Annotated in this window: 103 protein-coding genes and 1 riboswitch (1 of these 104 cut by a window edge); of the genes, 25 read left to right on the forward strand and 78 right to left on the reverse strand. The window is 54.5% G+C overall.

Features of this window, described 5'->3' with window-relative positions; genetic code table 11:
- The 4 genes from AC0LWT_RS09815 to AC0LWT_RS09830 form a co-directional block, all read right to left on the reverse strand.
- Positions 1 to 609, reverse strand: a 609-nt coding sequence (locus AC0LWT_RS09815; protein ID WP_474681056.1) for an MFS transporter, incomplete at its 3' end; no start/stop codon positions are given.
- 106 nt (positions 610 to 715) lie between these two features.
- The gene (locus AC0LWT_RS09820) at positions 716 to 1,387 is read right to left on the reverse strand and encodes a sulfite oxidase-like oxidoreductase (protein ID WP_474681057.1); all 672 of its coding nucleotides are present in this window, start codon (positions 1,385 to 1,387) and stop codon (positions 716 to 718) included.
- Positions 1,388 to 1,440: 53 nt separating this feature from the next.
- Positions 1,441 to 4,263: a golvesin C-terminal-like domain-containing protein gene (locus tag AC0LWT_RS09825; RefSeq protein WP_474681058.1), complete on the reverse strand. Its 2,823-nt coding sequence runs from the start codon at positions 4,261 to 4,263 to the stop codon at positions 1,441 to 1,443.
- Between the two features lie 411 nt (positions 4,264 to 4,674).
- The gene (locus AC0LWT_RS09830; protein ID WP_474681059.1) at positions 4,675 to 6,063 is read right to left on the reverse strand and encodes an MFS transporter; all 1,389 of its coding nucleotides are present in this window, start codon (positions 6,061 to 6,063) and stop codon (positions 4,675 to 4,677) included.
- Positions 6,064 to 6,209: 146 nt separating this feature from the next.
- Here AC0LWT_RS09830 and AC0LWT_RS09835 point away from each other — a divergent pair, with 146 nt between their 5' ends.
- The 6 genes from AC0LWT_RS09835 (at position 6,210) to AC0LWT_RS09860 (ending at position 10,800) form a co-directional block, all read left to right on the forward strand.
- Entirely contained in the window at positions 6,210 to 6,530 is a 321-nt protein-coding gene (locus AC0LWT_RS09835; protein WP_474681060.1) for an ArsR/SmtB family transcription factor, read from the forward strand.
- A gap of 290 nt (positions 6,531 to 6,820) precedes the next feature.
- The gene (locus AC0LWT_RS09840; protein WP_474681061.1) at positions 6,821 to 7,510 is read left to right on the forward strand and encodes a GntR family transcriptional regulator; all 690 of its coding nucleotides are present in this window, start codon (positions 6,821 to 6,823) and stop codon (positions 7,508 to 7,510) included.
- A gap of 110 nt (positions 7,511 to 7,620) precedes the next feature.
- Positions 7,621 to 8,364: an ABC transporter ATP-binding protein gene (locus AC0LWT_RS09845; protein ID WP_474681062.1), complete on the forward strand. Its 744-nt coding sequence runs from the start codon at positions 7,621 to 7,623 to the stop codon at positions 8,362 to 8,364.
- Positions 8,364 to 9,248 (forward strand): ABC transporter permease, encoded by an 885-nt coding sequence (locus tag AC0LWT_RS09850; protein WP_474681063.1) that lies wholly within the window; start codon positions 8,364 to 8,366, stop codon positions 9,246 to 9,248. The genes AC0LWT_RS09845 and AC0LWT_RS09850 overlap by 1 nt, the downstream gene beginning before the upstream one ends.
- Before the next feature lie 51 nt (positions 9,249 to 9,299).
- Complete coding sequence (locus AC0LWT_RS09855; RefSeq protein WP_474681064.1) at positions 9,300 to 10,442, forward strand: ABC transporter substrate-binding protein; 1,143 nt, start codon at positions 9,300 to 9,302, stop codon at positions 10,440 to 10,442.
- Positions 10,443 to 10,575: 133 nt separating this feature from the next.
- On the forward strand, positions 10,576 to 10,800 hold the full coding sequence (locus tag AC0LWT_RS09860) for a spore germination protein (protein ID WP_474681065.1): 225 nt from the start codon (positions 10,576 to 10,578) through the stop codon (positions 10,798 to 10,800).
- Positions 10,801 to 10,944: 144 nt separating this feature from the next.
- Here AC0LWT_RS09860 and AC0LWT_RS09865 read toward each other — a convergent pair whose 3' ends face one another.
- The 13 genes from AC0LWT_RS09865 to AC0LWT_RS09925 all read right to left on the reverse strand — a co-directional run bounded on the left by AC0LWT_RS09865 (position 10,945) and on the right by AC0LWT_RS09925 (position 27,054).
- Positions 10,945 to 11,229, reverse strand: coding sequence for a DUF6171 family protein (locus tag AC0LWT_RS09865; RefSeq protein ID WP_474681066.1), 285 nt, complete (start codon positions 11,227 to 11,229; stop codon positions 10,945 to 10,947).
- Between the two features lie 3 nt (positions 11,230 to 11,232).
- Positions 11,233 to 12,717 carry an alpha-N-arabinofuranosidase gene (locus AC0LWT_RS09870; protein ID WP_474681067.1) on the reverse strand — a complete coding sequence of 495 codons (1,485 nt, stop codon included), beginning with the start codon at positions 12,715 to 12,717 and terminating at the stop codon, positions 11,233 to 11,235.
- Between the two features lie 987 nt (positions 12,718 to 13,704).
- Positions 13,705 to 14,520, reverse strand: coding sequence for a hypothetical protein (locus AC0LWT_RS09875; RefSeq protein WP_474681068.1), 816 nt, complete (start codon positions 14,518 to 14,520; stop codon positions 13,705 to 13,707).
- 165 nt (positions 14,521 to 14,685) lie between these two features.
- A complete protein-coding gene (locus tag AC0LWT_RS09880; RefSeq protein ID WP_474681069.1) occupies positions 14,686 to 15,519 on the reverse strand; it encodes a helix-turn-helix domain-containing protein in 834 nt (277 codons plus the stop codon).
- 10 nt (positions 15,520 to 15,529) lie between these two features.
- Entirely contained in the window at positions 15,530 to 16,054 is a 525-nt protein-coding gene (locus AC0LWT_RS09885) for a GNAT family N-acetyltransferase (protein WP_474681070.1), read from the reverse strand.
- 40 nt (positions 16,055 to 16,094) lie between these two features.
- The gene (locus tag AC0LWT_RS09890) at positions 16,095 to 16,874 is read right to left on the reverse strand and encodes a carbohydrate ABC transporter permease (RefSeq protein ID WP_474681331.1); all 780 of its coding nucleotides are present in this window, start codon (positions 16,872 to 16,874) and stop codon (positions 16,095 to 16,097) included.
- 170 nt (positions 16,875 to 17,044) lie between these two features.
- Entirely contained in the window at positions 17,045 to 17,911 is an 867-nt protein-coding gene (locus AC0LWT_RS09895) for a carbohydrate ABC transporter permease (RefSeq protein WP_474681332.1), read from the reverse strand.
- Between the two features lie 116 nt (positions 17,912 to 18,027).
- Positions 18,028 to 19,398, reverse strand: coding sequence for an ABC transporter substrate-binding protein (locus tag AC0LWT_RS09900; protein WP_474681071.1), 1,371 nt, complete (start codon positions 19,396 to 19,398; stop codon positions 18,028 to 18,030).
- A 226-nt stretch (positions 19,399 to 19,624) separates the two neighbouring features.
- Positions 19,625 to 21,169: a response regulator gene (locus AC0LWT_RS09905; RefSeq protein WP_474681072.1), complete on the reverse strand. Its 1,545-nt coding sequence runs from the start codon at positions 21,167 to 21,169 to the stop codon at positions 19,625 to 19,627.
- The gene (locus tag AC0LWT_RS09910; RefSeq protein WP_474681073.1) at positions 21,166 to 23,019 is read right to left on the reverse strand and encodes a cache domain-containing sensor histidine kinase; all 1,854 of its coding nucleotides are present in this window, start codon (positions 23,017 to 23,019) and stop codon (positions 21,166 to 21,168) included. The genes AC0LWT_RS09905 and AC0LWT_RS09910 overlap by 4 nt, the downstream gene beginning before the upstream one ends.
- Before the next feature lie 104 nt (positions 23,020 to 23,123).
- A complete protein-coding gene (locus AC0LWT_RS09915) occupies positions 23,124 to 24,350 on the reverse strand; it encodes an MFS transporter (protein ID WP_474681074.1) in 1,227 nt (408 codons plus the stop codon).
- A gap of 1,020 nt (positions 24,351 to 25,370) precedes the next feature.
- Entirely contained in the window at positions 25,371 to 25,958 is a 588-nt protein-coding gene (locus AC0LWT_RS09920; RefSeq protein ID WP_474681075.1) for a DJ-1/PfpI family protein, read from the reverse strand.
- Between the two features lie 50 nt (positions 25,959 to 26,008).
- A riboswitch (ZMP/ZTP riboswitch) is annotated at positions 26,009 to 26,089 on the reverse strand.
- 50 nt (positions 26,090 to 26,139) lie between these two features.
- The gene (locus tag AC0LWT_RS09925) at positions 26,140 to 27,054 is read right to left on the reverse strand and encodes a LysR family transcriptional regulator (RefSeq protein WP_474681076.1); all 915 of its coding nucleotides are present in this window, start codon (positions 27,052 to 27,054) and stop codon (positions 26,140 to 26,142) included.
- 162 nt (positions 27,055 to 27,216) lie between these two features.
- On the opposite strand from AC0LWT_RS09925, the gene mdcA reads away from it, so the two are divergent.
- The 6 genes from mdcA to mdcH are packed head-to-tail and all read left to right on the forward strand — an operon-like array spanning position 27,217 to position 33,362.
- Complete coding sequence (gene mdcA, locus AC0LWT_RS09930) at positions 27,217 to 28,875, forward strand: malonate decarboxylase subunit alpha (RefSeq protein ID WP_474681077.1); 1,659 nt, start codon at positions 27,217 to 27,219, stop codon at positions 28,873 to 28,875.
- Positions 28,844 to 29,788, forward strand: a complete 945-nt coding sequence (locus AC0LWT_RS09935; protein ID WP_474681078.1) for a triphosphoribosyl-dephospho-CoA synthase — start codon at positions 28,844 to 28,846, stop codon at positions 29,786 to 29,788. The genes mdcA and AC0LWT_RS09935 overlap by 32 nt, the downstream gene beginning before the upstream one ends.
- A gap of 16 nt (positions 29,789 to 29,804) precedes the next feature.
- A complete protein-coding gene (locus tag AC0LWT_RS09940) occupies positions 29,805 to 30,098 on the forward strand; it encodes a malonate decarboxylase subunit delta (protein ID WP_474681079.1) in 294 nt (97 codons plus the stop codon).
- Positions 30,095 to 31,804, forward strand: coding sequence for a biotin-independent malonate decarboxylase subunit beta (locus AC0LWT_RS09945; RefSeq protein WP_474681080.1), 1,710 nt, complete (start codon positions 30,095 to 30,097; stop codon positions 31,802 to 31,804). Before AC0LWT_RS09940 ends, AC0LWT_RS09945 begins: the two co-directional genes overlap by 4 nt.
- Before the next feature lie 14 nt (positions 31,805 to 31,818).
- Positions 31,819 to 32,442, forward strand: a complete 624-nt coding sequence (locus AC0LWT_RS09950) for a malonate decarboxylase holo-ACP synthase (protein ID WP_474681333.1) — start codon at positions 31,819 to 31,821, stop codon at positions 32,440 to 32,442.
- On the forward strand, positions 32,439 to 33,362 hold the full coding sequence (mdcH, locus tag AC0LWT_RS09955) for a malonate decarboxylase subunit epsilon (protein ID WP_474681081.1): 924 nt from the start codon (positions 32,439 to 32,441) through the stop codon (positions 33,360 to 33,362). The genes AC0LWT_RS09950 and mdcH overlap by 4 nt, the downstream gene beginning before the upstream one ends.
- Before the next feature lie 31 nt (positions 33,363 to 33,393).
- Here mdcH and AC0LWT_RS09960 read toward each other — a convergent pair whose 3' ends face one another.
- The 4 genes from AC0LWT_RS09960 to AC0LWT_RS09975 all read right to left on the reverse strand — a co-directional run bounded on the left by AC0LWT_RS09960 (position 33,394) and on the right by AC0LWT_RS09975 (position 36,936).
- A complete protein-coding gene (locus AC0LWT_RS09960; RefSeq protein WP_474681082.1) occupies positions 33,394 to 34,236 on the reverse strand; it encodes an RnfABCDGE type electron transport complex subunit D in 843 nt (280 codons plus the stop codon).
- A 20-nt stretch (positions 34,237 to 34,256) separates the two neighbouring features.
- Positions 34,257 to 34,868, reverse strand: coding sequence for an FMN-binding protein (locus AC0LWT_RS09965; protein WP_474681083.1), 612 nt, complete (start codon positions 34,866 to 34,868; stop codon positions 34,257 to 34,259).
- A 74-nt stretch (positions 34,869 to 34,942) separates the two neighbouring features.
- Entirely contained in the window at positions 34,943 to 36,244 is a 1,302-nt protein-coding gene (locus AC0LWT_RS09970; protein WP_474681084.1) for a sensor histidine kinase, read from the reverse strand.
- Entirely contained in the window at positions 36,217 to 36,936 is a 720-nt protein-coding gene (locus AC0LWT_RS09975; protein WP_474681085.1) for a response regulator transcription factor, read from the reverse strand. Before AC0LWT_RS09975 ends, AC0LWT_RS09970 begins: the two co-directional genes overlap by 28 nt.
- 492 nt (positions 36,937 to 37,428) lie before the next feature.
- Between AC0LWT_RS09975 and AC0LWT_RS09980 the strand changes: the two genes are divergently transcribed.
- Entirely contained in the window at positions 37,429 to 38,343 is a 915-nt protein-coding gene (locus AC0LWT_RS09980) for an FAD:protein FMN transferase (RefSeq protein WP_474681086.1), read from the forward strand.
- Between the two features lie 59 nt (positions 38,344 to 38,402).
- On the opposite strand, the gene AC0LWT_RS09985 is transcribed toward AC0LWT_RS09980, so the two are convergent.
- On the reverse strand, positions 38,403 to 38,954 hold the full coding sequence (locus AC0LWT_RS09985) for a hypothetical protein (RefSeq protein ID WP_474681087.1): 552 nt from the start codon (positions 38,952 to 38,954) through the stop codon (positions 38,403 to 38,405).
- A gap of 198 nt (positions 38,955 to 39,152) precedes the next feature.
- Between AC0LWT_RS09985 and AC0LWT_RS09990 the strand changes: the two genes are divergently transcribed.
- A complete protein-coding gene (locus AC0LWT_RS09990; RefSeq protein WP_474681088.1) occupies positions 39,153 to 40,001 on the forward strand; it encodes a YheC/YheD family protein in 849 nt (282 codons plus the stop codon).
- 164 nt (positions 40,002 to 40,165) lie between these two features.
- Positions 40,166 to 40,969 (forward strand): polysaccharide deacetylase family protein, encoded by an 804-nt coding sequence (locus AC0LWT_RS09995; protein WP_474681089.1) that lies wholly within the window; start codon positions 40,166 to 40,168, stop codon positions 40,967 to 40,969.
- 211 nt (positions 40,970 to 41,180) lie between these two features.
- On the opposite strand, the gene AC0LWT_RS10000 is transcribed toward AC0LWT_RS09995, so the two are convergent.
- Genes AC0LWT_RS10000 through AC0LWT_RS10035 form a run of 8 tightly spaced genes read right to left on the reverse strand, consistent with a single transcriptional unit; the run spans position 41,181 to position 48,585 of the window.
- Entirely contained in the window at positions 41,181 to 41,351 is a 171-nt protein-coding gene (locus AC0LWT_RS10000) for a hypothetical protein (protein WP_474681090.1), read from the reverse strand.
- A gap of 5 nt (positions 41,352 to 41,356) precedes the next feature.
- On the reverse strand, positions 41,357 to 42,748 hold the full coding sequence (locus AC0LWT_RS10005) for a sulfatase family protein (RefSeq protein ID WP_474681091.1): 1,392 nt from the start codon (positions 42,746 to 42,748) through the stop codon (positions 41,357 to 41,359).
- Positions 42,745 to 43,290 (reverse strand): adenylyl-sulfate kinase, encoded by a 546-nt coding sequence (gene cysC, locus AC0LWT_RS10010; RefSeq protein WP_474681092.1) that lies wholly within the window; start codon positions 43,288 to 43,290, stop codon positions 42,745 to 42,747. The genes AC0LWT_RS10005 and cysC overlap by 4 nt, the downstream gene beginning before the upstream one ends.
- Positions 43,287 to 44,324 carry a Gfo/Idh/MocA family protein gene (locus tag AC0LWT_RS10015; protein WP_474681093.1) on the reverse strand — a complete coding sequence of 346 codons (1,038 nt, stop codon included), beginning with the start codon at positions 44,322 to 44,324 and terminating at the stop codon, positions 43,287 to 43,289. Before AC0LWT_RS10015 ends, cysC begins: the two co-directional genes overlap by 4 nt.
- Before the next feature lie 6 nt (positions 44,325 to 44,330).
- A complete protein-coding gene (locus tag AC0LWT_RS10020; RefSeq protein WP_474681094.1) occupies positions 44,331 to 45,779 on the reverse strand; it encodes a sulfatase family protein in 1,449 nt (482 codons plus the stop codon).
- A gap of 56 nt (positions 45,780 to 45,835) precedes the next feature.
- On the reverse strand, positions 45,836 to 46,636 hold the full coding sequence (locus AC0LWT_RS10025) for a sugar phosphate isomerase/epimerase family protein (RefSeq protein ID WP_474681095.1): 801 nt from the start codon (positions 46,634 to 46,636) through the stop codon (positions 45,836 to 45,838).
- Positions 46,637 to 46,667: 31 nt separating this feature from the next.
- The gene (locus tag AC0LWT_RS10030; protein ID WP_474681096.1) at positions 46,668 to 47,657 is read right to left on the reverse strand and encodes a Gfo/Idh/MocA family protein; all 990 of its coding nucleotides are present in this window, start codon (positions 47,655 to 47,657) and stop codon (positions 46,668 to 46,670) included.
- Between the two features lie 16 nt (positions 47,658 to 47,673).
- Complete coding sequence (locus AC0LWT_RS10035; RefSeq protein ID WP_474681097.1) at positions 47,674 to 48,585, reverse strand: AraC family transcriptional regulator; 912 nt, start codon at positions 48,583 to 48,585, stop codon at positions 47,674 to 47,676.
- Between the two features lie 27 nt (positions 48,586 to 48,612).
- On the opposite strand from AC0LWT_RS10035, the gene AC0LWT_RS10040 reads away from it, so the two are divergent.
- From AC0LWT_RS10040 to AC0LWT_RS10050, 3 genes are all read left to right on the forward strand, one after another.
- On the forward strand, positions 48,613 to 48,801 hold the full coding sequence (locus AC0LWT_RS10040; RefSeq protein WP_474681098.1) for a hypothetical protein: 189 nt from the start codon (positions 48,613 to 48,615) through the stop codon (positions 48,799 to 48,801).
- 125 nt (positions 48,802 to 48,926) lie between these two features.
- Entirely contained in the window at positions 48,927 to 49,133 is a 207-nt protein-coding gene (locus AC0LWT_RS10045; RefSeq protein WP_474681099.1) for a YwbE family protein, read from the forward strand.
- 769 nt (positions 49,134 to 49,902) lie between these two features.
- On the forward strand, positions 49,903 to 52,047 hold the full coding sequence (locus tag AC0LWT_RS10050; RefSeq protein WP_474681100.1) for a glycosyltransferase family 39 protein: 2,145 nt from the start codon (positions 49,903 to 49,905) through the stop codon (positions 52,045 to 52,047).
- 424 nt (positions 52,048 to 52,471) lie between these two features.
- Here AC0LWT_RS10050 and AC0LWT_RS10055 read toward each other — a convergent pair whose 3' ends face one another.
- The 17 genes from AC0LWT_RS10055 to AC0LWT_RS10135 all read right to left on the reverse strand — a co-directional run bounded on the left by AC0LWT_RS10055 (position 52,472) and on the right by AC0LWT_RS10135 (position 68,531).
- Positions 52,472 to 52,756, reverse strand: coding sequence for a hypothetical protein (locus tag AC0LWT_RS10055; protein ID WP_474681101.1), 285 nt, complete (start codon positions 52,754 to 52,756; stop codon positions 52,472 to 52,474).
- A gap of 438 nt (positions 52,757 to 53,194) precedes the next feature.
- On the reverse strand, positions 53,195 to 53,350 hold the full coding sequence (locus AC0LWT_RS10060) for a hypothetical protein (RefSeq protein ID WP_474681102.1): 156 nt from the start codon (positions 53,348 to 53,350) through the stop codon (positions 53,195 to 53,197).
- Between the two features lie 175 nt (positions 53,351 to 53,525).
- Positions 53,526 to 54,611: a lactonase family protein gene (locus AC0LWT_RS10065; RefSeq protein WP_474681103.1), complete on the reverse strand. Its 1,086-nt coding sequence runs from the start codon at positions 54,609 to 54,611 to the stop codon at positions 53,526 to 53,528.
- 27 nt (positions 54,612 to 54,638) lie between these two features.
- On the reverse strand, positions 54,639 to 55,334 hold the full coding sequence (locus AC0LWT_RS10070; protein WP_474681104.1) for a TVP38/TMEM64 family protein: 696 nt from the start codon (positions 55,332 to 55,334) through the stop codon (positions 54,639 to 54,641).
- Positions 55,335 to 55,439: 105 nt separating this feature from the next.
- Positions 55,440 to 56,678: an MGDG synthase family glycosyltransferase gene (locus AC0LWT_RS10075; RefSeq protein ID WP_474681105.1), complete on the reverse strand. Its 1,239-nt coding sequence runs from the start codon at positions 56,676 to 56,678 to the stop codon at positions 55,440 to 55,442.
- 192 nt (positions 56,679 to 56,870) lie between these two features.
- Entirely contained in the window at positions 56,871 to 57,629 is a 759-nt protein-coding gene (locus tag AC0LWT_RS10080; RefSeq protein ID WP_474681106.1) for a carbohydrate ABC transporter permease, read from the reverse strand.
- A gap of 50 nt (positions 57,630 to 57,679) precedes the next feature.
- Positions 57,680 to 58,540: a carbohydrate ABC transporter permease gene (locus AC0LWT_RS10085; protein WP_474681107.1), complete on the reverse strand. Its 861-nt coding sequence runs from the start codon at positions 58,538 to 58,540 to the stop codon at positions 57,680 to 57,682.
- Complete coding sequence (locus tag AC0LWT_RS10090) at positions 58,540 to 59,898, reverse strand: sugar ABC transporter substrate-binding protein (RefSeq protein ID WP_474681108.1); 1,359 nt, start codon at positions 59,896 to 59,898, stop codon at positions 58,540 to 58,542. Before AC0LWT_RS10090 ends, AC0LWT_RS10085 begins: the two co-directional genes overlap by 1 nt.
- Positions 59,899 to 60,852 carry an amidohydrolase family protein gene (locus AC0LWT_RS10095; RefSeq protein ID WP_474681109.1) on the reverse strand — a complete coding sequence of 318 codons (954 nt, stop codon included), beginning with the start codon at positions 60,850 to 60,852 and terminating at the stop codon, positions 59,899 to 59,901. It abuts the gene before it with no gap.
- A 12-nt stretch (positions 60,853 to 60,864) separates the two neighbouring features.
- Positions 60,865 to 62,379, reverse strand: a complete 1,515-nt coding sequence (argH, locus tag AC0LWT_RS10100) for an argininosuccinate lyase (protein WP_474681110.1) — start codon at positions 62,377 to 62,379, stop codon at positions 60,865 to 60,867.
- 34 nt (positions 62,380 to 62,413) lie between these two features.
- Positions 62,414 to 62,629: a hypothetical protein gene (locus AC0LWT_RS10105; protein ID WP_474681111.1), complete on the reverse strand. Its 216-nt coding sequence runs from the start codon at positions 62,627 to 62,629 to the stop codon at positions 62,414 to 62,416.
- Positions 62,630 to 62,843: 214 nt separating this feature from the next.
- Positions 62,844 to 63,860: a zinc-binding alcohol dehydrogenase family protein gene (locus tag AC0LWT_RS10110; RefSeq protein ID WP_474681112.1), complete on the reverse strand. Its 1,017-nt coding sequence runs from the start codon at positions 63,858 to 63,860 to the stop codon at positions 62,844 to 62,846.
- On the reverse strand, positions 63,857 to 64,348 hold the full coding sequence (locus AC0LWT_RS10115) for a NanQ anomerase/TabA/YiaL family protein (protein ID WP_474681113.1): 492 nt from the start codon (positions 64,346 to 64,348) through the stop codon (positions 63,857 to 63,859). Before AC0LWT_RS10115 ends, AC0LWT_RS10110 begins: the two co-directional genes overlap by 4 nt.
- Before the next feature lie 25 nt (positions 64,349 to 64,373).
- A complete protein-coding gene (gene yiaK, locus AC0LWT_RS10120; RefSeq protein ID WP_474681114.1) occupies positions 64,374 to 65,390 on the reverse strand; it encodes a 3-dehydro-L-gulonate 2-dehydrogenase in 1,017 nt (338 codons plus the stop codon).
- Between the two features lie 52 nt (positions 65,391 to 65,442).
- Positions 65,443 to 66,744, reverse strand: coding sequence for an ABC transporter substrate-binding protein (locus AC0LWT_RS10125; protein ID WP_474681115.1), 1,302 nt, complete (start codon positions 66,742 to 66,744; stop codon positions 65,443 to 65,445).
- Between the two features lie 34 nt (positions 66,745 to 66,778).
- Complete coding sequence (locus tag AC0LWT_RS10130) at positions 66,779 to 67,594, reverse strand: carbohydrate ABC transporter permease (RefSeq protein ID WP_474681116.1); 816 nt, start codon at positions 67,592 to 67,594, stop codon at positions 66,779 to 66,781.
- A gap of 13 nt (positions 67,595 to 67,607) precedes the next feature.
- A complete protein-coding gene (locus AC0LWT_RS10135; protein ID WP_474681117.1) occupies positions 67,608 to 68,531 on the reverse strand; it encodes a carbohydrate ABC transporter permease in 924 nt (307 codons plus the stop codon).
- 148 nt (positions 68,532 to 68,679) lie between these two features.
- Here AC0LWT_RS10135 and AC0LWT_RS10140 point away from each other — a divergent pair, with 148 nt between their 5' ends.
- Positions 68,680 to 69,519, forward strand: a complete 840-nt coding sequence (locus tag AC0LWT_RS10140) for an AraC family transcriptional regulator (RefSeq protein ID WP_474681118.1) — start codon at positions 68,680 to 68,682, stop codon at positions 69,517 to 69,519.
- Between the two features lie 46 nt (positions 69,520 to 69,565).
- Complete coding sequence (locus tag AC0LWT_RS10145) at positions 69,566 to 69,925, forward strand: MmcQ/YjbR family DNA-binding protein (RefSeq protein WP_474681119.1); 360 nt, start codon at positions 69,566 to 69,568, stop codon at positions 69,923 to 69,925.
- Positions 69,926 to 69,982: 57 nt separating this feature from the next.
- Here the strand turns inward: AC0LWT_RS10145 and yicI are convergent, their stop codons facing one another.
- The 11 genes from yicI to AC0LWT_RS10200 all read right to left on the reverse strand — a co-directional run bounded on the left by yicI (position 69,983) and on the right by AC0LWT_RS10200 (position 84,538).
- Complete coding sequence (gene yicI, locus AC0LWT_RS10150) at positions 69,983 to 72,310, reverse strand: alpha-xylosidase (RefSeq protein ID WP_474681120.1); 2,328 nt, start codon at positions 72,308 to 72,310, stop codon at positions 69,983 to 69,985.
- A gap of 30 nt (positions 72,311 to 72,340) precedes the next feature.
- Positions 72,341 to 73,174 (reverse strand): carbohydrate ABC transporter permease, encoded by an 834-nt coding sequence (locus AC0LWT_RS10155; RefSeq protein WP_474681121.1) that lies wholly within the window; start codon positions 73,172 to 73,174, stop codon positions 72,341 to 72,343.
- A complete protein-coding gene (locus AC0LWT_RS10160; RefSeq protein ID WP_474681122.1) occupies positions 73,174 to 74,079 on the reverse strand; it encodes a carbohydrate ABC transporter permease in 906 nt (301 codons plus the stop codon). Before AC0LWT_RS10160 ends, AC0LWT_RS10155 begins: the two co-directional genes overlap by 1 nt.
- 9 nt (positions 74,080 to 74,088) lie before the next feature.
- Complete coding sequence (locus AC0LWT_RS10165) at positions 74,089 to 75,351, reverse strand: ABC transporter substrate-binding protein (protein ID WP_474681123.1); 1,263 nt, start codon at positions 75,349 to 75,351, stop codon at positions 74,089 to 74,091.
- Positions 75,352 to 75,527: 176 nt separating this feature from the next.
- Positions 75,528 to 76,562: a LacI family DNA-binding transcriptional regulator gene (locus AC0LWT_RS10170; RefSeq protein WP_474681124.1), complete on the reverse strand. Its 1,035-nt coding sequence runs from the start codon at positions 76,560 to 76,562 to the stop codon at positions 75,528 to 75,530.
- A 125-nt stretch (positions 76,563 to 76,687) separates the two neighbouring features.
- Positions 76,688 to 77,515, reverse strand: coding sequence for a sugar phosphate isomerase/epimerase family protein (locus tag AC0LWT_RS10175; RefSeq protein WP_474681125.1), 828 nt, complete (start codon positions 77,513 to 77,515; stop codon positions 76,688 to 76,690).
- 73 nt (positions 77,516 to 77,588) lie between these two features.
- Positions 77,589 to 79,130, reverse strand: coding sequence for an ABC transporter substrate-binding protein (locus AC0LWT_RS10180; protein ID WP_474681126.1), 1,542 nt, complete (start codon positions 79,128 to 79,130; stop codon positions 77,589 to 77,591).
- Between the two features lie 64 nt (positions 79,131 to 79,194).
- The gene (locus AC0LWT_RS10185) at positions 79,195 to 80,085 is read right to left on the reverse strand and encodes a carbohydrate ABC transporter permease (RefSeq protein ID WP_474681127.1); all 891 of its coding nucleotides are present in this window, start codon (positions 80,083 to 80,085) and stop codon (positions 79,195 to 79,197) included.
- A 14-nt stretch (positions 80,086 to 80,099) separates the two neighbouring features.
- Positions 80,100 to 80,969, reverse strand: a complete 870-nt coding sequence (locus AC0LWT_RS10190; RefSeq protein ID WP_474681334.1) for an ABC transporter permease — start codon at positions 80,967 to 80,969, stop codon at positions 80,100 to 80,102.
- A gap of 187 nt (positions 80,970 to 81,156) precedes the next feature.
- A complete protein-coding gene (locus AC0LWT_RS10195; RefSeq protein WP_474681128.1) occupies positions 81,157 to 82,782 on the reverse strand; it encodes a response regulator transcription factor in 1,626 nt (541 codons plus the stop codon).
- Positions 82,757 to 84,538 carry a sensor histidine kinase gene (locus AC0LWT_RS10200; RefSeq protein ID WP_474681129.1) on the reverse strand — a complete coding sequence of 594 codons (1,782 nt, stop codon included), beginning with the start codon at positions 84,536 to 84,538 and terminating at the stop codon, positions 82,757 to 82,759. The genes AC0LWT_RS10195 and AC0LWT_RS10200 overlap by 26 nt, the downstream gene beginning before the upstream one ends.
- A gap of 289 nt (positions 84,539 to 84,827) precedes the next feature.
- Between AC0LWT_RS10200 and AC0LWT_RS10205 the strand changes: the two genes are divergently transcribed.
- Positions 84,828 to 85,769 (forward strand): ABC transporter substrate-binding protein, encoded by a 942-nt coding sequence (locus tag AC0LWT_RS10205; RefSeq protein WP_474681130.1) that lies wholly within the window; start codon positions 84,828 to 84,830, stop codon positions 85,767 to 85,769.
- A gap of 499 nt (positions 85,770 to 86,268) precedes the next feature.
- Positions 86,269 to 86,610, forward strand: a complete 342-nt coding sequence (locus AC0LWT_RS10210) for a hypothetical protein (protein WP_474681131.1) — start codon at positions 86,269 to 86,271, stop codon at positions 86,608 to 86,610.
- A gap of 249 nt (positions 86,611 to 86,859) precedes the next feature.
- Here the strand turns inward: AC0LWT_RS10210 and AC0LWT_RS10215 are convergent, their stop codons facing one another.
- The gene (locus AC0LWT_RS10215; RefSeq protein WP_474681132.1) at positions 86,860 to 88,638 is read right to left on the reverse strand and encodes a methyl-accepting chemotaxis protein; all 1,779 of its coding nucleotides are present in this window, start codon (positions 88,636 to 88,638) and stop codon (positions 86,860 to 86,862) included.
- A gap of 480 nt (positions 88,639 to 89,118) precedes the next feature.
- Here AC0LWT_RS10215 and AC0LWT_RS10220 point away from each other — a divergent pair, with 480 nt between their 5' ends.
- On the forward strand, positions 89,119 to 90,039 hold the full coding sequence (locus AC0LWT_RS10220) for a PadR family transcriptional regulator (protein WP_474681133.1): 921 nt from the start codon (positions 89,119 to 89,121) through the stop codon (positions 90,037 to 90,039).
- A gap of 98 nt (positions 90,040 to 90,137) precedes the next feature.
- On the opposite strand, the gene AC0LWT_RS10225 is transcribed toward AC0LWT_RS10220, so the two are convergent.
- Positions 90,138 to 91,478 (reverse strand): LLM class flavin-dependent oxidoreductase, encoded by a 1,341-nt coding sequence (locus tag AC0LWT_RS10225; protein ID WP_474681134.1) that lies wholly within the window; start codon positions 91,476 to 91,478, stop codon positions 90,138 to 90,140.
- A gap of 276 nt (positions 91,479 to 91,754) precedes the next feature.
- Here AC0LWT_RS10225 and AC0LWT_RS10230 point away from each other — a divergent pair, with 276 nt between their 5' ends.
- Both AC0LWT_RS10230 and AC0LWT_RS10235 read left to right on the forward strand, forming a co-directional pair.
- Positions 91,755 to 92,099: a hypothetical protein gene (locus tag AC0LWT_RS10230; protein WP_474681135.1), complete on the forward strand. Its 345-nt coding sequence runs from the start codon at positions 91,755 to 91,757 to the stop codon at positions 92,097 to 92,099.
- Positions 92,100 to 92,124: 25 nt separating this feature from the next.
- On the forward strand, positions 92,125 to 94,743 hold the full coding sequence (locus AC0LWT_RS10235; protein ID WP_474681136.1) for a LamG-like jellyroll fold domain-containing protein: 2,619 nt from the start codon (positions 92,125 to 92,127) through the stop codon (positions 94,741 to 94,743).
- 852 nt (positions 94,744 to 95,595) lie between these two features.
- Here AC0LWT_RS10235 and AC0LWT_RS10240 read toward each other — a convergent pair.
- The 18 genes from AC0LWT_RS10240 to AC0LWT_RS10325 form a co-directional block, all read right to left on the reverse strand.
- Positions 95,596 to 95,964 carry a hypothetical protein gene (locus AC0LWT_RS10240; protein WP_474681137.1) on the reverse strand — a complete coding sequence of 123 codons (369 nt, stop codon included), beginning with the start codon at positions 95,962 to 95,964 and terminating at the stop codon, positions 95,596 to 95,598.
- Positions 95,965 to 96,317: 353 nt separating this feature from the next.
- Positions 96,318 to 97,409, reverse strand: a complete 1,092-nt coding sequence (locus tag AC0LWT_RS10245; RefSeq protein ID WP_474681138.1) for a M24 family metallopeptidase — start codon at positions 97,407 to 97,409, stop codon at positions 96,318 to 96,320.
- 38 nt (positions 97,410 to 97,447) lie between these two features.
- The gene (locus tag AC0LWT_RS10250) at positions 97,448 to 99,424 is read right to left on the reverse strand and encodes a glycoside hydrolase family 127 protein (RefSeq protein ID WP_474681335.1); all 1,977 of its coding nucleotides are present in this window, start codon (positions 99,422 to 99,424) and stop codon (positions 97,448 to 97,450) included.
- 30 nt (positions 99,425 to 99,454) lie between these two features.
- The gene (locus AC0LWT_RS10255; protein ID WP_474681139.1) at positions 99,455 to 100,699 is read right to left on the reverse strand and encodes an NAD(P)/FAD-dependent oxidoreductase; all 1,245 of its coding nucleotides are present in this window, start codon (positions 100,697 to 100,699) and stop codon (positions 99,455 to 99,457) included.
- Positions 100,696 to 101,031, reverse strand: coding sequence for a (2Fe-2S)-binding protein (locus AC0LWT_RS10260; RefSeq protein WP_474681140.1), 336 nt, complete (start codon positions 101,029 to 101,031; stop codon positions 100,696 to 100,698). Before AC0LWT_RS10260 ends, AC0LWT_RS10255 begins: the two co-directional genes overlap by 4 nt.
- Position 101,032: 1 nt before the next feature.
- Positions 101,033 to 101,302, reverse strand: coding sequence for a (2Fe-2S)-binding protein (locus tag AC0LWT_RS10265; protein WP_474681141.1), 270 nt, complete (start codon positions 101,300 to 101,302; stop codon positions 101,033 to 101,035).
- A 27-nt stretch (positions 101,303 to 101,329) separates the two neighbouring features.
- Positions 101,330 to 102,766, reverse strand: coding sequence for an aldehyde dehydrogenase family protein (locus tag AC0LWT_RS10270; protein ID WP_474681142.1), 1,437 nt, complete (start codon positions 102,764 to 102,766; stop codon positions 101,330 to 101,332).
- Between the two features lie 25 nt (positions 102,767 to 102,791).
- A complete protein-coding gene (locus AC0LWT_RS10275) occupies positions 102,792 to 103,667 on the reverse strand; it encodes a dihydrodipicolinate synthase family protein (protein ID WP_474681143.1) in 876 nt (291 codons plus the stop codon).
- Positions 103,668 to 103,717: 50 nt separating this feature from the next.
- Positions 103,718 to 104,767 (reverse strand): proline racemase family protein, encoded by a 1,050-nt coding sequence (locus AC0LWT_RS10280; protein ID WP_474681144.1) that lies wholly within the window; start codon positions 104,765 to 104,767, stop codon positions 103,718 to 103,720.
- A 30-nt stretch (positions 104,768 to 104,797) separates the two neighbouring features.
- Positions 104,798 to 105,799, reverse strand: coding sequence for a proline racemase family protein (locus AC0LWT_RS10285; protein WP_474681145.1), 1,002 nt, complete (start codon positions 105,797 to 105,799; stop codon positions 104,798 to 104,800).
- A complete protein-coding gene (locus AC0LWT_RS10290) occupies positions 105,796 to 106,989 on the reverse strand; it encodes an NAD(P)/FAD-dependent oxidoreductase (protein ID WP_474681146.1) in 1,194 nt (397 codons plus the stop codon). The genes AC0LWT_RS10285 and AC0LWT_RS10290 overlap by 4 nt, the downstream gene beginning before the upstream one ends.
- Positions 106,990 to 107,033: 44 nt before the next feature.
- The gene (locus AC0LWT_RS10295) at positions 107,034 to 108,104 is read right to left on the reverse strand and encodes a M24 family metallopeptidase (protein WP_474681147.1); all 1,071 of its coding nucleotides are present in this window, start codon (positions 108,102 to 108,104) and stop codon (positions 107,034 to 107,036) included.
- A 47-nt stretch (positions 108,105 to 108,151) separates the two neighbouring features.
- On the reverse strand, positions 108,152 to 109,030 hold the full coding sequence (locus AC0LWT_RS10300; protein ID WP_474681148.1) for a carbohydrate ABC transporter permease: 879 nt from the start codon (positions 109,028 to 109,030) through the stop codon (positions 108,152 to 108,154).
- Entirely contained in the window at positions 109,027 to 109,902 is an 876-nt protein-coding gene (locus tag AC0LWT_RS10305) for a carbohydrate ABC transporter permease (RefSeq protein WP_474681336.1), read from the reverse strand. The genes AC0LWT_RS10300 and AC0LWT_RS10305 overlap by 4 nt, the downstream gene beginning before the upstream one ends.
- A gap of 52 nt (positions 109,903 to 109,954) precedes the next feature.
- On the reverse strand, positions 109,955 to 111,334 hold the full coding sequence (locus tag AC0LWT_RS10310) for an ABC transporter substrate-binding protein (protein WP_474681149.1): 1,380 nt from the start codon (positions 111,332 to 111,334) through the stop codon (positions 109,955 to 109,957).
- A gap of 135 nt (positions 111,335 to 111,469) precedes the next feature.
- The gene (locus AC0LWT_RS10315; RefSeq protein WP_474681150.1) at positions 111,470 to 113,059 is read right to left on the reverse strand and encodes a response regulator; all 1,590 of its coding nucleotides are present in this window, start codon (positions 113,057 to 113,059) and stop codon (positions 111,470 to 111,472) included.
- Entirely contained in the window at positions 113,056 to 114,909 is a 1,854-nt protein-coding gene (locus AC0LWT_RS10320; RefSeq protein ID WP_474681151.1) for a sensor histidine kinase, read from the reverse strand. Before AC0LWT_RS10320 ends, AC0LWT_RS10315 begins: the two co-directional genes overlap by 4 nt.
- A 93-nt stretch (positions 114,910 to 115,002) precedes the next feature.
- Positions 115,003 to 115,343, reverse strand: the 3' end of a protein-coding gene (locus tag AC0LWT_RS10325; RefSeq protein WP_474681152.1) for a glycoside hydrolase family 127 protein. It continues 1,609 nt past the right edge of the window; the window shows 341 of its 1,950 coding nt (coding positions 1,610–1,950); its start codon lies beyond the right edge, outside the window; its stop codon occupies positions 115,003 to 115,005.

Consider the following 115,343-nt stretch of genomic DNA (forward strand, 5'->3'; position numbering starts at 1 on the left):
CGTCGCGGCGTTGACTACGGTCAACGCCCCGCCGAGGAAGTCGAAGCGCAGCTCCTTCGGCGCTTCTTTCGGCAGCAGGCGCAGCAGCACCGGAAGCACCGCGAGGATGAGGCAGGTGACGGCGAACAGGCCGTTCCATCCGAAGTACTCGCTGATCAGGCCGCCGACGATCGGCCCGAGTCCGAACGCCATCGCGCTTCCCGCCGAGATCATCGCGATCGCTTTGCCGCGTCTTTCGTACGGGATGTAGCGGCTGGCCAGCACCAGCCCGAGCCCCGCCATGACGCCGGCTCCCGCGGACTGCAAAATGCGCGCCGCCAGCAGCACGTGGTAATTCGCCGCAAAAATCCCGATCACCGACGATAATCCGAGCACGGTTAATCCCACCGCGAGCAGTTTGCGCAGCGGTATCGCATCCGTAAGCCTGCTGTAGATGACGGTCGACAGCGCATACCCGATGGAGTAGCTGGAGATCACCCACGACCCGAGATCCTCCGAAATGCCCAGATCGCGAATAATACTCGGCAGCGAAACGTTGAACATCGTCGTATTCATCACAACGATGAACAGGCCGAATGTCCATACCGGCATAACGATTTTGTCGTTCATCTGCTCTCATCCTATCTATATCCGAATCGGTGTGTCAGTTCTATTATTATACTTTGCGTCCGGTTTGACAAATACATCTCTTCACGCGCAGCCGCGGCGGCGGGGGTCAATCGTACTCCTTTTTGTGCCATTCGTCTTCCGGAATCGGTATCGGCTCGCCGGAAAACCGCTGTTCCGCAAACGGTTCGGCGATATTGTGAAAGCCGTTCCGCTCCCAGAAGCCTTCCCGATCCTCCTTCATAAATTCAATCCCGCGAATCCACTTGGGGCTTTTCCAAAAATAAAGATGCGGCACGATCAGCCGCAGCGGCCAACCGTGCTTGGGTGTAAGCGGTTCGCCGTCATAGGTGTGCGCAAGCAAAATTTGATCGCCCATCAAGTCGTCAAGCGGGACATTCGTCTCGTAATCGTTATCGGCATGCAGCATGACATAGCGCCCCTCGGGCCTAATATCCAGCAGGCGCATGAAATCGCGGAAAAGCACCCCTTCCCACACCGTATCCAGCTTGGACCAGCGGGTGACGCAGTGAATGTCGCAGACGATCTGCGTTTGCGGAAGCGCCAGCAGCTCATCGTAGCGGAGCCGTTTTTCCTCTGCGACTTCGCCGAATACGCGCAGCGACCAATCCGCCAGCTCGTAGTCCGGCACCTCGCCTTCATGCAAAATCGGGAACCGTTCCGTGACGACCTGTCCGGGCGGTACCCGGTGCGCAAGCGCGGCGTCAACGACGGGAACTTTCATTTTTTTGATGCGGTCTGCTTTGCTTTGTGAACTCATTTTTTTCATCCTTTCTTTCCGCGCAAAAAATCCCCGCTTACCGGGGAAAGTGACTATTGCTTTTCAAATTTAACGGCATCGGCCCCGACATAAGAACCGTCGGCTTTATTGGTGAGCTCTACATTTCCGCCGGTGCCTGCGCTGAAAGCGAACGTTCCGAGCGGAGTCCACCGGCCCCCGTTCGCCGTCTGATTGACGGCAACCGTTTGACTGCCGCTATTGTAATTTACCGTATATGAGCCGTTTGTGCAACGGTTGCTGTGGGCCGGATACCATACGGACACCTTGTAGTCGCCCGGAAGCGTTATATTCGGCGTCCATCTTGCCTTGGCTGTTGCCGTCGCAGCACTGACCGCGTAGCGGTAATCCGCGCCGTATTTGTCGGCCATGCCGCTCGCCGTGTACCAGACGCCCGAGACGGCGGCAAATCCCGGGTCGGCGTTATCGACGATGATTTCCTGCTTCATGAATTTGACCGCATCGGCGTCCACGAACGATCCGTTCGCCTGATTCGTCAATTCCACGTTGCCCGTCGCTCCCGCAAGAAAAGGGAAATTTCCGAGGCGGACCCACCCGCCCCCGTTGACCGTTTCATTTATTTGCACTTCTTGGCTGCCTCCGTAGTAATTGACTTTGAATTTGCAGTTCGTGCAGCGGCTTGAATGGCCGGGATACCATACAAACACGTCATAGCTGCCGGATTCGGTCAAGTTCGGCGACCATCTGACCTTGGCCGATGCCGAAGCGCTGCTGATGGCGTATCTGTAATCGGCTCCGTACTTGTAAGGCAGTCCCGAGCTTAATGTCCATGTCCCGGATATGACGTTAAAGCCGCTATCGGCGTTATCCACGATCACCGGTCCGGTATTTTGCGGCCCTTTCAAATATTTGTAGGCGGGCTCAAGACCGGCATTGTTCATGATCGCCTGGGCTTGCGCCGACCAGTTGCCGCCCGTGACGATGGCGTTATCGCTGACCGTGTTCACTGTCGGGTCATTTCTGGAATAGCTGCTGTCCGTAAAATTCCACTGTGCGGCATTGTTCGTCGCCGGATTGGAAAACTGCTGGATGAAAAGCCATTCAGGCACGAGCGAAATCACGTTGCTGTTGACCGTGTAATATCGGGTGTTTTCATCCAAATATATCGCCGCATACTGATTGAGCTGGTTTCGCACGTAATTGTTCGCGATGCTGGAGCTCGGCTGTGAGCAGAGCGTATAAATGCCACCCCCGTCGATCATGCGTTTCATAAAGTTGCTTATGAGGTTGTATTGAATTTTGTTATTTTTCGACTCCTGGGCGCAATCCGACCAGCCCCACCCTACGCTGATTCCCGTGTAAGGAATATCCTCGATTTCGTTGTGCTCCACCAGCAAGCTGTCGTTATAATAGCCTAGTATGCCGACAGAGCCGAAATAGTCCGTGCCGATTCGCGCGATGTAGTTGTTGCTCACCGTATTCCGTCTCGGCCACATCCTTGAATCGCTCAAATTAGCGGTATCGTTCGGTCTGATGGCATCGTTGCCAATCTCGACCGCTCCGGCGGACAAGTCCGTGAACGCGTTCCCTTTGATCACATTATCGTTGCCGCCCATGTCGAACAAAATCCCGGTGCCTCCCAGATTGGCAAACCGGTTGCCGATAATCTGAATCCGGTCGGAAGTTAGCGCCGTGATGGCTCCGGGAATCCGGTCCTTCCGGAGATTGTGCCTGTACTGCGTATCCCTGCTCGCATCCGGTGATGCCGGAATGAGCGAATTGGCCTGAATATCGACAAAGCCGGCCTGATTCGGACGCGTCCAGTTCGTATGCCGGAACTCCAACCCCTGAAACACAAGATCGGTTACGGGTGCAGTGAAATCGCCTTTGAGCAAAATGAGCGTTTCCACCTTCGGAACGATCACTTCCGCCGTATTCATGTTTTCCCCGGCCCTCGGCCAGTAGTATAAATCGCCGGTATCCCGGTTAAAGTACCACTCGCCGGGACTGTCCAGAAACTCCTTGGCATTCTCAAGCCAATAAGGCTTGTTGCAATAATTTCTTTTCGCCTGCGGCAGTGCCGGGTTGGTTGCGGCGTTCCACTCGATTCCGTTGATCACGGCCCGTGCTGCATTGTCGTTGCCGGGCACGGGATCGGTCTGATGAATCCGCAGCCTTTTGTGCATCCAATCGAGCAGGATCGACACTTCTATTTTATCGGAACTATCGGCCGCCCCACGCAGCGTATAATTCGGAATATTGAAGCCGTCCGTTTCCCGGCAGTCTTTTTCCGCCGTACCCGTCATCGTAAAATAAGACCCTTCGTTCGGATTTCTAGCTCTTATCCCTTTCGATTCGTCTACATAGATTTGTCTAAAATCAATAGGATCATAGACGGAGCCGTACACGGAGCTATATACGGAACTGTATGCGGAACTGTATGCGGAGCTGTAGACCGATCCGTAAACGGAATTGTACACGTTTGTTTTGTAAACGTTTACATTTTCCGGAACCCAGTTTTTTATCGCCTCTCCACCGCTAAAGACCGGTTTTTCGTCCGGCATATTCCGGTAAACGACGTCAAAGCCGTCCTTGCCCGAATCGACCGCGTCAAATACGACGGTGGCGGTTTGCCGGTAAGTGCCGCCTCTGAAATATACGACCACGTCGCCCGTAAGCGTGTGGCCGGCCAAATAGGAGCGCACGGCAAGCCGGGCTCTGTCCATGCTGGCAAACGGCGAAGCCAACGTGCCGTCCCCTGCCGTGTCGCTGCCCTCCGGGGAAACATAAAACTCTTGCTGCACGGCCGCATGAGCTTTGCCGGCTCCATGCGCCAAAAAAGCGATGCCGACAAGCAGCATCACCGACAGTTGGAACAACATCCATCGTTTTTTCATCGTGAAGCCTCCTATGACGATTCGAACTTGCAAACTAGTTAAAAACTATCGGGCATGAGTCGAACTCCACCTCCTTGTGCCGAAACAATGAGATAAACCTCTATCGAGGTCTTTTCGAAGATGAGCGACCGCGTTCAGAGGTAGGTTTATTCGCCAATAAGAATGCTGTTCTTTGCGCTTTAGCGCTGTAAAGAACTTAAACATTCTTATGTGGTAAAATGGCCTTTCGATCAATGGGACCGGAAGGGCGAACTGTTCATTCGCACACCATTGATGTAAGCGCTGTCATTTTTCGCTATATTATATTCACGGATCGTGCAATCGGTGCAGCATGCAATGCCAAAAAGCTGCCTGACCCGACCCGCGGCAATCGCGGACTCGAATCGGCAGCTCTCTGTTCGGGCAAAGCTTTTATACGTTCAAAGCGGCGGACGCCCGGCGATTTTTGAGCGCGCGGTACGCCAACGAGCAGACGATCGCCAGCATCCCGACCGCCGCCATTCCCCAGAAAATTTCGGCGTACACTTGCGGCAGCGGCATTTTTTGCTGCGCGGTCATGACCGTCCCGCTGACGGCGACACTGAACGCTCCGCTGAAAAATTGCAGGAGCTGAAACAGCCCCATGCCTGCGCCGATATGCTCCGCCGGAAGGACGCGGGACATTTCGTTGGAGACGCTCGCGTTGAGCGTGGAAAATCCTACGATCAAAAGCACATACACGAGCATAATGATATAAAACGAATGCGACGCGAACAAGGCGAACAAAACGCCTGACGCAAAAATCGGCCAAGGCGCGTATCGCAGCAGAACGGCGTTGCCGAAACGGTCGATCATTTTGCCGATACTGTTCGAAGCGAGCATCGACACCAGCGCTCCCGGGAAAAGAATCAGCCCCGATTGTCCGGGCGTTAATCCGTAGAGGTGGGCCAGCACTTGCGGAAGCAAAAACAGCGCCGCGAAGTTGTTGATGTAGGAAACGACGCCCATCGAGCCGAGCAGCAGGTACGGTTTGTTCGTGAACAGCTTCGGCTGAACGAACGGGTTGGCGGCGCGGTGAATGCGAATCCAGAGCAGCACCAGGGCAACGACGCCGACGATGAGCGCGATGACGAACCGGTTCGTCATAAACAGCAGCAGCCCCGTCGAGCCGATGCCGATCAGCGCCGCGCCCAGCCAGTCGAACGAGCCGCGCACCGTTTCTTCCTGCGGCAGGAGGCGGTACAATACCGGAATGAGAAAAAGCGAGAGACCCGTAACGATGAACAAGTCGTTCCAGCCCAAATATTGGGTAATCGCGCCGCCCGCGACCGGTCCCAGCCCCAGGCCGAGCGAAGCCGCGGATGTGATCAACGACATCGCCTTGCCTCTGCGCGACAAAGGAACGAAACGGGTGATCAGGACGATCGCCAGACTCATCACCGAGCCTGCTCCGGAAGCTTGAATCAAGCGGGCGCTCAGCAGCAGGGCAAAATTATGGCTGAAAAAGCCGATGATCGACGCTCCTCCCATACAGAGCAGCCCGATCGTGAGCAGTTGGCGTATCGGAATAAAATCCGACAGCCTGCTGTAGGTGATCGAAGCGATCGCGAACAGGATGGAATAGCCGGTCACGATCCATGATGCGGATGTCGAGGATAAATGAAATTCCTGGGCTACTTTCGGCAAAGCCAAATTGAACATCATCGTGTTCATAATGACCAGAATGAGGACGAAACCGAGCAGCGGAATGATCAGCTTTTCCCTGAAAACTACGCTGCTGCCTTCAGCGCCGGCGAGAACAGGAATGGATTTGGTAGTCATAAAACCTCCTTAAAAATAAACAATAATATCCAAAAAAGATACTATTGTACTATAATCATCGAACTATTAAAATATAACATGGGGTATGTTATAATGCAATTATGTTTTCTATATTAACATTTTCTACACAAGGGGGGGGAGCAGCGATGAAAATTTTATACCATCCGAACCGGGACGATATCCACCTGACTTCCGTGCTTGCTGCGTTAAGCGACCCGATCCGTCTTGAGATCGTGTGCAATATCGCCCGCTCCGGCGAACAGATGTGCAGCAGTTTTCATTATCCCGTGGCCAAATCGACACTGACTCATCATATCCGTACGCTGAGGGAAGCAGGCGTGTTAAACGTCCGCGTCCAGGGGACGCAGCATATGCTGACCTTGCGCGCGGAAGATCTCGACGAGCGCTTTCCCGGCATCATGGACGCCGTACTGCGGTCGGCCGCATTATCTCGGCCAAGCAACTAATAACGGGGCTGCCCTCCCCCCGTTCTGACACTGAATCGTTCCTATACGTAAACGCCTCCATCGCCTAACGGTTTTGGGGGCGTTTTTATGTCATTTTATTAGACATGAAAAAGAGATTCAAGTGAAATTCATGGCTTTCATTTATATTTTTCAACAAAATTTTAAGTGATTTCTTGTTGTCTGCGCTAAAATGAGTAAATTTCATGTCAATTATATTGACCTTAAAAGTTATTTTATATTACCATCACGGTGAACGGCCAACAAATAATAACTTAGGAGAACATGTTCTCATGTTACAAGCGAATGAAGCAGACATGTATAAGGCCATCAAGGACGCCATCTTCAAGCAAAAGCTTCGCCCTAATATGCAGCTCGTCGAAGAGGTTTTGGCTGAATCGTTCGGAGTTAGCCGAACGCCGGTACGCAATGTGCTGCGGCGTTTGGCAAGCGAGAAACTGGTGACGGTCATCCCTTACAAAGGAACGTTCGTCTCATGCCCTTCGATCCACGAAGCTAAAGAAGTATTCGAAATGCGCAGAGTGCTTGAGGCTGCAGCCATTAAGAAAGTTTGCCGAACGCTGACGGAAGCGCAATTTCAACAACTTGGGAAGCTGCTGAAAGAAGAGCATGAAGCACACCGGCAGGGCGACCCGCTTGGGGCGCTGCGGATCGCCGGCGACTTTCACCTGCGAATCGGCGAGCTGGCCCGCAATTACTACTATTTTCGATACTTGGAAGAACTCATCTCTCTCACGTATGTCATTATTGCTTTTTATGGCATGAGGAAAAATGTGTACTGCCGCGATCATGAGCAGATCCTGCAAGCGATGAAATCAGGAAACGAGGAACTCGCCGGGCGGCTCATCATTGAACACCTGAAGGACATCGAGTCCTATCTCGATTTTGAAGAGAAAGGCGCGCCGGCCAATACGTTAGCTGAAATTTTCAAGTCCAGGGAGCATTTGGCAGCCAAAAAGTGACCGGGGAGAACCACATTTTTTTGCTCACGGTTGTATACAATCTCGTATTGGAAATACGGCCTAAATCGCATACAACGCAGCAGACACAATGCGCATAGAGGGGTGAAGGAATGAAACTGACGGTACAGCAAGCAGGTAAAAGGTACGAAGACCGCATCGTTTTGAAAAATATCGACCTGACCGTGTATGCCCATGAATTTATTTGCATCTTGGGGCACAGCGGCTGCGGCAAATCGACGCTCCTCAATATGGTAGCCGGGTACTTGCTCCCGGACGAGGGAACGATCATGGTCGACGGGGAACGCATTCAGGGGCCGTCGAAGTCTCGCGGGATGGTGTTTCAGGACCACGCTTTATTTCCTTGGTACACGGTGCTCGAAAATATTTCGTTCGGTCCTGAGGTGCAAGGAGCCGGCAAGGCCAAAGCCCGGGAAATCGGCCTGGAGTTTCTAACTCTGGTGGGGCTTGAGAAGTACGCCAACCATTACCCTGCCGAGCTTTCCGGAGGGATGAAACAGCGTGTCGGCATTGCGAGAGCGCTGGCAAGCTCGCCTGAAATTTTGCTGATGGATGAGCCGTTCGGCGCACTCGACATTTTGACCCGGGATATGATGCGCAGAGAACTGCGAAAGATTTGCGCAAAGCTGAAGCCGACGATTCTTTTCGTCACGCATAGCATCAGCGAAGCCGTCTATTTGGCCGACAGGATCGTCGTGATGAAGGACGGCGAAATTATCGATGCGTTCCCGGTCCGAATCGAGCATCCAAGGACGTTCGAATCCCCCGGATTTCGCGAAGCGATGCACAGAATCGAACGGATTCTGATGGAAGACGATGCGGAGGAGGCCGTTTGATGAACGATACCCCTACATCGGTAGTCGCGGACAGCGGCGAGCAGTTCAAAGCCATAGCCAAAAAGACGACGTCGCCCAAAAAACGCAAAGCCGCCCGGAACGGTTATTTGGAAAAGTGGAATGCGCTGCCGTTCTTGACCTTTTTCGCCGTCTGGGAAGCTTTTGCCCGAGTGAACGAAACGTTTGCCTGGTTTAATCCGCTTTTCCTGCCCCCTCCCTCTCTTGTGCTGTCCGACGCCTGGTTGTTGGCCAAAACGGGGCTTATTGCGCAAAGTCTGATCTCCAGCTCGATCCGGATCGCCGTCGGCTTTGCCGCAGGCTGCCTGTTGGCCGTAGCCGTCGGCGTCCTCATGAGCAAATTCCGGGCCGTGGAACGATGGATGTCCCCCATACTCAATCTCGTAAGCCCAATTCCGGCTTTAGCCTTGCTTCCGCTGTTTATCATCTGGTTCGGCATTGGCGAGTTCCCTAAAATGTTGCTTATTGCGTGGACTACATTTGTTCCCGTGCTTGTCTACACCGTCGACGGATTTAAATCGGTTCCCTCGACTTTGATTCGTTCAGCCCTCAGCCTGGGCGCATCCGAAAGACAAATTTTCACGCGCGTCATGATTCCTTCGGCTATTCCCAATTTTATCGTCGGCGCCCGCGTCAGCCTGGGATTATCGTTCTCGGCCTTGATCGTTTCCGAAATGATGGGCGCCAAATCCGGATTAGGCTACATTATCGTCGATGCCAGAAATTATTTTAAAATTTCCAATATGTTTGTCGCGATTATTTTGATCGGCCTTGCATACAGCTTATTTTCCTATCTGGTGAAACTGCTGGAAAGGAGGGTCTTGGCTTGGCGCAAGGGAGGCATGCGCGATGCGGTTGAGAAATAGCATCAATCAGGCGGCAATTTAAAAAAGAGACGATAGGCGGAGGGAAAACTAATGAAAAACAAAGGGAAATGTGTTCAAATTTTAGCTTTAATCGCAACAGCGGCTGTAGTTCTGGCAGCATGCGGTACCAAAGAAGCGGCAACGGGCACCCCGGCCCCGGAAGCGACTGCGGCGGCAACTCCGGCGTCATCAGCACTGCCGGCAGCAACTGCAACTGCAGCGGCGGCGACTCCGGCGGCAGCCATAATCCCGGAGACGAAAGACGTTACGTTAGTCGGCGTGCGCGATGCGCAAATCTCCTCCCAGCAAATTATTGCGGATAAGCTGGGTTATTTCAAGGAATCTGGACTGAACGTTACGAGCCAATTAATCGAAAGCGGACCGGATATCGGACCGATGGTTGCCGGTGGCAGCGCGCCTGTCAGCATTCAAACGAATTTCATGGATATCATCCTTAAATCCTCGAACGTTCCTGTCAAAATTGTCGCCCCGCTGGCGCAAATCGCCGGTACGCAAGCGGTTGTCGGCTCGAAAAAGCTGGATCTGAAAAGCTCCAAAGATCTGGAAGGCAAAACAATCGGCATTCCGAACGGCGCCGATGTGAAGATCGCGATTGACAATATGGGCAAAGAGCTTGGCGTCGACGTCAGCAAAATCAAATATGTCAACCTCGCGCCAAGCGATGCCGTCGTCGCACTGCAAAAAGGCGATATCGATGCCATGGCCTGTTGGGAGCCGTTCATCACCAAAGCGATTCAAGGCGGAGGCAAGTTTCTTTTCAGCGGTACCCAGAGCGAGCTTCCTGACAAAAAAGGCAGCGTCGACTGGATGAGCGTACATACAACCATACAGGTTTCGGATGAATATGCAAAGAAAAATCCGAACACGATTAAAGCCATTCTCGTTGCTTTGAAAAAAGCGACCGACTACATCAACATGAATCGCAAAGAGGCCATTAAAATTCTTGCGCCTGAGCTGCACCTGAGCGTTGAAGAGCTTACGCAAATTATGGATCGGAACGTGTACGCCATGGTTGTGGACGATACCTATGTGAATGGCAGCAACGGCGCAGCCGTAGGCGAGTACCTCAAGAGCGTAGGCAATATCAAAACCATACCTAAAGCCGATACTTATCATGATCTGAGCTTGCTGAAAGCAGTAGACCCAAACCTGATCAAAGCTGAATTTAAATAAAGCACATATCATGGGCCGGGACGCACTTGTCTCGGCTCTTGGTATGGCCGCGCAATATTGGCAGTGACATTTGGGCAAACATTTACATACGATGGTTTATTGGATGCACGCATAGCTGGAGGGGGAGCGCCGGGTGAATTCCATTGTCGGAAGCATCAAAATCAATAACGTTTCAAACAGTTCCAGTGTGCAAATCGGAGACACCGGTTTTATCGTGCTGTCAAGCAGCAACAAGATGCATGCGGGAGCCAACTCGTTTTCACCGGGGGACAGCTTCGGCACGATTACGAACAATCCGAACAGCGTCACGAATACGAGCGATCCCGATCTGTTCGATGGCACAAGTACGATTGTATAGTTGACTCCCCCTCTGCTCCGGGAATTGCAAAAAGACGCCCCGAACCGCGCAGCAAGCGGGATGAGGCGTCTTTTGGCATTTCTGCATAGCGCGGCAGTGCGGTGACGGCGATACATTACTGCAAAGCGCGATAGCAGCCTCCCCTTACTCCGCCCAGCGCGTGCCAAGCGGTTCGGGGCAGTGGGCGTCTTTCATCCGCGCCCGGACGGCGACAAAGCAGCCGCAGTGCCTGCACGTGTGGTTCCCCAGCAAGGAAGCGCAGGACGAGCAGGCGGCAAGCCGCCTGTCGTATACGTCCGCAGTCGCGAAGGGGACTTTTCCCTCAAGCCTGGCCAGCAGCTTGGATACTTCTGCCGCGGCATACCCGTCGTCCGGCTGTGCCATGCACCCTCTGCACGGCTTGCCGGTTTTGACATTTCCCGCTTCCATGCGCTATGCCAGCGTCAGCACAACGACGGACATCGGCGGCAAGCTTACGTTTAGCGTCCCGTCCTTCAAGCTGGCGCCCTCGAATGCAGCCGGTTGAACGTAGTCCGGGCGTTCGAACGTATTATGCGCGTTCATTTCGGACGAGGCCAGAATGCGTCCCGCAACTTTGCGGTTTGCCGGCAGTCCTTCCAACCGCGTTTCAATCGCCGCCGTCTCGTTGTGGTGCAAATTGCACAGGCTGATGTGGATCCGCCCGTCTTTGTCCCGGGTAGCCGAGGCGCTGATTTGCGGAATCATTTCTCCGTCCAGTTCGTAAGAATCGCTGGCCAGATGAATGTCCAACGCTTCCGCATCCTGATGCACCTTGTACATTTCAAAAACATGATATGTAGGCGTCAGCAGCATTTGCTTGCCTTCCGTCAGCACCATCGCCTGCAGCACGTTGACGGTTTGGGCGATATTCGCCATGCGCACCCGGTCGCTATGCTTGTGGAACAAGTTTAAATTAATGCCGGCGACCAGCGCGTCGCGCATCGTATTTTGCTGGTACAGGAAGCCCGGATTCGTTCCCGGTTCGGTATCGTGCCACGTCCCCCACTCATCGACGATCAGATCGACTTTTTTCTCCGGATCGTAGCGGTCCATAATTTGCGAATGCTTCGTAATCAATTCATCCATGACGAGAGTCTTCTGAAGCGTTCTGAACCACTCCTGCTCGTTGAAATCGGTGGACGAGCCTTTGTCCTGCCAAGTCGGGCCCGGCACCGTGTAGTAATGAAGCGTTAATCCGCGCATATGCTGCGACGCTTCCCTCATCAGCACCTCGGTCCAGTGGTAGTCGCTGGAGTTCGGTCCGCAAGCGATTTTGAACACTTCGTTTCCGCCGAAGTTGCGGACATAAGTCTGGTAGCGGCGATATTCGTCCGCGTAATATTCCGGGCGCATATTGCCGCCGCAGCCCCAGTTCTCATTGCCAACGCCGAAATACTGCAGCTTCCACGGCTCTTCCCGGCCGTTCTCCCGCCGCAAATTGGCCATCGGCGACTCCCCGTCGAACGTGATGTATTCGACCCACTCCTGCATTTCCTGCACGGAGCCGCTGCCGACGTTGCCGTTAATATACGGCTCGCAACCGATCAGCTCGCACAGCAGCATAAATTCGTGCGTGCCGAAGTGATTGTTTTCGACGACCCCGCCCCAGTGGGTGTTCACCATTCTTTTGCGCGTCTCGCGCGGGCCAATGCCGTCGCGCCAATGGTATTCGTCCGCGAAACAGCCCCCGGGCCAGCGGAGCACGGGAACTTGCAGCTTTTGCAGCGCTTCCAAAACGTCGTTGCGGATTCCTTGCGTATTCGGGATCGGCGAATCCTCTCCCACCCAGATGCCTTCGTAAATACAGCGCCCGAGATGCTCGGCAAAATGACCGTAGATGTTTTTGTTAATCGTTCCTGTAACCACATCCGTATGAATCGTCAACCGGTTAGCCATAACTTGCTTCATCCTCTCACAAAATAATGATTAATAAATATATTAATTATACAATATATATATTAACTATATACTTTACCGGAGACTATTGTCAACGATTGTTTGTTCCGCCCACCTCAGGTACCGGAGCGCCAAAATCGTGAACTCCGGCGCCGAGCCAGCCGAACGCCTGGGCACGGGCATGCCTGTTCGATTAGCGAAGCATTATTTTGCCGCCCAGCGGCATGGGGGGCTTTTGCAGGCTTTGCGGTCGTGCCGCCGACCGCAAGCCGCAGAACGGCCGGCCGCGAGTTGCAGGGCCGCGGGCCGACCGGACGGGAGCGGCGGACCCGCGCGCTGCGGGAAGTTACCGGCTGCGCCGTCTTTGGGCGGCTAAAGTGTAACATTTTTGCCGCGTCCGAGCCTTTTGCCTTGCTAAAAATTGGGAGTAATCCCTTCCGGTTACCCTAATAGCGTCTCGCAGCCCGCCAGAGCCGCCGCATCTGGCGGGCTGCACGGAAAAAACCTGCAAAAGTACATCCTTTTGCGCAAAGATGCGCTTGCCGAGCAAAATTCCTGCAAATCTGCAGGTTTTTCAGCGAATTCACGAGCTCAGCCCCTACTTCGAAAGGAATTCCTGCACTTTTGCAGGCTTTTCCTCTAAACGGGCCGATTCCTGCAAAAAAGCCTGCACTTTTGCAGGCTTTCTTCGCGCAGATAGGCATATGGGCTATCTGCGCTGGGCGTCGGGCATCTCAACAGCCTGCACTTTCGCAGGCTTTTCCCCCGCTCGCCCCGACCAACCCACTAGGCCTTGCCGGCCCTCCTTGCCCGTCCAGCCTCGCCCAACCCAACGACCCTCCTTGCCCGTCCGGCCTCGCCCAACCCTCCCGGCACGGCCAGCCCGCCAGGGCATCTCCCAACCCGCCCGCCTCAGCCCGCGGGCGGCGGCCAAAACAAAAACGCCTCCCGGTTTTGGAGGCGTTCGTTCATTGCGGCCTGCCGCAATTATGGTGCGTAGTGGCGGAAGTTCACGTCCACGCGGGAGGAGCCTACATCCAGGATGTGCAGCACAGCGCCGCCTGATGTCGGGAGTACGGCTATGCCTTGCGCTTCGGTGTTGCTGCCCAGGTTGCGGTCGAAAGCAAGCTCGACTTTGCCGCTGTCGGGGTCGATCGTATAGACAGACTTCGCGGCGCCGTTGTCGGTTGAAGCGTACAGCAGCCCGTTGTACACTTCCGCTCCCTGGATGCGGTCTAGCGTTTGGCTGAGCGGAACGGTTTTGACCAGGCTCATATCCGCAAGGCTGAATACATTGAGCACAGGAGCGTTGCTCCATTGGGCCGTGTACACTTGGCCGCGCCCGGCATCGACCGCTACCCAAGGAACACCGCCCGGATGCAGGTTCAACGGAAGCGCGTATTTTGTGCCGGTGTACTGAAGCGTTTGTGCGTCAAAAAGTGCGATGTACGGGTGCTGGTAGTTACTGCTGTCCTCGATGGGGGCGTATATTTTACCGTTGTAGTAACTGATGTCGCCGATGTGGTTTCCGCCTTCTGCAGAAATGTCGCTCGGGATCGCCAGCACATTTCTGGCTTGAACCGTTTTGCCGTCAAGAGCGGTGCGCAGCAAGCCGTAATTGGAGTTGAAAATCCAGCTGCTTCCGTCGGAAGTGACGCCTTGTCCCCGCTCGAATGCGTCGAGCAACCAATAGGACTGGCTACTGACCTGATGCCATGCCGCTGCCGAAGCTGCGCCGACGAGGGATGCGGCCAACATAAACCCGGCCGTCAGCGTGGAAATTTTCTTGATCATTTTCATCATTCATTCCTCCCGAATTTGAATGGGCTGCGAAGGGCTCCGGCATCGGCCTAACGCGGATCGGCCGGCACTCCTTTGCGCTTATCTTCATCGTAAAGCTTTTCGGAAATTTGCTATTGAACAAAACGCGTCGTTCGTTGAACAAAATTTTCTTGTTTTGTATGGATTTTATGAACCGACTCGTTCTCCGTTTTGCTTGGAAACGACTTCGCCTGCATACTGCATGGGGGTAATTCCGGTCAACCGTTTGAAAATTCTCGTAAAATGCCCCTGATCGGCAAATCCCGTCCGGCTGGCAATCGCTTTCAAGCTCTCTCTTCCGTGCCGGATCAACGCTTTGGAACGCTCCACGCGCATGCGGATAAAATATTGATGCGGCGTATAGCCCGTCTGTTTTTTAAAAAGGCGGATCAAATGCGGCAAGCTGATATGGGCTACGGATGCCAACTGCGAGAGCGGAATATCGGAATCCAGATTTTCGCGCATATATTGGATCACATCGGAAATTTGCCGTTGGGCCGAACGGCTGGGAGCAGGGGCTGAACGGGTATGGCTCGCGTAATTTTGGAGCAAATGAAGCACGGTCATTTTGGCCAAAGCATCCCGGTAGGCAGGGCCGTTCGTTCCTTCGTTCTTCACTTCCTCCAGCATCCAACGGCCAAGCTGCCACAGCTTCTCATCCTGGAGCTGAACCTTATGCCTGATTTCAACGCTCCCGGTCAATCCGAACCCGGATTCGTAGGCAATTTCATCCACGAGAGCATGCGCGATTTCGATCACCAGCAAAGAGCCGCTGTGCTGTATGAACCGATAGCAATGACCCGCAGGAACAATATGAATATCGGCGCGTCCGGATACATCGCAGGAGCAGCAGTATATGGAAACGGCCTGCTTGTCCTCGATTTCCTCATCGTTCATCCCCAGCAGCGGAGCGTTCTCCCAGTAAGAGAGCCGCACCTTGTCCCAGCCCGGCATTCCGCTGGAAATAAAAGGCGTTTTCATATCTATCACCTTATTTCAACTGAATCGCTGTTTGAATGCGGTCCCATCTCTCATATTGACTGTCGTCCATGAACTTGGGGCGAAAACCGAGCTTCCAGTACACTTTGATCGCGGGAAGCCGAAAATCGTCCGTTTTCAGAAGCGCGCTCGTGCGGCCTTCGCTTTTCATTCGATGCAGCGCCGCAAGGGTCGCTCCGTAACCAAGGCCCCTGCCCGCATACTCGGGCAAAGCTCCGACCATATGCAGATAGCCGGTGTGTTCGTCGGTCATCTCATTTTGAAACGCTGTCGCCGTAGCTACCGGCGCGGAGCCGCTGCACACAAACAGCACCTTCTCGGGGCGAAAATGCGGGAACCGGCCGATTTTTTCGTGGAACGTGATCTTCGTCCCGAACGAGGCCTCAATGAGGCGCTCCCAGACCTCTTCTTCGCCCGGCGCAAAATGGCGCAAGCTGAAACCAGCCGGAAGCTCCAGCTCCGGAAGGTCGTCCAGACTGCTTTTATACATAAATAGTTTGGATAAAGGCTGATCCATCGTTCCGCTGCCCTCCTTCTCTACTTGGGAAGACGTACTTCTAACCTTTTATTCCCGAGTGCATGAAACTGCTTATAAACTGCCGCTGAAAAACCACGAATCCGATAAAAAGAGGGGCCGCCACGAGCAGCGTAGCCGCACAAACCTCGGTCCACTGACCGCCGGATTCCGTAGCTTTGGCGAACATCGCCAGGCCGACGGTAAGCGGCCGATTGGCCGGCGTGTTGGTCACGATGAGCGGCCATAGGAAATTGTTCCAATGATAGCTGGCGGAAACAAGGGCGAACGAAACGTAGACAGGCCGCGATAACGGCACATAAATGTTCCACAGCAGGCGCATCACGGAGATTCCTTCCACCCGGGCCGCCTCCTCCAGCTCATAAGGAACCTGCTTGAAGGACTGCCTCAGCAAAAACACGCCGAACGCGGAAGCAAAATAAGGCAGCATGATGCCCAGCTTCGTATCCAGCAGCCTCAGCTCGCTAAGCACGTGATAGTTGGAAAAAATAAGCACATCCGGCGGTATCATGATCTGCACGAGAAACAGCATCAGCAGCGTGTCCCGGCCGCCGAAACGGACTCTGGCAAAGGCATATGCGGCCATTGTCAGCGTAAACAGCTGCACGCACAAGATCCCGCCGGTAATTAGTATCGTGTTCAAATAATATTGCCCGAACGGAGCTTCGTGCCATACTTTCACAAAATTGTCGAGCGTCCAGTCCCATGACGGGTGGAAGCCAAGAGCAGCGCTTTTGGGGCGAAAAGCGGTCCAGACTACCCAGGCGAAAGGAATCAACCACAGGATGCCAAGGGCCAGCATGCATACATGCCATACCGCCCGGGCCGCCATGCCGCGTTTCCGTTCCAACAAGGACCGCTCGATGAAAGGTTGATGCCGTTTGCTCCGCTCGCGTTCAAACCCCAGCCCGATCTGCCGTTCCATGCATTCCCTCCTCTTTCTGTTAGGCGAAACCCGCTTCGCAGAGCGTTTTAATCGTAATGGATTTTGCGGTCCCAGCCGAAAAACTGCAGCGAAGACACGATCAGCAGCAGAACGACCAGCACGACCGTCATCGCCGCCCCCATCCCCTGATCGTAAAAGCTGAACGCCGTATCGTAGATGTAGTACAGGAGCAGGCTGCTTGCATTGTCCGGCCCGCCTTTGGTCATAATCCACAAATGGTCGACAAGCTTGAACGCATTCGTAACGGCCACGACAGCCACGAACAGCGTAGTCGGCATCGTGAGCGGAATCGTAATGCGCCGCAGCACGCTCCAGAAGCCGATGCCGTCCACGGAAGCGGACTCGTACAAATCTTTAGGAATTTGCTGCAAAGCCGCCAAATAAAAAATCATGAAATAGCCGGCTTCTTTCCATATCATCATGACGATCATCGCCCCCATGACCGTGTCCGGCTGGCCGAGCAAGCTGACTTCCTTGTGGCTGACCCACGAGGCGAGCTGCGCCAGCAAACCGAACCGGGGCGTGTAAAGAAACAACCAAATGTTCGCTGCGGCAATCATCGGGATCATGTTGGGATAAAAGTAGGCGACGCGAACGAGGCTCCGCCCCATGACCGCCTTGTCGGCGAATAACGCCATCGCAAAGGCAAGCGCCATCGAGGTCGGCACCGTTCCGAGCGCGAACCACAAGTTATTGACGAACACTTTCAGAAAGACGGGATCTTTCAGCAGGGCGGCGTAATTGCCTAACCCGTTAAAGAGCGGCGTCGGCGTCGCCAAATCTTTTTGAAACAGGCTGAGCCACACGGTTTTGCCGATCGGATAATAGGTGAACAAGCCGAGAAACAGCAGAGAAGGAAGCAGCAAGCCCCAGCCCAATCCGTTGCGTCTCATCCTCTCGCTCCAAATTGCGTTCACTTGGGACCATCTCCTTTCATATTGCAGCGCCCATCGGAAGAGCGAGTGTGTCGCGCTATCGATGGGCCGCATGTTTCGCCGAGCTGTGGCGATTATTTATTGAATGGCGCAAGTGCGCGTTCCGCTTCTTCCTGGGCTTTCTTCAGCGCACCCGCCGGATCGATCGTTCCCGACAAGGCAGCCTGAATCTGGTTCGTCAGTGCCGTCGACACTTTACCGTGATTGTGCGTGGACAGTTCCGCATGCGCATATTGCAGCTGATCGCGGGCGACAAGCGCCTGCGGGAAGCCGGCTGCGTACTTTTTCATCAGATCGGTTTCGAAAGCGGATTTGCGCACGCCCACATAACCTGTTCCTACGCTAAACTGCGCTGCTTGCTCCGATTGCGTCATGAACTTGACGAATTCCCAGGCTGCGGCCTGCTTTTTGGCATCGGTATCTTTGAAAATGTACATGTTGCCGCCGCCGGTCGGCGAACCGTACTGCTTTTTCATCGGCGGGAAAGCGACGCCGAATTCGAATTTGGCATTATTTTTCACATTGGTCAAATTGCCGCTCGTATGGATCATCATCGCCGTTTTTCCTTGGATGAAGTCGGTCGGCACCGTCGCCCAATCGATGATTCCTTCGGACATCACCTTGTGCTTGCGGGACAGATCCACCCAGAATTGCAGCGCCTCCTGATTTTCCGGCGTGTCGAACATCACTTTTTTGCCGTCCTGGGACATCAGGTTTTGCTTCGGATCGGTATGGTTTTGGAACGCGAACATTTGCAGCATCCAATAGGAATCGTCATTTCCCGGAATTTCCAGACCCGCATGTCCGTCCCTTTTCAGCTTTTTCGCGTATTCGATCAGATCGTCCCATGTTTTCGGCGGTTGCTCGGGATCGAGTCCGGCTTGCTTGAACATTTCCTTGTTATAGTACAAAACGATCGTGCTCCGCTGGAACGGAATGCTGTACGTTTTGCCCCCTGTCTGGGTATCTTCGACAAACGCCGGGTAAAAATCGCTCATATGGATATCGGGGTCTTTGGCGATGAAATCGTCCAGCGGAATGATCGCATTGGAGTCCAGCATGCTGTAAAGCTCCGTCGACATCATCACGGCTACATCGGGAGGCTGCTTGGCCTGGATGCCGGACTGGATTTTGATCGTATTGTCTCCGTAGTTGCCGGTATAGACCGGTTTCACCTTGATGTTCGGGTGAGTTTCCATGAACTTGTTGGTCATTCCGTCGATCACTTTCATGACCGGACCGCCCACATTGACAGGATAATAAAAGGTCAATTCAACAGGATCGTTCTTCGCCTTAGCGCTTGCCTCTGCGGTCGCCGCCGCCGATGGCGTGGGCTCGGATTTGCTTGACGCCGTGCTTGCCGTCGTGCCTGCCGACTGTCCGCAACCCGCCAGCAGAGTCAAACCGACAGATGGCAGCAGCAGCCATTTCAAGTGCTTTTGCATGGATCATTTCTCTCCTTTTTCGTTATCCGATTAAGAATGGCGCACCTTTCACTTTCAGTATAAAAGCGGAGAGAACGATTGGACATGACAGAGCTTGACCGTTTGTTTATCTATTTCAAAGGAGTCGGCACGCCGGGGGCAGTTTGTTGCGAATTTGTAGAGGGGGCGTAAAATAGGGTTCGGCAAACGCGCCGATTTATCATCTTCGGACGAAACGCTTATCAAGTTAATGCTCGTAGCGGGACGGCGAAACACCGCGCACTTTTTTAAACATCCGGGTAAACGAGCTCAAATTTTGATAGCCCAGCCTCTCGGAAATTTCGGTCAGCGGCAGCCCGTTTCTCATCATCATCATGGCCAGCTCCGTCTTTTCGTGCAGTACGTATTCGGTGAAGCTGGAATTCGTTACTTCCCTGAACATGCGGCTCAAATAGGAATGGTTCATATGAAACGTGTCGGCGACGTCCTGCAGCGAAAATTCCCTGTGCAGATTCGACTTGATATACTGCTTGATTTGCAGCACCATTCCGGCTTTATCGTCCTGAGCATAGCTGTCGGCCAAAGCTTGCTCGATCCGGTCGATTTCTTCCAGGGACAGATGCAGCAAGTCCTCCAGACGGACTGCGGCATTCAGCCGGTCGACCAGCTGATAGTTGGCAATCCGCGAAGCTTCGGCGATCGTCTCGCAGGCGGTCCAAATGCGGAACAGCATTTCGGTGAACATGTTTTTCACCGTATGGGGGTATAGATACGGGGGATGCGTCAACGCTTCGCACAGTTTGCGGGCAAGCCGGCGGATTTCGGCGAATTGCAGCGCGGTCAGGCTCGAGTACAGCTCCGTTTGAACGGCCAGCACAGGCTCTGCGATCGCTTCGCCGATCAAATCGCTGCCGGTCAGCACATCGCCAAGCCGGTCGTAAAATTCGAGCTGGAGCAGCCCGCAAGCCTGGAGATCGTACAGCCGCCATTCGTACGGGTCCGTAAAAGCGGGGCTGACGGCGACCGTCACCGTCGCTCCCAGCCTGCGCTCCGCATCTTCTTTCCATCGCCTGATTTCACCGGCGGCCACAGAACCCGCGAAAATAAGATGCAGCCGACGCTTGTCCCGGTCTTCGACAGCGCCCAGACAGCGGCCCGCAAAATGGCCGGCCGCATGCCGTTCGAGCGCCTCCCCTTGATGGAGCCGCTCCTCTTCCGCTGCATCCGCGCCCAGCTGGACAGCCCATGCCTGGAAGCTGCCGGCCTGCAGCACCGAAGCGAACTCCCGCAGCTGCGCGTCCGAACTGGCCGCTTCCGGCTTTGGCAGCGTGCCGTTCAGCCAGCTTTGGGCAAACCGTTGTCTGCGCAGCGACGGGTCTTCGCCGGCTATGTCCGGCTCGCCGCTTCCAGCCCGCTTGAGGCGCAGCTCCAAAGCCATATTTTGCAAAATTTGGCACAGTTCATTCATATCCAGCGTCGATTTCAGCAAAAAATCCGACACTTGCAGCTGAATCGCATTGCGGGCGTATTTGAAATCCTGCTGGCAGGTCAAAATAATGAACTTCGCATCTTCGCGGTGCTTTTTGGCAAATTGAATAAACCGCAAGCCGTCCATTTTCGGCAGTTCGATATCGACCAGCACAATATCCGGCATGTGCCTGACGAACATTTCGTACGCTTCGGCCCCGTCGGCGGCTTCGCAGACGAGCTCCATGCCGAGCGTGACCCACGGAATGGACTTTTTCAAACCGAGCCTCACCAGCACTTCATCCTCGACAATCATGACCTTCATAGCCGTCCGCCTTCTTTCTCCTCGCTTATGATTAAGGGCAGCCGTATCTCGACCCGGGTACCTTCGCCCGGCCGGCTGTACACTTGAATGCCGTAACCATTCCCGTATTCCAGGCGAATCCGTTCCTGCAAGTTCAGCAGGGTGATCCCCTTGGTCCTTGTCCTACGCTCCTCGCCGCTCGCCGGAAGCAATAAAGACGGAAGTGTCTCCCCGCCGATGCCGTTGCCGTTATCCTCGATCCGGATCGTCAGCGTGCCGTCAGACGCATGCACCGCGATGCCAAGGCACGGCTGCCCTTTAAACGGCGCGGAAAAGCCGTGAATAATCGCATTTTCCAGCAAGGGCTGAAGCGTAAATTTGGGGATTTGCGCAGCAGCGGCCCGCTCATCCATATCCAGCCGAACTTCAATCCGCTGCATCGAGCGCATTTCTTGAAATTTGACGTATTGCAGCGCATAGTCCGTCTCTTCCTCTACTTTGCTGAACAGATCGTGCGACCTTTTCAACGTGTAATCGACCATTCGCGTCAGCGCCATGATCGCATCGGCCATCTTGGCATTGCCGTGCAGCACAGCCATAAAGCGCAAGGAATTCAGAGAATTGTGCCAAAAATGCGGCCGCATTTGCTCCTGAAGCACATGCACCTCCAGCCTTCTTTTCTCGCTTTCGCCCGTCTTGATCATTTGAATTTGCGTCTGAATCTGGTTGAAAAATTGGTAAATCCCCTGATTCAGCGTCTCAAGCTCCTTGAATCCTTCGTATTCGTAGCGCGCCGGAGTATCGCCTTTTCCCGCAATGCGTATGATGCCGGACATCCGTTTGACAGGGAGCAAAAGCTTCGCGTACAAAAAATAACCGAACGTTGCCAGCAGCAGCACGGAAAAAGCCGTCGTAATGACGGTCGTCTGCCATACGCTGCTGCTTTCGGCCTGCAGGGAACCTAGGGGTATGATCGAGAGCGTCTGCCATGCCGTCGAAGGAATTTGCTTGTAAATATAGTAGTAGTCCTGACCCTCTATGCGGATTGTGCCGGAGCCCGATTCCTCGCCGTTTTTGCGGATCAATTCGTCGATGCTTTTCCTGTCGAGCGATTTCAGATAGCCGGAAATTTCCGCCGCCGACCGGTTATTTTCAAACAGCACCTTGCCGTCCGACGAAATAATCAGCACCGCGTTGAGCGGGTTGATGCGCACGGTATCCAGCAGCGTTTCGATGGCCGAGCCGTTCAGCTTGACGGTTAAAGTTCCGAGCGAACGGTCGTCCTGGAGCAAATTTTTGCTGATGTACAAAGCATGCGGAAAGGCGCTGTAATGAAAATCGGCGGTTACGTCGGCATTGATAAAGCTGTTGTTCAAATAAGCGCGCGACCCGTACCACGGAAACGAAGCGAGCGTTTGCCTGAATTTCTCCTCTTCTTCCGGATCGATAGGCGGATACGCGAACACGCGATTCCGGTCGGTCAAAATTTGAATATACAAAGGAAGGCGCAGGCGAAAAAAATTCAAATATCCCTCGATTTCTTCTTTGGGCACATCCTGGTCCTGCCGGATTTTGCCGATCAGGTCCGGTTTGAGCGACAAGGTGCGGGCAAAATCGTCGATATAGTTCAAGTAATTAATAATATTTACGGATAGCCCGTCCATTTTGTCGAAAATAATTTGGTTGTATTGTTTTTCGATTGTCGTTGTCGATTGTTTGCCAATAATGTAGCCCTGCGAGGCAATCAGAAACAGAACCGTGTAGGAGACCGTAACGAAGACGAGCATTTTCCATCCGCTGAAAAGACTTTTGAATCGATGCTTCCGCCGCATGTTCCATACCCCTTGAGCAATCAGGCTTTTTATGAACATTATAATGGATTCCCGTCGCGATTCGGCGAATATGCATTGTATAGATTATGTAAATACCCATGCAAAAGAGACCCGGGCATAAACGCCGGATCTCCGCTGCTGTGTTACATATTTTTGGCGATTCCGGATTCGACGGACGCCTTGTCCCCTTTTTGCAGCAAATAAATGATGGTGCCGATACATCCGCAAACCGATGACGCTATCAACAGCCCGGCGACCGGCACCTGGCTCGACAGCCCCGTGCTGAGTAACGGAGCGATCGTCCCGCGAATGCCGAATAGCATCAAATGCATGCCGAACACGACCGCCTCGCGCCCCGGCGTGACCCGAAATACGTAAGCGAGAATGCCGATATCCCAGATCGCGTCGCCGATCCCCTGGATGCCGCTGCCGATAATGACCGCAGGATAGTTGCCGAAAATCCCGTACAGCAGCGGCACGACCGTGTAAGCTCCGAGCCCGTAAACGAGCGTCTGCTTGGGGCTGAACCGGTCGATCGCCCACCCGACGATAAAATAAGCCAGCAGCAGGCATGTATAGTACGAAATACGCGCAATGCCGATCTCCGTATTGTTCAAATGCAGCGTCTTGACCTGGATGATCTGGTACAACGGGCTAGCCAAAATATTGCCGAAACCGGCAAGCATCGTCGCCCCGAAAAAATAAAGCAGCTCCCGGTGTTCCTTCACCAGCTTGAACTGCTCCCGGATGGACGAGCTGCGCGGCGGGCGCTTCTTGACCGGGCCTATTTCCTTGACCCGGGCCAGGGAAAGAATGGACAGCACCCCGGTTACGGCGGAAACGATCAGCGGCCCGCTCGGCCCCGACTTATCCGTCCAGAAGCCGATAAAATAAGCGAGCGGAATCATCAGCGCTCCCATCGCGACGCGAACGTAGCCCATCAGCCTGCCCCGCAAATCCGGCTGGTACATGCGTGTCACCAGCGCAGCGTAAGCCGGCGCCTGTATGCCCATTAAAAGCTGAAAGACGATGGCGGTCACCACATACACTGTCGGATGTCCGAAAAAAGCCGGAAACAACAGAAGCAGCCTCCCGATCAAACTCGGAAGGATGACAAACGGCTTGGGGCTCGACTGCTCGATCCGCGAGGCCCAAATCGGCGAAAACAGCAGGCCGATCGCCGGAGCGGCAGCCAAAATGCCGACCTCCAGATTGGTCGCCCCTTGCCGGATCGCAATCGGAATATAAAACTGATTGAAAACGACATTAAAGAGACTGAATAAAGTGCCGGCGCCGAAATCGCAGTAAAAGTTGTATTTCGTCTCCGGGGTCATGTGCAAGCCTAATTTTTGAAGCACGCTGTTAGCCATCGTTAGCCAGTCTCTCCTCCGCTTGAGAGCGAATATTTCGATATGTTGTTGCCATGCCATCTATTATAGCCTATAAAGCGGAAAATTTGTTTAGCGTTTTCAAAATAAAAAAACCACCCCGCGGGTGGTGAGGGAGGCTCCTGGAAGCCTCTGTGCCGCTGGGCGGCGCAAAAGCGCAAGGCCGGAGCCGGCAGCATATCCTGCCTGGTTGCGCAGGATAAACCTGTAAGAGCCTCCGTGCTGCTGGGGCGGCGCAAAAGCGCAAGGCCGGAGCCGGCGGCATATCCTGGCCTGGTTGCGCTGGGTAAACCTGTAAGAGCCTCCGTGCTGCTGGGTGGCGCAAAAGCGCAAAGCCGGAGTCGGCGGCATATCCTGCCTGGTTGCGCAGGATATGCCTGTAAGAGCCTCCGTGCTGCTGGGCGGCACCCATGATGATAAAAGGCATAAACGCACACGGCCGGAGCCGGCAGTCATCTTGTCTGGCAGCGTAGGGGGGAAATTAGTGAAAGTGCTGTGCCGGTAAAGGAACATTTCTGCAAATGTCAGGCTTTTCATCGGATACAGGGGCTCTGACTCGGTTTTACTGAAATTGCCGCACTATCCAGGCTGTCCAGAAACCCACACGTCAGCGCCGACCGCACAATCTGCCTCGTTGCCCGAAGAAAACCTGCAAAAGTGCAGTTTTTGCTCAACGAATGCGCCGTCCACGAAAAATTCCTGCAATTGTGCAGGCTTTTCGCCGCGAACATGGGCCCAGACCCGTTTCAATCGAAAATTCCTGCACAATCGCAGGCTTTTCGCCAAAATGTACCACTTTTGCAGAAAAAGCCTGTACTTTTGCAGGCTTTCTACTTGCGGAGTCGCCATGCCACCCGCTCCAGATCCTCAGCCAGAACAGAAGAGGCGTGTCCACTTCAGCGCCACAACCCGTGCAGGGGAGGCGCGGATTGTGGAAGATCGGCTGTACCACCTCCGGTTCCTCTAACCTGCCACTTTATCCACAAGCTGATTTTCGGAGGTTTACTGCCACTCCATGATGTTTGCCGTTTCCCGGCGTCTTTCTTCTCCAAGCAGCTTGCTTACAACGTACAAAGACATATCGATCCCCGCAGATACACCGGCGGACAAAATTATTTTTCCGTTATCCACATACCGGACATCTTCCAATATTTGCGACGATTTCGGGACCGCTTCCCGCAATTCGTCCATTGCCAGACGGTGCGTCGTAAGCTTCAATCCTTCCAATAGGTTCGCTTTGGCTAAAATTAAAGCCCCGGTGCACACCGACAAAACAAGCTCCGCTTGACGCGACGCCTCGCGAATCCAATCGGTAAGCGTCTCGTTATGCATTTCTTTTCGCGCCCCCCGGCCGCCGGGTACGAGCAAAATATCAGGAGGCGGACAATTGCGGATCGTATACCCCGGGTTAACGCTCAAGCCGCCCGATGCGGCAACGGGCCCCTCCTGTTCGGCCACCGTATAGACCCGGAAGTCTTTCCCTCTGCCGCTTCCTGTTGTAAACACTTCGAACGGGCCCGCAAAATCCAGCACTTCAACCCCCTCAAAAATCAATATCGCTACGTTTCTTGCCTGCCGTACCTGCTCCATAGGCTCATCTCCCTTGAAAATAATAAAAAAAGCATCCGGTCAATGACCGAATACTTTGCCCAGGCGTACGGCTTAATAAAGGCTGTGCTCCCTCGTGGTACTCCACGTTTACGCCAGTAACACGCCCAAAAATTTCGATGCACTATTTATATCAGAAATTTCAGATAATTACAACCTATTTTCAAAAATCCGCTCTCGTCCCCTGCCGGCCAGCCGGTTCTCTCTGCGCCATCTGTCTGAAATAGTCCGCTGTAAATTCGCGGAATCTCGCCGCAGCTTCGGTGAGATACTTGTCTTTGGACCACGACAGCCAAATCGTGCGTTCGCATCTCGGCTCTTCGATCCGAAGCAGCTCGACGGCCGAGCCGGTCGCTCCTCCCCAGGTCACGGAAGGGATGAAGCCGACGCCTTGTCCGGCCCGAATCAACCCGCGGACCGTCGCAGGGTCGTCGCTTTCGAAAATGATGCGGGGCGTAAATCCCGCCTGCCGGCACAGCGCGTCCGCCGTTTCCCGCAAGTTTTTGCCCGGCCGCAGGCTGACGAACCCCTCGTCCGCCGCTTCGCTCAGCCGGATTTTTCCGCGGCTTGCCAGCCGGTGGCCGCAGGGCACCGCAAGAAAAATTTCCTCCGTAAGCAGCGCTCTGCTCTCCACGCCTTGAATGGGCATGGGCGAAGAGGACAGGCACAGATCGAAATCGGAGCGCATCGCCGCGAGGGAAGCATGCTGCAGCAAGTGAAAGCCGATTTGCGGATGCTTTAGCCGGAAGGAAGCGAGCAAATCCGGCAGCAGGTGCGAGCCGACCAGAACGGCAAGCTCGATGCTGCCGCCGGTCTCCCCCGACATATCCCGAATCTCCCTCTTCCCGTCCTCCAAAGCCGCGATGGCGGTGTCCACTTTTCGGAGGAACGCTTTGCCATATGCGTTCAAACGAATATATTTTCCGGTGCGGTCGAACAGTTTGACATCCAAATCTTTCTCCAGCGCGGAAATCATTTTGCTCAGCGCAGGCTGCGGAATGCGAAGCTCCGCCGCCGCCTTCGTCATATGCTCCAGCCTGGCGACGGTTTGAAAATATTTTAGCTGCAGCAGCTCCATAGCAACCCCTCATCTATTCGATATTGAATATAATTCTTATACATAATTATATATTATCCGATATGTATAGACTACCTGTATACTATTTTCAAAAGGATACACATACAGGAGTCTGTCCGATGTCGGTCAGACTCCTAGTACCCCGAACGAGGAGGATGCGGTATGAATCAAACGATACATGCGCAAGCGGCGCGCTCCTGGACGACGCGGCGCGACGAAAAAGCGCGGAGGCTGCGGCAGGCAAGCCGGCTGATGGAAGGGCGACTGCTGCCGACAGGCAGCATCGTGGAAGCGCTCGAAGCGCTGATTTTGCCTGGCGACAGGGTCGTGCTGGAAGGAAACAACCAGAAGCAAGCCGCGTTTTTGTCCGAAGCGCTTGCTAAAGTCGATCCCGGCAAAATCCACGGCCTGCACATGCTCATATCCAGCATCTCGCGGCGCGAGCACCTCGATATTTTCGAATATGGCATTGCCCGGAAAGTCGATTTTTCCTTTTCGGGGCCGCAGAGCCTGCGCATGTCCCAAATGGTCGAGGACGGCAAGTTGGAAATCGGCGCGATCCATACTTATTTGGAGCTGTACGCCCGCATGTTCGTCGACCTCATTCCCGACGTTGCGCTCGTCACTGCGGACAAGGCGGACCGGCACGGAAACCTGTACACGGGGCCGAATACGGAAGAGACGCCGGCGATAGTCGAAGCGGCGGCCTTCCGTAACGGGATCGTGATCGTGCAGGTCAACGAGATCGTCGATGAGCTGCCGCGCGTCGATATTCCGGCTTCCTGGGTCGACGTCGTCGTCCCCGCCGACAAGCCTTATCCGCTGGAGGCGTTGTTTACGCGCGATCCTCGGCAAATTACGGACATTCAAATTTTGATGGGCATGCTGGCCATTCGCGGCGTCTACGAACGCCATCAGGTGCAATCCCTGAATCACGGCATCGGCTTCAACACGGCGGCTATCGAACTGCTGCTCCCCACCTACGGCGAATCGCTCGGACTGCGCGGCCGGATATGCCGGCATTGGGCGCTCAACCCGCATCCGACGCTCATTCCGGCGATCGAAAGTGGCTGGGTCGAGAGCGTGCACTGCTTCGGCGGCGAGGTCGGCATGGAGGCGTACGTCGCGGCGCGGCCGGACGTGTTCTTCACCGGCCCCGACGGCAGTCTCCGCTCCAACCGCGCCTACTGCCAGATGGCCGGACAATATGCCGTCGATCTGTTCATCGGCTCCACGCTGCAAATGGATGCGGAAGGCCATTCTTCCACCGTGACGTCGGGCCGGCTGTCCGGTTTCGGGGGCGCCCCTAACATGGGGCACGACCCGCGGGGGCGGAGGCACCCGACGCCCGCCTGGCTCGACATGAAAACGGCGGACCATCCGCTCGTGCGCGGCCGCAAGCTTGTCGTCCAGATGGTCGAAACGTTCCAGCGCGGGGGCATCCCCACTTTCGTCGAATCGCTCGACGCGATCGAAGTCGGCCGGAGCGCCGGCTTGCCGCTTGCGCCGGTCATGATCTATGGCGACGACGTGACGCATGTCGTCACCGAAGAAGGCGTCGCTTATGTGTACAAAGCACGGAACCTGGAGGAACGCAAGCTTGCCATCGCCGCCGTCGCCGGCGTTACTCCGCTCGGCAGAAGCCACGATTACGCGCTTAACGATCAGCTGCGTGCGGACGGGCTTGTCGCGTTCCCGGAAGATCTGGGCGTCCGCCGCACCGATGCCAAACGGTCGCTGCTCGCCGCGCGAAGCGTCGAGGAACTGGTCGGCTGGTCCGGAGGCTTGTATGAGCCGCCGGCTAAATTCAGGAGCTGGTGAAATGATGAAGCTCACCTGCACCTGTCATTTACCGCAGCCGGCGCCGGCGGAAGCCGATGAGCTTGCCGGGCTGGCCGTCGCCGCGCTCATCGAGGAAGCGGAGCTGACGCCGAAGCCGGGCCTCGTCGACCGCAGCGGCCCGGGCGCCCACGCCGATCTGCACATCGGCTTGATGATCCGCTCCGCGCATTCGCTCCGCGAAGGCTTCGCGCTGATGGCCCGCGCCGCTTGCGGGCAAGCTCCCGGCCAGCCGCTTCGCGAACGGCTGGCGCAGCTCGGGCGCGACGCGGAAGCGGGGATGATGGCCGCCACCGGCGGCATCAACACCCACCGCGGCGCGATCTGGGCGCTCGGCCTGCTGACGGCGGGAGCGGCCATCGCCGGGCGGCGCGCCGCGCCGGAGCGAATCGCCGCCATCGCCGGCGAAATCGCCAAATACCCGGACCGCTTCCATCCCCCGCGGGAATCGAACGGAAGCAGAGTCCGGCAGCGGTTCGGGGCGGCGGGGGCCCGCGGAGAAGCCGAGCAGGCTTTTCCGCATATTATCGGGGCCGCCTTGCCGGCGCTGCGGGAAGCCCGCAAGCGGGGCGTGCCGGAATCTTTGGCCCGCCTGGACGCGCTGCTGGCCGTCATGAGCCGGCTCGACGATACGTGCCTGCTGCACCGGGGCGGCATGGAAGCGCTCCGGGAGGCGCAGCAGGGCGCGCAAAACATCCTCGCTGCGGGCGGAACGTCCGCTCCCGAAGGGTGGTTTCTCTTGCAGAGGCTGGCCGAAACGTGTGTCCGGCTGCGCATATCCCCCGGAGGCAGCGCGGATCTGCTTGCCGCCGCTTTGTTTTTGGACAGTCTGGAGCGGATGGCTTCCGCTCCGGCCGACGGACTGCGGCCCACGGCTGTGCCGCTCAATCACTAACGGAGGTGTACGAAACTTGGAGACGCTGAACTTTCAATATGATGCTGCGCGGAAACTTGCCGCGCGGGCCCACGTGGGAGCCGTCGGATCGGGAGATTTGGAAATATTGGTAGAGCCTTCCGCCGGCTTGCATGCGCACGTACGGATCCGTACGTCGGTGCAAGGGTTTGAAGAAACGTGGAGAGCCGTGCTCGATAAATTTTTTTATATGCATCCGATTGCGGCGTCCATACAGATTAACGATTACGGCGCAACGCCCGGCGTCGTCTCACTGCGGCTGGCCCAGGCAATCGAGGTGTTGGAACGATGAATGTGCGCACGCAAAAAGAAACAAGCTTTATCGAGCTGAATGCCCGCGAACGCGCTCAAGCGCTGCTTGACGAAGGGACGTTCAGGGAACTGCTCGACCCGTTCGAACGTTTCGAATCGCCCCATCTCGCGGCGCAGGGCATCGTTCCGCAAAGCGATGACGGGGTTGTCGTCGCCCGCGGAAGTTTTGGCGGCAAGCCTGCCGTCGTCATTTCCATGGACGGCGCGTTTCAAGGCGGCGGCGTTGGCGAAGTGGCCGGAGCCAAAATGGCCGGAGCGCTGGAGCTCGCGCTGCGGGATTGCCGGGACGGCAAGCCTGTGCTGCCCGTGCTGCTGCTGAATACCGGGGGCGTGCGCTTGCAGGAAGGCTACTACGGGCTGCTGGCGATCGCCGAGATCGGCGCCGCCATTGTCGCGCTGCGCGGGTTCGTGCCGGTCGTCGGCGTCATTCCCGGTTTGATCGGCTGCTTCGGCGGGATGTCGATCTGCGCTGCGCTGTGCAGCCGGCTCGTGATGACGAAGCAGGGCCGGCTCGGGCTGAACGGGCCTGAAGTGATCGAGCAGGAAGCGGGGATCTCCGAGCTGGATGCAAGCGACCGCCGCCTGATCTGGCGAACGACGGGCGGCGAGCAGCGGCACGGGACGGCGCTTGCCGATATGCTCGCCGACGATACGGCGGAAGCGGTCCGCAAGGCTGTCGGGGAATCGTTCGGCCGCGGCATTCCGCCCGTACACCGAAGCGCGGATGTGGAGCGCTTTCTCGGCAAGCTCGCCGCAATCGATCCCGCCGTAAAAATCGGCGGAGAAACGCTGCGCACGCTGTGGGGAGCGGAAAGTACGGCAGCTTCCGGCGGCTCCGTCGCGTGGTTGGAGCAAAGATGGAGCGAAACCGCGGGCAGTTCGGACAGCCGCGGACGAACGTGGTTCGAGCGGTTGTCCGGCGCTTCGCGAAGCCCGCTCCCCGGCGCTCCGGCGGTGCTTTGCGCGGATGCGGCGCTCGGCAAGGAACGCGTCCGCTACATAGCGGTCGCGCCGAATCCGAACAGCCGGTTTCCGCGGGCCCGCAAAGGCGAAGTCGGCATCGACGAAGGCTGGACGCTGGCGCGGCATATTCGCGACGCCATCGAGCAGGACGCCGGCGGGCATAAGCGCGCCATCGTCGCCATCGTCGATGTGCCGAGCCAAGCCTACGGCTACATGGAGGAGCTGCTCGGCATCCATCTGGCCTGCGCGGCGGCCGTCGACGCCTATGCATCGGCACGGCTAGCCGGGCATCCGGTGATTGCGCTGCTCGTCGGCAATGCCATTTCCGGCGCTTTTCTGGCACATGGCCTGCAGGCGAGCCGGATTCTCGCTCTGGACGACCCGGGCGTCGTCGTGCAGGTCATGTCCAAAACATCGGCGGCGCGCGTCACCCGCAGAACGGTCGCGGAGTTGGAGGAAGCCGCCCGAAAAGTGCCGGCGACCGCCTACGACATCAAGTCGTTCGCTTCGCTCGGCGCCGTGGACGAACTGATCGGCGGCATTCGCGCGGACGCTCCGGAAGCGGACGATGTGGAGCGCGTCCGCGGCCTGCTGGCGGACGCTATCGCGATCGTCCGCACCGGGGACGGCGGTCTGGGCGGCCGCCTTGCTTCCGACGCAGCCCGCACCGGCCGGGCCGCTTCGATCCGCGTGCGCGAACGCATGGCTGCGCTGTGGAACTGACGCCGCATGACATTGTGCGCATCCGTCCCGGCGCACTCGCCCGCGGCGCAGCGGAACCGGAGCTTGCCTGGGTCGAAGCATCGCTGGCAAGAGCGCCCTTCGTCGTCGTCCGCCGGGCCGCCTGGCTGCAGGGGGCGGCTCCGGTCGGCGTGCGGGGGCGCAGGCGGAACGAGCGTTATGCCGCCTTTTTGCCCCTCAGCGACGCCGTCGAAAGGATAACGCCGCAGCAGCTCGCGGCAAGCAAAGCGTGGCGGAGCGCTCCCCGCTCCGGGCTCGTGCCGGCCATCGCCGCGCTGGAGGAGGCGGACGTTTTTTTCACGGGGCTGGGCGCCGCATGGGGACCGGCGGGCAGCGTCGGCTTCGAGCTGGCGAGCGGCGCGGAAACCGCCGGACCAGGAAGCGACCTGGACGTGACGATTCGGGCGGACGCCCCGTTATCGGTCGAGGAAGCACGCGGCTTGCTCCGGCTGCAGGATGTGCTGCCGGTTCGCCTCGACGTGCAGATCGAGACCCCTTGCGGCGCTGTGTCGCTGATCGAGTACGCCCGCGGAGAGCGCCAGGTGCTGCTGCGGACTTCTGAGGGAGCGCGGTTAACAGCCGATCCCTGGTCGCCGCAAGCGGATAGGAGGATACGATGAGCATCGTTTTTTTGTTTCCCGGACAAGGCTCGCAGCACGCGGACATGCTGCATTGTTTGCCGGATCATCCGGCTGTCAAGGCTGTATTGGAAGAAGCAAGCGAGGTGCTGCGGCTGGACGTGCTGTCCGTGGACGATGACCGGCATCTTCGCTCCACGGTTTGGGTGCAAATCTGTTTGCTCGCGGCCGGGGTCGGAGCCGCCGCCGCGCTGCAAGCGGAAGGCATCGTGCCGGACATGGTCGCCGGGCATTCGGTCGGGGCCTTCGCAGCCGCCGTCGCCTCCGGAGCGCTGGCTTTTGACGATGCGCTAACTCTCGTCAAACTGCGGGGGGAATGCATGGAGAGCGCATATCCCGGGGGCTACGGGATGGGCGTTATTACCGGCCTGACGGAGCGCAGGCTGCTCGCTTTGATCGGGCAAGTTTCTACGCCCGAAGCGCCGGTCCATATCGCGAATTTGAATGCCCCTTCCCAAATCGCCGTCTCCGGCAAATTCGCAGGCATTCAAGCCCTTTTCCAAGCGGCCGGATCGGCCGGCGCGCGCAAAGGCGTCATGCTGCCGGTAAGCGTCCCGTCGCACTGCGGGCTGCTTGACTCCACCGCCGCCCGGTTGGCCGAAGCGCTGGACCGGATCAGCCTGCGCCGCCCTAGCGTGCCGTATGCCGGAGCCCGCCGCGCGCGGTTATTGACGGATGCCGCCGCAATCCGGGACGATTTGGCTTTCGGCGTCGCCCATCCGGTGCGCTGGCATGACACCGTCTCCCTGATGTTCGAACTGGGAGCCCGGCTGTTTGTGGAAATGCCTCCCGGCCATGTGCTCTCCGACCTTGCCAATCAGGCCTTCCCCGAAGCGCGAAGCGTCGCCTTGGGCGAAGCCGGGCTTGAGACGGTCAAGCTTTTGGCCGGCAGGATTTTATAGGGAACCGCGAGCTTTGATTGGAAAATTTTTACTATACACTTCGTATCGGCTCTTTATTCAACGATTTCGTTTTAACCGCATGCGTCGCGGCATGAACCAGGTTGGAGGCGATCAATCCGACCAGGAGAAATGAAATGCCGCCGTATGTCAGATTCCATGCGATGCTGACGATCGCCGCGAACACGCCGAACCAGATTTGTCCCCCATATTTGCCGGGAGAGGTAGGCGGATCTGTAACCATCAAAAAGCTTAAAAACAAAACGGCGTTAATGAACGGAGGCTGGTATAGTTCCGCAACTTCGCCGATATGAAATATGCCGAGCGCCAGCAAAATCGTAAAGTACGCGCCTAAAAAAGAAAACGCCTGCGGAAATTTGTTCGCCTTCCCGGCAACCGCAAATCCGATTACAAGCATGATGCCCACAGCCCAGACGGGCAGATCCGTCAAGCTTCCCCACCAATCCTCGCCGCTTGAAAATACGAAGACGGACAACAGCAATCCGAACGCCGCCGGGTTAAAAACAGGCTTGCGCTTCACCCGCAATATATGCTTGGATACGATCGCGAACAGCGAAGTCGCCAAAGCGATATACCAAGGCTCCTTTACGCTCAGGACCAGAGCTACGATCAGCCCGGTGACGATAGCTCCGTCCGGAAACAGGCGCTTCCTTTTTTGCAGCAAGCCGATCCACACGTCGACAAGCGCGGCGGCAAAAATTGCGACGCCTGCATGGAGCAGCCCTTGGTACTCTCGCGTATAAGCAATCTCCAGGCCAAGCAGAAGGCACAGCATGAGCATGACAAATCCTTTGGGCGTGTTCCATATGCGTATTGCTTTTTTGCCGGTATCCCGGGCAGATTCGGTCTTCCTCATAACCGTTCATCCTCCACTCTCTATACTTGCGCTTGCTTCAGCGCTACTTGTACGGCTTCGATAAAATCTTCCGAACTCCGGGTGGCCCCGCTGACCGTATCGACAGCGGCGCTTTGCAGTTCAACGACTTGACTGGGCAGCGAATCGATATAGCGCTGAGGATAACGGGTTTTGGATTCCGTGATGACGACGGATGAGATTTTACCTTTAACAATCGAAAGGCTCACTGCGACTGTGCCAAAACGGTTCGTACCCGAACCGGTATAAGTTCCGTCCTTATATTTGGATGCCGCTTTGGCCGGAGCTGTCGGTTTGGGCGGTTCGGCGGACGCTCTCGGTACCGGCTTTGTGGTTGGAGTCGAAATCGGGGTCGAAGTCGGGGCCGGAACCGAACTCGCAGTCGAAGTCGAGGCCGGAACGGTAGAGGGCTGCATCGTTTTGGAAGGCTCCGGCGTTAAGCCTGGAGTCTCTTCGGCGGTCAGCCCCTGCGCAAACGCAGATGCTGAGTAAGAGTCAGACGTTGACGGCAGGACCGTTTGCGCCGGCGGCTGGTTGATCATGTAACCGGCGGAGTAGACGATGCCGATTGCGGTCGAACAAAGAGCGACCAGTTTTTTTCCCATTCGTGCCATATCAACAACACTTCCTTTGCTTTCTTGTCTACCGCATACTTTACGGCACGAAAGTGAAAACAAAGTGAAAAAAGCTACGGTCCAAACACGAATTCGAAGCGGCTCCCTTTTCCAGCTTCACTCTCGACATGGACTGACGCCCGGTGCTGCCGCAATATTTCCGCTGCAATGGACAACCCTAATCCCGCTCCGCCAAATTCCCGGGACCGCGCTTTATCCACCCGGTAAAACCGTTCAAAAATGTGCGGCAGCTCCTCCCTGGACATCCCGATCCCCGTATCCGTGACCTGCAGAATCGCTCCGGCATGTTTGCCTCTATGACACGCGACTGTAACCTCTCCCCCTGCGGAGGTGTATTTAATGGCATTGTCCAACACGATCAAAACCAATTGCCGCAATTGGTCCTCGTTTCCTTCGATTTGAACGGCCGCTTCTTCCTTATGGGAGAGGTCCATGTGCAAATAAATCTCTTTTTTTCGCGCCAATGTCTGCATCGCTTGAACCGCCTGGGTCGCTATTCGGGCCAAATCGACCGGCTCCTTCCTGTAGACCGATACTTTCGCATCGCTGCGGGCCAAAGTCAGCAAAGATTCCACCAGCCGAATCATGCGCTTCACTTCATCCTTCAAGCCTGTCAGAACGCGCTGTTCAAAATCGGGGAGAGCTTCTTTGCACTCTTCCAGCAGCTCTACCGAAGAATGGATGACGCTAAGCGGCGTTCTCAGTTCATGCGAGGCGTTAGTCGTAAACTCGACTTGCCGAAAAAACGAATTTTTTATCGGCACTATCGCTTTTCCGGCAAAAAAATAACCTACAACGCTGGCAACCGTCAGCAGCACCATCGAAAAAACGGACAATAGCAGCTTCATTTGCCCGATCAATAGGAGATCGTCGGAAATGTTCACGGCTGCCCAATAAGTTCCGCCGGAAAGGCTCAACGTGTTCGTGCTTGCTAAAAAAGTTTCTTTAGCCCCTCCGTCGTCGAGCTGAAAAACGTCTCCTTGCACCCCCAAGTACTGCCGGTTCTGGGCCCATTGCAGCAGTTGAGCTCCCATGGCCGTAAAAGCGGTGGGCGAAGCCGACGTCTTTCCATCGGGAGCAACCAATACGGCAAGCTCATCCGATTGCAGGAACGCCCATTCCATGTTTTTCGTTTCGTGCCCGTCCGCCTTGTCGCCGCGTGATTTTCGCTGCTCCTCCACCCGGTGCTCCCATTGACGGTTCATTTTATCGTGCACGTTGGCCAAGTGAATCCGCTCGTTCTTTTGCAGCGTCTGCTGCAGGATGAGGTAATAAATAACGGTAACGACGATCAAGATTACGGCCAAAATGCCGCCGAACAGCAAAGTCAATCGCTTTCTCGTTCGCTCGAACACGGGTCCCCTTCTCCCCCTTTCGCCAGCAGGCGGTACCCGAGTCCCCGCACATTGTGAATGAGCTTGTCCGGGAATGGATCGTCCAATTTTTTGCGCAGCAGCTTGATTGTCGCATCGACAGCGTTCAAAGTGATGTCCGCATCCATTCCCCATACCCGGTCGAGCAGCTGCTCCCTGCTTAATATTTGTCCGTGATGGTTCGCCATGAACGAGAGCAATTGAAATTCGCGCCGCGAAAGCATGACGGGAACACCGTTTCTATACACTTCATGGGTTGTCAAATGGACGGCAAGCGTATCGCCGAAAGCTTTGACTTCCCCTTCCCAAGCCGTTTCCTTCCTCCGGTACAACGCGTTCAGGCGCGCGATCAATTCCTCGAAATCAAATGGCTTGACCAAATAATCGTCCGCTCCCGCATTCAGTCCCTGCACCCGGTCTGAAACGGCATCGCGCGCAGTCAGCATCAGAATCGGCGTCTGATTTTTTTTCATGCGTATTTCCTTGCACAGCTCCACGCCTGTTTTCCCAGGAATCATCCAATCCAAAATGTAAATATCAAACGGGTATCTTTCCATAAAATCCGCCGCAGCATCCGCATCCTGGGCCCATTCCACCCGGAACAGCTGTTTTTTCAGCTTATATTGAATCAACTCGCCAAGCTTCCTGTCATCTTCAACGAGCAAAATATTCATGTCTATCCCCCCCATTTGCAACGTTAAGCGGAAAACCTGCAAAAGTGCAGGATACGGAGAAACCCAGACGCCAGAGCCAGTCGCATAACCTGCCTGGTGTCGCGAAGAAAACCTGCAAAAATACATGAATTTGCGTTCTTAAACGCTGCCCGCGAAGAATTCCTGCAATTGTACAGGCTTTTCACCGCGAACATGAGCTCAGACCCGCTGTAATCGAAAATTCCTGCACTTTCGCAGGCTTTTCGCCAAAACGGACCCTTTTCGCAAAAAATTCCTGCACTTTCGCAGGTTTTTCCTGCAAAGCCGCCTCGTCCCCCCACTTCAGTTTCGTAACCCATACAGGAGATGCATGTGTTGCGGAAGAGCCGATGCCCCTCCTGTTCGAAGATGCGCTGTCTCCCGGCGCGGCGAGCTTGTTCTAGCAATTTCAGTTTGATTTCATTATTTTAACGTAAGATAAAAAAATCAAACCATTTCAAGGGGGACATCGCCATGGCGGATAGAAAAACAGTGGCCAGAAAGGCTCTTTCGATGGGAACGACGGTGCACATCGAAGTGATTACATCGCAGCCCGAGGAAGAGGCACTGCGCAAAATCGAACGCGTCCTGCAATCGTTTCATCTCGTCGAGAGCGTGTGCAGCCGGTTTTCGGACGATAGCGAAGTCCGGCAGCTTTTCAAGCAGCCCGGCAGTCCGGTCCGGGTCAGCGATATGTTGTTTGAGCTGGTCCGGTTTGCACTGACGGTCGCTTCCTTGACGAACGGAAGCTTCGATCCGGCGGTCGGCAGCCGTATGACTGCGCTCGGCTTCAAGCATCACTACCTGACCGGACAGCCCGTAACGGATGAGTTAGAAGAACATGCGTCCGTTTCCTTTCGGGATGTGCAGCTCGACGAAAAAAATCGTACCCTGTTATTGAAAAAACCGCTCCTTCTGGATTTGGGAGCACTGGCAAAAGGGTTCGCCATCGATCTGGCCGTCAAGGAGCTTCAGCCGTTCGAAGGCTTTCTCGTCGAGGCCGGCGGAGATTTGTACGTCGGGGGATTGAATGTCAGGGACGAGCCTTGGCAAGTAGGCATCCGGCACCCGCTTCGGTATGACGAGAATATCGGATTGCTGCAGCTTTCCGATACGGCCGTTTGCACATCCGGGGGCTATGAAAGAAAAAATCCGCAGCTGCCCGGCGAACATCACCTGATTGTTCCGCAAACCGGACGAAGCCGGACAGACGTACTTAGCTGTACGGTCATTGCACCTTACGCCATGCTCGCCGACGCTTTTTCTACAGCCGCCTTTATTTTGGGGCCTGATCCCGGTCTCGGGCTGCTGCAATCGGGCGGCCTGGAAGGGCTGTTCGTACTCCCCTCCGTGGCGCTCAAGATGACCCCCGGGTTCGTCATGGGATAAAAACGGCCTGCTTGCCGGGCAAGCCGGCTTTGGACGTGTAGGGCAAGCGCGGCGGTCGGCTACAGAAAAGCATGGATCAAAAACAACACGGCGAACGCCAGACCCAGCCGCAAATGCCATTTCCGGTCCAATCTCTTGTATCTGAACAGCCCGGACACCGGCACCGGCAGCAGAACCAACAGCGCAAGCAAGCCGCTGATGTTGTTGAAATCAAAGGCAAAACCGTGCATAAACACGGCGACTGCATGAAGAACGATGAAGCCGATAGCTATAATTGCAGCAGGGACATGCCATGTACGGACGAACCGCAAAAGCGCGGCAAGCCCTTTTTTCACGCTGCGAAAGCTGTCAAAAACGCGCTGTTTGACGATCAGGAGGAGAACGTAGTTCGCCAGCACGACAAATAACGCCAGCCTCGCATCGGAACCGTAATTTTTAAACGTATGTTCGAATCGTTTGCTTTGCACGACCGCCGGGGACAGATGCAGCAAGTTCCACATTTCCCAACATACTAATACGACGGACACAACGAGCGCCGCATATACCCATTTCCGCTCATGAGCAGGTATCCAATTCGAAGCGGATGCCGATTTTCTTCCAATTTGCTCCAAAAATTTCCCTCCTATTATGTTTGTCTATCAGCTCAACTATACTTTAGTTTTCTGAAAAATAAATGAAAAAATTCCCTCGCCCATTCTTGCTCCCCGCCTGAAACAAACCGGCCGAACGCCATACGATATAACAACACTGTTTCAGACAGGAGTCAAGGGGCGGCCGCAGACAGCGGGCGGTTCCGGCGGAGGGATCATATGGTACGGTATGACAACAACAAATGGGGCAAAACCCGGCTATTGAACCGCAGCAAGGAGTTGGCTCGCTTTGTCCCCGAGACGAGAAAAGCGTCTAAAGAAGCGCTGGATTCGATGCTGAAAACATACGGGATGGTGTATGTCAAACCTAGTCTCGGCACCGGAGGATTCGGAATTATGAAGGCTGAAATTGTGAAAAACGGGAAATTGACCAACTACGTCTACAAGCACAATACGCGGACCTACCGGTTCGGCAAGTTCGACGCTTTCGTCAAATCGATGCAAGGAAAATTCGGCAGGCGCACTTATTTGGTGCAAAAAGGCATCCGCATGCTCCGCTACAACAATCGCCCGTTCGATATCCGCATCATGGTGCAAAAAAATGAGCAAAACAAATGGGAGCACACCGGGACGATCGGGCGTGTCGCCCATCCGCGGCGAATTGTGACCAATTATCATAACGGCGGCACTCCTTTGCCGCTTCCTGTTTTGCTCCAGCCCCACTTGAATGCGAACGAAAGCAAAAAGCTCCAAAAAGAGCTTTCCGATCTGGGGTTGAAGGTTGCTGCACATATGCAAACCGCCTTTCCCCGATTGAAGGAAATCGGCGTGGACGTGGGGCTCGACCGCAACTGTTTTCCGTGGATTTTCGAAGTGAATTCGAGACCCGATCCGTTCATATTCCTCAAGCTCCGCAATTCCAAAGTGTTCCGCAGAGTGATGCGGCTCACCCGGCTTCACGGCAGATTTTTGCCAAAAAAAACACGCACCCCCCGACCGGCGCACAAGTCGTCCGGCAGGCGTGCGAAGCGAATTCCCACCAAAAAGGGCGCCTCCGGAGCGCCCTGATATTTTGTCGGAAAATATTAATAATTGTCAATTTCCATCGCAATTTAAGATTGCTATAATAGAAGCATGGCCAGGATATAAATCGCTGCGTGAATGAATATTTTTCATAATAGGCAGTTCCCCTCATCCTCCCCAAAAAAGTAAACTGAAAGAAGTGCGAAACCGTGAAACACTACAACAAACTGGCGATTTTGTTATTGGCTGCTACAATTTCCGGGTGCGGCGGCACCCCGCAAACTGCAAAAGTTGATACGGCTGCAGCTGCGACTGCTCCCCCCGACCACGAGAAGGCATCCGTCCCGCAATCTATCGCGGAGCCCGTTTCCAAGGAAACGGTGGATGACCGTGTCATCAACCATGTCCCTTTGGATGCGCGCAAGCAAATTGCTCTTACATTCGACGATGGCCCGGACCACAAATATACGCCTAAAATTCTCGATATTCTGAAAAAGAATCAAATCAAGGCTACGTTTTTCCTGGTCGGCGAGCATGCAGAAAGGTACCCTGATACGGTCAAACGCATCGCGGAAGAAGGTCACATCATCGGCAACCATACTTGGGATCATCAGGATCTGGCCAAGCTGCCATCAGAAAGCATACATAACGAAATTGAAAAAACGGACGAGATGATTAAACAAATAACCGGGCAGTCCCCTTCCCTTTTTCGCGCGCCTTACGGAGCGGTCAATGAACAGGTGAAATCGGATGCCGCGTCGAGCGGCCATCGGCTGATCGGATGGTCCGTAGATACCATGGACTGGGACGGCAAAAGCGTTCAGCAAATCATGGCCGCAGTCAAAAAACAAGCGTCTCCCGGAGCCATCATTTTGCAGCACAGCTCCGGCGGCAAAAAAGGAAACCTCAACAACACGGTCGAAGCTTTGCCGCAAATCATCGCGTATTTGAAAAGCAACGGCTACTCCTTCGTCACGGTGCCCGAGCTGCTAACTTCACTGAAAGCCAACTAGGAGTCCGGCCGATGGACTCCTGCGCCGCTGCGACGGGCCCGCGCGCAGAAAACCTGCGAAAGTCAGCTTGTTGAAAAAATGACGGGTTAGAGGAGCCGGAGGGGCACAGCGTTCGCCTCTCCGGCTCGGTTTGCGGAGCTGAAGTAGGGGGGCAAGGCGGCTTAGCATGGAGAAAACCTGCGAAAGTGCAGGTTTTTTTCGTAAAAATGGTTCATTTTGGCGAAAAGCCTGCAATTGTGCAGGAATTTTCGATAAAAATGAACCAGAGCCCGTGTTCGCGGCAAAAAGCCTGCACATTTGCAGGAATATGCCTCAGCCAGCGCATCGACCGAGTAAAAACTGTACTTTTGCAGGTTTTCTGCGCGCCATTTCGTGCGGCCATACCCATTACCCTCCTCTCCGGCGGGCTTCTGCCGCCCGGTCGAAACGCGAGCGGCGCGGGTCGGCCATCCATGACTCCCAAGTCAGCCCGTACTGCAGTAAAATTTCATGTATCCGGTTGCGAAAAGGCAGTCCGGCCGTAAGCTGCCGCTCCATCGGATCGGCTTTTTCCGCGAGCGTGGCCTGCACCCAATCGGCCAACTGCCGCTCCAGACGGTCCGCTACTTCCGGCAGCCGCCGCTCGGCGTTATCGGTTTCATTCGGGTCGGCACGGAGATCGTACAGCTCCCTCCGCGGACGCGTAAACGGCCCCGAATCCACCGTGCAAATCAGCTTGTAGTCGCGGGTTACGGCTCCGCGGGCGGCCTGCCAGGCGCACTCGCTCAAGTAGACGGTGTCGTGCGTGCCGTCCTGCTCCCCGCGGATGCTCGGCCACAAGCTTTTGCCGTCCGGCGTGCCGGGACTTGCCACGCCCGCGGCTTCCAGCAGCGTCGGAAACAGATCGGTCTGCTGCACGAGCCCGCTCACCCGCCTGCCCTGTGGGATCACCCCCGGCCACCTCATGATCATGGGAACATGAACGGTCGTCTCGTACAGTCCGCAATGATCCCAATAAATGTCATGCTCAGTCAAGCTTTCCCCATGGTCGCCGAACAGAACAAGCAAAGTCCGCTCGCGGAGTCCTTCGGCAGTCAGCGTTTCATCCAGCTCTTTCAGGCGGTCGTCCAAGTACCGCACTTCCGCGTCATACAAGGCGTTGAGATAAGCGGCGTCCGTCACCGGCCCCAGCATATCGTAGTGGTGGTGCTTGAAAAACGGATAAGCCGCATGATTATACGCCGCTTCCATGCTGCGGTTCGCAGGGTCGAACGGATCGCGTCCGGCCTCGTAAAACCGGGACACATATTCGGCCGGAGGCACATAAGGGGTATGCGTATCCCAGTAATGGAGAAACAGAAAAAAGTTCTCCTCCTTATGCTCGCGAATCCAGGGCAGCGCGAGCGCATTGACCGTTTTTCCGTCGATATGCCGCTTCGCTCCGGCGGAATTGATGTAGTACCGATAGCCGCGCGCGAACCATTCCTTAAGCTGGTACAAATTGTCGACGGCAGCCGTCGTAAACCCTGCGTCCCGCAGCAAAGCCGGCAGCCACGGCTCGCTTTTGGCCAGCCCGGTCAAGGCGGAGCCGTGCGATACGATGCCGGTGCGGAGCCCGACTTTTCCCGTGAAAATCCCCGTATGGGCCGTTTCGGTCGGGATATCCGCCGCATACGCGCGTTCGAACAAAACGCCCTGCGAGGCGATGGCGTCCAGGTAAGGCGAAGTCGGCTTTTCATACCCGTAGCAGCCGAGACGGGAAGCGCGCAGCGTATCCAGCGAGACGAAGACGATGTTCATCCGGCATCCCTCCTGCCGCCAGGTCGGGATGCCACGTAATCGAGGATCAATGCCGCATTGCTTTCCAGCTCCTCCAAATGCGTGCGGATCACGATATCCGGCCGCTCCGGAATTTCATACGGGTCTCCGATGCCGGTAAACCGGCTGAGCCCTGCACTGCGCGCTTGGGCATAAAGCCCTTTTACGTCACGCCTTTCGCACTCCTCCAGCGGGCAATCCACAAAAATTTCCACATAGCCCGGCAGCTCCTTCCGCGCAAAATCCCTCATCACCCGGTAAGGCGTGATGGCTGATACGAGCACAGTCACCCCGTTGCGGGACAGCAGCCTGCTGACGTAGACGATGCGGCGTATATGTTCCATGCGGTCTTCCCGGCTGAAGCCGAGCCCTTTGGAAATGACCGTCCTGAGCTCATCGCCGTCCAGCAGTTCGGCTCTCATCCCCTGTTCGCGCAGCTGTTCCAGCAAGCAGCGGGCCGTCGTCGTTTTGCCTGCTCCCGAAAGCCCTGTGAACCACAGCACCAACCCATCCTGTTGACTCATATCCCTCCTCCTTCCTCCGTCAAATGAGGCATGCCTGCGCCCGCTATGTCCACGACCGCGCCGCCGGCAAGCTGAGAGCGGATCGCGGCTTCGATGAGTTCCTGCACGACCAGCGCGTCGGCTCCGGATGCGTCGATCTGTCCGGCGGGAACCCGCTCCTTGACCTGCCTGACGAACATGCCGATCCGCATCCGAAACGTGTCGTCGAAGCCTTGGAAGCCTCCGAGAACCGGGTTGCGGAACACCCGCAGCTCCTCCTGTCCGTGCGTATAGCAAGTTAGCGATTCGTAGACGTTATCGAGAACGAACCGGCCGCGGTGCCCGGCCGCCTCGCACGCTTCGATCGGATGCTTGTTGCACATGTCGAAGCTGCCCGTCAGATGGCCGACGGCCCCGGATGCGAATTCAAGATTGACGGAAGCGGTAGACCACACCGAACGGCCGGGAGCTTTGGTCATGAACGCTTGCACCCTTTTGACATCTCCGGCAAAATACCGAATGACGTCGAAAGAATGCGGATGAAGCGCTCTCATCTGAACCCACGGGCTCGTTTCGTTCGGGTTGCCGATCGTCAACTTCATATTGATGAAAAGGAGCCGGCCGAGCTCCCCGCGGTCGACCCATTCCTTCGCTTTGAGCGCCATGGGCGTGAAGCGGTGGTTCAGGTTGCAGCCAAAGCGCACGCCCTTTTCCCGGGCAAAGCGAACCATTTCGCGCGCTTCTTCCAGGCGGTTGGAGATCGGCTTTTCGACCAGGACGTCTTTGCCCGCCGCAATGGCCGCCATCACCGGCCCGTAATGATGCGAACCGTTCTCCATGCCGCCGGTGGCGACGCTGACGATGTCCAGCTCCTCCGCCTCCAGCATCGCAACCACGTCGCGGTAAGCTTTCGTCCCAAACCGGCGCGCTGCCTCGTCAGCCAGGGATTCATTCAAGTCGCAGACGGCGGCAAGTTCCACATCCGGATGCTCCTTGTAACACCGGCAGTGAATGCGCCCGATGTGATTGACGCCGACGACAGCAGCTTTCATCATCTCAAGCTACCTCCTGTCGGAATGCGGCTTTTCCGCATCGTTCGGCGCCTGCTCCTGCCCCGGCTCGGTATGCGCTGCTTTGGCCTGCAGCCTTTTGGCCACCGTCGACGAGCCGATATGCATGGATTCGTACGCCTGCCGGGAGGAAACGAAAGGCCCGCCTTTTCCTCCATGCCAGTTGAGATTCGTGTCCATCGGGTTCATGCGGCCGGTCTGCTTTTCCCTCCGCTCGATATAGGACATCATTCGCGTTTGCAGCAGGGCTGCGATTTGCGGCTCCTCGTCGGCGACATTGCGCAGTTCTTCCGGGTCGCGGATCAAATTGTAAAGCTCCAAGGCGGGCTTGAAATGCAGGTCCGGCTCCAAAGCCACGATCAGCTTCCACTCCGGCGTGCGCCAGCCGTGCTTGCGCATCCAGGTGCATTCGGTGATGTACGCCTCGCTTTCCGGCTCCCACGCTTCGCCCTGCACGAGCGGCAGCAGGCTGCGCCCATCGAAGGCGATGCCGCTTTTCACGCCGAGCAGTTCCAGGACGGTCGGCATCACGTCCTTGATCTGCGTTTGGCTGCGCACTCTCAGGCCCGCCGGCAGCGTGCCCGGAAGGCGCAGCATCAGCGGAATGCGCAAATTCGTTTCGTACAAGCCGTGATGGTCGTAATAGCAATCGTGCTCGTTCAAAGTTTCCCCGTGATCGGAGGTGACGATGACCAGCGTCTCTTCTTCCAGCCCCAGCGCCGCCAAAGCCGCAAACAGCGACTGAATGGAAGCATCCATGTAAGCGACGGCGCCGTCATATTGGTCGTCGATATAGGCGCTGTCCGTGCAGCCTTCGGGAAACCACGAAGCGAAATAGTCTGCGAACGGCTTGAATTGGTATATTTTTTCCAGCGAACGATTGTCCGGGTCCTTCTCGTCGCCGCCATAAAACATCCGCTCAAACGGCTTCGGCGGCAAATACGGCGAATGCGGGTCCATATGCCGCAAAAACAGGAAAAACGGCTTGTCGGCGGCACCCAGGCGCCTCAGTTCGGGGATCGCCGTTTTGTTCAAATTTTCCGCTTTCGGACATCTGCCGGTTTCGTCCATGCCCCACGCTTCGTAATCCAAATACGTCTGAAATCCCCGGGAGGAAGGATTGCCCGTAAACCCGATGCAGGTCGTCCGGTAGCCTTCCGCTCCCAGCACTTCGGCCAGCGTCGCCATATGGGAGCCCAGCGGGCCTTCGTGACGGAGCGCAACGACATCGGTGCCGAAGCAGTCCATGCCGGTCAGCATCGAAGCGTATCCCGGAGTCGTCGGAATGCTCGGTGAAATATGCTGCTCGAACAGCACGCCCCCTTCGCTGAAGCGGTCCAGGTGCGGCGTCGTCAGCCGATGGTAGCCGTACCCGCTCATATGATCTCTGCGCAAGCTGTCGATGCCGAGCAAAAGAAGATTCGTTTTTTTTCGCGTCATCTCGCAAGCTCCTTTTTTCGCAAAATAGGATTGAACCCGCTGCTTTACCGTGCTCTTTACCGTACTCCCAGCGACTTCAGCACACCGTTCAAATACCCGCAGCTTTCCGCCGCTACGATGGAAACCTGTGCAAGCGAGTGGCCGCCGGCGCCAATGACTTCCAGGCAAACGGGACCGCTGTAACCGTTCTCCGCCAGCACTTTGCAGTATTCGGCCAGGCGGATATCTCCTCGCCCGCAAGCTTGCGCCTCGATCGGTCCGGGACCGGCCTGACGGCCTTTGCAGTCGCGGATATGAACGTGCCGGACGCGTCCGATCACTTGCGAGAGCGCCTCTTCCGGGTTCTCGCTCGCCCGAAAAATATGGCTCGGGTCCATATCGATGCCGAACGATCGCGCCTCGATCTGAGCCATCGCTGCAAGCGTCGTCGGCGTGTTGTAGATGGCTTGACCGACGTGCGCTTTCACGCAGAGCGTGACGCCGTGCCGGCCGGCCAGCTCCGACAGCCGCGCCAGTTTGTCGATGGAAGCCGCGAGATCGTCTTCCACGCCCGATTTGCCGCCCGGCCCGACATTGACGATCGGAATGCCTAGCTCCTGCGCCGCCTCGAAAGCAAGCGCCAGCCTGGACTCATCCAGCGCCGCCACTTCCATCGAAAGCAGCTTGAGCCCGTGCTCCTCCGCAATACGCCGGATATCGGGAGCCTGCTCCCGCCAGCGGTCCAGCTCCAGGTGCTCGCACATGTCTTTAATCGCCGACACTTCGACGCCGTCATAGCCGCACAGCCGGATATGTTTGGCCGCGGTTGCGAAATCGAACTCTTTGAACAATACCGAATTAATACCGAGTTGTATCATTGGCTTTTCTCTCCCTTCGAGAAGTCCTGGCTCAAAGTTCAACAATACGCGACGTTTCAAAAGAACGAATGGCCGCTTCAATGATATACTGCGCTTTGAGCGCATCCTCGCCGGAGCCGTGGATTTGGTCGTATGCGGTTTTCGCGTCAAGCTGCTCGATCCAGTCGCTTATGCGGCTTTTGAACGTTTCCGGAAAAGCACGCATCCCTCCCAAATAACGGTACGATTCCGTTTCGATGCTATTTCTCGGGAAATAAGTCAAGCGCTCGCAAGCGTCTTCCAGCACAAACCGTCCTTTGGACCCGACTACTTCCGCGCACTCCAGGCCGTAGCTCGCCCCGGCGTCATAGCTGCCCATGAGATGGCCGATAGCGCCATTTTCAAATTCCATGATGATCTGGGCATTGGACCAAATGGTTCGACCCTCCCCTTTCATCATGAACGCCCCGACTCTGCGGACATCCCCGCAAAAATACCGAATGACATCAAAAGAATGAGGATGCAGCGCCCGCAAATGGAACCACGGCGACGTCTCCACCGGATTGTTGATCCACATTTTCATATTGATCATATGCAGTTTCCCGAGCCGCCCCTCCTCGATCCACCCTTTGGCCTTCAGAGCGGCGGGGGTGAAGCGGTGATTGAGGTTAACGCCGTAGGGCAGTTGGTTGTCCTTCGCCAGCGCCACCATGCGCTCTCCCTCGTCGATGCGGTTGGAAATCGGCTTTTCGCCAAGCACCGGAATCCCCGCATGCAAAAGCTCCATCGTCGGCCCGTAATGCTCGCCCCCATTTTCCTCCCCTTTGGTCGCCATACTGCAAGCGTCCAGCTCAATCCCGCTGTCCAGCATCTCCCGGACACTGTAAAAAGCTCTGCAGCCGAATTTGGCTCCCGCCGCATCCGCCTTCTCTTTGACAATGTCGCATACCGCCGCAAGCTCCGTTTTCGGGTGCTCCTTGTACACGCCGGCATGAATCGATCCGATATTGCCTACACCGACAACCCCGACTTTTAAAACCAATCCGCATCCCTCCGTGTCATATAAAATCCTGAACCTCCCCATGTGCATCCCGGTATTGCCCGGGCGAGCAGCCGACGATGCGCCGGAACAGCTGCGTGAAAAAGGCAGGGTCTTCATAGCCCACCTTATGCGCAATTTGAATCACCTTATCGTTGCCTTCAACCAAATACTGCTTTGCCCGCTCGATGCGGATTTGATGGATGCATTCCGTTACGGTTTGCCCGCTTTCCTGCTTGAAAATCCGGTTCAGCTGCCGGTTGCTGATATGGAAAAGACCGCATAAATCGGGAACCGCCAGTTTCTTGTCAAAATGCCGCTCCAAAAAGCCTGTGATCCGCCTGACCAAAAGCGTATGCTCGCCCTCGCGGGCCGGCTTCTTGCAAGCCGTCACGCTCTCTGCATAAAAGCGCGAAAGCAAAATAAGCAGTTGAAGCAGCTGCAGCTTGATGACAGTCGAGTATCCAGGCCGGTGCGGCTCCCATTCCGCCATCATCGCTTCCAGCAAACTCAACACCTGCCCCGCCTTCCCTCCGCTCAAATTCAAGCGATGATGAAAGCGCTCTCTAACATCGAGAAAAGGATGCACGTAAAAATAATCCATCGACTGCGAAACGCCCAGCTCGCGCAGCAGCGACTCGTGAATAAGCCCGGGCGTAAACAGGCAGTTGATAATTTCGATTCTTTCCCCCGGCTCCGTCCGGTAAGCGTGAACCTCCCCGGGATTAATAATAAAAACGTCTCCCGACCGGATCGGATAGCTCTCGCCCTCGAACAAGTGCCGGGCGCTGCCGCTTACCAGAAAAACAAGCTCAATAAAATCATGCGAATGATCGACCGGCATATTGTGCTCATCATGGTAGTATCTGGCGATGTTAAAAGGAATTTGGGTGTCGCAAATGTACTGCGCTGTCTTCAGTTGTTTGACCATAGCTCCCCCGATCCGGACGAACATGCCATGTCCGTAAACAACATCAACGCTTTTATCATTACGATGGCCTCCTTGATAATCATCTTATCGAATGGCACCGCCGCTTTCATTGCGGTTCGCGCCAACTTGCATGGGGATTGCGCCAAAAAGAACCGGGATGCTTGCTTCATGAAAATTATAACTCATCGCAGCTCGTCCTATGTCAACAAGCATTAATAAAACGCCGCCAAGACTCCAACAAAATTCCAACAAAACTCCGGATTTAAAGTGTTTTGCATTGAGCTTGCACTTGCTATATGATAGAGGGCATCCGGCAAGCATAGAAAGGAGCGCGCGCAAGCATGAGCACTGGCGGACAACAGCGGTCGGCCTTACGGCCCGGACTGCTTGTAGATATCGTTTTGAAAAAAGACCAGACCACAGGACAATTGACCCGCGGTGTCGTAAAAGATATTTTGACCAACTCGCCCTATCACCCGCACGGGGTTAAAGTTAGGCTGCAAAGCGGAGCCGTCGGCCGGGTCAAAGCCATCATCACAGCCGAATAAAGCTGCGGGACACCGACTACAAAAACCTGCCTCCGGGAGACTCAGATCGCCGGACCCTGCTGCGGGGTCTTTTCTACGCCGCCGAAGCCGGCCGTTTACGTTCCCGGAGCGATGATTCCCACACGCGTGACCGCGGAAACTCACATCGACATGCTCTGCTGTGAGGGGACGATGAAAGCGGGCCGTTTGCGCCTGCTGCGCAACGTCGGTTTTCACCGGCTCGGTGGCGCCGGCGGCTTTGTGATGCTACTTGGCGGCGCGTAAACCTGCAAAAGTACAGGCTTTTTCCAGAGCAGCACCCCGTTCGGCGAAAAAGCCTGCGATTGTGCAGGAATTTTCGACTATACCCGGGCCTGAACCCCACATTTAGCGAAAAAAACTGCACAATTGCAGGAATACTTCTTCCGTCAGCGTATCAACGAGCAAAAAGCCTGCACTTTCGCAGGCTTTTTGCTTACTGCCGACGTTCCAGACGTTTGCGCCTCAACTACGATGGTTTTCACCGGCTCGATAGCACCGGCGGCTTTGTGAAGCTACTTGGCAACCAGCAATACCTGCAAAAGTGTCTCGCCGCAGCGCTACCGGGAGACCGGGACGGCGAAGTAGACCTCGGACATTTCACCGTACCGCTCACGTAAACGATGATCAACTGCACCGCACGACCGCCGGCCAGACAGAACTTATTTTGTTTTAAGGTTTTTTTCAGCTTTTTGTCATCCGCGGTGGGTATATTGGGGGAAACGAACAAATGCCGAGGAGGAGGCCAGCAATGCCGTCAAGACGTTTATTTGGTAACATTCGCCCGAAACATGTAATGCTATCAGCCATTGTACTGCTTTCCCTTGCCCTGAATACGTATCGGCTGAACCAGGAAGGATACGGAAATCTGTATTATGCGGCAGGCGTGAAAAGCATGCTGGAAAGCTGGCACAATTTCTTTTATTTGGCCTACGATCCCGGCGGTTTCGTGACCGTCGACAAGCCGCCTTTCGGATTCTGGCTGCAGGCTATTAGTGCGGCCGTGTTCGGATTTCACGGCTGGGCCCTAATGCTCCCGCAAATCGCAGCGGCCCTTTTGTCCGTCGTGCTGATCTATCGTTTGGTCGGCAAAGTGTTCGGCACCGCCAGCGGTCTGATCGCGGCGCTGATCCTGGCGGTAACGCCGATTTCCGTCGCCGCGGCGCGCAACAACACGATTGACGGCACGCTCGTGCTCGCCGTTCTGCTCGCGGCCTGGATGCTGTTCAGAGCGGCGGAAACCGGCCGCGTGGTCCGCTGGACCATCGCTGCCGCGGCGATGATCGGCATCGGCTTCAACATCAAAATGATGGAAGCCTACCTGGTGCTGCCGGCGTTCTTTTTGTTTGTGCTGCTTGCTCCGGGGTTCAACTGGAGAAGCAAGCTCAAACAGTTCACGTTCGCCGCTGTCACTTTGGCGGTCGTCTCTTTATCCTGGGCGTTCGCCGTCGATCTCACCCCGCAAAATGAGCGCCCGTACGTCGGCAGCACCAAAGGCAACTCCGTCCTTGAGCTCGCCTTGGAGCACAACGCGGCGGACCGCTTTTCGCAAACGTCCCATCTGTTTGCGGGTTCCAAAGGCGGAACCGAGTCCGGGACGAGTGATGGGACAAGGGCAGGAGCCGGGGCTGCGACTATAGGTGAAACAAAGGCGGCGGCTGACGCTGGGATAACGGGTGAAACCAAGGCGCGAGCTAGTGCTGGTACGGCGGGTGATGCCGGAACTGGAAGTAGTGCTGGAACCTGGGCAGGAGCTAACGCCGGTGCAAGGGCTGATGCCTGGACTGCTTCTGCGGAAGGTCCGCGCGCGAATTTTGAAGCCGCGAGCGGGCTTCAGCGGACGGCTTCAACTGCGGCTTCCCATGATGCGGCCGATTCAGGCGCCAGGGACTACAGCCGCGGCGGCGCTGCCAAAGCGGGCCTATTCCGGCTGCTGACGCCCGATCTTGGCGGGCAAGTCGGCTGGCTGCTGCCGCTGGCCTTGCTAGGTGCGGCCGCTCTGCTGTGGAGAGCCCCGCTGCACAGGCCTTCCAGACTTAGCGCGCAGCACAGGCACGTCCTGTTCTGGCTGGCGTGGCTTGTGCCGATGGCGGTATTTTTTAGTATGGCTACTATGTTCCATCGTTATTACACCGTCATGATGGCCCCCTCTATCGCCGCGCTCTCAGGAGCAGGACTCGTACAGCTTTGGCGGTATGCGGCCAACAGCAAGCGGAGCGTCTGGCTGCTTTTTGCGGCGCTGCCCGCCACGGCTGCGCTTGCGGTCACGATAGCGCTCAGCTATAAGGGGCTCGGCCAGCCGCTCGCTTACGTCATCGGCGGGCTGACCGTCGTGTCCCTCGCCGCCCTGGCGGCATTCCTGCTGCTGCGAAAAGAACGCAGCCGCTTCATCGGCTTTATCGCGAAAGGCTCCTGCCTGCTCGCGCTTTTGACCGGTCCGGTCGTCTGGTCGGCGACACCGGCATACTATGGCGCCGGCGGCTCCGACCCGGTCGCCGGTCCGGAACTGGCTAGCCGCCATACGGCGAGCCTGCAGTCGAAGGAGGAAGAAAGTCTGACTTCCTTCCTCCAGGCGCACTACACCAGCGGCGACTACCTGGTGGCGACGCCGTCGGCGCAAACTTCATCGCCGCTCATTCTCAATACCGGCCTGCCCGTTCTCACCTTGGGCGGCTTCAGCGGCTCCGATCCGATACTGACGAAGGATCAGCTCCAGCAGCTCGCCCAGGAAGGGAAAGTCAAATACTTCCTGCTGCCCCAGAACTCCGGCTTCGGCAGAAAAATGCCATACACCGACTGGATTTTACAGCATTGCACCGTCGTTTCACCCGGCAACCAAGCCGCAGGCAAATCCAAATCAGGCGAAGTCTTGTATCAGTACAACACGCTATCCTGAATCAAAAAGACGCCTCCGCAAACGGAGGCGTCCTTTTTTGTTGACCAACCGCTCCCCGTATGCTGTCCTAAAACGACCGAAAGCAGTTCCCACAAAAATCCCGGAGCCTTGTACAATCCTTCGCGATGCCCCCACACCACCTATTCAAAAAAGTTCCACCCAAACAAGCTCCGACAAGTAAATTTCGTTTTTCTAGGTCACTGTTACCGCATAAGTGGGGATAAGAAGGGGAATTTGTTGGCAGTGAAGATTAATTTGTTGGTTATCGCAGGCTCAGTTGTTGAGCATCGTAGGTTAGTTTGTTGGGTATGGTAGAGTATTTTGTTGGTTTCGCAGGTTAATTTGCTGGGCATCGTAGAGTATTTTGTTGGTCGTCGTAAGCTAATTTGGTGGCATGGGAGATTATTTTGTTGGGCGTCGAGGATTATTTTGTGTTTTTTCCGCTCCAAAGGTTTGAAAGCGCAACCAATTTGGCGCGATAGCGGGAAAACCTGCAATTGTGCAGGAATTTTCTCAAGAAACGGTCCGTTTGTAGGAAAAGCCTGCGATTGTGCAGGAATTTTTGCGCAGGACAGGGCTGGGCACCAGATTTCCGCGAAAAGCCTGCACTTTTGCAGGAATTTTTCTCAGCGAGTGCATCAACGCGCAAAAAGATGTACTTTTGCAGTTTTTTTTGCGCAGGATCGCTCGCTCGAACGATGTTTGCCATCGTTCGAAGCTCCCCCGCGGCTCCAGCAACGATTTTCCCATCGTTCCAGGGGCGACGCGCGAGTCAGGCTCCGCGAAAATCGCCCACGCGAACGTTGTTTGTCACCACTCTGGAAGGCCCCTCCTCTGGGCCTCCCTTTTCCTCATCCCCCGGGGAGATGGCTCCCGGGGAGATGGCGCCCAGGATGGCGGGGCCAGAGAGGTGGCCCAGGGAAGCGGCTCCCACGAGGCAGCGCCCAAAGAGGTGGCTCCCAGGGAAGTGGCTCCTACAGAGGCGCGGCACCCGGTGAGGTCACAAGGTGGACGTGTCCCGACGCACTTCCACCTTACTCCTACTTCAGCCCACTTGCCCGCCTTCGCCTCACACCTACTTCAGCCCACTTTGCGCCCGCCTTCCGCCTCACTCCTACTTCAGCCCGCTTTGCGCCCGCCTCCCGCCTTACTCCTGATTCTGCCCAGTCTTCGCTTCCTTCCCCGGGGCCTCGTCCGGCTGGCGGGGAGTTTCGTCCTCGCCCATTTTGCAGTCCTCGCAGACCCAATTTGTCCCGATTTCGCCGTGCCCGTTGGTTTTGCCGCATTGCTCGCAAGTAATCATCGCCTCACACACCTCCATCGTATGCTTTTCTCGTACATTAGCTGTCAACGCATGTCTGAAAGATCGTCTTGCGTCCAATATACAAAGAATGGACTTATTTTCATGTGACAAATGTCACAACAGAAACAAAAAAAGCCCCCGGCACAAGGGGCCGAGGGCGTTCAATCGTTCAAGCTCATTCAAACGCGGCGAACTTCAAGCACACCGGCTTCGACACGTGGAACACCGCTCCCGTCGGAACGAGCTTGCCGGTGGCGGCGTCCCTGGCAAACGTCACGATGCTGCCGCCGTCCCGATTTGCCGCCAGCAGGAAACGTCCATCCGGCGAAATCGCGAAATTGCGCGGATGGCCGCCCAGCGTCGACACGTGCTCGACGAAGGCGAGCCGGCCGGAGGCCTGATCGATGGCATATACGACGATGCTGTCATGCCCCCGATTGGATCCGTACAAAAACTTTCCGTCCGGAGAAACGTGAATGTCCGCGCAGGAGTTTTCCCCCTCATACGAGTCCGGCAGCGTAGGTACGGTTTGGATTTCGCGCAATTCGCCCAGTTCTTCGTCATACGAGAACGCCGTTATCGTAGCATTCAGCTCGTTAATGAGGTACCCGTATGCAAACGAAGGGTGAAACGCAAAATGCCGCGGCCCCGAACCCGGCGCAACTGCGACCTCATTGTGAGGGATGAGGCGATGCGCGGCGGCGTCAAGCCGATACATAAAGATGCGATCCAAACCCAGATCGCAAACGCCGGCAAACCGGTTGTTCCGGTCGATGAACACGGAATGCACGCGCGGGCGGTCCTGCACGGGAAGGACGCTGGAGCCATGATGCTGCCGAATGTCCGCGGCCGCACCGATTCGCCCGTCCTCCAGCACAGGCGACAACCCGGCCATGCCGCCGTGATAGCTGGAAACCATCAAGCACTCTCCGGTATGATCCAAAATAATATGACAAGTCGTTGCCGGCACTGTGATCTCTTCGTTCAGCAGCGACAGCGTTCCGGTTGCGGGATCAAAAGCAAAGGCTGCCGCGGCGCCGCAGCGCTGATTGTCCGCACCGATGCCCTCGGAAATGGCGTATAATCTCTTATTAGCCGCATCGATGTCGAGGAAAGTCGGATTTTGCAGCCCTGCCGTTTGGCCGATCAGCTCAAGGCTTCCGGTTTCCGCATCGTACTTGCATGCATATACCCCTGGTGTACTTGAATCTGCATAGGAACCTATGAAAGCTACGATATTTTTTTCCAACATTATGCACATCCCATCTACAATCATGTCCTATGCGCATTATCGCAAATCCATTTCCTTTTGGCAAATAGTTTGACGCTGTTTTCTCCGCCTCGCATACCAGCCGATTCCCGCAAGCAGAACAAAAATCGTTCCGCCCGCAATGCCCCATCCCATCGAGCCCTTCCTGACCCCGGCGTAAATTCCGCTCATGGCGACCGTATATGGCAAAATTCCGACGCCAGCCGTCCACACGAAGCTCCACAGCTTCACTTTCAGCAGCCCTGCGGCGTAATTCGCCAGATGGTAAGGAACAAACGGGGCAAAACGAAGCGCGAGCAGCCCAGCCACTTCCCGCTTGGCGACCAGTTCATCTACTTTATGGAGAATGGGGGACGCCAGTTGGCTGAAGAATGGCCTGGCTACCCACTTCGCGAGATAAAATCCGCCGACGGCGCCTGTCACTCCCCCTATCCATGAATAAATCCCTCCCCATACGGGGCCGTAAATTTCCATCAGGACAAGGGAAGTGAATTCGCCCGGAAGCGGGAACATGTTGACCAGCGTCTGGACCGCAATGCCGATAAGGACGCCGGAGCCGCCCAGGTTTTGAATCGATTTCAGCCAGCTTTGAGCATCTCCCGTATGCAGTACATATCCATACCCGAGGGCGACGACGGCGATGAGAACCAGTCCCGCAATGCTGACGGACCGGTTGAACCGCTTGACTTTTGCCGCATCCGCTTCAACGCTCATTTCGCCCCGTCCAATTCCCGTCGGATTTGCCCGGTACGATCAATATATGGTCCAAAATGTATTGTTTTTCTTGCTCCGTCAACGTTGTTTTCAAAATCAATTCCGTTATTTTTGCCTCAATTTGATGGACATACTCCAAAAATTGCTCCATCTCAGTTTGAACGAATCGATGCTCGGCCATACGAATCCTCTCCTTCTTGCCTCAGGCACGCGCGGGCGTTTTGCCGAACGCTCAATGGCGCGGAACACATCGCCGGCGATCGTATCGGCCGCTCTTCCCTTGCGCAGAGCCGTCATTTGTTTCCTCATATGCGCTGCCCCCGAACGGTCCGATAAGTATCGGACGATCTGCTCTTCGAGCTCCGGAAGGCTGTTCGAAATTTGCCCGATGCCTTTGTTCATAAAAAATAATGCATTTTCCTTCTCCTGCCCGTCGAACGGTTTATAGACAAACACGGGAAGCCCAAGCGTCAAAGCTTCGGACAGCGTAAGCCCTCCCGCTTTCGTAATGATACAGGAAGCAAGCGCCATAAGCTCATGGACGTTGTCGACAAATCCGAAAACGCGGACGTTCGGATTCCCCGCAAACATCTCCTTTAATTTATATTCAAGTTTCCGGTTTCGACCACAGACGATCGCCAGCGTGCAAGCCGCCTTTTTCAACAGCGAATCCGCCATCTCTTCGATTTGATCGAGCACGCCGTAAGCGCCCGCTGCAATCAGCACCGTTTCTTTGGAAGGGTCCAGCAGCTCGCGAAAGCCGTTATTCGTATCCGCCGCACCGTAAAATGCCGATCTGACCGGTATGCCGCTTACTTCAACCCGCCCGCGCGGGACGCCTTTGGCGGCTAGCTCGGTTCTAAGCTCTTCCGCAGCCACATAGTATTTATCCGTATTGGGATGCATCCAGCGCGAATGCAAGGCATAGTCGGTAAGCACCGTAAACACGGGGATGCCCCAATCGCGGCCGATTTCCGAAGCGGCGCCGTAAGGAAACGCATTGATGATCGCATCGGGACGATGGATTCGGATCAGCTCGCTTAATTTCTTTTTCCCCAATCGGTTCAAGTATCGGGCCCATGGATGGTTGGAATCCGTATCGCGCGTTTTATAGTAGCCCCAGCCGTAGTAATCCGCCCCGTATTGGGACGTTTGCATACTGGCTATGTAGAGGCTGGTCGAGATCGTATTCAGCAGCGGATGCGCAGCTTTCATTAAATCGATGACCTGTACGTCTGCGGCCCCTTGCTGCAACAAGCTTTGCTTCAGCGCGCGAGCCGCCTGTAAATGGCCGTCCCCGTAGCTGGCAGTCAGTATCATGATTCGCGGATTTCTTTTCCCCACAGGACCTTCCTCCTTAACTTCTGTACAGCTCCTTTACAAAACAAATCATAATCATTATAAATAAAACAATTGTGAAACAATTATTAAATTATTATTAAATCCGCCCAAGCCCAGCCGAACAACGCAAAAAAAGCCTGATCCGACAGCATTCCGCTCCCCGGACAAGCTTTTGCGAAAATTCCGGTTTTACCGTCACTTGAACCCTGTGAGGGCAATTCCGCGAATAATTTGCTTTTGAAAAAAGAAAAACAAAACAATAAGCGGGATGACCGATACGGAAGCCCCCGTCATGATCAGCACCCAACTGCTGCTGTCCTTGAGCTCGCTTGAAAAAAACGAGATGCCGACGGGAATCGTCAGTCTTTCCGGCGTTTGGGTCACGATCAGCGGCCATATAAACGCGTTCCAGCTCCCGAGAAACGTTAAAATGCACAATGTGGCAACAGCCGGCCGGACAAGCGGAACCGCGATGCGAAGCAGGATGTTCCATTCGTTCATTCCGTCCATTCTCGCGGCATCGAGCAAATCTTCCGGCAGCGATTCCATGAACTGCTTCATCAGAAAAATGCCGAAAGCCGATATGAGGCCCGGGAACAAAATGCCGGCGTACGAATCCACCCAGCCGAGCTTCACGGTCAGCAAGTACCAGGGAATGATCAGCATTTCGGCAGGCACCATCAGCGTGCTGAGAATCGCGATAAATATGACGTTTTTGCCGCGAAACGAAAATTTGGCCAACACGTACCCGATAACCGTGTCAAAAAAGCAGACGCTGAGCGTTGTCGCAACCGCTACGATGAAGCTGTTCGTCACCCACTGGGAAAACGGAGTTCTGACGAATACTTCGGCATAATTGGCGAACGTCGCTTGCTTCGGAAAAATATCAAGCGAATACGCATCGGCGGGAACTTTGAGCGATGTCGCTATCATCCACACAAACGGAAATACCATCCATATGCTTCCGAGCCCGAGCAGGATCGGCCGAATCGCTCTGCCCAGAATTACTCCCCCCTTCTCAAAACTTTCATCTGAACGAGCGATAGCGATAGAATCATCGCAAACAAAACGATCGACGCGGCGGCGGCCTCTCCCATGTCAAAATGCTTGAAAGCCAAATTGTAAATATACAGCACTAAAGAAACGGTGGAATTCAGCGGACCGCCATTCGTCATATTCAGCACCTGCGTGAACGATTGCAAGAAGCTGATGCTGGCAATGACGACCGAGAAAAGAATGACGGGATTCAGCAGCGGCAGCGTGACGTGCCACAGCTTTTGCCAGGCGTTCGCGCCGTCAATGGCGGCGGCTTCCTCATAAAACTTCGGGATCGCCTCCAGCCCGGTCAAAAAGATGAGCATTTGAAATCCGGCGCTCTGCCAAATCAGCACGCCGATAATGACATAAATGCTCTGGGTCGGGGAGCCGAGAAAAAGCTGCGGCTCGATGCCAAGCTGCAAAAGAACAGCGTTAACGATGCCGTTCTTCATCAATATCCAGCGGAACACCCAGCTAACCGCCACCACGCTTGTAATATAAGGAATAAAATAGAGCGTTCGAAAAAATCCTTTCCACCGGTTCACGCGCTGCAGCAGCAAAGCGATGACCAGCCCCGCGAGCAGCTGCAGCGGCACGCCGGCGAGCACATAAACGAGCGTATTTCGAATGGCAGCGATAAACACTTCGTCCTGGAACAGACGGATAAAATTTTGCAAGCCGACAAATGGCTTCGTCTCCGAAAGCATGTCCCATTCCCGCAGGCTGATGTTAAACGAATACAAAATCGGCACGATCCGAATGCCAAGGAAAAAAAGCAGCGGGAGCAGCAAGCAGCTGTAAACGAATATGTATTTATTCCTGACCATTACTTTTTGTCCTGCTTCGCCCAATAATCGTCATACAGCTTTTGCGTCTTCTTGATCAAATCGGCGAACGCCTGTTCATAAGGAACTTTGTTCAGCACGACTTCGTCGACAGCCTGGGTGAAATAATCCCGCTCCAGCTTCTCATCGACAAAGAAATGCGCGTGCGCATACGATAGCTGCCGAATAAACGGGCCCAGCTTCTCATCCTTCGTATATTTGTCCTGCAGAGCTACGTCTTTTTTGGCCGGCAGCTCCCCGACTTTTTCCGCCCATTGCTCCTGAACTTCTTTGCTCGTTACATACTGCAAAAAGGTGGCGGCCGCCTCCAGCTTTTTCCCCTGCACGTTTTTGGTAATCGCATTGGCCCAGAACGAAACCTGTGTCGCTTTCTCCTTGTAGGACGGCAGCGGCGCAATCGCATAATTCAGGTTCGGCGCATCCTTCTTCAAACCGCCGAGCTGGAAAGAGCCGTCGATGTTCATCGCCGCATGCCCGCCTTTGAACGCCGTGATGTCGTCGTTATAAAAATCTTTCGTGCCGAGCTGATGCACGAGCGACAAATCGATCAAATATTTGAAAGCCTCCAGCCCGGCTGGCGATTCGTTCCATAAAATCCGCCGCCGGTCGTCGCTGATATCTTTGCCCCCGGCCTGATAGACGAGCGCATCGCGGAACCAATGGTGCAGCTGCGCCCCCGGCTGCCAGGCGATGCCTTCGACGACGAACTGGCCCTTGCTGTCTTTTTCCGTCAGCTTTTTGCCGTAGGAGACAAGCTCATCCCACGTTGCAGGGGGCCTCGCCGGGTCGAGACCCGCTTTGACGAACAAATCTTTGTTATAAAAGAGCGCCAGCGTCCGCACCGCCGTCGGAATGGCATAATAGTTTCCGTTCAGCTTGGCCGTTTCGACGAACGGGAAAAACTCCGACTTGATTTTGTCCTCGGGAAAAGCGCTGGCAGGCAGCGGCTGCAAGTAGCCGGAAGCTACGTATTTGGGCAGCCAGCCGTAGTACAGGTTAATGATGTCCGGCCCTTTGCCTGCCGGCACGAGTGTGGCGACTTTTTCATTGTACTGGTCGTAAGGAAAGTTCGTTTGCTTCACTGTAATATGAGGGTACTTCTTTTGAAAATCTTCGATCAGTTGATTGACCAGCTCCACTTTGGCCGGATACTGGTACTGCCAGTATTCGAGCGTCACCTTCTCCTCGTCGCCGCTTACAGCCGTTTGGGGAGCGGCCGTGCCGTTAGCCGCCGCATTTGAAGCCGATTGGCTGCCCCCGGCCGAACAGCCGGAAAGCAGCAAAGCGGCTCCCAGCGAAGTCGCGATCCAATTTGTTGCCATGCGCGCCGCAAACGCCATTTATACCCGCTCCCTTCCGCCTGAAAGCGCGTAAGACCCGACCTGCAGCAGCTTTCGCGCATTATCTCCGAAAATAAGTTCGATTTCCGCTTCCGCAAAGCGCAAATCCCGGCATACGCGCACCTGGTCCTGTAAATACCGGTACACGAATCCTCGCGGAAACGTGCTGGAATCGGTGCCGAAAATGATGCGTTCCGGCCCGATCAGCTCGTACGTTTTGCGGAACAGCGTCTCCAGCGTCAGCTCGTACGGGCTCCAGCGGATCCATTGATTCGAGCCTGACGTATCGATGTAGACGTTCGGGCAGCTCCAGCATAAGTGCAGCAGCTCTTGAAAATATCCGGCCCCGAAATGCGGGATGATGAAAGGAATGTCCGGGTATTCCCGGGCAACGTTGAAAATCGACAGCGGGTTAATGTTCAAATGCTGAACGATGCCCCCTGTATGGCCCAATATGCCGAAATGGATCAGCACCGGGAGCTTGCGCTCCGCCAGGAAGCGCCACACGGGCGTGAGCTTCGGATCGTGGAACGGGAGCTCGACGAGCGGACCGAAGAGCTTGTAGCCTTTCAATCCGAGCGTATCGACGGCCCGTTTCAGCTCTTCAGCGGCGTTCGGCTCCTCGATCGAATGATGGGCAAATCCCGTAAACCGGTCCGGGTATTTGCGGATTTGCCGGGCCAAATCATCGTTGCCCCAGGCCGTCAAAAAGTTGATGCCGCCGATCGAGTACTTGTCAAGCTCCTCGATCCAGCGGTCGATCAGCGGCCGCTGATCCTGCACTTCGTCGGCCGGAGCGGCCGAAGCGGCCGGAAAATCCCAGGACAGCCTCATCCGTTCGGACCGCCGGGTTCTTTCCCGGTCGAACACCTCACTCTTCGTGCCGATCGGAAGCGGATAAGGCAAATGCGCATGAATATCGAATACGCGAAAGCTATTTTTAAACAGGGCCATGCTGCTCCTCCTTTAATTTTGATTGACCAGTTGATCGATCGCGCGATCCACCTTTTCCCGGCTTTCGCGAATCGCCGCCCGCCTCGTATGGAGCCACTTCGTCTGAGACTCCAGTCTGCTGGCGTGACCGTCCAAAGCCCGCCGCACCTCCTGCGGGTTCGGTCCCCCGACGACCCTCCTCACGGCAACGAAATGCCTGGGGTCGAGCGCAAGGGACAGACTGCTTTCCGTCAGGGTCAGTTTCCTGCCGATCGTTTCCTCCGCCGCCTCATGGAGCAGCTCCAGGGAGAGGCTGCGCTTCGAAGTTCCGCGATTGAGCGCCTTGCTCACGGCATGGCTGACAATCGCATGCGACGTTCGGAACGAAAGCTTCTCCTCCCGCACCAGCGTATCCGCCAGCTCGGTAACAGTGGAGAAGCTGTCCTCCGCTCTCGCCAGCAGCGCCTCCCCGTTAATCTCAAGCGTGGCGATGACGTTCGCCAGCAGGCGGTATACCGAGGAAAGCACGGCTAGGCTTTTCCATGCATAAGGCTGCATATCGTCCTCCGTATCGACAATATCGCCGAACGGGGTATTGTGCAGCATGGACAGCACCGTTTGCGCCAGCCCCGCAGCGCTGGAAAGGAGCGAGCGCATATGCTCGATGGAAACGGGATTCCGTTTCTGCGGCATGATCGAGCTGACCTGCACATAAGGGGCCGCGACTTTCAAAACGGCGAATTCCTGCGTGCTCCACAGCAGCAATTCCTGGACGAATCGGCCGAGATTCAGGGCGGCCAGCTGCACGCCGGCGGCGATCTCGCCGATATAGTCGGCCCCGCTGACCGCATCGTAAGCATTCTCGATCAGCCCGTCAAAGGCGAGCAGCTCGGCGATGCGCTCCCTGTTCACCGGGAAGCCCGATGTGGTCAGGGCCGCGGCCCCCATGCTGCTGCGGTTGCAGTTCGCGTATGCGGCCTGCAGCCTGTGGATGTCCCGGCCAAGCGAGTCGGACACCGCCGCCGCATAATGCCCCAGCGTAGTCGGCTGTGCCTGCTGCGTGTGCGTATAGCCGATCATGACCGTATCGGCGTGAGAGGCCGCGAACTTCAGCAAATGTTCGCCGAGAAATACGGCGGATGTCAACGTGTCCAGCAGCTTTTCGCGCAATGCGATGCGGTAAATCGCGATTCCCATATCGTTGCGGCTGCGCCCCAGGTGCAAATTGCCCGCCGCTTCCCCGGCCCCGTTCAGCAGCTCATGTTCGACTGCAAAAAACAGATCCTCGAACTGCCCGGTGTACGCAGATTCGCGCAAACGCTCCAAGTCGACGGCTTGCAAGGAAATCGCGATTTGCCGGGCTTCCGTTTCCTCCAAAATATGCTCCTCCCGCAGCATAACGAGATGGGCTTTATGAATGTGCATCATGGGACCGAGCAATTCTGTCTTGGCATGGTCGTAAGCGGGAGCCAAAACCGCTTCGGCGTACGTTTTTCCCGGGAATGCTTGCTCCTGATCCAGCGATGGCGTCGATCCTCGATTAGGCATGACGAACCCGCTCCTCACATGAAAAAAGTCGGTTTTAAAATATAGGAATTCTGTATGTGTTGCCTTCTTCCGAATAAAGAAAAGCTTCAGAGCTGAACAGATCGATCCGGACAGGCGGTTTGCCGCTGCTGGCCAGCGTCAGCTTGTTCGTGTTCAACGCATGGATCAGGGAAGGCAGCAGCTTTTGGTCCGTACCGATCAAATTGACGTTAATTTGAGACTGATTAAACTGAATGCTCGTTTGGATCATCCTCATCCCTCCGCAGTTCGCTGATTAGACCCATTCGCCGACCGGTCCGGCAAAAAACGCAAAAAGGCATGGATACGTGATCCATGCCTCCGGGTTTCCAGTCAGCTTTATTCTTAGTATATGAATGGGAATAATTGTATTTACAAATTAACATGACTTTTCTAAAATGTCAACACTTTGAGTGTCCCCTTGCCCCTGAATGTGCGGTATGCATTTAAAACTCAAGGATAACTTTTCTCACTTCGTTCGGCTGCTTCTCAATAAGTTCGATTGCCTGGCCTATTTCTTCCATCGGAAAACGATGCGTGATAAAAGAACGCGGCCGAATCGTCCCATCGTTAAAATGCCCGATAACTTGAGCGAATTGATTCGTTTGCAGCCTGGAACCGACGATAGTCAACTCTTTCTTTGTAATCGGGAGCTGCGGGATTTGTGACGGCGAATCGCCGAAACCTAGCACGACTACGCGGCCTGCAACCGAAGTGTACGCCACTGCCTCTTCAAACGTCCGAACCGTACATACGGCATCGATCGTCACATTCGGACCCGATCCGCCGGAAATCCGCATAATCGTTTCGCGGACATCGTCTTTATTCGCTTGAATGATATGATCTGCGCCCAATTCGGCGGCATACGCCAGCTTGGATTCGCTTAAATCCGAAACGATGCAAACCGCTCCCCGAAGCTTAGCCATCTGCAAAGCGCATAAGCCGATAGGCCCCGCGCCCATAATAAATACGAGATCGCCTTCGCGCACGTCTCCGCGCCATACCGCCTGCGCCCCGATCGTAAACGGTTCGATCAGAACTCCCGTATCCCAATCCAGATGATCGGCAATCTTGTGAACGTTCTTTTCCGGCACAACCAAATACTCCTGATAACCGCCGTCCAAATGAACGCCGTAAACCTGCAAACGTTCGCACACATTGGGCCGTCCCGAATGGCATGCGTAGCAGCCGCCGCATGACTGAATCGGCTCCAGAACAACTTTGTCGCCGACGCGAATGCGTTCCACTCCCGTTCCGACCTCTACGATTTCGCCGACGACCTCGTGCCCGATAATGCGCGGATACGTAGCGACAGGCGAGGTTCCGTGATAAATGTGCATATCGGAGCCGCAAATGCCGGCGGCTTTGACCCGCAATAAAACTTCGTCGGCGTGCCGGATTTCCGGCTTATCCTTCTCGATCACCCGCAGGTCTCCCGGCTTTACTACTTGTATCGCCTTCATAGAACGCACTCCTTGTATGCGAGGTTAGTTTTCACCTTGACCACTACTTTTTTGATCTGCGCGCCCCCTGTTTTGCTGCAGCCCGGCCTGTGCACATCGGAAGGGAAAAATACGGCAAACATGCCCGGCTTCAGGACGATCTCGAATTCTCCCTGAACTTCATCGTAAAGCGCGTAATCGTCGGTATCCAGCTTATCCGCGACCGTCTCGTTCAGCGCCGAAGCTCTTCCGACGCCGATGATTTCCTCATCTCCGCTTATGAGGTACTGCACATCGATATACGCGGAATGGCATTCCGCTTTTCGCTCCGGCTTCACGACCGTCTCCATTTCCTGCACGACCGCAAATATATCGCTGCCCTCAATCTCGTACTTGCCCGGCTGCAAATGAAGCAGATCCGTATGTTGAATATACGCAATCGCTTTCTGCAAACCCGGAGAAAACCATTTCCGTTCCTTCTCCCAATTCCGCACGTCTCCGATGATCATAGCGCTCCCTTTCGTCTCCCGATAATTATAAATCCAGCACTTTTTGCCAAATGGTTTCGTCGACAGGTATCCCTTGGGCAAGATTGGCTGCTCTGGTATCCTTGGTCCGCTCCCCGGGAAAGGCAACCTTGCCTCCCGTTTCCGCCGGCTCCGCCTGATGCAAATAATCGACCGCAGCATTGACCAGCTCTTCCGCAAACAGCTCGCCCGATACAACGGCTGTGTCCACTGCGACGAATACCTGGGAGCCGCCATACCCGGATATTCCCGGCGCAGGCTTCCTCTCATCCATCTGGCGCGTCGATAACCCGCCGGATAACAAAGCTGCGATCAAGTCCAGCAAAATGGACAATCCCGAACCTTTCCAGTACCCTGTCGGTAAAATGCGCATCGACTTTTCGATCGCCGCAGGATCTCTCGTCAATTTCCCATCGTCGTCAAAGCCGCCGTCGACCGGCAGAAGCTCATTTTTCAGCCTCGTCACTTCAAGCTTCCCGTATGAAAACTGGGACATGGCCATATCCAGCACGATATTTCCCGATTTTCTCGGAACCGCCAAAATAAAAGGGTTGTTCCCGATCTTCGTCTCTTTGGCCCCCCAGGGCGGCATGCACGATTCCGTATTCGTCCAGCAAATGCCGATGCATCCTGCGTTAGCTGCCTGCCAGCCGTAGCTCCCGCCGCGCATCCAATGGTTCGTATTGCGAAGGGTCACCATGCCGATTCCGCCTTTGCGCGCCAATTCGATCGCGCGTCCCATACAAAATTTGGCGTTCAGATTCCCCGCCCCCAAATTCCCGTCATATCGCTCCAGCATGCCCATGCTGTCAATTTGGGTAGGTACGGCATGAATATCTACGTAGCCTTTCTCGATATAATCCACAAACCGCGGAACCCGGTTCAATCCATGCGAATAAACGCCCTCCAGACTGGCTTCGGCAAACAATACAGCGCATTCCTCAGCCCGTTTTGCCGTAAACCCCCGCTTCAGGAGCACGCGCACAATCTCCGATTTCATCTTTTCAAAAGGTACTCTGGCCATATGTTTGCTCTCCTTGTCATCTCTTTTTTGGACATGCCTGTCATTGCGCCGTTTACTTTTTGTAATATCCTCTTGAACTCAAAAAGTCGTAAATATTTTTGTTGATCTCGTCAAGCGCGGCTTGCGGCGTCTTTTCTCCGGCCAGCGCCTTCGTGATCCCTTCCGTGATATACTCTTGAATTCGCGGCCATTCCGGCAAATTAGGTTCCAATTTGGCGTGATTGATCGCCGCTTCGATAGCCGGGAACTCGGGACGCGCCTTGATCAGCTCCGGGTCCTGAAGAACGGACTTCACAGGCGGAACGCCTCCTGCCAGCGCATACTTCTTGGCCCCTTGATTGGTCACCCAGGAGATGAATTTGTATGCGCCTTCCTTATTTTTCGAGGCGGAGTTCACGGCAATCGACCACGCGTGGATGAACGAAACGCCGCCGGGCACGTCCGCAATGGCAAACTTGTCAAAGACCTTGGGAGATTTCTTCTCATCCTTCAATTGGGAGTAGGCCGCATTCCATTCAATGGCCATCGCCACCTTTTCATTTTGAAACGCAGACAGCACTTCCGGGAATTCGTACGTTGTCGCATCAGGCGGAACTATTTTTGTTTTGCGGTAATTGTCCGTTACGAAAGTCAGCGCTTTAACGCCGGCTTCACTGTTGAACGTCGGCTTCATTTCTTTATCGAACAAATCGCCGCCCATCGACCATAGATATTGGTACCACTCCTTGGGCTGCGTATATCCCCGTTTCCCCTGGAAGGTAGTTCCGAATTCTGTGGGAGACCCGGGATTCAGGCTCTTTGTAAACGTTTTGGCGATTTTTTCATATTCATCCCACGTTTTCGGAGGCGTCGGAATCAAGTCTTTGCGATAAATCAAAAACATGGTGCTTAACTCAAGCGGCATCGCATAAGGTTTCCCGTTGAATTTGACGGATTCGGCCGAAGCAGGCAAAAACCGGTCAAGATTCGTTCCTTCCTTGGCAAAATAAGGGGTCAGATCTTCGAATTGACCTCCGGCCGCAAATTGTCCGACATAATTGTTGAGCACCAGGGCGACATCGAGTCCGTCTTCTCCGGCAAGAAGCTGGGTCGTTACCTTTTGCAAATAAGCATCCCGCCCCACTTCCTGGACGTTTACTTTAAGACCCGTGTCTTTTTCAAAATCGGGTGCAAGACTGCTCAAGGCGTTGTACAAAATTCCCGATTGCGCCACCACATTAACGGTTTTCCCTTTCGACGCGCCTGCGCCCGCCGGCCCGCCCGGATTCGTACCGGACGGTTGATTAGGCGCCGGAGCGCACCCGGTGGCGACAAGCGCAAGCAGTGCGACAGCAGACATTTGTTTTTTCCACATAGCTAAAGTCCCCCTTGTATTTGAACATATATGGTTATTTCACAGCGCCCATCGTAAGCCCTTTAACCAGATGCTTTTGGATCAGGAGCGTGAAAATAAACATCGGAATCATCAGCATCGTACCGGTCGCGGTAACGGGCCCCCATAAAATCGCTTCCTGCGTGACGAAATTGGCCGCCATAACAGGCAGTGTCTTGGAATGCGTGCCCGTTAAATTTAATGCAAATAAAAATTCGTTCCACGAGTTCATCGCGCAAAAAATCGCCGCCACCGCGAATCCCGGCTTAGCCAAGGGCAGCATAATGCGCCACATCGCCCCGAAACGCGACGCCCCGTCAATCGATGCGGCTTCTTCCAGGCTCTCGGGAAGCTCTTTCAAGAACCCCCACATCAGCCAAATGACAAACGGCAAGTTAAAGGACGTATAAGTTAAAGTAAGCGCTAACAAATTATCCGTTCCTCCGAGCTTGCGGAATAAAATGAAGAACGGCACGACAAGCACGATCGGCGGAAACATTTTGGTAAAAAATACGGTAAAGCTGATCCACTTTTGCCCTCTGATCCGAAATCTGGCTAAACTGTATCCGGCCAGCGTTCCCGTCAGCAGCGAAAAAGCCGTCGATAATACAGTCACGATCAGCGAATTCAAAAAGTAATAGAAAAATGGCTGCCTGCTAAAGACGATAGCGTAACTTTCGAAAGTCGGTTTAAATATCCAGACGGGAGGAATTTGAAACGCTTGCGCCGGTGTTTTGATCGAAGTAAACATCACCCAAAAAATCGGGAATATGAACATCATTAATGCCACGGTTACGTATCCGTATGCCAAAATGGGTTTGCTGCGAATCACGGACTTCCCCCTCCTATTCTTCCGAATACAGCGATCGGATGGCGAACCAGCAGATGATTCCGACAAAGACGGTAAGAACGATCGCAAATGCCGCTGCATAACCAAAATCAAAATCCACAAACGCTTTTCTGTGCAAAAGAATCGAAGTCGTTTCGGTTGCCGTCCCCGGGCCGCCTCCGGTTAAAACGAAAATCTGGTCAAATACTTTGATTGAGCCGGCGGTTCTAAGGACAAGCGAAACGATGACAATACGTTTCATAAGCGGCATAGTCACGTGGCGAAGCGTCTGCCATGCCGTCGCCCCATCCATTTTCGCCGCTTCGAAGGGCTCGTTTGGAAGCGATTTCAAGCCTGCAAGCAAAGTAATAAACATAAATGAAGTCCATTGCCAGGTATCGACCATGATCACTGACGGCATGGCAAGCGCATTGTCGCTCAGCATCGCTACCTTCGCAAAACCGAGCATCGTCAGAAAATAATTGAAAATACCGAAATTATAATCCAGAATAAATTTCCAAATCAGGCCGACGACAACCGGCGTCACCATCATCGGCAGCACAAGCAAGGCCGTTACTACCCCGTGCCCTGCAGTCATGCGGCTCACCGCCAGCGCCAACGTAAAGCCGAGCAGGAATTGCAAGCCTACGCCTGCGCCGACATACAACGCGGTGCGAAGCATGGACATATAAAATCCTTGATCCTGCAATACATGCAAAATGTGCTTCATCCCGACAAAAGGCGGATCGTTCAACGTGAAAAACGTCCAATCATGCACACTCAGAAAAAATGTATACATTACAGGATAAAAAAACACAATGACCATGATGACGAACGCCGGGAGCAATAAAATAAAACGTATTCGCTCATCCAACCACGCCCAAATGTTCCTTTTCCTCCGTTCTGTGTAAGATATCGAAATGGCCTCATTTTGCTGCATATGATCTCTCCCCTAGTCATCGATTTGCCAAGCAGCGAAGATAGCGCTTTCAAAATGCATGTTTTCATTGTATATGGCTTTGAACAGTAACGGAATATACGATATAATTGGATTTGTACTATATCACTGTCATTATGAGGTCTTGCGTATGGACATATCCCTGCCCGCAAACATGTTTCCGCAATTTACTTATGTGGCTGACCGCAGATGTACGGCGAATTGGAAGTTTCAAGGAAGCACGATCTACGATAAGCATAATCTGATCCTTGTGTATGACGGCGAAGCCGAGCTTACATGCAACGGACAAGTGCATCGGGTCTCCAAGGGCGACTTGGTTTACTACAAGCCCCTTGACCACCGCTCGGGCCATACGTTTCCCGACCGTTTGATGCACTGCTTTACGGTTGATTTTCTGTATACGTGTCCGGTACTGAACAACAACGATTGGGAATTTCTGAACATCGAGCTCCCCTTTGCTCCCGTTGAAAAAATCAATGACGAGTTTCTTTTTTCCCGGCTGATGGATCTGTTTTCCACTTTCACGGGCACGTGGCTGTCCGGCAATCATAATAAGGAGCTCCGCGGAAGAGCTATTTTTTTGGAAATGCTCTCCCTCTTGCTGCAGTGGAAAAGCGGGTCCAATTTCAACTATGATAAGGTGCGAAAAGTCGAGAAGGCGATTAATTTTATGACAGAGTTTTACCCGTCCCGGATCACCTTGCACCAAATAGCGGAAAGCGCAGGCATCAGTTCCTCCTACTTTGGCAGCATTTTCAAGGAAGTGACCGGGACGTCTCCCATCAACTATCTTTTGGACATTCGCCTGCGAAAAGCAAAGGAATTGTTAAGAGACGGCTATTGCGTTACGGAGGCGGCGGATAAGGTAGGCTTTAACGATATTTTTTATTTCAGCAAAAGCTTTAAGAAGCATGAAGGCATGACCCCTTCCCAATATATGCTGCAGGATTCCGAAGCGGCTCGTTTGTAGTATATCGCTTCAGACAGGAAGATTTAAAGCAAAGGCGGAATGAAACATGAACCAACAACAATTAATCGAACTCGGTTTAAGCTACAATAGCGCCAGTCTGCGGTATCCGTTCGATCCGGACATGCCGGTGCTTTACGTGCGGGAAAAAATGTTTGCCCTGTTTACCGATCGGAACGGCGAGGAAAGAGTCAACCTGAAGACGTCCCCGGACGAAGCGTGGCTGCAGCGCGAAACCTACCCCGGCGCCGTGCTGCCCGGTTATCATATGAACAAGCGGCACTGGAACACCGTCATGCTGAACGGCGAGGTGCCGGATGACGTCATCGTTACCATGCTCCGGGAATCCTACCTGCTTGTTATCGCAAAAATGCCAAAAGCAGACAGAGACCTGCTCCTGCAATCCTAAAAAAAGAAAGCTGAGCCATGCCGCCGCAGCGAAATGACTCAGCTTTCTTTTTTTCGTTTACCGTTTCAACCGTATGCTCAGGTTGCTCGCACCCGCCTGAGGAATCAATCGAACGCCACTTTCTTCATTCGTCCAGCTTGCTCCCTCTACCGACTCCACTTCGTGAACGCCGCGCAAAATCAGCTCCCACGCCTTGCCGGCGCCGCTGGTCTGAATGGCGATGCTATGATCGCTGCGCTTGGCATTCACTTCCAGTTCCACTCTTCCTTTCGTGTCGTACACGGTGGCGGATGCCGCTTGCCCTTCTCCAAGCTCAAACACATGCAGGACGACGCCTTCCGCATAGTCGTAATCCGGACGATGATCATGCTTGCCGACGGCAATGATGCTGCCCGGCCGGACCATCAACGGCAAGGAGAAATAATGGTGCCGCTCCCGCAGCCAGCGGCCGCCTTCAATAGTCTCTCCGCTCAGGAAGTGCGTCCAGCGGCCTTCCGGCAAGTAGTATCGGACCGTCCCCTGATCGTTGAAAATCGGCGCCACGAGCAGCGATTCGCCGAGCATATATTGACGGTCCAGTTGATCGCATGCGGCGTCTTCGTTAAATTCGAGCACCATGGCGCGCATTACAGGCAAACCCGTTTGCACCGCTTCTACCGAAGCGCTGAACAAGTACGGCATCAGCGTGGATTTCAGCTTCGTAAAAAAGCGCAGCACATCGCAAGCTTCATCGTCAAACAGCCACGGCACCCGGTACGATTGGCTTCCGTGCAAGCGGCTGTGCGAGGACAGCAGGCCGAACGCGGTCCAGCGTTTGTAGATGTCCGGCGTAGCCGTATTCTCGAAGCCGCCGATGTCATGGCTCCAGAATCCGAAGCCGGAGAGGCCTAACGACAACCCGCCGCGCAGTGTTTCGGCCATGGAGCTGTAATTGGCCGAACAGTCACCGCCCCAATGTACGGGGAATTGCTGGCCGCCTGCGGTAGCCGAACGGGCAAACAGCATGGCTTCGTTCTTGCCTTTCGTTTCTTCCAGCACTTCAAATACCGCTTTATTATATAAATGCGTGTAGTAGTTATGCATTTTTACGGGATCGGAGCCGTCAAAATAGACGACATCGGTCGGGATGCGCTCGCCGAAGTCGGTTTTGAAGCTGTCGACCCCCATTTCAACCAGCGCCTTAAGTTTATCTTTATACCAGCGCACGGCCGCCGGATTCGTAAAATCGACCAGCCCCATGCCGCCCTGCCATCTGTCCCACTGCCAAACGTCCCCGTCTTTTGTTTTGACGAGATAGCCGTTCGCCTGGCCTTCATCGAACAAGTAAGATTGCTGCGCAATATAAGAGTTAATCCAGACGCAAATATGGAGACCTTTGCTTTTCAGCCGCTGCAGCATGCCCTGCGGGTCCGGAAACACCTCCCGATCCCATTGGAAATCGCACCACTGGAACTCCTTCATCCAAAAGCAGTCGAAATGGAATACATGAAGCGGTATATCGCGCCCGATCATACCGTCGATAAAGCTATTCACAGTCGCTTCGTCGTAACTCGTCGTGAACGATGTCGTCAGCCACAGACCGAAGGACCAGGCCGGAGGCAGAGCCGGTTTACCTGTCAGCGTCGTGTAATTTTGCAGCACTTCCTTCATGGAAGCCCCGCCGATGATATAATATTTCAACGATTCGCCGGGCACGCTGAACTGGACTTTCGATACTTGCTCTGAAGCGACTTCATACGAAACGCGTTCCGGATGATCGACAAATACGCCATAGCCGAAATTGGATATATAAAAAGGGATGTTTTTGTAAGCCTGCTCGCTGCAAGTTCCGCCATCTTCGTTCCACAGGTCGACGACTTGCCCGTTTTTCACAAATGGAGTAAACCGTTCGCCCAGACCGTAGACGTATTCGCCTACGCCCAAATCGAGCTGCTCTCTCATATAGGCGCTTTGATCCTGCAATTTGATATGGCCCGGACTTTTATACCCGCTGCCTGTCAAACGTCTGCCTTCATACATAAAATGGGTGCTCCAGCCGTCGTTTTTACGAATTTGCACACTGAGCTTTCCGCTTGTAAAGCCGGCGGCTTCCTCGCCGTTAACGACTTGAACCTGGACGTCGGCGCTGGCGTTTTTGTGAAACTCCGGACCATGCTGCCGTTTGCCTTTGTGATGAATCAGTTCTACGCAGATTACGTCCGGCATAGGCGACGTGTATTTGACGGTCATGATTGCCGTATTCAACGTATCTCCGCGAGTCACGATTTTTTTGCAGGAAGCAATAACCGTCAGGCTGTCCGAAGCGGTGCGAATATTGCGGATTTCTACCGGATAATTGAGCGTTACCCCTTGTCTGACATGCCAGTATCCATCTGTAAATTTCATTCTGTTTCCTCCACCTATCGCTCTTTTTATTTAGTCTTTCATGGAACCGGCCGTCATGCCGCCGACTACATATTTTTGCATCGTGACGAAAATGACGATAATCGGCAGCGCCGCCAAAGTGGCGACCGCCATCAGGTTGTTCCATTCGGTCCCGTACTGCCCGATAAAACGGTACAGGCCCAAAGTTAGCGGACGCACCGAATTTCCGGTTGTTAAGGTCAGCGCAAAAATAAAGTCTCCCCATCCGAACAAGAAGCAGAACACCGCAACCGTCAGCAAGCCCGGAATCACCAGCGGCAAAATAATTCGCGTAAACGAAGTCAGTTTATTGCAGCCATCCATCATCGCCGCTTCTTCCAGTCCGCCCGGCAAGCTCAGAAAGAAAGGCCGCAGCGTGATGATCGCAAACGGCAAAGCGTGAATTAAATCGGCAAAAATGAGTCCGGCAAAATTATCGGTCAAGTTCGCCTTGGAAAACATCATATACAAAGGCATCGCCATCATAATACCCGGCAGCATTTGAATGGAAAGCAGCAAAATCATGATGACCGCCTTCCCTTTAATGGAAAGCCGCGCCAGCGCATACGCCGCAGGTACAGCCAGCAAAAGAGACAGCAGCATGGTGCCCGCAGCGATAATGACGCTGTTTCCGATGTAGCCGATCATATCCCGGTTGCGAACAAAGTTGTTGATATATGAATCGAGCGTCGGCTTCACCGGAACAATATGCGGCGGATTGTGATACAGCTCCGTAATCGGCGTCAGCGAAGTTTTGACCATCCAATACACGGGAAACAAAAACACGATCATGATGAGCACGGCAATGAAGGTCGCACCGGATGCTTTCCATTTTGAGTCAACCATTAGTGAACCTCCTCTTTGTTCGACATTCTCAAGTACACTACGGCAACGGCTACTAAAATCAGGAACATGATCATCGAAACCGCAGCGCCCTGGCTGAACTCAAACGTCGTAAAGGAAAGCTGATAAGCATAAATAGGCAATACGGTTGAAGCCGTAACCGGTCCTCCGGCGGTCATAATGAACACCAGATCAAACACTTTGAACGTATAAATAATGCCCAGCATGAACAGCACAAGGATCGTAGGCCTCAACAGCGGCAGCGTAATATGCCTGAATTGCAAAAATCGGTTGGCGCCATCCAGCTTCGCAGCTTCGTATAAATGCGTAGGCAGCGTCTGCAACCCGGAGAGAAGAATAATCATGTTGAAAGGAATGCCTGTCCAAATATTCGCCACGATCGTCCCCAGCAGCGCCGTACCGGCGTCGCTGAGCCAATTGACGGGCTTGCTAATAAGGCCCAAGGACTGCAAAAAATAATTGATTACGCCATAATCGCCGGAAAACATCCACTGAAAAACAGTCCCGGTAATGACAACCGGCAGCATCCAGGCAAGCAGCATCAATGAACGAAACAAATTCCGCCCCGGAAATTTCATATTGAAAAACAAAGCCAATCCAAACCCGATTGCAAATTGAAAGAATATGCTGAGTACAGTGAAAACGGCCGAGTTCTTCATCGAAATATAAAACACCGGATCCTGCAGCGATTTGATGTAATTGTTCAACCCGATAAAATGATGCTCGCCTTTCAAGTTGTACACGTTCACGTCTTGAAAACTAAGCGTAATGTTATAAGCGATCGGAAAAACGACGAATACCGCGATAAATACGAGCGCCGGCAAAACGAATAAATAGCTGTTCCATGAAGAAAACCATTTGGCGCCTCCAGTTGACCGGGACATCATGTCTCCCCCCTATTGTCCAAGCTGCGGTTTTATTTTGGCATCGGCATCTTTCACTGCCGCTTCCGGCGTTTTGGCGCCTGTGATGACCTCCTGCATCATCAGTTGAATCGCTTCCGAAATTTTCGGATAGTTCGGCCCGTAAGCTCTGGCCTTGGCCACTTTCATGGCATCCGCGAATACTTTCAACTGCTTGTCGTTTTGCCAGTAAGGATCCATCAGGTAATCTTCGCGGCTTGGCAGACGGCCCGCCGCTTTCGTGAACTCCTTCAGACGGTCGGGCTCATTGGCAAACTTGATGATGTCAAATGCGACGTCTTTATGCTTGGAAGCGGCAGTAATCGCCCAGTTTTCACCGCCGAGAATCGTTCCTCCCTGCTTGTTGGCCGGAAGCTCGACGACATCCCAGTTCACTTTGCCTTCTTTTCGGAGCAGCGGGATTTGCCATGGACCGTTGATCATCATGGCAACTTTGCCTGTGGAGAACTGCACGACGGTATCGGATTGCTTCTGGTTCATGACTTCTTTGGACATGTAACCGTTAACAATCATATCCTTCATCAGCGTGGCCGCTTCGATCGTGCCCGCGCTGTTAAAGTTAGGGATGTCAGAACCCGACTGATACATGAGAGGCAGGAATTGGAACGTGCCCTCTTCCGTTTTGACAGCCGTCATTGCAAAGCCGTATACATCCGGTTTCGTCAGCTTTTTAGCCGCTTCCTTGAGCTCATCCCAAGTTTTCGGCGGATTGACTCCGGCCGCTTTCAGCATATCTACGTTGTAGTAAAGCGCCAGATCGTTGCTGCCGACGGGTACGCCGTAATTTTTGCCTTTGTAAATCGTCGAGGACCACGGCCCCGTGAAATATTTATCGGCTTGGCCCCACTGCTGAACTTCCTTCGTTATATCCGCAAGGATACCCGCTGCGGCGAAGGCCTGGTGATCCGGATTGTCGATCCATACGATATCGGGAACTTGGTTGCCCGCAGCTCCGAGCAGCAGCTTGTTTTTGATATCGGCGAAGGAAATAAACGTCCGCTCGATTTTAACATTCGGATGGGCAGCCTCGTAATCAGCTATCGTTTTCTTTAAAGCGCCTTGCGTAGCTTCGCTGGTCATCGAATCCCACCATTGAATCGTAACTTTCTCGCCCGGTGCCGCCGTACCTTGCGCAGATTTGGACGCATCGCCTGTTTCCGTTTTGGGCGCACATGCCGTCGTCAGCGCTACAAGCGCAGACATCGCAACCATAACAGCTCTTACATGTTTAAACATTGTTCGTTCCCCCTAGTCAAGTCGATTAATATGCAAAGCTGAGATCCGTCCCCGGAAATGTAAACGGATGCACAGCAGTATGCCGATAGCCTGTTTAATTCATCAAAAAACCCTTCAATAAATGATGTACGTTAATCATTTTAGTGCAAAAAAATGCGTTATTTCTTTGATAAAGATCAAATGTAATAACGCGCATTCTCTTTTGTGGCCAATTCCAACTTGGTGATGTTCTCTTTCACATTCACTTTGTAACCGGAAACCAGATAGTCAAACATCGACTTGACCGTAAGATACCCCTGATTTACCGGGTCCTGACAAATGGTTGCGGTAACGATGCCTTTTCTCATATATCGATAAATGTCTTCATTCATGTCATGACCGATCAAAGCAACCGGCTTCGCCAAATTCGCATCGGCCAAATGCCCGGCGACTACATGAAGCTTCGCACTTGATACGTAAATGCCGTCAACCTGTTGAAAGTAATCGATAAATGTGTCGAGCGATTCATAATCTTCCTGCTGCAGTTTCAGCGGACCGATCAGTTCGATATGATCGTAATCGGCCACAACCTCGCGGAATCCGGTAATCTTTTGCTGCATTTGAAAGTTGGTGTAGGACATGATCAGGCCGACTTTCGTCTTCGCGCCGATGAATTTGCAAAGCACGTCTGCCGCCAGACGGCCCGCGATCCGATAGTCGCATCCGACATAAAATAGCCGCTTGCTTAAAGGAGAATCGCTGTTAAAGGTGCAAATCGCAATGCCCTGATCCACCCCGTAGTCAATAATATCGGCCATTTCCTGCGGGTCATTGGGAGATAACGCGAGCGCGTCGAACCGTCCGGAATCGATGAGCTGGCGGACCGTTTTCTTTTGCTGCTCCAAATCGTATTTTTCGGAACGGACAATATGTACATGCAGACCGTAATCGCGGAATTCGTCTATGGCGATTTGCACGCCTTTTTCGACCTGGGTCCAAAAGTATTCGGGAAGCTCCGGAAAGACGATAGCCATGGCATATTCGTTCTTGCGGGACAAGAAACTGGCCGATTTGTTCGGCGTGTAGTTCAGCTCCTTGATTTTGTCCATAACCATTTGAAACGTTTTGGGTTTGACATTGCCCCTGTTGTTCAACACACGGTCAAGCGTGGCGACAGAAACGCCGATCTGCTCCGCCATTTCCTTGATCGTTAACCGTTTGCTTTGATCCATCTCACAACCTCTGCCTAACATCATAATTTTTTTGCCGCTGCTAATTTACGTGACTATCATATCAAGGCGCAATTATGATGTCAACGGTTTCATGATGTGTTTTCAGATGTTTTGATATACGCACATCATTTTGTATATTTTTGCTTCAGCCAGCTCATGCTGTTGGCGACGCTTTGCAGCGGGGGATTGCGGAGGCACATATCCTGCTCCACAATGAGCCACTCCACGCCTGCAGCGGGTGCCGCAGCAATAACGTCCGCGAGCGGAACTTCCCCTTGCCCGAGCTCCAGAGTCGCCATTTGGTACTTGAAATTGTGCGAACCGAACTGTTTGGCAAACATTTGATTCATAGCTTCAATCGCTTCTTCATCCCTGGAATAGTCCTTGAGGTGCAGAAGCGGCAGCCTGCCGGCATATTTCGCCATATAGCCGAGCGTGTCCTTCCCGGCAAAAGCCAGCCAGCATACGTCCATTTCCATTTGCAGCAATTCCGGGGGGAGCGCCGCGTACAAGGCGTCGAAGGCAAATTGGCCGTCGACTTGAACATCGAATTCAAACGCGTGATTATGATACGCGAACGTAAGACCATGCTTGCTTGCTTCGGCTCCGACTTCTTCGAAGAAAGCGAACATACGTTTCCAGTCGTCCGGCGATTGGCGTTTCTCTACATCGATGCTCGGACAGATCATATATTTGCCGCCGATTTCAAGCAAATAATCGATTTCAGTTTGCAGCTGGTTGCGCAAATTTGGCAGACCGACATGGCTGCCGATCGCCTGGAGCCCCGTTTCCTGCAAAAACCGTTTCATCTCCCCGGCGGCAATCCCGCCGTATCCGGCGAATTCCACGCCTTCGTACCCGACCTCGGCTACCCGGTGCAGCGTTCCGGGAAAATCGGCAGCCGTTTCGTTGCGCAGCGTGAACAATTGCACGCCTATACCCATTTTTCTCATCGTACACTCTCCTTCAATACATAGGTTATGGCCGACCGTTTGAATCGCTCAAGCGGTCGGCCCCCTTCATCTATTATTTATTCGTTTTCGCCCATTCATCAAGCTGTTTTTGCTTCTCGGCGATAATTTTGTCGATGCCCGAAGCTTTCAGTTTGCTGATGAATTCCGGCAAGTTTTTGTCCGGGTCCAGCGTTCCGGTTTCCAGCCCTACTTTAAATTGATCTTTCACGCTTTGCACGGCGGCCACTTCCGTCTTAACCGGGTCGACCGTGAAGCTGAAGCCGAGCGCTTTTGATTTTTTGGACGATTTGTTGAATTCCTCCTGTTTTTTCCAAACGTTCGGATCATCGTTATCCCACACGTAGGAGAGGAACTGGTTGCCCCATTCCCAGCCGTGATTCGGGCTGTAGGTCGCATTTTGCGCATCTACGCCGTTCGGGAAGCCGATCAGGTCGCCTTTTTTGACATAGTGCTTGCCTTCGATGCCATAGTCGATCAAATTGACCAAATCTTTGTCAGAGTAGAGCAGGTTGAGGAACATCATCGCCCTCTCCGGGTCCTTCGAGTTTTTGGCGATGCTGAACATGACGTTGGCGATCGACGAAGTTGAGGTAACCGGCGAGATAATGCGGGCCGCCACCATCGGCGTTCCTGTCGAAATCGCTTCCTTGGCTTCATAGCCGGGTTTCATATGCGCCACGAACGCAAAAGCTTTGCCGGCCTTCACCAGTTCTTCCGGACGGAGCTTATTCGTCGCGATATCTTTCGGAACGTATCCTTCCGTATACCATCTTCTGACCATTTTCAGCAAATCCGCATACTGCTTCGATTCGAACCAGTTGACTACTTTCAAGTTATTGTCATGATCGGGCAAAACGCCGTTGTCGTCGTTCAAAGGGTCCATGAATCCCGGAGCGATGGCCGCAACAATCGAATTGCCCGCCCCTTCCGGAATAATAGCCGCCATATTCGGCTCGTTATCCTTGATGATTTTGAAAACGGCATCCAGATCGTCGAAGGTTTTGATTTTGCTCAGATCGATCTTGTATTTATCGACGATATCTTTGCGCATCAGAACGCCGTAGTCTGCGGCCCAGTCCCGAACGCTCGGTACGCCGTACAGCTTGCCGCTTGTCGTAGTCGCTTTTTGAATATCCGGCGTGACGACCTTGGCGATATCCGGCCCGTATTTCTTAAGCAGGTCTTCCAGCGGAACAAGCTGCCCTTTGGCCGCCTGCGTGCCGTAGCCCAAAGACGTCAAGGTGACCAGCAGATCCAAATTTTCATTGCTGGCAAGCATCAGATTGATTTGCTGGGAATATGCCGCAGGATCGATCGGAACGAATTTAACAGTGGCGTTAATTTTCGCTTTGGTCAACTTGTTGACGGCATCCTGGACTTCCTGCGAATCTTTCGTGTTCCCCACCTTGTAGTAGGCGATCGTCAGCTCATAAGGCTTTAAATCCGACTTGGCCGTCGCGGTTCCCCCTGCCTCGCTTTGCGGCTTGGCCGCCGTGGAGCTTCCCGCACCACCGCCTCCGCAAGCCGTCAGCAGCAGTGAAACCGTCATCATTCCTGCCAGCGCAGATTGGATGCCCTTCCGCTTCTTGTTCATGTGATAACCTCCCTTTTGAATATATAGCTGTACTGTATGCCAACCGGCAGCCGCCGAGTATAGCCTAGCCTTTGACCGCCCCGATGACGAGACCTTTTACGAAATATTTTTGAAAAAAAGGATACGCGCACAGCAGCGGAACAGTTCCGATTACCGCCATAGCCATCCGAACCGATTCCATCGGAATTTTGCTGCTTTCGGCAAGTTCCGTCGTTTGGTTCAGCGCACCGTTAGATAAAAATTGCGCATTCAGCAAAATCCGGTTCAATAGATTTTGCAAGCTGAACAAATCGCTGTCGGTAATATAAATTAAACCGTTGAACCAATCGTTCCAGTAGCCGATCGTTTGCATCAAACCGACAGTCGCCAAAATCGGGAGAGAAAGCGGAAGCACGATTTGGAAAAAGATTTTAAATTCCCCGGCTCCGTCGATCGAGGCCGATTCAATAACCGGCGCCGGAATCGAACTCATAAAAAAAGTTCGCATAATAAGAACGAAAAATCCGTTGGACAGCAGGCCGGGAATGATTAAAGCCAGCAGCGTGTTTTTCATATCGAACAATTGGGTGTACACCAGGTAAGTCGGAACCAGTCCGCCGTTAAACAGCAGGGTGAAAAACACGATAAACGAAAGCGGCTTGCGCATCAGCATATCTTTTCTGGACAGCGGATAGGCGCACAAAGCTGTAATTGACAGCCCGACAAACGTGCCGACAATCGTCACGAATATGGTAATGCCGTAAGCGCGAAAAATGTTCGAAGCGTCGTTCCACAAAAATTGATACGCGGAAAGGCTCAGTTTGCTCGGAAAAAACGAATACCCCTCTTGCACAATCGTCGTTTCATCGGTAAAAGACGTAATCACGAGCAGAAAAAACGGAAGCAGGCAAAGGCACACAATGCCAATGAAAAACACATGAATGAACGATTGGTACAGTCCTTGTCTGATTTTCAAATCGATCCCCCCTTTTAAAACAATGCGTTATCCCGGTTTCGCTTGCTCACCACGTAGTTCGAAATAAGGACGAGTATGAATCCGACCACGGATTGGTACAAGCCCGCCGCCGAAGACATGCCGATATCCCCCAGTCTCAGCAAAGCCCGGTATACGTACGTATCGATGACATTCGTTGTCGGAAAGAGCGCTCCGGTATCAAGCGGCACTTGATAAAACAAGCCGAATTCCGAGTAAAAAATGCGCCCGATTTGCAGCAGCGTCATGATCACGATAACCGGCGTTATTAAAGGTATGGTAATGCTGGTGATCTGCTGCCATTTGCTCGCTCCGTCGATGGTGGCTGCCTCGTAATACTCGGGATCGATTCCGATAATCGCCGCCAAATAAATGACGCATAAATAACCTACGTGCTTCCAAATGTTCACAAAGATCAAAATGTACGGCCAATATTTCGGCTCGCTGTACCATGAAATCGCGTCCAAGCCAAACAAAGGCAGCAGGTGTTTGTTAATGTAACCGGTTTCACCACTCAGCATGGCAAGCACCAAATAGCCGACGATAACCATGGAAATCAAATACGGAATGAGAATGATGCTTTGATAAAACCGGGCGAACCATTTTTTGCGCACTTCATTGAGCAAAATGGCGACGCCGACGGCGATGATCAGGTTGATGACAATAAAAGCCGAATTATACAGAAGCGTATTGCGGGTAATGATCATTGCATCGGAAGTTTTAAACAAATACTCGAAATTTTTAAATCCGACCCATTCGCTTGCCCATATTCCTTTCGTAAAATTGATGTCTTTGAACGCAATCACCAAGCCGAGCATCGGCAAATAGTTGTTTATGATCAAATAAATCAATTCAGGCAGCACCATGACGAACAACGGGGCATACCTCCATATTTTTTTCAGTTTTTTTCTCGCTGCCGATTTCGTAACCGCGACCTCTGCTGCCGATGCTGAAATAGCCGTTGTGGTTGTCCCCATATCGTTCCTCCTCTTCGGTTATATTCCCATCATATACGGCTTTCGTCCGGTCTTCTACCTGTTTCCCGACTTCCCGTTACCACATTTCCGACTTGGGAGTCTGAAACAATTTCCGGTAATCCTGCGGATTCATTTCCATCGCCTTTTTAAACATTTTCGAGAAATGGGAAAAGTTGCTGTAGCCCACCGAAGCGGCAATGCTGCCAATCGGGACATCCGTTTTGGCCAGCATTTCTTTGGCGATCTCCACCCTTTCCTGGAGGACGTATTCGGAAATCGTCAAACCGATTTCTTTTTTGAACATTCTCGTCAAATAGTCCGGGTTCAAATTCACATGGCCTGCGATATCCTCGCGCGAAATGTCTTCGTATATGTGCCGGGTAATATACTGCTTCACTTTGTCTACGACGGACTGCCCCTCATCGGCGGTATGAATATGGCCGGCCGCTTCTTCGATCAGCGATCCGGCCCACTGCCGCAGATCGGCCACAGAACGCGTAGTGGCGGAAGCTTGTACGGACAACAGCGCCTCGGAAAACACCTGATGCGCCCGCAGCCCTTTATAGTGCAAAACATGATAAAGCATTTGCAGAAAGTCCTCGTAAAATCTGCGCAGCAATTTGGCGTCAAGACTTTCCATCCGCTTCATGGCGTCCAAATACTGATCGATCTCTTCGATCAGCTGCTTTTTGCACCCCTGCTTGAGCATTTCGGCCCAGCCGTTCATTTGCGGCAGCGGAATCGTGTCATAGCTCCGTTTTTGCCCGCTCAAGAAAAAAACTTTGTTCGACAGCGTGACGTTACGGGATTCCATCTCAACCAGCGCTTCGAACGCGCCAAGCGTCCCCTCGATATGCACGGAGCTGCCGATATAACAGCAAATGTCGCAAAAAAAGTAAGCATTGCAAGCTTCAATATACGACTGCAGGTCGCTGCGCAGCTTCTCGTTATCCATCCCGCCCGCAGCGTCTGCCGTAAGGATCGCAAGCAATGCCCCGCTTTTAACCTGGACGATTTGGCCTTGCGATTTTTTGATCGCGATCAGTTCTTCGAGCGAGTTGCGCAGGGCGTACTCCATAATTTTTTCTTCCCGCAAAGTCAGCTTCTTGTGCCAGCGCTGCACGCTGATCAATATCGGCAAGAATAGCATCGTATCGCTGTAGGGAATGTTGTGCTTCACCAAAATTTGCCCGATTTGATCCCTTCGCGAAGGAATCGACCGGTTGATCAGCTCCTGCCAAAAGCGCTCCATAAACATGGGCTGATACGACTCCCACAGCTGGTAATAATGCCTGTAGGTCTCGTTGAACCGGATGAGCTCCCTTTCTTTTTCCAATTTGCAGATCGCTTTTCGCACCGCTTTTTCCAAATCCGGAAAACGGACCGGCTTCAGCATGTAATCCAGGCTTCCCAGTTGAATCGCCTTTTGCGCGTACCCGAAATCAGCATGACAGGTTAAAAAAATCGCCTCGGTTTCCGGGAAATGCTCTTTGACCCATTCCAGAAGCTGAAACCCGTCGCCTTCCGGCATTTCAATATCGCAAATCAAAATATCGATCCTTTGAGCGGCAAAAATTTCTTTCGCCTGTCGGATGTTGAACGCTTCATGAACGTTTGAAAATCCGAGCTGCTCCCACTCTACCCCTGCCTTGATCCCCCGCACGGCATGAATTTCATCATCCACGACCAGCAAATGTAGCATCGGCTCTGCCCCCTTCATTGACTTCCTTCTTAAAAAACGGAATGAGAATTTCGATAACCGCCCCTTGATCGGCATCGTTGGAGAACGCAATCTGCGCCTCATCCCCGTACAGCAGACGCAATCTGCGCTGCACATTCCAGATTCCGATGCGGTAACCTTCCCCATCGCAATTTTCCGTCTCCGTCTGCAGCTGCGCCAAAACTTCCTTGGGGAATCCTTTGCCCGTATCCCGGATGCAAATTTGGATCTTTTCGTCCCCTCTGGCCTCAATCGTGATCCCGATATGAACCTGCCTGTCCATGCTGACGGCATGTTTGATCGAATTTTCCACAAAAGTTTGGATCACAAGCGGAGGAACAAGCCCGTCCAGCAAATCGTCCGACACGGACAGATCGTGAGTTAAATTCGCAGGAAACCGCATCTCCTGGATGCGACAATAGTTCAGCGTATGCTGAATCTCATCCTTCAGCGCCACGAACGCCAGGTTGCTGCGGAACATAAAACGGAAATATTGCACGAGGCAAAGCGCCATCTCCTGAATCAGGGCGAAATCTTTCACCTGCGCCAAATTATAAATAATGTTCAGCGAATTTAAAAAGAAATGCGGATTGATTTGCAGCTGCAAATGCTTCAGCTCGGCCTTCTGATGGTTCAACTGCTCTTCCAGAACGTTGATTTTCAATTCCTGGATTTGCGATATCATCCGGTTAAACGACTGGTTCATCGTCTCGAATTCAATGACTGACGGACGGTAAGTGATGCGCACATCCAAATTCCCGTCTTCGATTCTTCGCATGGCCATCATGATCCGGTTAATCGGAACTAAAATAATGGTTCTCAAAACATATAGAATAAACGGCAGCAGAACAAGCGAACCGATTAATATGAAAGCGACGATGTTCCGAAGGAACGGGAGATTTTCCAAAATGACGCTGTCCGGAATGACGGCCGCCAAGCTGAACCGCCCTTTCGCCGACTTTTCCCCGACTACCAAAAATTTTCCATTGGCTCCTGTCAGCTTGTAGTCCTTGCCGACGTAGTTCAAATCGATCCGGTTTTTTTGCACGAAAGGCTGGTTAGCCATCGCTTCGAATGTATCCGTGACCAGCATCGATTTGCCGTTTACACCCAAATCAACCAAATTAAGCGGTACCATTAATTCGGTTGCGTCGCCCCAGGCTCCGATATAAACGTTCCCATATTTGATCACGCGAGTCAAAAAATATTGATCTCCAAGCTTGTGAATGAACCATTCTTTCAAGTTTATTTGGTTGGCGCCGCTGAGCTGATCCTGAAACATTTGATTGATGCTGCTTTCAATCGCTTCCTGCCTGCCATAGTTGACTTGATCGCTCATGACGGTCAATAAATCCTGATTCGGCTCCGAGTAAACAAAAAACATTTCCATCGATTTGTAGTTCGGAAGGTCTTTTAACAGTTTGTTATTCAATTGAATTTTTGTGAAATAATAGCGGTCGTCATTTTGCGTCCTCTGCACATCCAGGACGAGCAGGCCGGTTTCCTGTGCGGCGACGTTGAACAAATATTTGTCCACCTCATCCAGATTGCGGTCGATTTGGCCCATGTACAGGCTGATTAAATTTTTGTTCGATTGGGCGACCTGATTGCGTACGACTTTAATCGCGTACAAATTGTTGTAAATCATAACAACGATGAGCGGGACGACGATCAAAAATAAGCCGAAAACCAGCTTAAAGCGAAGCGACTTGAGCAGCGGCCGTTTGCCTGATTGCACGGTTGATTTGCGCCCCCTTTCATTTCTTTGATTCCATGTTATCATGATTGAACTATTCGCACCACAACTAACGCATTGCAGGAATTCTGCTATGAAAACCCGGGTTGACGGAGCTCCCGCTATCCCGTACACGCTTCACCGGATCGGCCCGATTCGAGCTCCCGCTATCCCGCGCACGCTTCGCCGGATTGGTCGATTCGTTGACAATGATTCTCATAATCAATAATATGGAAAGGGTGGACATTTACAATTTCAGGTTCCAATTTACGAAATTATTCGGGAGGTTATCATGTTTTATCGAAAGAAACCAACAGCGTCACGCCTTTCTTTTTGCGCCATCGTATTTTGCGCCGTCGCGCTTATCGCTTCAGGCTGCGGAAAAGCGGGAGACCAGGCAGCCGGCAAAACGGTCAAAGACAGCATGAACCATGAAGTCGCCATCCCTGCCAATCCGCAGCGCATCATCGCCTCCTATTTGGAAGATCCTTTGCTAACTCTGGGCATTAAACCCGTGGCGCAATGGTCGGTAAAAGGAGGAAACGTGCAGGAATATTTGCGAACGCAGCTGGACGGAATTCCCGCCATCCCTTCTACACTTCCGCCTGAGACTGTGCTCAGCTATAACCCCGATCTTTTGATCATGGGGCCTGAATCTGCAGTCGAGAACGGTCTCTATGAACATTATTCGAAAATCGCCCCAACCTATGTGCTGGGTACAGAGCTTATCGGCGATTATCGGAAAACGCTGCTGAAAATGGGCGAGCTTTTGAACAAAACGGCCGAAGCCAACCGCGCGCTTGAGCAGTACGATCAAAAGCTCAAAGAAACAAAAGAAAAGCTGCAGAAGTCCATCGGCGAGAAAAAAGTCGCCATTTTGTGGCTGACGAATAAAAACTTTTATGTCGTCAACGGTAAAGTAGCCAGCGGCGCTGTCGTTTACGGAGAATTGGGATTGCAAACGCCCAACATCGTTGCGGTGCTGCCGGATGCCAAAGCGAACTGGGTCGCGATATCGCTGGAGAAACTCGCCCAACTGGACGCAGACTACATTTTTCTGGTCAACAGCGACAAAGGGCTCTCGGGCAATTTGGAAGATCCGCTGTGGAAAAACATCCCCGCCGTACAATCGGGACATATTTACGAAGTCGATTCCAACAGCAGCTGGCTGTACAACGGCGTCATAGCCGGCGAAAGAGTGATGGACGATATCGTCAAGCTCACGGCGAGATAAAGGGATGTCGAGGGGGAGCGGCGCGTGGAAAGCCCAGTCAGGCATCGCGTCCGACTGGGTTGTGCGCCTTAGGCGGCGCACGCAAAAACCTGCAAAAGTGCAGTTTTTTGCACGTCGGAGGGCCTGCAACAGTAAATTCCTGCAAATCTGCAGGAATTTCCGCGCATATGCAAGGCTCGGCTCGTTTTGACCGAAAATTCCTGCACAATTGCAGGCATTTCTCCAAAACGAGCCGAATCCACCGACAAAGCCTGCACTTTTGCAGGCTTTTGGGATTGCCAAGCCACTTTTACGCACAACGGAGGCTTAATCCGGCAACGACCCATGTCTCTCGATTCTGCTTTCTCCCCCAATGCTCATCTGACTCGGCACTGTGCGTGCGCCTTCGACGCGTGCAAAAACCTGCAAAAGTACAGTTTTTTGCACGTCGGAGGGCCTGCAACAGTAAATTCCTGCAAATCTGCAGGAATTTCCGCGCATATGCAAGGCTCGGCTCGTTTTGACCGAAAATTCCTGCACAATTGCAGGCATTTCTCCAAAACGAGCCGAATCCACCGACAAAGCCTGCACTTTTGCAGGCTTTTGGGATTGCCAAGCCATTTTTACGCACGACATTGGCATAATCCGGCAACGACCAATGTCACTCGATTCTGCTTTCTACCCCACCGCTCATCTGACTCGGCAAAATGGCGGGCAGCAGGCAGCAGGTCGGCGTCTACGCCAAAAAATGCCGCTCAATGCCTTCTCAAAAGCTTTGCCAGAGCTACAAAAAGCGTTATTCTCGTTCCAGCGTTATTTTCGTCCCATTTCCGCTGCTTCGCACCTGTTATTCTCGATATAATTTCCTGGGTAATATTAGCAAGGGATCGGCGGTAGATCCGGCCCCGCACACTTTAATCAGGCTGATACTCCTGCGACAAAAGTGGCCGCCCCAAAGTCAATTGATGATTTTCTGTACCGAAATTTCACCTAAAGAAAGGACCTCATTCTCCACTTGGCAGTGGAACTTGAGGTCCTTTTGCTCGATTTCCAGGCTGTTCCCGTACGATCCAAATACTCTCGGAACAGCCCTTCTATGCGTAATGACTGCTTATGCGGTTTTGAACTGCGATAACAAGCGCTGCATTTCTCCGGCCATGTCCGAGAGCGACTCTGCCGATGACTGAACTTCTCCGGTCGTTTGCAGCTGTCCTTCCGTCGAGGAGGATACTTGCTTCGACGAGGAGGCCGTTTCTTTGGCAATGAAGGCAACCTGCTGAACGGCGGCGGTAATTTGCTGGGTGCTGGCCGAGATTTGCTCGGAAGTTGCCGCCATCTCCTGAATTTGCGAAGCGATATGCGACGTTGACTTCAAAATGTTATGGAAGTTTTGCTCCGTCTCCTTGACGAGCTCAATGCCTGTGCCCACTTCCGATTTCACCTTGCCCATCGCTTCTCCCGAATCGCGGATGCTCGATTGGATCTCGTTCAGCAGCTTGCTGATTTCATCCGAAGAGTTGCTGGACTGTTCAGCCAGCTTGCGCACTTCCGCTGCAACGACGGCAAATCCCCGTCCCTGCTCGCCGGCGCGGGCAGCTTCAATCGCTGCGTTGAGCGACAGCAGATTCGTTTGCTGGGCGATTTCCTGAATCGCCTGAACAATATTGCCAATTTGCTGCGATTTGGCTTCAAGCAGCCCGATCACTTCATCCGTCTGGTGCACCGAAACATGGATCGAATTCATTTGCTGTACTGTATTTTGAACGAACGTCTCTCCGGTTTCTGCGTGCTGCTTCGTCGATTCCACGGATTCGGCGATCGAAGACGCGCTTTCCGCCATACGGCTGATGCCTGCTCCTACTTCTTCCATAGAGCGTGACGTTTCTTCCATCGTTACGGTTTGCTGGTCGGCTCCGGTCGCAACTTCTTTGACCGTGACAGCAATGTGCTCGGACGCTTGCTGCATTTCCCCGGAGCTTGTTTTCAACTGGCCGGCAGATACGGTAACAAGCTGAGCGTGCTCATTGATTTTTTCAATCATTTCCCGCATATTATCGCTCATTTGGGCGAACGCTTCGCTCAGTTCCCCGATCTCGTCCTTACGGGACAATATTTTGTTTTTCGCCGACAGATCGCCTGCCGAAATCACCTTGGCGGCTTCGCTCATTTGCCGGAGAGGCTTGGAAACGTTCCGGGCAATGATAAACGAAATGCTGAGTCCCGCCAAAATGGCGATAATGCTTAACGCGATGACCGATACCATCCCCGAGCGATACGAATCGTCCAGCTCATTCGCCCATTCGTCGGCCTGCTGCTGAATATTTCTGGTGAGCACCTCCACGACGACACTGCATCCGCCCAAGTATTGGTCGGCCTGCTGAATTTTAAACATGCCGTCCTGACCGTGCTGCTGAACCGCAGCCAAAATGTCCGGGAACATTTTCGCATAAGAGCCCCATTGTTCCTGTAACATTTTGATAAGCTTTTCATCATTTTCTGAAGAAGATAGATTTTCCACTTTCTGCACTTTTTCCTGAATGGATGCAAAAAGGGCTTGCGCTTGCTCCGGCTGGGACGTTGAATCCGCGCCTCTTCCCGTTGCACTCATAATATCGTCCATGCTGTTCTTATCTTTCATATCCAGTTGAATGCGCAGCATCAGATCGTCCATCTCTTTAAGGTCATGGTTCAAATTGCCCAGCATCATGACGTTCGGCAGCCCGGTTTGCGTCGTCTGCCGCGACTTCTCGCCCATGGAGCTCATCTTTGTGATTGCCGTTATACTAATAGCGCATAAAAGCAGCAAAACGATCACAAAACTGAAAAGCAGCTTTTTGAACAGTGTTAAATGGATGTTAAGTTTAAAATTCAGTTTTAACCTCGATTTCATTTCCAGCCTCCGACTGCCCCGATATGTTGCGGGGTTTCTCTAGTTTGATGAAAATGCCCAATTTACTTTCATTGGATATTTGGTCCTCGTTAACTATTTCGACAACTATGCGGCAAAATGTTATATGTTCCAATCATTTTCTATAGGTCTTTCGGCTTGCCTCCTTTCGAAATGTAAAACGTATCGGACAGGATCGTCGTATCAAGACCTCCTCCTATATCGTTAAAATCATCGTTCCGGCCAGCTATGGGCGAACTTCGACAACTCCGTTCCCGTTCCCATCGCAATGCAGCCGCCAATGAGCGGAAAACGCAGCGGAGTCTTTGTCCATTATCATATTGGACGGTACCTATGTACGTTCCTGCAAAAAAGACGCCTCATCCGCTTTTACGGGTTGGATACTTCCCTTCCCTGTTTACATTATCGATATCATATGTTACTGTTAACACATGATATCGATAACAATTTTGGGGTGTTACTATGTCTATCCAATATGCTATACTCGGGCTTCTCAGTTGGAGGTCTGCTACAGGCTATGAATTAAAAAAAATTATTGAAGAATCTTCAACCATGTATTGGTCCGGTAACAACAATCAAATCTACAAATCCCTTGTACAGCTGTTGGACGAAGGTTTGGTAACCAACGTAATTCAACACCAGGAAAGCTCTCCATCAAAGAAAATTTACAGTATTACGGAGGAAGGACTTTCCAGATTGAAAGAATGGGTTGTTTCAGAAACGGAAATTCCCGAGTTGAAGAACACTTTCCTCATTCAATTGGCGTGGGCGGAACAACTAAGCGACGAGGAATTAAACGAACTGTTGGTACAGTACGAAAGCAGAATCAACATGCAGCTTATGTTCCAGCAGGAAAAAATCAAACGCGGAATTCCTTCCCCTCATAGAAATGAGCGCGAAACTTTTTTGTGGGATAAAATATCCGAAAACCTGCTGTCCTTCTATCGCAACGAACTCAAGTGGGTGCAAGGAATTCGCAAGGAACTTTATGAAAGAAAACAAATGGAGGAGAGAACGACGATGAACTATAAAATCGCGGAGAACGGAAATAAAAAATATGTAGAAGTTATATCTGCCGGGCCCCCTCTTAGCACTGAACAGGACGCTGTGGACATCGTTGCTTTGTGCAAAGAAAATGATTCGGATCTTCTTTTGCTGCATAGTCAAGCTCTTTCGGAACACTTTTTCAAACTGAGAACCGGCGTGGCAGGACAAATGATTCAAAAATGGATCAATTACCGCGTAAAAACGGCTGCTATCATTCCGAAAGAACTGGTTCTTCAAGGAAAATTCAAGGAGATGGCGTTCGAATCCAACAAAAGCAACCATTTCAGAGTATTTGAAACCAGGGATGATGCAGAGAATTGGCTTTTGAATGAATAAGAAAAAGACGGGTACATCGGTCTGAGTCTGTACCCAGCCTGTACCCATCAGTAGAGTTATTGCCTGACGCAATCTTCTGTCCGCGGCGCTCGCCGCATTTAAACAATCGCTTCTTTCGAAGGTGCCGCAGCCGCATACCGGTTCGCAGGTACGGAAAGCCCCAAATTTCCGCGCAGCGTGTCATCTTCATACTCCGTCCGAAAAATGCCGCGTTGCTGCAAAATCGGCACGACGAGGTCGACAAAATCTTCCAGCCCGTTCGGTACGACGCTGCGGATATTGAATCCGTCCGCCGCCTCTTCTTCGAACCACTGCTGAATCAGATCCGCTATTTTCTCCGGCGTTCCGATAAACGTGCTTCTCGGCGTCGAGGCGCGCAGAGCGGCTTCGCGCAGCGTCAAATTGTGCTCTTTCGCTTCTTTTTTAATTTTTTCCGTCGTGCTGCGGAAGCTGTTATTACCCAGATCGCCCAAATCCGGGAACGGTTCGTCCAGCGGGAATTGGGAAAAATCGAAGTGCTCGAAATAACGGCCCAAATAGTCCAAGGCGCTTTCAATCGTGACCAGCTCGGAAATTCCCTTATATTTGCGCTCGGCTTCTTCCTCCGTACGCCCGACGATCGGCCCGATCCCCGGAAAAATAAGAATATCCCCGGAAGACCGCCCGTAGGATGCGGCTCTCGATTTTACGTCGCGGTAAAATTGCTTCGCTTCCTCGATCGTTTCATGCCCCGTATACACGGCATCGGCGGATTTGGCCGCCAAATCTTTGCCGGCTTCCGACGAACCCGCCTGGAACACGACGGCATGGCCTTGTTTGGAACGGGCGATATTCAGCGGGCCCTGCACGGAGAAATACGGCCCTTTATGGTTCAGGCGGTGCATTTTGGCCGGGTCGAAAAACACGCCGCTCGCTTTGTCTCTCACGAAAGCGTCATCTTCCCATGAATCCCACAGCCCTTTGACGACCTCAAGAAACTCCTCGGCGATTTGGTAGCGCTGCGCATGGGAAGGATGCTCGTCTTTGCCGAAGTTTTTTGCCGAGCCTTCGAGCGGCGATGTGACTACGTTCCAGCCGGCTCTGCCGCCGCTGATTTGGTCGAGGGACGCAAATTGCCTTGCGACCGTGAACGGTTCGCTGTACGAGGTGGACAGCGTCGCGACAAGGCCGATGTTCGTCGTAACGGCGCTCAGGGCCGACAAAATCGTGAGCGGCTCGAACCGGTTTAAAAAGTGAGGGTTCGATTTTTCGTTAATGTACAGGCCGTCCGCGATAAAAAACAGATCGAATTTGCCCCGCTCCGCAATTTGCGCCTGCTGCTTGTAAAACTCCACATTCACGCTCGCATCGACGGATACGTCCGGATGCCTCCAAACGAACATACTGTTGCCAACCCCGCTAATGTTGGCGCCGAGCCTCAATTTCCGTTGTCCAGCCATCGTCCTCGCTCCTTTAAACACATTGATTTCCGAAAAACAAACGGAGGCCAAGGTTCGCCCCGTGCTGCGCACAAAGATAACCTTGGCCTCCGATCGTCCGGTCAGCCTAACCTTTTCCATCTATTCTTATAGGATTTAAAAGTATTTTACATTGCCTATACGCCCAAGTCAAATAAACAATTTCTATGAAAACGGATGCAGGCAGCCGCTCGAAAGCTACTTGATTCCTTCCTTGACCAACGTCTATTGCTGGCCGTTATAGCCGGTGTCTCCCCATTGATCGACAGTACCTCCATCGGCCAGGGATGCCTGGTAAACCTCAAGCAGCTTGCTGCTATTGCGGTTGAGCTAATAAATATTTGCTTTCATTCCCTTGTCAATCCGAATTATTCGAGCGTGTCGGCGATCCGGATTACGCGTTCAAAAGTTAAACCCAAAATAACACAAAAACTGGTTGATATTTCTAAAAAAGCGGTTGGAAATGAACCTGTCATTTTCCAAACGGAAGCTGTAACATATGAATCGAGCCCATATTTCCAAGTTTTGCGGCTCGCCCTGCACATCAAACCGGGAAAGGAGGCTGAATTTCGAAATCGCATGAAGAGGCAGTATAACATTTGATCAAAAAAAGAACGGAGGTTTGCTGATGAACATGAAATTTGCGAAAAAGGCCTTTATTGTAACGCTCGCTACGACAACGCTTTTTGTTTCGGAAAGCTGTATCGTCCCCACTCCCCAAGCTTCTGCGGCAGCCACAGACGCACAGGTGTACGATATATTCAACAGAAATGTCAACAGCTATGGCGTCGACCTTGTCGATTGGCAGGGGTATATCGCTAACCCCTACATCAAATTAACCGTGAAGCCGCCTGCAAGCGCTTCATATCCCGTTACCATCAACCTCAAGGCGAGCGGCACCTCGCGCTTCATGATGGATTTGCCAAGCCAGTTGTCCGCGACCGGGGCCACAAAAACGCTGACGTTCTCCAGCGCGTCGGAGCAAAAAAATTTTTTACTGGAAATTCATCCGCACCGGACGGCCACTCAAGGTCAAATTGAAAATTACACATTCTCCATGAACGTTGTCGAAAGCAACGGGAACTCACATACGCAAACGATGCCGATCCGCGTGTTGAATCAGGACGACAACGCCCAGCCGTCGCTTCCTCTCACCTTCGATTACCGGTTTGACACGGTCAACCACGTTTTCAACGATCCGGCGATCAAAAACGCCTCCGAACAGGCGATCAAGGACTGGTTTTACTTTTTCGACGAAGCGCCTTTCGACACCGTCCCGGCCGGCGCGGAAACGAACTTTGTCCCGAACGACAATTTTGCGGGAAATACGACCGTGACGAACAATGCGCCGTACAATGGCGAATGGATCTTTTTGCGGGGGCTCAATGAGCCTTACTCGACAGGCTGGAACTCGGCCAACGGCCAATACCACAAACGAAACGGCGTCACTGTTCCGAATAAGCTGTACCGTTCCCTGGGGGCGGCTCTGCAGTTTTATTCCGGCAAAACGCCGTTTACGTCCATGGATGACGAGCAGTGGTATTTGAGCGACAACTCCGGCAACCTGACGGACGTGTACGGGCTGATCATGCATGAGTTCGGGCACGGTTTTGCTTACAGCGATACGTGGCCTGGCATGGCTGCCTATAAAGCTTCCGGCGGAAACACCCCGGATGTAGTCGGCTATCAAGGCATCCCCGTTCCGCTGGATTCCAGCTACCATATCCCCGGCGATGCCAAATACTATGACCGGCAAAGCGGGCAAACAGGCGGCTGGGGCGGATTGTTCCCTTCGCGGCGCTGGATGATCACCAAGCTTTCGCTTTTGATCGCCGAAAATGCAGGCTGGAAACTGAACAAAAACCTGGCACCGTTCGTCCCGCCGCAAATCGTCTCCACCTCGCTGCCGAATGCGACGAAAGGCCAATCCTATACGCAAAAGCTGACGGCCAAAGGCGGCGTCCCGTTCTATGACTGGAGAATCGTAAACGGCTCGCTCCCGGCGGGATTAAGTCTGGACATGTTCACGGGAACGATCAGCGGAACAGTTTCCAACACGCAGGCGCAAAACAGCTACACATTTACGGTGCAATTGAGGGATTACGACGAAACGAGCGCCCCGGTCACGAAAGTATTTACGATCAGTCTGGGGGGAACAACGCCGACGCCGGATACGGTTGCCAACTATTTATTTAATGAAACGAGCGGAACTACGGCGGCAGACGCTTCCGGCAGCGGCAACAATGCGACATTAAACGGCAATGCAGCTTGGGCGGCGGGCAAAAATGGCAATGCCTTAAGCCTGAACGGTACTTCGGCATACGCGAGCCTTCCCTCGGGCATCGTCAGCTCGCTCGGAGATTTTACAGTTTCGACGTGGGTAAAAGCCAATTCGTTAAGCAACTGGACCCGCATTTTTGATTTCGGCACGGGAACGAGCTCCCATATGTTTTTGACGCCTCAGCCCGGAAGCGCAGGTCTGCGGTTTGCCATTACCAATAACGGCAACGGATCGGAGCAGCAAATCAATTCGACGGCCGCATTTCCGACAGGGGTGTGGAAGCATGTTGCCGTAACACTGTCCGGAAATACCGGCATCCTTTACGTAGACGGCACAGAAGTAGCCAGAAACTCCAACATGACGCTCAAACCTTCAAATCTGGGCAGCACAACGCAAAATTATATCGGAAAATCGCAATACGCCTCCGATCCTTATTTGAACGGGTTGGTCGACGATTTCAAAATTTACAATCGGGCGCTGAGCGCATCGGAAGTCAGTACCCTTGCCGGAGGAGGCGGCGGTACGACAACGCCCGCGAATATCGCTTCGCTGGCAACGGCGACCACATCTTTCGTCTCCTCATGGGAAAGCTTGACCGGTTTAAATGACGGCTATACGCCGACCAGCTCCAGTGATCGGGGGCACCCCGTCTATGGAAACTGGGATAACCCGGGGACGACCCAGTGGGTCGAATATGATTTCAACGAAAATCATACGATATCCAGCACCGACGTCTACTGGTTCGCAGACGGCCAGGGCATCGATGTGCCCGCATCCTATTCCATCCAATATTGGAATGGAACGTCATGGGTCAACGCAGCGAATACGTCAGGCCTCGGCGTCGCCAGCAATCAATACAACACCACAACGTTCACTCCGTTTACGACAAACAAGATCCGTCTGAACATAACGGCAAAATCGACCGCCTCGACAGGAATCGAATCGTGGAAAGTTAACGGCATTTAAGCGCCGCCCAATGCCGCAAAAAAGACGCCTCCAAATCCACTGTACAAGTGGAATTGAGGCGTTTTTTTGCGGGCGGCGGCAGCCCGGCCGGCCGGGGGCGCTGAACCCTGTGCCGCGCGAGGGAGATGCGGCTCGGGGCAGCGCGAGCGGTGGGGTGGCCGCGGGCGCCTGAGGAACGCCGCCCCTCGGGGCGGCTCGAGCGGTGGGGTGCGTCGTTTCTTGAGACCTTCGCGGTCATCCGACCGCCAGTGGGATCGCTCCGAACCATTCCAAGCAAACCGCTATTCCTTTTCACGGCTGCGGCGATGCTTTGCAGACCGACACGCTCACTTACGTACCACTGGCCAAGCACGCAGAAATCCTGCAAAATGAGACTGTTGAGTAAACCCGTGTTTCGGAGCAGCACACCCTTGTTAGCGCGCAGGAAACATGCAGCAATCAAATTGTTGAGGAAGTGATGGGTTAGGGGGAACCAGACATGTGGTCAACCGACCGCCGTCATGCAGCGCAATACCGCGCGCCGGGAGCTGTGCGGTGCGAAAAGAGTAGCTAATTTTTGAAACAGCACCAACGTGTGCCTTTCCCGGTAAGTCGTTCGTGCTATACAGTGGGGGTCATGAGGTAGCTTGACAAGGAGAATACCTGCGGAAATGAGACTGTTGAGAAAAACCGTGCGTTAGAGCAGCGCCCCCCCATTAGCGCATTGAACACCTGTAAAAATTAGAATGTTAAGAAAGTGACGGGTTGACCGGAAGGGGAGCCTGATTGGGGGCGCAACCGCTCTTTCCAAACACGCGCCTCCCCCACGCAGGTTGCGATCGTACACTACCCCTCTCTCTGCCATACCGCCTATTAGAGCGAGGGCATGAGGTGAGGCGGGCTCGACAGGGAAAAAACCTGCAAAAGTGCAGGCTTTTTCCGTGGAAATGTTGCATTTTGGCGAAAAGCCTGCGAAAGTGCAGGAATTTTCGCTGAAAATGAATCTGAGCCCTTGTACGCGGTGAAAAGCCTGCACATTTGCAGGAATTTTTCGTTTCCAGCATATTGAACGAGCAAAAACTGTACTTTTGCAGGTTTTGTTCGCGCAAACAGGCAGATTATGCTATCGGCTCTGGCGTGTGGGCCTCTGGGCAGCCTGCATTTTTGCAGGCTGCCCGTTGGTGGCCGCATGCCGGCTTTCTCGCCAGCGACCTCAAGCTGGCTTTCTCGCCGACGCCCCATGCCGGGTTCCCACCGGCGGCCTCAGGCCAGCTTTCACGCCGACGGCCTCAGGCCAGCTCTCTCGCCGACGGCCGCAGGCGGGCTTTCTCGCCAGCGACCTCAAGCTGGCTTTCTCGCCGACGCCCCAAGCCGGCTCTCCCACCGGCGGCCGCATGCCGGCTCTCCCACCGGCGGCCGCATGCCGGCTTTCTCGCCGGCAACCTCAAGCCAGCTCTCTCGCCGACGGCCTCAAGCCAGCTCTCTCGCCGACGGCCGCAGGCGGGCTTTCTCGCCAGCGACCTCAAGATGGCTTTCCCACCAGCGGCCGCATACCGGCCTCTCGCCAGCGGCCACCGCCACCCTTGCAAGCCGGCTCAAACGATGACGAGCTCCTTCGTCGCGCCGAGGTTTACGGACTCGCAGCCGTCCTCCGTCACAATGACAATATCTTCGATCCTGACGCCGAACTCGTTGGGCAAATAAATGCCGGGCTCCACGCTGAACACCATGCCGGGCTCGACGATCAGCTCGTTGCCGCCGTGAAGCGACGGCTCCTCATGGATGTCGATGCCCAGCCCGTGCCCGGTGCGGTGGGTGAAAAAGCGCCCGTATCCGCTGTCCTCGATCACCGCGCGCGTAGCTTTGTCGATCTCCGCTACCGGGATGCCCGGCCGCACGGCGCCGATGCCCGCCATATGGGCGGCTTTGACGATGTCGTACACCTCCCGCTGCCTGGAGGATACGTGCCGCACGCCGACCGTACGGGTCATATCGGAGCAGTAACGGTCGATCAGCCCGCCCATGTCGATCACGACCAGCTCGCCCTCCTGAATGCGGGTATCCCCGGGATGATGATGCGGATTGGCCGCGTTCGGGCCGGTTGCGATAATCGGCTCGAACGACATCGTGCGCACGCCTTCCTGTTTCCACAGCGATTGCAGTTCCTCAACAAGGTCATTTTCGCTCATACCCGGAACGACTTTTGCGAACAGCTTTTCCATCACCCTGCTCGCGGTGGCTCCCGACTTGCGAATCAGCTCCTGCTCGTGAGCGTCTTTTCTCAGCCGAAGCGTATGTAAAATCGCCCCGCCTGCCGCATAACGGGCGTTTGGTTGTGCCTTCATCAAGCTCAACAAATTGGCGCTCCGCCACAGATCGTCAATGCCGACAACACCCGAGTCGTCGATAAAAGCGGCCGTTTTGGCGATCGCGTCTTCCCCGTCCCGCACAAAATGACATTCCAGGGAGCTGTTAGCGAAGTCCTCTCTGTGCATTTCCGGCGCGAGGATGACCGGGTCTTTCCCTTTGCGGAACACAATCGCCAGCAATCTTTCGAGCGGATCGATCCATATCCCGGTAAAATAATAAAAATTGGCGGTCGTCACCACAAGCAGCGAATTATAGCCGTGCTGCTCCATCAGTTCGTTCGCTCTTCGAATGCGCGCTGCAAACGGATTTGCTGTCATTATTTCGTATCCCTCATTTCCATGGAAACGGCTGCCGGTTATGACTCGCGGATCCAGACCAGCATCTCGCCCTGTCCGCGGTTCGCCCAGGCAAAATACGGCACAGCCCGGAGGGCAACCCGTTTCTCCGAATCGTATCGCGCCTTTTTGTAAAGCGCATCCTGCCATCCCGCATCGGTGCCGCGTACGCCTTCGCCGGTTATGACCGCAACCCCGCCGAGAAGATCGCGCTCAAAACGGACGTCAAGCCGGGCATCGTGCGGCAGGCGAATGTCCTGCAAAACGGCGCCGTTGTCCGCCTCTTCAAGGCAGTATACGACAGGCCCGCGCTGCAGCGCAACTTTGCCTGCGTTCACTCTCACGTTCGGATGGGCGTGAATGCGTTCCACCGGCATCGGCATGCAAATGTCGACCCGGTCTTCTTCACGCCAAATCCGCTTGAGCTCAGCATAGCCTTTGCTCACGATTTTTTCAACCTGTACGTCTTGCCCGTTTACCTGTACCGTTGCGCCTTCGCACCATCCCGGGATGCGGACCGCCAACGTGAATTCAGCTTCAGCCTCCGGGGAAACGGTAATCGCAATCCGCTCATCCCACGGATAATCGGCCGTCTGCGTCAGCTTCACCTGCCGGCCGGCAACCGCAAATTGCGTTTCGCTGCCCGCAAACAGATGAACGTATACCTTATCCCCGCTCTGCGAGTAGATGTACTGTCCGATGGATGCGACAAGCCTGGCGATATTGGGCGGGCAGCAGGCGCAGCCGAACCATTTTTGACGGATGGGCCGGGCGTGCATTTTGTCGGATCTGCTGCAGGCATCGGGCCAAACTTCCAGTGGATTGACATAGAAAAAGCTTTTTCCGTCGAGCGACATGCCGCTGATCGTGCCGTTGTACAGCGCCCTTTCCATCACGTCCGCGTATTTGCCGTCCGGATCAAGCAGCAGCATCCGCCGGGCCCAAAATACGAGGCCGATCGATGCGCACGTTTCGGTGTAGGCCGTATCGTTCGGCAGATCGTAATCGAAGGAGAACGCTTCGCCTTCGTGATGCGAGCCTACGCCGCCGGTTACATACATCTGCTGCTGCGTTACGTTGTCCCACAGCCTCACGCACGCCTCGGTCAATGCCGGGTCCTGCGCCGCCAGCGCGACATCGGCCATCCCGGCGTACATGTACATCGCTCTGACCGCGTGGCCGACCGCCTTGTGCTGGTCGCGCACGGGCAGATGCGATTGGTTGTACTCATAATTATGCTTGTATAAACGGTAATAGCCTTCCCTTAACAGCGATTCCGCGCCGAACAGCTCCGCCCGCTTCTCCGCTTCCTGCTTGAAATAATGCGGTGTTTGCCCGCGCTCGTCGATAAAATACCGGCTCAGCTGCAAATACCGCTCGTTGCCTGTTACTCGGTACAGCCTCATCAGGGCAAGCTCGATTTCCTGGTGGCCCGGATAGCCATGTTTTTTATGCTCCTCATCACCGAAAACCGAGTCGATATGATCGGCCAGCTTGCAGACGATGTCCAAAAACTTGCGCTTGCCCGTCGTTTCATAGTAAGCAACCGCCGCTTCGATCATATGCCCGGCACAGTACGTCTCATGGTTGTCGCGTTCATTGAGCCAACGGCGCTCCGGCTGTTTGATCGTAAAATACGTATTCAAATAGCCGTCCGCCTGCTGCGCTCTGCCGAGCAGATCGATCGTCTCGTCGGCAAGCCGCTCCAGCTCCGGATCGGGATCGGTCGCCAGGCTGTAGGCGACGGCTTCCAGCCACTTCGCTACGTCGCTGTCCTGAAACACATAGCCGTAAAATTCGCCTTCCGCTTCCCCTGCGGCAATGCGGAAGTTTTCCAGGCAATGGCTTGGCGACGCATCATCGATCCGGTCGTTCAGCGCCGCCCACTGGTAAGGAATCACCTCCTCCCGGATCAACTGCCTGTATTTCGTCCAAAAAGGGTCGTTCACGGTCACTTCTTTCCATGAAAAGTTTGCCGATTGCTGCCCTTCGCACATTTCAGTTCCCCCCTGATATGGTTCCATATTTTACCCACCAACTTTCAACGTATCCTGCCACATCCGGTACAGCCTGCTCCGCGCAGCGGCAATTCCCGGATGGAATTGAATCAAGGCCGAAGCGCGGACTTGCTCCACATGCATGGTCGCAGATAGTATGATTTGTTCGCCCAGCCCCTGCTCCCCAAAAACACCCGCGTCATGGCATATCGATACGGCGGCCAGCTTGCCCTGCGCCATGGCGACGAGCGCGCTTTCCACGCCGGTAATATTTCCGGCCACATAAAGCCCTTTCACAGGGGTTTGCATCCGTTCGCCGTGCAGCGGGATATGCCCGCCTAATTCCGGCATGTAAATGAACGGGCAGCCCGCGACCGAGGCCAGCTCGGCTAACGGATAGAGCCCGCCGGAAAGCGCGACGAAGTCGACGGCCAACTCCCTTTCGGTGCCCGGTATGGCGATTCCCTGCGCGTTCACATCGGCAAGCGTGACCGATTCCACCTGCGTATTTCCGTTGATCGACAGGGCGGCCGTGCGCAGCATCAGCGGAATACCGCCGATCTTCACACCGCTTCGGGGAAACAATTTCACGACGTTCCCGGACACGTTCATCGCTTTGGCGATTCGCCCGCCCATGCGCAGCCACGGCGACGGAGCGAGGTGCGATACATCCATAAGCACTTCCAGGCACTTCTTCGGATCGGCGGCTTGCCCCGCGACCGCCTGGCCGGAAGGCAGTACGATTCCGGCCAGATCGACGCCGCCGGCGGCAAGCTCGCCGGCAATCGCCATGGCGAGCACGTTGACGCCGATCATAAGCCCGCGCTTGCCCGGCTTCACGTAATGGACGTTCGTCATCACTTGGGCGGCGCCGACGGACATGACGCCGGGGAGCGTCCAGCCCTTCGTCGGCAGCGGAATTTCCGCAGCGCCCGTCGCCAGCAAAACATACGGCGATGACAGGATGCCTTCGGTCGTCGCAACTTCCCAATCGCCGCCATCCGTTCTGTGCAGGCCGTAAACGGAAACGCCGCAGCGGATTTGCACGCCGAGCTCGCCGAGTTGCTCGACCAGCTCCGCTGCGATCTGCTTGCCGATCCACCAGCCTTTGCCGGGCTCGTTATGGAACTGGCCCGGCATGCGCCCGCCGGGCGCCGGAAATTCGTCGACGACCGTCACGCTGAGGCCGTTGTCGGCTGCAACCTCCGCCGCCGACAGACCTGCCGGACCGGCTCCGACAATAATAAGGTCGCACTGCCGCCGCTTTGGTTTCATGGCAGTTTCCTCCCCGTGATTTCGTTCGGCAGCTGCGGCCCCGAGAACAGGACCATCCCGTCTTCAAGAGGCGTCAGGCACGCCCGAACCATGCCCGTGCCCTGAAGCTGCACTCGGCATTCCATGCAGTGCCCGATGGCGCAGTACAGTCCGCGCGGGTTCCCGGACTCTTCATGCTTCCTGAGCGTGCGGACGCCGACGGCCAGCAAAGCTGCGGCAACGGTTTCGCCGCCGAAGCCCGTCATCGGCCTGCCGTCAAAAGTAAAGCCGACGGGGCTGCGCTGTTCTTTTCGGCCCAGTATCGGATGGTCCGTTATGCGAAGCGTGTCCATATTATTCACCCTTTGCCAACTGGCCGAAAGTAATGGGACGGATGGGCGGCCGGTACGACAGCAGCTCCGCGTCTCTCGGTGTTCCGGGCGCTTTTTCTTGAACCCACGCTTCGACCAGTTGTCTGCAAATCCGCCCCTGGCAAGCGCCCATCGACGCCCGTGTTTTCATTTTCAACTGGCGCGAAGTGCGGCATCCTGCTGCATAGGCTTCCTCCAATTGCTCCATTGTCACTTCTTCACAACGGCAGATGATCAGCGTTGACGGCTTCATCCTCCTGCCCCCCGTCCCTGTTTGGATTTAAAAGAATTGGATTGCGCACGTTTTGATTTCGCTGTAAAAATCAAGAGCCGTCTGGCCCTGCTCGCGGGTGTGGGAGCTCGACAGCTTCATGCCGCCGAACGGCGCCTGGTACTCGACTCCGGCGGTTTCCTGGTTCACCCGCACCATCCCGGCCTGCGCTTCTTCCAAAAAGCGGTGGGCTGCGGATAAGTTCTGCGTAAACAAGGAAGCGCTTAAACCGAATACGGTCCGGTTGCATAAAGCGATCGACTCGTCAAAATCGCGGGCAGGCAGAAGCGCGGCCACAGGCCCGAAAATTTCCTCCTGAATGAGCGGATGGTCCGCATCGACGCCGGCGGTGACCAACGGACGAATGTAATGTCCGCCGAACGCTTCCGCCGAACCCAGCCCTTCCGCAACGATTTCCGCTTGCTCATGAGCCATCGCCACATACGACATGACCGTCTTGTATTGGCTCGCGGATGCGACCGGGCCGAGATAAGCCGATGGGTCGTGCGCTGGCGCAAGCTTAATCGCGGCAAGCGCTTGTTTCAGCCCGCTTACGAACGGCTCGTAAACGGACTTTTCGACGATTATCCGGCTCGTTGCCGTACATTTTTGCCCTGCGGAGCGGAAGGCGCCGCTGAGAATCATCGGAATCGTCTTTTCCAAATCGGCATCGCGCAGGACGATAGCGGCGTTTTTCCCGCCCATTTCGGTCTGGTACTTGATGTTTCTGCGCGCGCATATGGCCGCCACCCGCATTCCGGTCGCGGTAGAGCCCGTGAAGCTCACGGCATCCAGCGCCGTCTGCTCAAGCAGCGCGTCGCCGATTTGGCTGCCTTTGCCGATGACCAGGTTCAGCACCCCCGCAGGAAGCTGTGCGGCCGCAAAAACTTCCGCAAGCCGCGCAGCCGTCAAGGAAGCCGACTCGGCAGGTTTCCACACGACCGTATTTCCGCAAATGAGCGCGGGAGCGATTTTCCAAATCGGAATGGCAACGGGAAAATTCCACGGCGTCACGATGCCGACGACCCCGAGAGACACGCGCTTCGTATATTGCAGCACGTTCGCTTCGTTCGAAGGGATGACGTCGCCGTTCGAGCGGACGCCTTCGGCTGCGTAGTAGCGCAGCAGGTTGACTCCGCGCATGACTTCTCCGCGCATCTCCGTGATCGGCTTGCCCATTTCCGCGCTGGCCAGCGCGGCGACCTCAGAGGCGCTTTCCGCCAAGGCCGACGCCATTTTGTACAAATATTCCCCGCGCGCCGCTCCGGTCAGTCGAGACCACGAGCTAAGCGCAATGCGGGCCGCCTGTTCAGCCTGCATGACCTGCGGCGCATCCGAAAGATGAAGCACGCCGACACTTTCCCGCAGGTTGGAAGGGTTTTGGACGGTCAGCTCGCCCGCACCGGGCGTGATCCATTCCCCTCCGATCCAGTTTTTACTGTGCACCTGTAATTCCCTCCTCGTTCATATGTTACTTCCGGTTGACAGCATACTCGTATGCCTGCTTGATTTGCGCATAGTCGGCTTCCGGCAGCGGCAGTCTCGGCGGGCGGGTCGGACCTACGGGGAATCCGGACAGCTCCATCATGTATTTGATCGATTGAACGAGCTGCGGGCTTGCGTCAAAGTGGAACAAAGGGAGCAAATAGCGGTACAGCTCCTGGGCTTCCTTCGCTTTCCCCGCTCGCGCCAATTGAAACAGCTCGACTCCTTCTTTGGGCAGCGCGTTGGGAACGCCGGATATCCAGCCCGTAGCGCCGAAAAGCGGGCCTTCCATCGCCAGGTCGTCGACGCCGATCATCACTTCCAGGTCCGTTTTGGCCAAAATATCGTGAACGCGGCGAATGTCGCCCGAAAACTCTTTGACGGCAACGACGTTTTCGATTGTGGACAGCTCGGCGAGAAAATCCGGCGTCATATCGACTTTGTAATCGTGAGGGTTGTTGTAGGCGATTATTGGCAGCCCTACGCTCGACAGCGCTTCATAATGGGCGAACACTTCGTGCTTCAAAGGCTTGTAATTGATCGGCGGCAAAGCCATCACGCCCGCGGCCCCCGCTTCTTTCGCGTGGCGCACCCAACTGACGGCTTGTGCCGTCGATGGAGCAGCGGAACCGGGTACCACCGGAACCCGGCCTGCTGCGGCCTTGACGACGGTTTCGACAACGCGGGCGCGCTCGTCGCCCGAAAGCGTCGCATATTCGCCCAGCGAGCCTGTCGGTACCAGGCCATGAACTCCTTGATCGATCAGCCAATTGCACAGTTCATGCAGCCTTCCGAAATCCACCTCATATTCCTTCGTAAACGGTGTGACAATGGCGACATAGACGCCTTCAAAACGGGTCATTGCAGTTGCTCCTCTCCATGGATCATTTGTTTATTTTTAAAGCGCAAAGGTTAGCGCAATAAAAAACCTTCGGCCAGCGGATCGGCCGGGTCTGCGACAAATTGCAGCAAGCCTGTAATAAACGCATTGCCGGTGATTCGCGGAATAATCGCGGGGCGCGTTCCTATGCTCGTTTCCATGACGGCCTCGCCGGTGATCTGCGAGCCTGCGATTCCTTCGTACACGCATGCTTCGCCAAGCTTCAGCTTGCCGCGATGAACCGACGCCGCCATATGGGCGCAAACTCCCGTCCCGCCGGGCGAGCGGTCGAACTGATCGCCTGCGAACACGGTCACGCTGCGGTAATTCGAACCGGGCCGGCGCACGTTGTTCGAATCCGCGAACACGACGCCCTCAAGCCCAGTCAAATGCCGCTCAAGCGGATGCGCGATGTGCATGCGGGCTTCGATCTCCCGCTTCAGCTGCCGTCCCCACCGCTGCAATTCGGGCAGCTCGCTCTCCTGCAGCCGGAGCCCGCCCAGCGCGCCGGCTTCAACAATCGCGTAAAAAGCGCCGCCGAACGCAATATCCACGCTGAAATCCATACCGTTCAGGGCAACGGGAACGTCTGCCGCATAGACGAATGAAGGCACGTTATCGAAGGATACCGATGCGACTTCGCTGCCTTCGCACACCGCGTAAGCCGTTATCCGGCCAGCCGGGGTGTCGATGCGGATGCCCGTATCCACCTTATCCGCCTTATCCGCCTTATCCGCCGCCTCCGCTTCGCCCGGATGAAGCCGGCCTGTCTCCAGCAGCGCCGTGACGGCGGCGATAATGCCGTGCCCGCTCATCGCGCTGAAGCCTGCGTTATGCATGAACAGCGCGCCGAAATGGCCGTCTGCGGAAGCCGGGGGCGTAATGACGCACCCGGTCATGCCGTGGTGCCCCCGCGGCTCCGCCATTAAAAACGAACGGATCGAATCGAAATTCCGCCGGAAGCAGTCGGCCCGCTCCCATTGATTGCTCCCTTGCAGGTAAGGGATGCCCCCGGTTACGATACGCAGAGGCTCCCCGCCGGCATGCGTATCGATCGTTGTAAACAGCTTATTGAATTCCATCGTCCAGCCTCCCAAAGTCGGTTCCGGCAGTTACAGCAGGAAAAATCCGTTTTTCAGCGGGTCTTTGTCATGAAAAACAAACTGGTGCAGCCCGGTAACCCAGGCCGAACCGGAAATGTGCGGAACGATCGCCGGGAAACCGCCTACGCTCGTTTCTTGCAGGCATGTTGCGGCGAACATCGACCCAACAATGCTTTCGTGCAAGAATGTCTCGTTCAATCCGAGCTCGCCTCTGGCATATAAGACCGCCGCTTTCGCCGAAGTGCCGGTGCCGCACGGGGATCTGTCGATGCCGCCGGGCGGAATGACAACGGCATTGCGGCAGCGGGCCGATGGCGAAGCCGGGTCGCTATAGAACTCGATATGAGTCAAACCGCGTATCTCCGGTATTTCCGGGTGCACGATTTCCCGCACGGCGTTCACGGCATCCCGGATTTGAATGCCCAATCGAATAATGGCGGAAGCGTTATTCGGCTCAAGCGGCAAACCTAGCGGCCTCGCATCGACGATTCCGTAAAAATTGCCGCCATAAGCAATGTCGACGGCAATGTCGCCGAACCCCTTCACGGGAACGGGCACCTCTTTCATGTATAAAAAAGAAGGAACGTTCGTGAACGCGACCTGCTTCACTTTGCCGTTCTCGATATCCAGATCGGCCACGACGAGACCGGCCGGCGTATCGAGCCGAATCACCCGTTTATCCAGCGGGAATATGCCGCCTTCGATCAAGGCGGTGCAGACGCCGATCGTATCGTGGCCGCACATCGGCAAGTAGCCGCCGGTTTCGATGAAGACGACGCCGATATCCGCCGAAGGATCGCAGGGCTCGGTCAATATGCAGCCGGACATCACTTCATGCCCGCGGGGCTCGAACATGAGCGCGCGCCTGAAATCGTCGTGTGCCTCGGACATGTATACCATTTTGTCTTTCATCGTATTTCCGTACAGCTTGGGCCCGCCGCTCGTCACCGTCCGGGTCGGATTGCCCCCTGTATGCGTATCGATCGTCGTTACGAGTTTGGACAGCTTCATAAAATCACCTGATGTTCGCTTTTATTTTGAAAACGGCTGTAATGCAGCGGCTCGGCCGGAATGCAGGTCGGCTCTCCGCACAGCATTTCGCTGATCAGCTTGCCGGTTACGGCGGCGAGGCTGATGCCGTCGCCCTCATGCCCGGCGGCAATGTACAATCCCGGGATGTCGTCGACCCGGGATACGATCGGGAGATGATCCGGCGTCCACGGCCGCAGCCCCGCATAGGCGCGCAGCATCGGGATATCCCGGATGGCCGGAAAAAAGCGGATCGCCCGCTCGGCGATCAGCCGGATCACATACGGGTCGATGCCCGTATGCATGCCGACGAACTGGCGGCTGCTGCCGATCAGAAAATTTTGCGACGCCGTCGGCTCGAACACGAGGGCGACGCCGTATTTTTCGACGTCCGGGTCGACTTTGCGCGTTCCCCCGAACTTGCTGATCAAATAGCCGAACTCCATCACCTTGCGGCGGCCGATGCTCGGCGAGCGCATGGATACCAAAATGTGCCCTTTCCGCGGCTCGATCGGAATGTCGAGGCCGACCATGGCGCCGATCTGCTTCGCCCATATGCCGGCCGCATTGATCACCGTTGGCGCCAGAATAACGCCGTTCGCGGTTTCCACGCCGCGGACTTTGCGGCCGGCATCGAGCAGAATCGCCGTCACCGGCGTATGCGCGAGCATCCGCGCACCGAGCCGCTGCGCCGTCGTTGCGAGCGAGTAGGTCAGCAGCACGGGATTGACCGTAGAGTCGGTCGCGCACTCCAAACCGCCCGGCAAATCGTCGGCCAAATGCGGCCACTCGTCGCGCAAATCGTGCCGGTCCAGCATGCGGAACGGCAGCCCCGCAGCTTGCTGCCGGGCGACCCACCGCTCTGCGGCGGCCATCTCTTCGTCGGTTTCGCAGACGAGAATGCTGCCGGGAGCCCGGTATTCGAACTCCTCGTCCAGCTCGCGCGCCAGCCCGGCGACCAGCTCCTGGGATTTGAGCGACATCCGGCTGTCGAATCCGGGGTCTTTGTCAATCGCCAAAATGTTGCCGTCGCAGCGCGACGATGTGCCCCCGGATATTTCACCGCGCTCCACAACGATTACGTCCATGCCGCGCTGTGCCGCATAGTAGGCTATTGCCATCCCGATAATCCCGCCGCCAATGATTACAACGTCTGCCGTATGATGGTTCATCGTCTTTCCGTCACCTCTTTGCTTAGCGGCCCGCCATGCGGCGGTTACAGAACAATGAGCGCTTTGTCGGACTTCGTCAGCACTTCAATGCCCGTCTCCGTAATCAAAATGTCGTCTTCGATGCGCACCCCGCCGAAACCCGGAATATAGATGCCGGGCTCGACCGTAAGCACCATCCCCGGCTGCAAAATATCTTCGCTTGTTTGCGAAAGCCGCAGCGGCTCGTGGATTTCCAGGCCGAATCCGTGTCCGAGCCCGTGTCCGAAATGGTCCGCGTAGCCGTATTTGGCGATGACATCCCTGCCGAGCGAATCCGCTTCCTTCCCGGACATGCCCGGCTTGATCCCGGCCAGCACCGTCCTGTTCGCCTCAAGCACGATGTCATAAATGTCCATGTGCTTCTTGTCAGGCTTGCCGATGAAGACGGTTCGCGTCAAATCGGAACAATACCCGCCGTATAGCGCCCCGAAATCCATGGTGACGAATTCGCCCGTACCCAGCTTCTTGGCGCTTGCGAGGCCGTGCGGCAGGGCGGAGCGTTCGCCGGAGGCTACGATCGTGTTGTAGGCGGTGGACGGCGCGCCGCTCTTGCGGATCGAATATTCCAGCTCGGCGGAAACGTCAAGCTCGGTCATGCCGGGCTTCATAATGTTCAAAATATCCGCAAAAGCCTGGTCGGTAATGCTCACCGCCTTACGGATCGCTTCCAGTTCGCCCTCGTCTTTATAGGCGCGGATCTGTTCCACGATCTCTTTGACAGGCACCATTTCGATGTCTGCGAACTTCTCCCTGTAGGCGGTGTACGCGCCGAACGAAACGTCGTTTTGCTCGAATCCGAGTCTGCCCACTTGCTCCGACACCAGCAGTTCATGGATCGAATCGATCGCTTTCACTCCATGCTGGATCACCTCGTACAGCCCAGCCTGCTCGTTCGCTTGGCGGGTATAGCGAAAATCGGTAAACAACACCGCCCTGTCCTGCGTGATGACAACAAAACCGGCCGAACCCGTAAAACCGGTTACATATTTGCGGTTCATCGCATGCGTCACGAGAAGCGCGTCAAGGTTCTGCGCCTGCAATTGCTCCCGAACCCGCTGCAGCCTGTAGGCTTCCATCGCAATCAACTCTCTTTCCCTTGTAGTAGCAAAGCGTCTTCCGGCGGCTAGCCTTTAATTCCGGTTAACGTAATGCCTTCGATAAAATAACGCTGCGCCACGAAAAACAGCACCAGTACCGGAGCTACGATCGCTGCGGAAGCAGCCATGAGATAACCCCATTGCGCGTTATACAGCCCTTTGAACGTAGCCAGGCCGAGGGCCAGCGTAAACTTTTCATTGCCGCTCAAATAAATGATCGGCCCGAGAAAATCGTTCCAAACGTCGATGAACGTGAAGATGCCCACGACGATCATCGCCGGTTTGGCCAGCGGCACAATAATTTTGCACAGCACCGTGAACGGTTTGGCCCCGTCCATATATGCGGCTTCGTCCAGCTCTTTCGGAATGCTCATAAAAAACTGGCGCAGCAAAAATATGTTGAAGGCGCCGCCGCCGAACCAGGCCGGAACGGTTAAAGGCAGGAATGTGTTGAGCCCCCCGACGCTTTTCCACACCATGAACGTCGGAATTAATGTGACGGCATACGGCAGCATCATCGTTGACAAAAGCAGGGCGAAAATAAAATCTCTTCCCGGCCATCTCAAGCGGGCGAAGCTGTAAGCCGCCATAATGCTCGTAATCATCACGCCGGAGATCGTAAAAAGCTCGATCGTCAACGTGTTTTTCAAATATTGAAAAAAAGGGACGGCGGTCAGCGATTCCGAATAATTGCTCCATTTGAACGGATCGGGAATCCACTGCGGCGGAAAAACGAAAATTTGGCTGTTATCCATCAAGGAGCTGCGCAGCAGCCAAAAAAACGGGAACATCATGCCGGCGCTGCCGACGATCAGAATGACATAGATCCAAAGCCTGATCAGGGAAAACCGTTTCCCGTAACGGATAGCCGTTCCTGCGGCTGCACCTGCGGTCGTATGGCTCACGGTCTCCCCCCTTCCTCGTAATGAACCCATTTGTTCGAAGTTTTAAACACGATCAGCGTCAATACCATGATGATGATGAACAAAATCCACGCCAGCGCCGATGCGTAGCCGATCCGGGATTCCGTGAACGCTTTGCGGAACAAGTAGAACACGTAGAACAAAGTTGCGTTGTTCGGGCCTCCCTGCGTCATGATGTAAGCTTGGTTGAAAGCCTGGAACGTACCGATCAGCGACATGACCAGGTTGAAAAAAATCGTCGGCGTCATGCAGGGGATCGTAATGTGCCGGAATTTGTGCCATCGGCTGCCGCCATCGACCTCGACGGCCTCATACAAATGAGCGGGCACGGCCTGCAAGCCGGCCAGAAATATAAGCACCGAGTTGCCTACGCCCCACGAGCTCATCAGGATCAGCGACGGAATGGCCGTCGTTTCGCTGTAAATCCATTGCGATGTGGGCAGCCCGACTAATTTGAGCATGGCGTTCACAAGCCCGAAGTCCGGGTTGAAAATCCAGATCCAGAGCATCGTATTGGCAATGGCGGGAACGATCGTCGGCAAATAAAATATCGTGCGGAAAATCGCCAATCCCCTGACTTTCTGGTTCAATAGAAAAGCTACGGCAAAGGCGGCGAGCAGCATGACAGGCACGCTGCCCAGAGCGTAGTAGCTCGTTACGAACAAAGATTGACTGAACAGCGGATCGGCCGTAAAAATCGTCTTATAATTGTCCAGGCCGACAAAATGCCAATCGCTTCCGATGCTCCAATCCGTCAAGCTGTAAAAAAACGAAGCAGCCACAGGATACAGCGTAAAGCAGATGAGTCCCAATATCGGCGGAAGCGCAAATAATAGGCCCCAGTTTCTTTCCATTCGCGAAATGCCCGATACTTTGCCCCGCACGTTTCCACCTCCTTATGTCCCGTTATTTATCCGCATACTTCCCTTTCAGGAGCGGCTGCACGTCTTTTTCCAGCCCGTCCAGCACCTCTTTGGCCGGCTTTTTGTTCGTCCAGATCATATCGAGGGCTGGCGTAATTTTGGTGCTCATCTCCGACCAATTTTTCAAATCGGAAGTGGGCGATTTCACCGAATATTTCAAAGCGTAATCTATGGCCGCCGTTTTCCATTCGGGGGGATGAACATCGTTTTTCGTCCACAAATCAATCGCCGCCTGGTCGGTATAATATTTCGTTTCCACGGGCATCCACAAGCCGATTTTGTAGAGGTCGACCTGCTCCGGGTTGTTGTGGAATTTGTAAAACTCCATCGCTTCCTTCGGGTGCTTCGTATTCGCAAAAACGACGCTCGCGCCTGCGATGTAAGTCGTTCTGGGCTCTTTGAATTTCGGCAGCACGCCTATGCCGTAGTTGATTTTCGCTCTGGAAATATCGAGCTGGGCCCAGGTGCCGTCCAGTACCATCGCCACTTTGCGTGTCTGCAGCCGCACGTAGTTATCCGGCATATTTTGCTGCTGGACCAAATCCGGCGAGACGTGATACTTGAACAGCAAATCTTGCAGCGCCTGGAACACCTCTACGGATTCGGGACTGTTCATCGTATATTTCATGCCTGTCTGGTCCGTGATGCCCGCGCCGTTGCTCGCCATGAGCGGCCCCCAGCTCGCCCGGTCGGCGCCGAAGGAAAAGCCGTACTGCACGATATTTTTCGGATCGAAAGCGGGATCGGCCGCGGTCTTGCCGTTCTTGTCCTTCGTTAATTTTTTGGCAACCTCGACAAATTCGTTCCATGTCCACGCCTTGCCGGCTTCGGCCGGAGGCAGCTCAAGTCCCGCTTCCTTGAACAAATCCTTGTTGTAATAAAGCACCATCACCTCGGCGGCCGTCGCATTGCCTACGACCTTGCCCGGTGCGCTGTAGTAAAACGATGCCGGCAGCCGGTTTTGCAGCTCAGTCGAATCTTTTAAATACGGAGTGAAATCGAGCAGTTTGCCTTCTTCTCCCCATTTGGAAGCGAAGGAGTCCGGCAAATAGGCGATATCGGGCAGCTCGTTGGAAGCCATCAGCGTGTTGATTTTCGTGGTGTAATCGCCGGGCACGTGCTCCGCCGCCACCTGGATGTTCGGATGGCTATCATTGAACGCTTTGACCATCACTTCGACGGCTTTCTTCTCTTCGTTGCTGCCCCAGAACATAAACTTCAGCTTCACAACCTCTTTGGGGTTCACCGCAGCCGTCCCCGCAGGTCCCGAGGCGCCCTTGGAATCCGGGGCACTGGTGCACGCCGTCAGGGCAGCGGACAACGCCAGTAGCACAGCCGTGATGAACCATTTTTTACTTTTCATAAGATGGCTCCCCTCTTCATAAGACTGATTTTGGCTTACCTCTTTATTATGGGAAGGAGCGTCCGCGCGGACAATCGAATATGTCCTCATGCTCTTTGTTTTGGTAAGATGATTTCATAAAACTTCATACAAACTTTATAAAAACCGCTTCCGGTATTCCGTCGGCGTCACGCCGATATGCTTCTTGAACGCCATGCTGAAATAGTTCGTATCCGTAAAGCCTACCTGTACGGCCGTATCCAAAATTTTCAGCGAAGGGTCCATCAGCAGCTCCTTGGCTCGTTCGAACCGGATCCGCGTCGAGAATTCGCCGAATGTTTCGCCCGTCGCCTGTTTGAACCGCATGCTGAGATATTTCGGACTAATATTCAGGTGTTGGGCCAGATTGACCAAGCTGAGGTCTTCGGACAAATGGCAGCGAATCCACGCCTTCGCCTGTTCGATCATCTTGTGCGCCGGCACTTCCCGGGACTGGCGGATCATCCGGCTGACCTCGGCCATATAAGCGGTCATAAAGTCAAGCAATTCGCCGAGCGTCCGGCAGTTGTCCAAATCCATCAAAGGGCTGGCGTAAGAAACGGCCTCGCTTCGCAGCCCGGCTTCCTTGAACAGCCGCATGACGAACAAAATAAGATGCGAAGCGACCAGCTTCACCTCGCTCCAGGACATTCCCCGCAATTCCTCGGACCATTCCCGAAAAACGTTCAAAACGTTCCCATCATTGCCCGCCCGCATCTCGCTCAGCAAATACAGCTCTTTGTTGAGCAGCCGGTTAGGCGGCGACACCGTTAGGCGAATGGACGAATACGGAATCGTTTGCCCGCACCCGACGATCGCCTTGTACTCGACCGCGCGCAGCGCTTCGATATAGGCGGTATGAACTTGCCCCACCCCCTTGACCTGGCTGCTGATCCCGATGCTGACCTCCGCTTTCAAACATTCGCCGAAGACGCTGCGCAATCGTCTGGCAATTCCGCTCAAGCTGTCGCTGCCGGCTTCCGGACAAACGACCCAAACAATGACTCTGCAAGAGTTGTCATTCAAAATATGTACACGCTCAAACGACTCCAGCGCTTGCTCAACGAGCTTGCGGAACGCATACCGGCTGGGCTGGGAATCCTGGCCCTGATGACCGTCCGTTTGCGGCTGGCAATCATCCAACTCACTGCAAATTACGGCGTAACAGCTGTCATCATCGAAATGTATGCCCAAAGGAGCGAGCAAAGCCAAGCATTCGCCCAATGGGCGCCGCTGCTGCAGCAGCTCGATCATCCACTGCTCGTAGGCCGCCTTGCTGTAGGAATCGACCTGCTGCCGCAAACGGTCCAGGTTCTGATGCTGGCCCGCCCGCTTTAGCGCCCGGTGCTTCGCTTTGCGCAGCGCGTCATGCAGTTCGTCGCGGATCACCGGTTTGAGCAAATAATCGGACGCTTGCAGGGAGATCGCTTCTTTCATCAGCTCGAATTCGTCGTATCCGGTGAGAAAAATAATCGGGATGTCCTCGTTGTCTGCGCGAATGCGCTGGGCCAGCTCCATACCGTTCATTTTGGGGATGTTGATGTCCAGCAGCACAATATCCGGCTTTACGATGCGGTAGACGTCCCACGCCTGTTCGCCGTCTTCCGCTTCGCACGCGCACTCGAGCGCCAACTCGTCCCACAAATCCGCCTTTTTGAGTCCTTCGCGTATATAGAACTCATCATCCACGATCATGACCTTGATCAATTTCCATCGCCTCCAGTCACATACTTTGCTTGCTGCAAGCTATGCTGCGCAATCGCAGGCATCGTTACCGATACGGTCGTATAGGCCCCTGCCTCGCCGGAAATTTGCACCCCGAACTGCTCGCCGAAACGGAGCCGCAGCCGGTCGTGCACATTTTTCAAGCCGTAAATTTTGCCCGGTTGGGCGTCTCTCAGCGAATCCCTGATTTCCTTCAGCCTTTCCTCCGTAATCCCTTGCCCGTCGTCGGTAATATGAAATTTCAGCACGCCATCCGCCCATTCGCCGGTCAGCATAATCATGCCTATGCCCGTCTTGTCCTTCATGCCGTGATAAATCGCATTTTCCACAAGGGGCTGCAAAATCAATTTCGGCACAAAATACGCCATCATACCCTCGTCCACTTCGGAAATCCACTCGAACTTGTCTTTGAAGCGGAACTGCTGCACTTTCACGTAGGCGGAAACATGCTCAAGCTCATCGGCTGCGGTGATCAAATCGTTCCCTTTGCTCAGCGTGATGCGAAAAAATTTGCCGAACGCCCCGATGACATCGCTCATGACCGGCTGGTTGTTGGCAACGGCAAAACCGTTGAGCGCCTCCAGCGTATTGTACAAAAAATGCGGATTGATCTGGGCTTGCAGCACCTGGATTTCCGCTTCCTTGCTCTTGAGCAGAGCGTCGTACACCTGCTGGTTCAGCCGCTGGTTTTCCTCGGTCATCCGCACGAATTTGGCGCCGATCTGGCCGACTTCATCGGCCGTATTGAACTTGTAGCTGTCAGCGGACGTCAAGTGGTTGACGGCCATCATCGAGCGCAGCCTGTGGAGCGGGCGGCTGACGGAATTGCTGAGCCGCAGCGCAATCAGCCAGCCGATCAGCAAAACAAACAAAAACGTTTTGATCGTAATCGTGCCGATTTCGTTCGCATCCTCAAACAACTTGTTGTATTCGATCATGTTAACAATTTTCCAGCCGGTTCTTTCGTTCGTCATGGCGGCGCCGATATACGTCTTCCCGTTCCAGCCCAGCTTCTGCCTCGTGACCGATTCGGTCAGATGGAACTTGCGCAGCACTTGAGCGGCCCCGCTCTCCTGCTCCCCGGCTAATTGCGGCATATGATACAGCAGCTCGCCCTGCTCGTTCAGCACGAAAATTTGCGATTTCTCCGACTGGTTTAAAAATTGCAGCCCCTGAAAAAATACCGCTTTATCGATCTCCAGCATCACGAAACCGAGATTCTCGTAATCCCCTTCCGTTTTTTTCAGCAGCTTGCCGACGATCATCCGGTTCGAATTCGCGCTCGCATTATTGCCGGCAAAAGGGTCCTCATTGATCCAGAGCAGCGAATTGCGCTCCAGCAGCTGCTTGTAATAGCGGTTCGCCATGTCCGGGTCCAGCAGGTGCCGCGAGCCGAAAAAGACGGAATCGGCGATGCTCCCCCGGTAAAACTGCTTTTTTTCGCTGCCATGTTTGGCATAAATCAAATAAGACGTAATGAACGGCTTCGTTTGCGTGTAAACGTTCATCAGCTTCGTCACTTTGTCGACATTGAGAATGTACTCAAAATCGTCCACGGACTTGTTGGACAAAATCCGCTGTATTTCCGCGTCGCCCAGTATAACGTTGGTCAGGTCGCTCAATTCCTTGATGACCCGGTCCATATAAAGCTCCTCCATCCGCAGCGAAGCGGTCGCGTGGTCCATCGCATTGGAGCCGAGTTTTTTGGCGGCGATCTGGTAAAACGTAATGCTGAGCAGAACCATCGGAATCAGGATCAAATACGTCGCAAATAAAAAAAACTTGCCGCGGATCGTGCGCACACTGAGCGATTCTTTCAAATTGCGGAACAAACCAAGCACCTCCCGATCTGTCAATCATCGCTGCCTAACGATACAAAAATTCCCCGGCTTCATGAACCCGCCAGGGAAAAATCGTCTATTCGCTTATTTGCGGTACTCATGGAGCCACACGGCGAGCTCGCCCGGTTCCCGGTTCGCCCATGCGTAATAAGGGATCGCGCGGATCGGAACCGGCGTTCTTTCGTATTCGGCGGTCGCATATAAGCTGTCCGAATCGGAGCCGCCGGCCGACCGCCACGCTTCGCCGTCGAGAACGGTCACCCCATCCAGCAAGTCCGGCTGGAATGCAGCCGAGAAACGCGAGCCCGCCGTTACCCAGAGGTCCCGCAAGTTGCCGCCGTTGTCCGCCTCCTCCAGGCAAAATACGATCGGACCGCGCTGCAAAGCAAGCTTCCCGGCATTTTCCCGCACTTTCGGATGAGCGC

Source organism: Paenibacillus sp. sgz302164, assembly GCF_056120505.1.

Excerpts from the sequence above, each read along its gene's own strand:
- AC0LWT_RS09820 (WP_474681057.1), bottom strand. The coding sequence starts at position 1,387 with ATGAGTTCACAAAGCAAAGCAGACCGCATCAAAAAAATGAAAGTTCCC.
- AC0LWT_RS09825 (WP_474681058.1), bottom strand. The coding sequence starts at position 4,263 with ATGAAAAAACGATGGATGTTGTTCCAACTGTCGGTGATGCTGCTTGTC.
- AC0LWT_RS09830 (WP_474681059.1), bottom strand. The coding sequence starts at position 6,063 with ATGACTACCAAATCCATTCCTGTTCTCGCCGGCGCTGAAGGCAGCAGC.
- AC0LWT_RS09835 (WP_474681060.1), top strand. The coding sequence starts at position 6,210 with ATGAAAATTTTATACCATCCGAACCGGGACGATATCCACCTGACTTCC.
- AC0LWT_RS09840 (WP_474681061.1), top strand. The coding sequence starts at position 6,821 with ATGTTACAAGCGAATGAAGCAGACATGTATAAGGCCATCAAGGACGCC.
- AC0LWT_RS09845 (WP_474681062.1), top strand. The coding sequence starts at position 7,621 with ATGAAACTGACGGTACAGCAAGCAGGTAAAAGGTACGAAGACCGCATC.
- AC0LWT_RS09850 (WP_474681063.1), top strand. The coding sequence starts at position 8,364 with ATGAACGATACCCCTACATCGGTAGTCGCGGACAGCGGCGAGCAGTTC.
- AC0LWT_RS09855 (WP_474681064.1), top strand. The coding sequence starts at position 9,300 with ATGAAAAACAAAGGGAAATGTGTTCAAATTTTAGCTTTAATCGCAACA.
- AC0LWT_RS09865 (WP_474681066.1), bottom strand. The coding sequence starts at position 11,229 with ATGGAAGCGGGAAATGTCAAAACCGGCAAGCCGTGCAGAGGGTGCATG.
- AC0LWT_RS09870 (WP_474681067.1), bottom strand. The coding sequence starts at position 12,717 with ATGGCTAACCGGTTGACGATTCATACGGATGTGGTTACAGGAACGATT.
- AC0LWT_RS09875 (WP_474681068.1), bottom strand. The coding sequence starts at position 14,520 with ATGATGAAAATGATCAAGAAAATTTCCACGCTGACGGCCGGGTTTATG.
- AC0LWT_RS09880 (WP_474681069.1), bottom strand. The coding sequence starts at position 15,519 with ATGAAAACGCCTTTTATTTCCAGCGGAATGCCGGGCTGGGACAAGGTG.
- AC0LWT_RS09885 (WP_474681070.1), bottom strand. The coding sequence starts at position 16,054 with ATGGATCAGCCTTTATCCAAACTATTTATGTATAAAAGCAGTCTGGAC.
- AC0LWT_RS09890 (WP_474681331.1), bottom strand. The coding sequence starts at position 16,874 with ATGCTGGCCCTTGGCATCCTGTGGTTGATTCCTTTCGCCTGGGTAGTC.
- AC0LWT_RS09895 (WP_474681332.1), bottom strand. The coding sequence starts at position 17,911 with ATGAGACGCAACGGATTGGGCTGGGGCTTGCTGCTTCCTTCTCTGCTG.
- AC0LWT_RS09900 (WP_474681071.1), bottom strand. The coding sequence starts at position 19,398 with ATGCAAAAGCACTTGAAATGGCTGCTGCTGCCATCTGTCGGTTTGACT.
- AC0LWT_RS09905 (WP_474681072.1), bottom strand. The coding sequence starts at position 21,169 with ATGAAGGTCATGATTGTCGAGGATGAAGTGCTGGTGAGGCTCGGTTTG.
- AC0LWT_RS09910 (WP_474681073.1), bottom strand. The coding sequence starts at position 23,019 with ATGTTCATAAAAAGCCTGATTGCTCAAGGGGTATGGAACATGCGGCGG.
- AC0LWT_RS09915 (WP_474681074.1), bottom strand. The coding sequence starts at position 24,350 with ATGGCTAACAGCGTGCTTCAAAAATTAGGCTTGCACATGACCCCGGAG.
- AC0LWT_RS09920 (WP_474681075.1), bottom strand. The coding sequence starts at position 25,958 with ATGGAGCAGGTACGGCAGGCAAGAAACGTAGCGATATTGATTTTTGAG.
- AC0LWT_RS09925 (WP_474681076.1), bottom strand. The coding sequence starts at position 27,054 with ATGGAGCTGCTGCAGCTAAAATATTTTCAAACCGTCGCCAGGCTGGAG.
- mdcA (WP_474681077.1), top strand. The coding sequence starts at position 27,217 with ATGAATCAAACGATACATGCGCAAGCGGCGCGCTCCTGGACGACGCGG.
- AC0LWT_RS09935 (WP_474681078.1), top strand. The coding sequence starts at position 28,844 with ATGAGCCGCCGGCTAAATTCAGGAGCTGGTGAAATGATGAAGCTCACC.
- AC0LWT_RS09945 (WP_474681080.1), top strand. The coding sequence starts at position 30,095 with ATGAATGTGCGCACGCAAAAAGAAACAAGCTTTATCGAGCTGAATGCC.
- mdcH (WP_474681081.1), top strand. The coding sequence starts at position 32,439 with ATGAGCATCGTTTTTTTGTTTCCCGGACAAGGCTCGCAGCACGCGGAC.
- AC0LWT_RS09960 (WP_474681082.1), bottom strand. The coding sequence starts at position 34,236 with ATGAGGAAGACCGAATCTGCCCGGGATACCGGCAAAAAAGCAATACGC.
- AC0LWT_RS09965 (WP_474681083.1), bottom strand. The coding sequence starts at position 34,868 with ATGGCACGAATGGGAAAAAAACTGGTCGCTCTTTGTTCGACCGCAATC.
- AC0LWT_RS09975 (WP_474681085.1), bottom strand. The coding sequence starts at position 36,936 with ATGAATATTTTGCTCGTTGAAGATGACAGGAAGCTTGGCGAGTTGATT.
- AC0LWT_RS09980 (WP_474681086.1), top strand. The coding sequence starts at position 37,429 with ATGGCGGATAGAAAAACAGTGGCCAGAAAGGCTCTTTCGATGGGAACG.
- AC0LWT_RS09990 (WP_474681088.1), top strand. The coding sequence starts at position 39,153 with ATGGTACGGTATGACAACAACAAATGGGGCAAAACCCGGCTATTGAAC.
- AC0LWT_RS10000 (WP_474681090.1), bottom strand. The coding sequence starts at position 41,351 with ATGGCCGCACGAAATGGCGCGCAGAAAACCTGCAAAAGTACAGTTTTT.
- AC0LWT_RS10005 (WP_474681091.1), bottom strand. The coding sequence starts at position 42,748 with ATGAACATCGTCTTCGTCTCGCTGGATACGCTGCGCGCTTCCCGTCTC.
- cysC (WP_474681092.1), bottom strand. The coding sequence starts at position 43,290 with ATGAGTCAACAGGATGGGTTGGTGCTGTGGTTCACAGGGCTTTCGGGA.
- AC0LWT_RS10015 (WP_474681093.1), bottom strand. The coding sequence starts at position 44,324 with ATGATGAAAGCTGCTGTCGTCGGCGTCAATCACATCGGGCGCATTCAC.
- AC0LWT_RS10020 (WP_474681094.1), bottom strand. The coding sequence starts at position 45,779 with ATGACGCGAAAAAAAACGAATCTTCTTTTGCTCGGCATCGACAGCTTG.
- AC0LWT_RS10025 (WP_474681095.1), bottom strand. The coding sequence starts at position 46,636 with ATGATACAACTCGGTATTAATTCGGTATTGTTCAAAGAGTTCGATTTC.
- AC0LWT_RS10035 (WP_474681097.1), bottom strand. The coding sequence starts at position 48,585 with ATGGTCAAACAACTGAAGACAGCGCAGTACATTTGCGACACCCAAATT.
- AC0LWT_RS10040 (WP_474681098.1), top strand. The coding sequence starts at position 48,613 with ATGTCCGTAAACAACATCAACGCTTTTATCATTACGATGGCCTCCTTG.
- AC0LWT_RS10045 (WP_474681099.1), top strand. The coding sequence starts at position 48,927 with ATGAGCACTGGCGGACAACAGCGGTCGGCCTTACGGCCCGGACTGCTT.
- AC0LWT_RS10050 (WP_474681100.1), top strand. The coding sequence starts at position 49,903 with ATGCCGTCAAGACGTTTATTTGGTAACATTCGCCCGAAACATGTAATG.
- AC0LWT_RS10055 (WP_474681101.1), bottom strand. The coding sequence starts at position 52,756 with ATGGCAAACATCGTTCGAGCGAGCGATCCTGCGCAAAAAAAACTGCAA.
- AC0LWT_RS10060 (WP_474681102.1), bottom strand. The coding sequence starts at position 53,350 with ATGATTACTTGCGAGCAATGCGGCAAAACCAACGGGCACGGCGAAATC.
- AC0LWT_RS10065 (WP_474681103.1), bottom strand. The coding sequence starts at position 54,611 with ATGTGCATAATGTTGGAAAAAAATATCGTAGCTTTCATAGGTTCCTAT.
- AC0LWT_RS10070 (WP_474681104.1), bottom strand. The coding sequence starts at position 55,334 with ATGAGCGTTGAAGCGGATGCGGCAAAAGTCAAGCGGTTCAACCGGTCC.
- AC0LWT_RS10080 (WP_474681106.1), bottom strand. The coding sequence starts at position 57,629 with ATGGTATTTCCGTTTGTGTGGATGATAGCGACATCGCTCAAAGTTCCC.
- AC0LWT_RS10085 (WP_474681107.1), bottom strand. The coding sequence starts at position 58,540 with ATGGTCAGGAATAAATACATATTCGTTTACAGCTGCTTGCTGCTCCCG.
- AC0LWT_RS10090 (WP_474681108.1), bottom strand. The coding sequence starts at position 59,898 with ATGGCGTTTGCGGCGCGCATGGCAACAAATTGGATCGCGACTTCGCTG.
- AC0LWT_RS10095 (WP_474681109.1), bottom strand. The coding sequence starts at position 60,852 with ATGGCCCTGTTTAAAAATAGCTTTCGCGTATTCGATATTCATGCGCAT.
- argH (WP_474681110.1), bottom strand. The coding sequence starts at position 62,379 with ATGCCTAATCGAGGATCGACGCCATCGCTGGATCAGGAGCAAGCATTC.
- AC0LWT_RS10105 (WP_474681111.1), bottom strand. The coding sequence starts at position 62,629 with ATGATCCAAACGAGCATTCAGTTTAATCAGTCTCAAATTAACGTCAAT.
- AC0LWT_RS10110 (WP_474681112.1), bottom strand. The coding sequence starts at position 63,860 with ATGAAGGCGATACAAGTAGTAAAGCCGGGAGACCTGCGGGTGATCGAG.
- AC0LWT_RS10115 (WP_474681113.1), bottom strand. The coding sequence starts at position 64,348 with ATGATCATCGGAGACGTGCGGAATTGGGAGAAGGAACGGAAATGGTTT.
- yiaK (WP_474681114.1), bottom strand. The coding sequence starts at position 65,390 with ATGGCCAGAGTACCTTTTGAAAAGATGAAATCGGAGATTGTGCGCGTG.
- AC0LWT_RS10125 (WP_474681115.1), bottom strand. The coding sequence starts at position 66,744 with ATGTGGAAAAAACAAATGTCTGCTGTCGCACTGCTTGCGCTTGTCGCC.
- AC0LWT_RS10135 (WP_474681117.1), bottom strand. The coding sequence starts at position 68,531 with ATGCAGCAAAATGAGGCCATTTCGATATCTTACACAGAACGGAGGAAA.
- AC0LWT_RS10140 (WP_474681118.1), top strand. The coding sequence starts at position 68,680 with ATGGACATATCCCTGCCCGCAAACATGTTTCCGCAATTTACTTATGTG.
- AC0LWT_RS10145 (WP_474681119.1), top strand. The coding sequence starts at position 69,566 with ATGAACCAACAACAATTAATCGAACTCGGTTTAAGCTACAATAGCGCC.
- yicI (WP_474681120.1), bottom strand. The coding sequence starts at position 72,310 with ATGAAATTTACAGATGGATACTGGCATGTCAGACAAGGGGTAACGCTC.
- AC0LWT_RS10155 (WP_474681121.1), bottom strand. The coding sequence starts at position 73,174 with ATGGTTGACTCAAAATGGAAAGCATCCGGTGCGACCTTCATTGCCGTG.
- AC0LWT_RS10160 (WP_474681122.1), bottom strand. The coding sequence starts at position 74,079 with ATGATGTCCCGGTCAACTGGAGGCGCCAAATGGTTTTCTTCATGGAAC.
- AC0LWT_RS10165 (WP_474681123.1), bottom strand. The coding sequence starts at position 75,351 with ATGTTTAAACATGTAAGAGCTGTTATGGTTGCGATGTCTGCGCTTGTA.
- AC0LWT_RS10170 (WP_474681124.1), bottom strand. The coding sequence starts at position 76,562 with ATGGATCAAAGCAAACGGTTAACGATCAAGGAAATGGCGGAGCAGATC.
- AC0LWT_RS10175 (WP_474681125.1), bottom strand. The coding sequence starts at position 77,515 with ATGAGAAAAATGGGTATAGGCGTGCAATTGTTCACGCTGCGCAACGAA.
- AC0LWT_RS10180 (WP_474681126.1), bottom strand. The coding sequence starts at position 79,130 with ATGAACAAGAAGCGGAAGGGCATCCAATCTGCGCTGGCAGGAATGATG.
- AC0LWT_RS10190 (WP_474681334.1), bottom strand. The coding sequence starts at position 80,969 with ATGGTGCTGCCTGAATTGATTTATTTGATCATAAACAACTATTTGCCG.
- AC0LWT_RS10195 (WP_474681128.1), bottom strand. The coding sequence starts at position 82,782 with ATGCTACATTTGCTGGTCGTGGATGATGAAATTCATGCCGTGCGGGGG.
- AC0LWT_RS10205 (WP_474681130.1), top strand. The coding sequence starts at position 84,828 with ATGTTTTATCGAAAGAAACCAACAGCGTCACGCCTTTCTTTTTGCGCC.
- AC0LWT_RS10215 (WP_474681132.1), bottom strand. The coding sequence starts at position 88,638 with ATGAAATCGAGGTTAAAACTGAATTTTAAACTTAACATCCATTTAACA.
- AC0LWT_RS10220 (WP_474681133.1), top strand. The coding sequence starts at position 89,119 with ATGTCTATCCAATATGCTATACTCGGGCTTCTCAGTTGGAGGTCTGCT.
- AC0LWT_RS10225 (WP_474681134.1), bottom strand. The coding sequence starts at position 91,478 with ATGGCTGGACAACGGAAATTGAGGCTCGGCGCCAACATTAGCGGGGTT.
- AC0LWT_RS10235 (WP_474681136.1), top strand. The coding sequence starts at position 92,125 with ATGAACATGAAATTTGCGAAAAAGGCCTTTATTGTAACGCTCGCTACG.
- AC0LWT_RS10240 (WP_474681137.1), bottom strand. The coding sequence starts at position 95,964 with ATGGGGCGTCGGCGAGAAAGCCAGCTTGAGGTCGCTGGCGAGAAAGCC.
- AC0LWT_RS10245 (WP_474681138.1), bottom strand. The coding sequence starts at position 97,409 with ATGACAGCAAATCCGTTTGCAGCGCGCATTCGAAGAGCGAACGAACTG.
- AC0LWT_RS10250 (WP_474681335.1), bottom strand. The coding sequence starts at position 99,424 with ATGTGCGAAGGGCAGCAATCGGCAAACTTTTCATGGAAAGAAGTGACC.
- AC0LWT_RS10255 (WP_474681139.1), bottom strand. The coding sequence starts at position 100,699 with ATGAAACCAAAGCGGCGGCAGTGCGACCTTATTATTGTCGGAGCCGGT.
- AC0LWT_RS10260 (WP_474681140.1), bottom strand. The coding sequence starts at position 101,031 with ATGGACACGCTTCGCATAACGGACCATCCGATACTGGGCCGAAAAGAA.
- AC0LWT_RS10265 (WP_474681141.1), bottom strand. The coding sequence starts at position 101,302 with ATGAAGCCGTCAACGCTGATCATCTGCCGTTGTGAAGAAGTGACAATG.
- AC0LWT_RS10275 (WP_474681143.1), bottom strand. The coding sequence starts at position 103,667 with ATGACCCGTTTTGAAGGCGTCTATGTCGCCATTGTCACACCGTTTACG.
- AC0LWT_RS10280 (WP_474681144.1), bottom strand. The coding sequence starts at position 104,767 with ATGGAATTCAATAAGCTGTTTACAACGATCGATACGCATGCCGGCGGG.
- AC0LWT_RS10285 (WP_474681145.1), bottom strand. The coding sequence starts at position 105,799 with ATGAAGCTGTCCAAACTCGTAACGACGATCGATACGCATACAGGGGGC.
- AC0LWT_RS10290 (WP_474681146.1), bottom strand. The coding sequence starts at position 106,989 with ATGAACCATCATACGGCAGACGTTGTAATCATTGGCGGCGGGATTATC.
- AC0LWT_RS10295 (WP_474681147.1), bottom strand. The coding sequence starts at position 108,104 with ATGGAAGCCTACAGGCTGCAGCGGGTTCGGGAGCAATTGCAGGCGCAG.
- AC0LWT_RS10305 (WP_474681336.1), bottom strand. The coding sequence starts at position 109,902 with ATGGAAAGAAACTGGGGCCTATTATTTGCGCTTCCGCCGATATTGGGA.
- AC0LWT_RS10310 (WP_474681149.1), bottom strand. The coding sequence starts at position 111,334 with ATGAAAAGTAAAAAATGGTTCATCACGGCTGTGCTACTGGCGTTGTCC.